Here is a 114428-nt window from a genome sequence, read left to right as displayed (position 1 = left end):
CAGTGGCTTCCCGTTCGTCCTGTCGGTCTTCTCGACAGTCAGCCGGCCGGTGGCGCAGGGCTTCCACTCAAAGGTAGCCAGGCCGTCGCCCTGGCGGGCGCCGGTGAGGAAGGCGGACCCTGCGGGGCCGGTGCTGGATCCTCCGCCTCCGCCGGCCCCGCTGTTGCGGTCGGTGGGAGAGGCGGCGCCTCCGCCGCCTCCGGTGGCGCCTCCACCGCCTGCGCCGCCGTGCGGGTCGCGGATGCTGTCGCCGCCGCGACCACCGACCGGCCCGGTTGCCGGGGAACCGTTCTCGCCGTTCGGGTCTGCGGTCGAGGTGTTGATTCCGCCCTGGCCCCCTTCCCCGCCCGGGCGTCCCGGCTTGCCCTCGTCGACCCCGGCCAGCCCGGTGCCAGGCTCACCGGTTTGTCCGCCGTCCCCGCCACCGATGGCCGAGGAGAAGAAGGACGCGCCTCCGCCGCCGCCTCCCCCCGCCACGATCAGCGGGGTCGGCCCTGCGCTGATGACGGTCCGCCCCCGCCGCCTGCGGTGATACCACTGATCTGACCCCCGACCCGGTAGGCGCCGCCGGTTCCGCCGCCGCCGTATCCGCCTTCGGCAGCCGCGTCGGGGTCATCCCCGTCATGACCCGCGCCCCCGACATCGACGGTGAGAACCTGACCGGCCATGACAGCCAGCGATGCGGACACCTCTGCTCCGCTGCCGCCCGGCACCCCGTACTGACCGGTTCCTCCGGCTGCGCCGTACGCCGCAACGGACAGCGAGCAGACTCCCGCGGGGACGGTGAACTGCTGGGGAGCCCCGGTGAAGGCGAAGGTCTGCGAACCTGTTTGCTCCGCTCCTGGCATACCGGCAGCGGACACTGGGGCCGCAGCAGCGAACAACACTGCGGCGGAGGCCGTGATCGCCACGCCCACGATGTGTCTCTGTGCAAGTCTCATGCCGGCAACATATGCATACATTCCAGACGCTTGTGCGATACAGAAGCCGTTGGGCCGGCCATGCAACCTGAATGGTCGTACCACCTCACCGGGCCCGTAGGGCGGCCTGGCCGGGCTCGGAGTACCGGATCGGCTCACCTTCACGGAAGCCGGACAGCAGGATGACCGGGGCCCGGTCGAGCGTGCGCCCCCGCGCTGTCCGAACCCACCGCCGACTGCGCCGACCCGGATCCTCCGGTCAGGCGGTTGCCTCGACAGGCCGCGTGCCGAGGGCCTCGTAGATGGTCTCCGTCGCTGTGCCACGTTGGACGATCACATGGTCGCTGCCCGCCGCATGGGCGTTGCGCAGGGGTTCGATCTTCAACAGGTGAGCCGCCCGCTCCTCCTGGGTGGGTTCCATCCACGTCACGACGTCGCGGGCGGTGTCGCCGGTCGGATCGATGACCGTAATGCCGACTGGCTGGTAGGCCCGGCACGCTACGACGACGAGATTCTCGCCATGGATCGTGAACGGCAGTACGTCGATTCCGCCGAAGATCATGGCGGACTGGAGGAGATCTCCGACCGCTGCGCCGAGCCCGGCCGATCGGGCTCTTCCATCCGAGAGGTTCGGGAAGGAGTAATCGGCAGCGATTGCACGCCGCTTCTGCGGCCCGTAATTGTGGGCGTCGAAGGCGGTGAGGTCGCACATCCGGCCCTGCCGGTCGGCCGTCCGGTGGGCGCGGGCCGCCGGGGAGCGGGTCGTACAGCGCCCGGTCCCCTGTACACCGCCCCGGTTCGGCGGACAGGGCGGAGCCGAGCGGGCGGGCCGTCGGCGGGCAGCGGCACGGCGCGGTGTCGGGGCGGCGCCGTCACGTTGTTGAGTGTGTGAATGTCGGGTGTGGTAGGGCCGGGTTCCGGTCCTGTGCTCAGGCCACGGTGGGCAGGGCGGTGGCGCCGGTGACCTGGCCCCAGATGGTGAAACGGATGGTCATCTCGGCGTGGTAGTGGGCTGCGGTCATCAGGTGTCGGCAGGGCCGGAAGTGGGGTGAGATGCCGCTGAACGCGGCCGGGAACCGCTGGGCTCCGCCGACGTTGCGGAAGCCTTTCATGACGCGTTCGCGCTGCCGGGTCGGCCGGTGGGATTTGTCGGCCCGGTTGTTCAGGCCCTTGCGGGAACGGTGCTCGATCGAGGGCATGACCTCACGGTGGGTGCGTGGCAGGAGCGGAGTTTGTCCGTGATGGTCACCCACGGCACGGCCCCGATTCCTTTGCGGAGCCTGCGGGAGAAGCGCCCGGCCGCGGCCTTGCCCCTTCGGCCCTGGACCAGGGTGTCGAGCACGGTGCCGTCAACGTCGACGGCCCGCCACAGGTACTTCCGCTCCCCGTTGGTCTTCACGAACACCTCGTCCGGATGCCATTCCCCCCGGCCACGGCCGGCGGCTGCGCAGTCCGTTCGCATGGGCCTGCCCGAACTTCGTACACCAGCGGCGGACCGTCTCGTGGGGGACGATCACATCGCGCTGGAGCATCAGCTCCTCCACCCCACGGAACGACAGCGGGAAGCGGAAGTACAGCCACACACAATGGGAGATCACCTCGACCGGGTACCGGCGTCCCCTGCGCTACGGCGGCGCTGACGACACGGGCGAACCCCTCCCCGGCACGACCGACTCCAAGATCATCCCACCCGGTCAGCCAACGTGACGGTGCCACGTCAAGGCCGAGGCGCACTCCTGGAAGCTGCGGGCGGCACCGTTGGCCAGGGCCATGACCTCGGGCCTCGAAGGCCCGCCGCCCTCCAGGGCCGGCCCCGTCCGGGCCCAGAACAGCTCGCACGCCGCCGCCTTCGCCTTCTTCACCGGCACGGAGTGTGCTGCGTGGGGTACCCACCTCACTTTTCGGCAAGGGATCGGGCATAAGGTGTGAACGGAACATCGAAGAAGGAGTCGACTCAAAATGAAGGCTGCACGCTACTACGACCGTGGTGACATCCGCATCGAGGACATCCCGGAGCCCGCTCTCCGGCCGGGGGCGGTGGGCATCGATGTCGCGTTCTGCGGGATCTGCGGCACCGACCTGCACGAGTACCTCGACGGACCGATCTTCGTCCCGCCGGCCGGTCACCCGCACCCGGTGTCGGGCGAGTCCGCCCCCGTGACGCTCGGCCACGAGATGTCCGGCGTCGTGTACGCGGTCGGCGAAGGCGTCGAGGACCTGAAGCCGGGCGACCGCGTCGTCGTCGAGCCCTACATCCTGCGCCCCGAGGTCGACACCAGCGAGAACAACCCGACCTACCACATCTCGCCCGACATGAACTTCATCGGGCTGGGCGGCCGCGGCGGCGGGCTTGCGGAGAAGATCGTCGTCGAGCGTCGTTGGGTCCACCCGGTCGGAGACATCCCGCTGGACCAGGCGGCCCTCATTGAGCCGCTGTCGGTGGGATACCACGCGTTCGAGCGTTCGGGCGCCAAGGCGGGCGATTTCGCCCTCGTCGGCGGCGCCGGCCCCATCGGGCTGCTCACCTGTGCGGTGCTCAAGGCGATGGGCGTCGAGGTCGCGGTTTCCGAGCTCAGCTCGCTGCGGCGGCAGAAGGCGCTGGACGCCCAGGTCGCCGACCACGTCATCGACCCCGCCGTCACCAACGTCGCAGAGGAGGTGCGACGCCTCACTGGCGGCAAGGGCGCGGACGTCGCGTTCGAGGCCACGTCCGTCAACGTCGTACTCGACACGCTGTTCGACGCGGTCAAGCCTGGCGGCGTCATCACCGTCATCTCGATCTGGGGCAAGCCGGCATCGATCGACATGCAGAAGCTCGTCCTCAAGGAGGTCGACCTGCGCGGCACGATCGCCTACGTCAACTCCCACCCGCAGACCATCAAGCTGGTGCAGGAGGGGCGCATCGATCTGTCGCCGTTCATCACCAAGACCATCGGCCTGGACGACCTCGTCAGCGAGGGCTTCGAGACCCTCATCCACCACAACGAAACGGCCGTCAAGATCCTGGTGGACCCGCGGCACTGACACACCGTCGGCCCCGGCCACGGGTGACCGGGCTCGTTCGTCCCCGCTTGCAGCGAGCGCAACTGCGGCAGGGCGGCTCTCCGGCACGCCGGTTTGCCGTGGGGGGATCACCGAGAGACACCTTCCAGCCGGTACTCCTGGCCGGCGCCGGACCGGTTCCGAGCCTGCCGCTTCCCCCACGGCGTCGGCCAGGTGCACGCCCAGCCGGGCCGCGGGCCTCATGCGCAGGCAGCCGCGCACCTGCGGCTCGGGCACTCCGAGCTCCTCGCCTGCGAGGACGGCGTCGGACTGGTGCGAGTCGGCTGGTGTCCCGCCCGGTCAGGCGGGGGCTTCGGCTCTTGCTCGTTGCCCCGGCCCGGTGGATGTACACCTTTCCGGCACCCGGGTCCGTACGGAAGAGCGCGTCCTGTGCCGGTCGGACGTTCTTGCGTACGCGTTCCTGCCCCCATGACGCGTTTGACGGCCTGAGCCCCGGGGCGCTCGCCTCCACCCTGCGCTACCTGCACCAGCGGGCGGTTCCCCCGCTGCCTGGTCGGCGGCCGTCAGCAGCGGCCACGTCCTGGCCCCCACACCACAGCCCCCCTTTCAGGGAACCACCAGCCGGATCGAAGAAATCATCACCACCTTCAGCAACATCCTCGCCACCACCAGCCGCCCCACCACCCCGCGACGCCGCCATCCCCTGCCGGGCCCGGCAGGGGATGGGGGGCGGGCCGGGAATCCCTACGGAGCGACTCCGTACTTCACGACGGCGTCCGCGCGACTGGGCACGCTCGCTCTGGCGCAATGCGTCCCGGCCGTGGCCGAGTGTCGTCCCCATCCGAGTGATCTGTCCGATGTCTGCTGGGAGTTGATCGAGCCGGTGGACTCCGGGATGAAGCACCGGGAGAAGAAGGTTCCTGAGTGGGTACTCACGCACCGGCCCCGGTCCTGGTCTTCAGGGACATGTACGACCACTCGCCGTTTCCGTTGTGGAAGTACATGAGCTGTGCGCCGTTGCCCCCTCGCCGGTGCTGAGCAGCGTGACGTCGCTCGGGGTATCGCCGAACATCTTCATGCTCATCCGCCATCGCGCAGTCTTCCCCGCCGCGACGACGATTCCCTTCTCGTCGGAGGCGCGCTTCAGGACGGTGCTCTCGTACGGCTGTCCTTCTGTTCCCTGATCTCCGTCGCAGGTCCATCCGCCGGGGGCAGCGTCGAGAGGCGTCAGCGTGAGGTCCGTGAAGCAACTGCCGTCCGGCGCCCACGCCTCCATGTACATGTGCCCTTCGTCCACAGCGTCCTCGGCGCTGCGGTTCTCGAGGCCGATGGTCACTGTGCCTGAGGCGCCCGGCGCAATCAGCGCGGGCTCTCCGGGGGCGTCGACGAGCTCGGGGACTGCCGCGGCGGGTGTCCCCGCCAGGGCCGATGCCGAGCACGCGGTCAGGGCCAGGGTCGTCATTTTCTTGATCATGGCCTGGGCGACAATGTGCCGGTTTGTCGGCCACTTCGGTCGAGCACGTCTCGCGCCCCTGTCAGGCGAGATCGTCAGCATCGAAGACGTCCCGGACGCGACGTTCGCGGAGAGGATCATCGGTGACGGAGTCGCGATCAAGCCGTCAGGCAACCTGCTGGTCGCCCCGGCCGACGGCCCCATCGGAAAGATCTTCGAGACGAACCATGCGTTCTCACCGGAAACCGACAGCGGCGTGGAGCTGTTCGTACACTTCGGCATCGACACGGTGGAGCTGAAGACAGAGGGCTTCAGACGCATCGCCGAGGAGGGACGGCGGGTCAGGGCGGGTGACACCGTCATCGAACTCGACCTGCCGCTGCTGGAGGAGAAGGCCAAGTCGACGCTCACCCCGGTGGTGATCTCGAACATGGATGAGATCACCGAGCTGGTGAAGGAGTCCGGCAATGCCACCGCCGGCTCGACCGTGATCCTCCGCGTCACCGGGTAGCAGTCCTGTCCGGCTTTTCCAAAAGCAAACCCCGCAGTCCGCCTGAACCGATCAAGATCGGACTCTACGAAACTCGGGGCGGCCCACCCTTGCCATGCGCGGCATCAGCCTTCTGTCCAGTTGCTGCCTTGGTGGTCTCAGGGGCAGTCGGCTTCTCGGTAGGAGTTGGCGTGCGGTAGGCGCGCAGGGGGCCGTTGGTCGCGGCCACGGCGGCGATCGCCAGGACGGCGGACAGTCCACCGAAGACGAGCGAGAAGGATGCCGAGGTGGCCGAGGCCAACAGGCCGCCGCGAAAGTTGCCGAGTTCGGGGCCCGCGACGCCGATGACGTGCTCCACCGAAGAGACCCGCCCCCGGTACGCGTCTGGAGTCTCCAACTGGACCAAGGCACCTCGGGTGATGACGGACACGGTGTCTGCGGCGCCCGCAATGGCCAGGCAGGCGAGCGCCAGCCACAACGGTCCCGCCAGGCCGAAACAGGCCAGCGCCAGGCCCCAGACGGCGGCTGCGGACAGCTGGACCAGGCCGCCGCGACGCCACCGTGTGACCGTGCCTGAGAGCAGTCCGGCCGTGATTCCTCCGACCGCGACGGCCGAGAGGAACAGGCCGAGGGTCTGCGGGTTTCCGTCGAAGCGGATCTCGTTGACCAATGGGAAGAGCGCGATGGGCATGGCGAGCAGCGTTGCGGACAGGTCGGTGGCCATCGAGCCCCACAGTGTCGGGCGGCGCAGGATCCGCCAACCGCCCCGCTCCGGACGGCGCTTGCTCCCGGCTGCTGCGGCGCCATCGGGAGGCAGGGCGGGCAGGCGGATCAGCGAGAGTGCCGCGATGGTCGCGGTCACGGCCTGGGTGGCGTACGCGGCAGGAATGTCCCAGCGGGCGATGACCAGCCCGGCCAGCGCGGGGCCGGCCAGCATGGCCGCCTGGAAGGAGACGTTCATCAGCGCGAGGCCGGCCGCGACCTGGTCGCTCGGCAACAGCCGGACGGGGAAGGTACGCCGCGCGGGAGCGCCGAGAGCACTGCAGCTCGTCCCCACGGCGACCAGGGCGAGCAGCAGGATCACGTTGCGGTTACCCGCCACGGCTTGGGCACAGAGCCCTGCGGCAGCCAGCAGACCGCCCACAGTGGTAACCCGCACCACCGTGCGACGGTCGAAGGTGTCGGCCAAGGTGCCGCCGAGCAGCCCGAACAGCACCATCGGCAACCCGGTGGCAAGCCCGATGGCACCGGTGCCCAGCGGGCTGCCGGTCAGATCCCAGACCTGGGCCAGCACCGCCACGGTGGCTATCTGGCCGCCGAGCCGAGAGGCGGAGGTGCCGATCCACAGGTCGCGAAACGGCCGGCTGCCGCGCAGTGGACGGGTGTCGAGGAAGTGGATGCCGCCGTGCCCGCTCATCGCGGCGGCTCGACAAGGTGATCAAGGATTCGCCGGCGCATCGATCGGTGGCCCAGCGCCCGCTGCACTTCCTCGACGACGGTGGTCATCGCGTACGGGATCTCGCTGTCCAGCTCGGCGACCGTGTCGTGGGTGGCACGCCACTCCGCCTCAAGGAACGGCACCAGGGACCGTCCGCGCTCGGTCAGGTCGATCCGCCGGGTGCGGGCGTCAGGCCCCGGCTCGGAGGTGACCAGCCCCTCCTTGCGCATGGCAGCGACGGTCTGGCTGATCGCGGAGTGCGAGCGGCCCAGGGACTTGGCCAGCTCGCGAATGGTCAGAGGCCCGGTGTGAGCGAGCCGGATCAGCGGATAGGCGAACCGGGGGCGCACCCCCTCGATTCCCCGCTCGACGTAGACCTGCTCGATCTCCGCATCCATGGCTGCCAGCAGCTCGTGCAGGGAGTGCCAGGGGTCGGATACCGCTGTGGGATCCAAAAATGTCACAGCGCTAATGTAACAGCGCTTTTATAAATGGCTGATGCTGTGACCGAATAGGTTCGCCGGGTTGGCAGTTGGAGCGGTTGGATGGGCGGTGACGTCCGTTCCGATCGCTGGAGGTGTGGTGGCCGAGCCTGTGCGGGGGCGCAGCCTGACCGACCAAGAAGGGCAGAAACTGCAGCAGATCGCGCGCCGGGGTGGTACCAGGTCGGTGCGCTGCCGCCGGGCGATGGTGCTGCTGGCATCCGCCGGCGGAAACCGCGTACCGGTGATCGCCCAGTCGGTCCGGGCCGACGAAGGCACGGTGCGGGAGGCGGTCCACCGGTTCAACGAGATCGGCCCGGTCTGCCTGGACCCTCAGTGGGCGGGAGGCCGTCCTCGCCTGCTCACCCTTGACGACGAGGACTTCGTCATCCAGGCGGCCACCACCCGCACGACCGAACTCGGCCAGCCCTTCACCCGCTGGTCGATCCACAAGCTCGCCGCCTGTCTGCGCCGCGTGCACGGACGCGTCATCCGGATCGGCCGCGAGGCGTTACGGACGCCTGCTCCGGTGCCGTGGCATCGCTTTCCAGCGCGCCAAGACCTGGAAGGAGTCCCCCGAGTGCGGCGCCGGGCTCGACCGCATCGAGCGGGTGCTGGAGCACTTCCCGGGCCGGGTCTTCGCCTTCGACGAGTCCGGGCCGCTGGGGATCCGGCCCACCGCGGGCTCCTGCTGGGCGAAGCAGGGCAACCCCGACCGCCTTCCGGCGACCTACCACCGCCCCCATGGCGTCACCTGCTTCCACGGCTGCTACTCCGTGGGCGACGACCGTCCGTGGGGCGTCAACCGGCGCAGCAAGGGCACCGCCAACAGCCTGGCCGCGCCGAAGTCGATCCGCGTCGCCCGGCCCGATGGCGCCCCGATCCGCCTCGTCCTGGACAGCTTCTCCGCTCATACCGGCGCGGAAATCCACCGCTGGGCGAAGAAGAACAAGGTCGAGCCGTGCTTTCCCCCCGACCTGCACCTCCTGGGCCAACCCGGTCGAGGCGCACTTCGGTCCGCTGCGGCAGTTCACCCTGGCCAACTCGCGTCACCGCAGCCATCCCGCACAGGCCCGTGCCCTGCACCGCTACCTGCGCTGGCGCAACGCCGACGCCAACGCCCGCCATCCCGACAATCCTGGCCGCTCGCGGTCGAGAACGGGCCCGCATCCGCAGCGAGAAGGGCATTCGCTGGGGAGGACGCCTGCTCGCTGGCGCGGCCTGACAGCATTTTGTGCACATCGCCTCCGCCTCATCGAAGGATCCGAAGGTCACACTCATGAGCATCCGTACGACGCATCGTGCTCTGCTGAGCCGTCTGCTGCCCAACGACAAACCGGACGACCTTGCAGTACGTCAGGGACAATTCCACATCGTGGTCATTGGCTCGGACCGCGTCGTGTGCCTGCCTCGTACCCGGGCAGCGGCTGCCCGGTTGCCCGAGCGGGTGGCCGCCCTACACGCACTCGCCGGCCTCGACCTCGGCTTCCGCACACCTGAGCCCCTGTTCCAGGGCAGCGCCCACGGCGCCGACGAGGTGCCGTTCCTGGTACTCAGTCGCATTCCCGGAGAACCGCTGAAGTCCGACGCACTCAACGATGCCCAAGTGGTCGACACCGTGGCGGCCCAGTACGTCACACTGCTGTCCGCCCTGGCCCTCGTCGGCACCGACGAGACGGTACGAGCGGTTCTCCCCCAGGCAGCGGAAAGCCGGTGGCGGCGGTTCGCGGACAACGTGCGCGCGGAGCTGTTCCAGCTCATGTCCGACAGCGGGCGTCTACGGGCCGAGCGGGAACTCGCAGCACTCGACAGCCTTCCCCATGTCACTCGGGCAGTGGTGCACGGCGACCTCGGTGCCGAAAACGTCCTGTGGGAGTGGACGCACGGCCTGCCGCACCTCTCCGGCGTACTCGACTGGGACGATGTCACACTCGGTGACCCGGCCGAGGACCTCGCAGCCATCGGTGCCGGCTACGGCCGTGAGCTCCTGGAGCGGGTGCTCGCCCTGGGCAGCTGGTCAAACCACGGAATCCTTGCCCGCATCGCCGCGATCCGCGGCACATTCGCCCTGCAGCAAGCCCTCTACGCCATCCGCGACGGCGACGAAGAAGAACTCGCGGACGGCTTGGCCGACTACCGCTGAAGCACACGAGCACATCCGCTTCGTCGAACACTTCACATCAACAGCAACCGGGCGAACCCATTCCGTCACAGCCCTTATCGATCAGAAACACATGGGGTCCACTGAGCTCTTTCAGAGTGGCCGCTGATCGAGTGACGGGCCGGCGGGCCGCGACGCACGAGGCTCCCGTGCCGTTGAGAGAGGTGTTCGACGTCTCAACTCATCAGCACAGGAGCCTCGTTGGTTCCATATCCGCCGCGTTCGTTCAACCTGGGCCGGGGAGAGGACGCCATCCCTCGGCTGACCGAGGCCCCGGCTCTTTCCGAGAGGGTGAACGACCGATGGCTCACGGGCATGACACTCAGTCTGCTCGGCTCCATCCACCACCATGGACGCATCGAAACCGCATTGGACTGCTGAGGACGGCGATTTGGCTGGTCAGGCGTAGGGGGTGTGATCCTGTGGGAGTGGTGGCCTGATGTGCTTGTCGCTCCTGGGGAGCACGGATGCCGTTGGTCGTGGGGTTGCTGAAGCAGCACGGGTTCGTTGCCCGTCGTCGTGTGGACGAACTGCGGGAAGGCCCCGCCTTGCCAGATCTTCTCCGGGTGAAGAAGTTCTCCCACGTCGGGCTCCTGATGTGGTGAGGCTGCCGTCCTGGACGGCAGCGGCTGGGCCTGTGCTGCGCGGGAGGTTCCTGAAGCCCGCCCGGGCCCTGGGTGGTGTCGGACGACGAGGGCAGGACGGTACCGCATCTGCTGTCGTCGGCCGGCCAGGTGATCGTGTCGGCGTGATCGTCTCGTACGAGACGACCCGGCGGTGGTGCGCAGAGTCCGGCCAGATCTATGCCAATGAGTTGCGACGAAACCAGCCACGGCCGGGTGACAAGTGGCACCTGGACGAGGCCTTTGTGAAGACCAACGGCGAGCAGAAGTATCTGTGGCGGGCCGTCGACGCCGACGGTAACGTGCTCGACATCCTTCTCCAGGACCGCCGGAACAACGCTGCGGCCCGGCGCTTCTTCCGCGCACTGCTCAAGAAGATCTGCTCGGTGCCGCGTGTGGTGGTCACCGACAAGCTCCGTTCCTACGCCACGGCCCACCGCGAGGCGACGCCCTCCGCCGAGCACCGTTCCCACAAGGGTCTGAACAATCGGACGGAGAACTCGCACCAGCCCACCCGGCAGCGCGAACGGGCGATGAAGGGCTTCCGCTCCGCCGACGCCGTACAAAGGTTCCTGTCCGCCTTCAGCGCCATCTCACCCCGCTTCAGGCCCCGCCGCCACCTGATGACCTCCGCCCGCTACCGCGCCGAGGCGGCCATCCGCTTCGCGATCTGGGATCAGGTCACCGGCGCGACCACTCTGCCTGCTGCGGCCTGAGCCCGGGCCGGAACCCTGTCCCACCGTCCCCGGCATGCCGTCAGGCACTCACATGCTCCGCAACGTGACAGCACCTTCCAGAGCTGCCTCGACGGCACACCACCGGACACCGCCGACTGGCCCCGCAGCCCGGCACACCGGCTCAGCAAGGCGGCCATGCGGCGAAGTCGAAACTTCGAGGGAGGATGGGAAGAGAGCGGATCTGCGTGGTGAAGTGCAGGTCTCTGACAATCCGACAGCAGGGAGCGTTTCTTCCGATGACCGCACAGCCCACACACCCTGAGCACAGCAGTTCCGGGACCGCTTCGCTCAGGGAGGTCTCACCGTTCAAGCCTTCTCTCGTCAAGGCGGTGTTCAGGAACGTGACCCCGATGCACATCTCACGGTCGGCCACGTGGGCCGCCTCGTCGGTGACTCGGACAGTGCTGACGGAGATCATCGACGGCGCGAGGAGAGCCGCGGCGGAGCAGGCCCGGAAGAAGCTGATACCCGGGGACCTCATCTCGGCAATCGACCGGAACGTCGAGGTCGAGGTGGGGGCCACGTGGTATGAGCACAGCCCGACGTTCAAGGGTCTGACCGGTGTCGTGCGCGACGCCGAAGGAGTCGTTGTGGTCCCTCCCAGGCGCAGCAGGTCTCGCAAACCAAGCGCCGTGGTCGGTGCCCACAGGTTCGAGTCCGGGGTCAAGAGGCTGCTGCGGAGCCGAGGGGTGACGGCCGTCCCCGCGATGGTCCGCGACCTGGACGGAATCGCGAGCGTGTTCCTGACGGACCTCGCCCGGGACACGGCCATGGTCGTCCGCGAGGGCGGAGTGAAACGCTTCGGCTCGGTCGCCCTGGTGATGCCGGGCGAACCGGCCACGCTCCCGCCCCTCGACGATTCCCTCCAGGTCCTGTCCGTTCGCAGTGGGGACAGGCGGACCATCGGCAGGGACGACGTCCTGTCCGCCACCACGATGCAGTTGTTCGGCAGCATCAGGCAGCGAGCCCTCGTCGAAGCCCGTGAGGCGACACCGAACACGTCGGCCTGCTGAACGGGTGCAACCGTCATCGTCGCCTCGCCCTCGTCCGCTGCCCCAGGCCTGCCGGAGGAGAAGCGTCAAGGACAGAAGACCGGTGCCATCAGGCACCGGCGAAGCAGCCCGGAGCAGAGCAGCGAGACGGCGGCCCGGGGCAGTCGACGGCCCTGCACGGAATCCCGACACCAGACCCATCCCTGCGGCTGCTCCCGGCGCACCCGGAGGTGGGCGGGAGCCGAGGTCGGCTGGCGATATCGCGCGGCCTCACCAGGGGTGATGAGGCCGTGGTCTGCAGTGGTCGGGGCTGCTGACAGTTGCTCAGCAGGGCCTGGGGCGGGCCCGATCGTCGGTCAGCGGCTCCGGAGTCCGCGGCAGATCGCTTCAAAACGATTTGCGTCGCAACTTCCCAGGCAGATGTGGGTCACTGCGTGTGATTGCGAGAGACTCACCACCACTTGTCCTTCGAATGGAATTTTCCGTAGGTGGTATCGGGAGCAATGCCTTGCCTAGGCAAGACCCATCCTTCGAAAGCAAGGTACTGTAGTCCTGCCTCACAGGATCCTCCTGCAACTGAGCGGTGTGTGCCGCCAGTTCGCGGACCTCCGGGACCCACACGCCTGAGTGCCGGACCGGGAGGAGAAAGTGCAGGTGGTGTCGATGAGCAGCGACCAATACGACAAGCGCGGCAGGAGCCGGTGGCCTGAGCCGGATCGATGGCAGGTCTTCCTGGCGGCGGCAAGTCTGGTGGTGGCGATCATCGCTCTGGTGAGGTAGTCCCTCGGCAAACACCGAGTGCTCACCCCGAAGCGTGGTAGGACCAGCCGGGCGCCGTATACGCAGCGAGCCCGGCCGCTAGATGGTCGACCGGGCTCGGTGACTGCATGGGCCCAGTTCCGGGTGGCCGCCCGGGGCTGGGCCTTCGTGCATGGGACCGGCTGCGTCAGCGGGCCGCTCCACATCGCCGTGACCCTTGAAACTTGCTACGTTCCGGCGGAGGTGCAAGTTATAGGGGTCATCCTGAGCAGGATAGCTCAAGGTGCTGCAGAGATCACGGTGGGGCAACGAGGAACCGAGCTGCAGCAGCCCGGGGCGGTTCCTCCGATCGGGGGGAGCCCTGCCCCAACACAGGTGGATCGGCAGCGCGTCGAGCACGCGCAGGTAGTCGTGGTCCCAGGGGAAGGCCGTGCCGATGACCCGGGCACCCCTGTCGATCGCCACCGGGGCGATGCCCACGCCGGTGCACGTCGCGCTCATGCTGACCGCGCTGCGCCTCGCGCGGAAGGGCGAGGGTGGACGCACCGTCGCACGGATCACCCCGGGGCTCGGCGTCGCGACCGTGATCGGGATGCCCGTCGGCAACGTGCTGTCCGAGACTCCGGGTTGGCAGTGGTCGTTCGCCCTCATCGCCTCGCTCAGCGGACTCGCGCTCCTGATCGTGCTCGTCGCGTTCCCCGACGACCGCTCTGCGCGATGAGACCGGTTGGCGTTCCCTGCGCACCCTCGCCCGTGCGCCCGTGATCGGCGGGATCGTGATGACCGCGCTGGTCGGCCTTGGCGCGATGCCCCTGCCCGCGTTCACGCTGCCGTTCCTGACGAGCGTCGGCGTCGATGACCGGGCCATGGCCCGCTCCTGCTCATCTACGGAGCAACGTGCCTGGCCGGCAACATCATCGGCGGCAGGCTCGCCGACCACGGACTCGGCCGCGCTCTCGCCCTCACGACGGGCGCGGCGGCCGTCGCGCCCGTCGTCGCCGGGCTGATCGGCGGGAGCTCAGCCGGCGTGGTGGCGGGCCTTGCGCTGGTCGGGCTCGCCTCCTTTCTCCACCTTCGCGCCCCTGAACGCCCGGGGCGCGACCAGGTCGGACGGCATCGCCCCGGACCTCGCCCTCGCGGTCAACAGCTCCGCGTTCAACATCGGCATCGCCGCCGCCGGATGGCTCGGAGGAGCCGCCCTCGTCGCGGGGTACAGCGCGGCACAACCGCCCTTCCTCTGCGCCGATGCCCTGGTTCTGGCGTTCGCGGTGTCGCTCGTGCTGACCGCGAGGGTGAAGTCCCGACGGCGTGTCGCGGACAGTTCGCTGTCCCATCCGCAGTCCGCGAGAGCCCGGTAGGCCTCATCGGACATCACGCGGCCGCTGCCGGCTCCTAGGCGTGCGCGGCCGGTCCCCGATGCGTGCGACAGGGATACCGGGCGGCCACGAGTTCATCACGGCAGCCACGAGACGCCCGTCGTGCTCGCCTCTGCGGATCTCCTTCGTCAGCCGGAGCGCTCCGAGCCCGTCGAGTTGGCGGATCGGCGGATCGGCGGATCACGATCTGCATCGTGACGCCGGGCAGGACCTCAGCCTGCGGCCAGGCCGCGGACTGCCCGTCCCGGAACACCAGGTTCCAGGGGTGAGCATGTCATGTTTCTGCGCGTGTGGCCGGGAATGCCTGTGCTCGGGCGACGACGACGAGGAACGCTGCGATGGTCAGGCCGAGTGCGGTCCAGGCCAGGGCGGGGGCGCTCGCGTGGGTTGCCAGGATCGCGCCGCCGACGATGCCACCACCGGCTACCGCCAGGTTGAACACGGTCACGAATACGGACTGGGCGGCGTCGGTGTGCTCGCCGGCCCGGTCGGCCAGGGCGGTCTGCAGCAGCGCGGGCGCGCCGCCGAAGCCGAGGCCCCAGACCGCGATCGCGACAGCGATCAGCACGGCTCCAATGATCGGGTTGGCCAGGGCGAGGCCGGCTGTGGCCATGAGGGTGAGCACACCGAGCACGGTTGCTCGTAGTGCCCGGTCGATGACCAGGCCGGTGGCGGTGATCCCGATGAAGGAGGCGATGCCGAAGATCGCGAGCCCGATGTCGAGGCGCAGGCCGGTCGGAACGAGCAGGGGCGCGATATAGGTGTAGAGGATGTTGTGCGCGAGCACCCACGCGAGTGCGACGACCAGCACCGCCCGGATACCGGGCAGCAGGACCACACGCCGCAGCGGCAGATGCGCCGACGGTGCCTGGCCGGGTACATCGGGCACGGCGGCGCCGATCCACGCGGCCAGGCCGGCCGCGGCCAGCGAGATCGCGGCGAACACCCACCGCCAGTCCACGAGCGAGCCGGCGAGTGCCCCCAGCGGGACTCCGGCGGCCAGCGCGACGGGTTGGCCGATCCCTGTGACGGTGAGCGCGCGTCCTTGCTGGGCGGGCGGGACGAGGCGGCGGGCGTACCCGGCCAGCACACCCCACACGAGCGCGGCGGCCGCACCGGCGATGAACCGGGCCACCAGGATCAGCGGGTACCCGGGCGCGAGCGCAGTCACGGTGTTGAACACCAGCAGCGTGAGCACCGCGGCCAGCAGCACCTTCTTCCGGCTCACCCGTCGGGTCGCGGCCACGAGCGGGATCGCAGCGAGCACCGACCCGATCGCGTACAGCGTGACCAACTGCCCTGCTGCGGGTTCAGAGATCCCCAGCCCTGCCGAGAGTTGTGGGAGGAGTCCGGCGGGGATGGTCTCGGTGAAGATCGCGAGGAACCCCGCCGCGGCCAGCGCCAGCAGCGCCGCCCACGGCAACCCCACGCGTTGAACGTGTCCGGACATGGTGGTCGCGTGTGTTCCTGTGGTCACTGGCCGGCCTCGCCGAGGTCGCGGTGGCGCTGCATGTCGGCCAGCGAGGCCCAGTCATCCTGCCCGTGCCCCGCCTCGATCGCGTCGGTGAGCAGTTCGGAGAGCAGATCGGCCACCGGGAGCCCGAGCCCGGTCGACGCGGCCTGGCTGCGGGCCAGGTCGACGTCCTTGCGTCCCAGTACCGGGGTGAACCCGGCCGGGGAGTATGCCTGGCGAGCGATGAGCCCGCCGTAGTTCGTGTACACCGGGCCCGGTGTGATCGTCGAAGTGAACAGCTCCACCAGCGTCTTGGCATCGACATCGCCCCGCTCACCAATAGCAACGGCTTCGGCCATCGACTGGATCGCCGAGGCGATGAGCACCTGGCCGGCGACCTTGACCACGTTCGCCTGCTGCGGCGAATCACCGACCGGCCACACACGAGCACTGACCGCTTCCAGTAGCGGGCTCACCCGCTCGACCAGTTCGGGCGCCCCAGCACTGACGATATTGAGCTTGCCCGCCACTGCGACCGGCACCCCACCGAACATCGGCGCAGCCACATACCCGACCCCCTTATCCGCATGGATCGCCGCCGCCTCCTCCGCCAGCGCCGGGCTGATCGTCGCGAGATTCACATGCACCACCCCCGACGGCGCAGCATCGAGCAAGCCGCTGTCGAAAAACACCTCCCTTACCGCGGCATCGTCGGCAAGCACCGAGAACACCACCGGCGAGGAGAACACCTCGCCCGGCTGCTCCAGCCTCACCACCCCCGCATCCACCAGCGGTGCGAGCCGAGCACGGTCCCGGTTCCACGCCGCCACCCGGTATCCGGCCCGCACCAGATTCCGGGCAATCGCCGCCCCCATACCGCCGGTACCGACCACGGTCACATCGGTCATCACATCCACCTTCCAGACTGGAACCATCTGAACCGGTTCCACCATACATGCCACCCCGCAGTGGAACCACCTAAAGTGGTTCCATGACCGATCCCGCTGCCCCGAGCACCACCGCCGCGAACCGCCCGATGTTCCGGCTCGACAACGAGCAACTCGCGTTCCGCTTCACCGCCACCCTCAGCGATCGGCACGGCAACCCAGTTGAACGGCTGCCCGATCCGGGACGGCTGGATGACTGGCTCGCCGCCAACGACATCGCCGTCGGCAGCGAACACGCCACCCCCGCAGACCTCGACCTGGCCCAGCGGCTCCGTGAGGCGATCCATCGCATCGGCACCGCGATCGCCCACGACGAGCCGACGACCAAGACGGATCGAGCAGTGCTCAACCGGCTCCTGCACGACGAGCAGCTCTGCCCCGAACTCACCGGGACCGGGCTGCGCTGGCAGCCCATCACCGGACACCACGTGCGCGGCGCGCTCAGCCGCATCGCCCACGACGCCGTCACCCTCCTCGGCGGCCCCCAACGCGGCCAGGTGAAGGCCTGCCAGAACCCCGACTGCCGAGGCCTCTACGTCGACACCAGTCAGGGCCAGAACCGTCGCTGGTGCTCGATGAACATCTGCGGCAACCGCGCGAAGAAAGCCCGCTTCCGCGGTCCACGCACCACCGCCGACAACAACTGAACCCCTACACGCGGGCCGCATCTGTGCCAACGCGAAGCAGTCGTGGCGTGCCGACCTTCTTCACCGAGAAGTCCTGCCCCTCAAGGCAACGCTCGCCGGTGCCCTCACCACCGGGGGCTGCATGATCGGACTGCACAGCCTGATCGACTGGCAGGAGAAGCGGGCGGGGAGTCCCTGCCCGCCTTTCCCGGACTCCCGAGCTCCCGAGCTCCCGGACTCCCGGACTCCCGGACTCCCGGACGTCAGGCTGCGCTGAACTCGTGGGCGGGACCGTCGCGCCACTCCACCCACTGCGGATCGTCCAAAACGGATTCGGGGACGTCGACTCCGGCGTCCCCGAGGACCACGACCAGGTCGTGGTCGCCGTAGGCGGTGCCGAGGCTCTCGTCCTGGCCGCTGCTGTGTGCGCACGGTGCCCCGCCGACCATCCGAGATGGAGGGCCGGCACACGACGATCGGCGCGCTGGTCACGCCTCCCGGTGTGACCCGGCTCCGCCCGGGAAGCGGGTCGGGCCGAGTTCTTCAGGCGACGCGCACCACGAGGGCGGTGGCGTTGTCCGCGTACGGGTCGGGCAGCGCGCGGGCCCACCGGACGGGCGTCCTCGACAAGCCGCTGTGCGTCCTTGCATGGTTCGCCGGTGAGGTAGTCGGCCAGGTCATGGTCGGCGTCCTCAAGGGGCCACCCCGGTCTTCTCCGAAGCAGGCTGTGATCAGGTTCCGGGCGGGCCCGGCGGCATGACGGTCGTACGTGGCACGCAGGCCGGCCTCCCCGTCCGTGTGCAGGACGGCGGCGCGGTCCAGGAAACGGGCGACGGCCCGGGTCCGCGTGCGGACGGCCGGAATGTCGCCGACACCATCTTCGTCGGTGAACTTCGCCCCCGCAGCTGGTGCAGACGGGCAGGCGGGCTTCGCGCCGGGCCGCCTCCCGTACTGCTTCTACGGCCTTCTTCGCAGCCGAAGTGGACGAGCACGGTGGCCGACTCCGCAGCGTGTGGGACCTCGGCGCCGCGCTCGCCTCGGAGTACGAGCGGGCCGGCACGCCGCCCCTGAGCGGCCTCGTCCGCCCCGACGGAGACCGGGCGCGCATCCCGCGCGCCGCTGCGTGGCGCATCATCAGACGCCGCGGTCCGCCCGCCAACGCCGAACAGCTGCGGACCTTCCTGGACGCCTGCCAAGTGCGCCGGTCTGCCCAGCGGCACCACCGTTCCGATCCGAAGCCCTGTCATGGACGTCCCGACGACCGTGCCAGGAACAGGTGGGAGACTCGGTGCCCATGGAGCTTCAAGAGCATGGTTCGGGCAGTCCGTACTCCGCCGTCGACGAGCTGATCCGTACGCGCTTGGACTCTGCGGCAGCTGACCTCCTCACCGGCCTGGTGAGGCCGTCCGTAGGGTTTGTCGTCGGGACGGTCGGGCGTGAGACCGGATGCTCGATCGGAGGCCGGCCTCGGAGCACCGACGAATTCGACTGGCCCTGCTATCGCGGACGCCCGATGGTTCTTCTCGCGCAGTTGGACTGCAGCCGGGTCGGGCCGCTTCTCGGGAAGGAGTGGATGCTGCCCGGGGACGGGCACTTGCTTTTCTTCCACGACGATGAGTTCGTTGCCGAGTTCAGCTTCGATCTCGGAGACGACGGCTGCCGAGTCGTGCACGTGCCGGCCGAGCACCTCGGGCATCAGCCCGGAGACAATCTCACGGATGCCGTCCCTGCCCTGCCCCTGGAGCCGCTTGCCCTCCCGTCGGTGCCCACCCTGGCGGACCGGGAGGTTGATCCGGCGGCTGATCGTGGCGTCATCGCCATGCTCGACTTCTATGAAGCCCTGTCCACTCGCTGTCCCGCTCCGCGTCACCGTCTGCTCGGCTGGTGCGACAGCACGGACACCCCCAGGCCCAAAGGCCATCGCCCCCTGCTCCAGTTGGAGGCCGAAGCCGTCAACAACTGGGGCGAGATCGTCAACATCTCCTTCTGGATCCGCGATGAGGACCTGCGTGCGGGGAATCTCGGCAGAGTCCGCCGATCCTACGAAGTCGCCTGACCAGTCCGCGTGCACCGCCTCGCGAGTCGGTCGGGGACGCGGCAAAGCGGACGTCCCGCGCAACCGCCCAAGAAAACGGCCTGACCTGCGCGTTCAGGGGCGCGTCAGCACCTGTGTCCGAACCTCGGCCGACCGTTTGCCCGGATCAGGATTCGAACGGGGCGGGCTCGGGCTGCTCCGGCGGCGACATCAGCGGTTCCGCTGACGGCCTTCGGGTGGTGATGGAAGGATTCGACCCGGGCCCGGGGAATCGGGAGGCTTCCGGGCGGCGGTGACCGTGACCGTCGTCCGGTCAATCCCGGTGGGCTTCGCGAGTGTCCGGCCGATTGCTCCTGCGGGAGCTTCGACGGGTGACGTGCCTGGTCATGAGCGTGATCGCGGCCAAGGTGACGAGTGGTTCCGAGCGCTGGACAAGTCGTTCGCAGTCGCGCGTGTCGGCGGGCGTGCATGCCCCAGGCGTGTGACCGTTCGACGGCCCGACGCCGGGGCAGAACGGCGAAACCGGAAGCGTCCTTCAGGCGGCCGACGGGCTTGATCGTTCAAGTTCAGGCAGGTATTCGCCCAGGTCACGAGCTGTCCGGCATGGGCGGATCCGGCCCGGACGATGGTGATCCCAGGATGGATCAGCCGCAGCCGGAGCAGCACTTCCTCGGCCGTGTTGCCGTCGGTCGTGTCGGCCGGGGTGACCATGACGAACAGCGGCAGGCCCTCGGTGTCCACGACAAGGTGCCGCTTGCAGCCGTTGATCTGTACGTGATCGGGAGCCGACAGCTCCGTGAAGGCCCTGCTCAGCCATCCCCTTCGTTCCCCTCCTGACGGTGCTCCACCTCCACGCCGAGCGCGGCCAGTCGGCCGACGATGTACGCGCCGAGTGACTCCCGGGCGGCGTTGAGGTGGAGCAGCGTGGTCTCCGCTTGCGCGGCCAGGTCCTCAGGCAACGGACACCCGGCCTCCACGCAGTCGGTCATGGTGTAGGTCGCAGACGACAGGGCCGCACCGAGGGTGGTCACGTCGATCCCGTGATCGTTTGCTGATACGGCACGTCCCATCGAGCCGCGGCCTATCAGCATTCGGGCAGAGCCCGCGTGCGCAAACCAGAGGCCGTCGTGGAGTGCTTCGTCGAAAGCATCGTCGACTGCACCCCTGGCAGCGTGCCATTCCTCGGAGAAGGCCTCAGCGTCAACGGACCGGCCGCGCCTCAACTCGCCGAAAGTGTCCAGAAGGAGAAGATGCCATGCACGCGTGGTCGAGCGCATGCGTATCAAGCGTTCCGTCACGGCCAACTGTCGGGCGTTTCTCTCGGCGACCCGCTCTCGCTCCGCAGCTGCCCGCCTTTCCGCTTCGGCCACTCGGAACTCGAACTGTTGTTGACGCCGCTGGAGATCCTCCTCACGACGCTGCTGCGCACGTTCCCGTTCCTCCTGCTGCAGCAGCGCCTCCTGCCGCTCCGCCGCCTGCCGACGGTGCAGGAGCAATGGTCCGAACACTGCGCCCCCTGCACCAACGACGGCTCCACCGACTGCCCCGATCAGCCCGTACAGTGCTGCTGCGTCCGCCATGGCGCACATTCTGCACGGAGACGCTGATCACTGTGGCACGTGCCGCAGAACCCGGCCAAGAGCCCCCCGCGCTCCCGTCAGATCTCCCGGTCGGCGACCGCCCGGTGGCGGCCAGGGCGTTCCGGCTGCTCCGGCCCAGCGCAAAGCCTGCTCTCCTTGTGATGCACCCGGGCCGCTGACCAGCGCTGCCCCCGGGTTCAGTGGGCGTCGGCCGGTCTTACCCGTTGTCGGTGGCGTTCTTGTCGTACAGGGGCCGCCGGGCAGGTCGGGGAGCTGGAGGGCCGCCGCAGGCGGTGTCCACGACGACCACGACCCGATGGGCCCTCCGGGACCTGTCCGATTGTCGATGTGGCAGGCCGTTGCCTGGCTGGTCATGCTCGCCTGCCACGGTCATCGGCCTCGCCGTGCTCATCCGCGAAGAGCTGCTGTTCCGACGCCCGGATCGAGACACTCGCAGCGATGCCCCTGAGACCTGAACCAGTTGTTCCCTGCACGTACAAGGGCCGCCCAAACAGCATCGAGCCGGCCGACGACAAGGCCGGCATCGCGCTGATCAGCCCCGCCCGACTGAACCCCTACCTGACCTCGTGCACCAGTGACTCCGCCGCCGCGCTCGCGCTGTACCAGTGGAACAGCGGCCTCGTCGCAGCGTTCTTCGAACCGTTCGGGCACCTGGAGATCGTGCTGCGCAACGTGCTGCCCGACCTCGCGGGCGCCTTCCCTCACTCCCCCAACCACACCTGACCACGGTGGAGAACCCGTCGGAGCCAGCGGGCCTGCCGGCCCACCCGTGGGGGCAGGCCGGCAGGCAAGTGGGCCGGTGCACCCGGCAGTCGGTCGGATTCGCCGCCCGTCGTTGTCGGTCGGGATTTGGTCCTGGACAAGTAAGCGGACGATCACCGTGACCGGGCGGGTCACCCGGGCGAACCGGGACACCCACACGTACCAGGGGTACGCGGGCCGCACGGTCAGCCTGCAGTTCAAGGCGGCGGGCGCCTCCTCGTACACGACGGTCAAGAAAGTGACGTCGAACAGGACCGGGGAGCTCAGGACCACGGTGAAGGCCACCGGGTCGGGGACATGGCGGTGGACGTACTACGGGAACTCCGCCTCCGGCGCGAAGTCGTCGACCGGGGACCACGTCGCCGTGCGGTGGACGACGCGCACGGAGCGCCCCCGCGCTTTCGGAAGCACCGTGGTCCGGACCGGCCTCGGTCGGGCAACCCCGCCGGAAGGATGAGACGTTACCCGTTCATCGGGCGGGAACCGGCCATCCGGCGGATGTCCGGCGGTCGGCGCCCCGCCGAGAGTGGGGCCATGGACGACGAAAGCTCCCTGCCCATCTCCGGTGCCCGCCCCGTCGGGCGCCCTCGCCACCGACGCCGCCGTCCGGTGCCCGCGAGCACGGGCGTACTCGGCGCGGCCCTGCTCATGGTCATGTCCGGACTGCTTCCGGGGCGTCCGGCGCACGCCGCGCCGCTCGGACCGGTCATCCGGGCGGACACGAACCGGGACGGCCGTGTCACCGCCGACGACGATCCCGGCAAGGACGTGTGGACCCGCGGCCGTGGTGCGCTGATGCTGCCCAACGTGGACGACGACCAGCGGCGCTGCCCCGCCGCAGGCCCCACCGGAGCGCGGTTGCCCGATGACCACCTCGTGGCCTGCAACGACGCGGCGAACTCCGTCGTCGACGGCGCGGCCGACCTGGCCGACCTCGCCCCGGTACGCATCACCGCCGATCCGCACGCCGAGGCCGGGACCACCGCCACCGTCACCACCGACCCGGCCTCCCGGGACCGCGTCCGGATCTTCGCCGAGCGCCGTGGCCGTATGGTCCTGCTGGGGCCCGGCGACCGGCTGACCACCGGCGAGCTGCGCCACGGCGTCGCGCTGGGCGTCGAGGCACGGGACTTCGTACGCGACCCCGAGCAGTGGGCGGGCTTCACCGACCTCGCCCTGAAGGTCGATCGTGGTGGTGTCACCGCTGAGGACCGAGTACGGCTCCGGGTCGCGCCGCTGGTGTTCGAGCACGACCTGATGCCGATACGAAGCCTGATGACGGCCGACCACACCACCGGGCCGGCCGAGGTGGAGCGCGGCAAGCGCTACGACCCCGCCATGCAGCCGCGGCCCGTACACCCCGGAGAGGCCGCGTTCCGCCGCGACCTGCGACGCGGCCTCGACCGGGCCGGGCTGCCCGCCCCTCTGTACAACTACCCCACGGGCGGCGACGTCTGGATGCAGGACCTGTTCAAAACCGCCTACGCCTCCATTCCCGCTCCCGGCGGCCGGGAGCACCGCGTCACTGTCGTCGTGCGGTCCGCGGACGTGATGCCGGGCACGGCCACACGCGAGTTCCCTCTGAGGGACGCTTCACGGAGTGCCTTCCCGCTGCTGCGCGGCCCCGGTACGGGAGTGATCCAGCAGTACGACCCCCGGCGGGTCGGCAGCGACGACAGCCAGTACTACGGTTCCTTCAGCTCCACCGGGAACTTCGGTACCCTCCCGCCGTACACCTGGCGCGGCCGCCGCTACCCGGTCGGGCGGGTCGTCTACGGCGGGACCGGGGGCCTGGAATCCCCCGATCCGTCCTTCGTCCGGATGCTCGCCGCGCAGGGCTATCAGCGGCCTGTGGCAGTGGACACCAGCTGGCTGGGGGTCGGCCACATCGACGAGTTCCTTTCCTTCGTCCCGGCCCGGAACGCCCGGGGCTGGGTGGCGGTCGTCGCCGACCCCGTCCTCGGCCGGAACCTGCTGAGCGACCTCGCGAAGCACGGAGGGGGCGGTCGGGCGCTGGTTCGCGGGGTCGCCGCGAAGGACACCGAGGACCCCGGTCTCACGGTCGCCGACGCGCTGCGCAAGCCGTCCCTGACCCGTGGCACCGAGATCGCCGAACGGGGCATCGACGCCGCCCTGCGCACCCTGCGCGATCAGACCGGGCTGACGGATCGTGACATCGTGCGTGTCCCGGCCCTCTTCAACAGGCTTGATGTGCCCGCAGGTTATCCGCGCCGGGACCTGGTCGCCAACTACCTGCCCGGCGCGGCCAACGGTGTCAGTACCGGCACCGGGGTCTATCTGGCGCCGCGTCAGCACGCGCCGGAGGCGGGCGGCCGGGACGTCTTCGAGCAGGCTGCCGAGCAGGCCCTGAGCCGGACCGGCACCCGCATCTCCTGGGTGGAGGACTGGGCCTACTCCCACCACCGGGGCACCGTCGGCGGCGAGGTGCACTGCGCGACCAACACGCTGCGGAGCCTGACCGGAACCCGGCCGTGGTGGACCGAGCGCGACTGAACCGGGCCGTGGCGGACCGGGCGGGACCGGCCCCGGTCCCGGGCCGCCGCCCGGATTCACCGCCCCGTCTCATAGGGTCGGTGATCATGAGCGATCGGTACCTGCCCCAACTGCGCGTGCTCGGCGGCCTTCTGCTCCTCGGCGTGGCCGCTGCCGCCTGGACGACCGGGCCTGCCACGGGCGTCACGATCGTCGCCGTGGGGCTGCTGACGACCGGTGCGGCGCTGGCGGCGGCAGTCCGTCTGCCCCGGCGCCGGTCGGCCCGTCGGTGGTTGGGGCCCGCCGCCGCCGTCTGCTCCGGGGTGGTGACGGCGTGCTACCGGGGGCCGGTCGTCGACGCCACGGGCTGGTGGTGGGTGCTGGAGACACTCGCGCTGCTCGCGCTCCTGGTGCCGACGGTGCGTCGGACGAGCGGAACGGCCGGGGTAATCGCGTACACCGCCGTGCAAGGTGGGGCGATCGGGGCGCTGCCCCTGCGTATCGGCCCGCATCTGACTCCGCCCTCGGGGCCGGCGGAGACCGCGGTGCTGTGTCTGCTCTGGTCGCTGCTGGCGGCGGGCGCCGTCGCGTTGGGCGGCTATCTGCGCGCCCAGGACTCCAGGAGACGCCGGGCCCTCGCGGAGCAGCGTCGCGACCAGCGTCTCGAAGTCGCCCGTGATCTGCACGATTTCGCGGCGCACGACGTCATGGGAGTGGTGGTGCTCGTCCAGGCGGCCCGGCTCCTGGCACGGCAGGACCCTGCGCGGGCCGTGGAGTTGTTGCCGCGGATCGAGGAAGCGGGCCTGCAGGCGCTGGCCGCGATGGACCGTACGGTATGGATGCTCAACACAGACGGAGGCCGGGACGGAGGCCGGGACGGGGGCCAGGACTGGGGCCGAGACGGAGGCCAGGGCGAAGGCCACGACAGGGGCCGTGACCGGGATGCGGCGGTGCCGAGCGGTGTCCTCGTCCCGCCTGCCGGGCGGCTCCCCGGCGCGGATGGCTCCGACCGCTCCGGGCATCGGCGGCGTGACCTGGGTGAACTGACCGAGCTGGCAGCCCGGTTCACTCGCACCGGCACCGTTCAGGCCCGTCTCGACGTGACCGGCGACGCGCTGGAGGGGTTGCCCGGGGAGGTCAGCGCGACCGGCTACCGGATCGTGGTGGAATCCCTCACCAACATCCGCCGCCACGCGTCCGCCGCCGCGGTCGTCGACATCACCGCCCGGCGGGTGCCGTACCGGGGCGTCACCGCTCTCCGTATCACCGTCACGGACACGGCCGGGGCCGGAGCCGCCCCACGGGCGTCCCTGCCTCCGGATCGTGCTCGGGGCGGCCTCGGACTGTCCGGGCTCACCGACCGGGCCGAAGCTCTCGGCGGCTCGCTGACCGCGGGACCGCACGGGACCGCGGGCTGGCGGGTCACAGCCACTCTTCCGCTGCCCGCCGGTGCACCACCGGCGGCGGACCCGCACGCGCGAACGAGCCCCGCGCGAGGCGTGACTCCCGAGGAGACCGTCGTATGACCACCTCCGGCACCATCCGGATTCTGCTGGCGGACGATCAGGAAGCCGTCCGCGCCGGCTTCCGCCTCGTCCTCGATGCCCAACCCGACATGCGGGTGATCGCCGAGGCCTCGGACGGCGTCACCGCGCTCCATGCCGCCCGGCATCTGCGTCCCGACGTACTGCTGGCGGATATCCGGATGCCGGGCCTGGACGGTCTCGAACTGACCCGGCGGCTCGCGGGCCCCGGGGCGGACCCGCCCGTCAGGGTCGTCGTGGTCACCACCTTCGACCTCGACGCGTACGTACACGCCGCGCTCCGGGGCGGAGCCTCGGGCTTCCTGCTGAAACGCTCCGGACCGACGCTTCTGGTCGAGGCGGTGCGTGCGGCGATGTCCGGCGACGCGCTCATCAGCCCGCAGATCACCGCACGCATGCTGCACCGGCTCGTCCCCCCGGTCGGTCAGGACGGGAACCCACCCGTCGAGCCGCTGACCCCGCGCGAGGAGGAGGTCGCGGTGCTGGTCGCCGGGGGCCTGTCGAACGTGGACATCGGAGAGGAACTGTTCATCTCACTCGCCACCGTCAAGTCCCATGTGGCCAACCTCCAGCGCAAGCTGGCCGTCCGCAATCGGGTCGGCATCGCGGCCTGGGCCTGGCAGTCCGGCCTGGCCTCGGCCGACCAGATCTGAGGGCGGATGCCCCGGCGGCGGCGTACCTCCCGCCCCGGGAGGCAACCGTGCCGCTCGCCGGTGGCTGCCGTGCTCCGTCCCGAGCACTCTGGAACCACGTCGCCGCCGCGTCCTGCGCAGCAGCTGACGAGGAGAGGCCGTCCGGGTCCGAACCGTGTGCTCCCCGGGCCGCGGGCGGGCTCGTCGAGCTCGGCCGCGCCCCGTCCGGGTTCGTGACGCGGGTCCGTCTCACCGCGTCACCGAAACCTCGGCGGTCGTGGTTCAGGACCCGGGCGAGGCGGTGGTGGTTCCTCTCGGACCCGGGTGGATTCCCGTTCGCGCCGCCGGCGGGCGGCGCGAACGGGACGCGGTTCAGGTGATCGGGCCGAAGATCTCGGTGCGGTCGAAGTCGGCATCCATGCCGTCCAGTACCGCTCCCAGTTGCTTCTCCTCGTACTTGAAGTGCGTCTCCATGACCGCCTCGATCCCGTCCAGGTGGCGATGTGCCACCTCCGGGTCGGTCGAGTCGGCCACCGCCTTCTGCAATCCACCGATGAGGTGCTCGAGCATGTTGTGGTCCTGAGTCAGCTTCGCGACCACCGGTGCCAGGTCGGGTCGCACCCGTACCAGTTCCGGGAACAGCGAACCGTCCTCGGCACGGTGGTGGCCGGACAGGGCGGCGCAGAAGCCGTGGCAGAACAACAGCAGGTCGGTGGCGGCGTCGGCGGGGTCGCCGCCATCCAGTCCTGCCCGCGCCAGCGCCAACGCATTGCGCAGCTTGCCGTGCACCTGCTGCAGTTCCTCGCCCCAGGCGGTGACGCGATCAGTCGGCAAGGACGCCCTCCCGTCGCAGCCAGGCCGCGCACGCGGTCGTCCAGGACGCGGTGTGCGGCTCGCGCGCAATGAACTTGTGCGGCTCGCCACCGTATTCCACGCCGTCGGCGAGGCCGATGCCGTGGCTGCCGCCCGGGTAGACGTGCAACTCCACCGGTACCGCGGCGGCCGCCAGTGCCCGGGTCCACTCCAGGGCGTTGGGCAGGCCCGGCGGGTCCTGAGCGGTGGCCCATACGAAGGTCGGGCACACCGACGCGTCCACATGCTTGGCCGGGGACAGCTCGTCCCTGATGGGCAGCAGGTCGCCGAGCAGGTTCTCGACCACCGGCGGCGGCAGCAGGTCGAGGTCGGCCAGCGCGTAGGCCAGGATCGCGAAGTCCGGTCGGGGCGGGTCGGCGACACCTTCCTCGATGGACAGAACCTGGCCGGTCATGAGCAGGCCGGCGAGTTGGCCGCCCGCGCTCGATCCGATGACGCCGACCCGGCCGACGTCGAGGCCGTGGTCACCGTTGCGGATGTGGTCCAACCCGGCCCGGGCATCTTCGAGCGGGGCCGGGAACCGGTCCGGCAGCAGCCGGTAGGACAGGACGAAGGCGTGGATGCCGAGGCCGGACAGCCAGCGTGCGTAGCCTTCGCCCTCGTGCGGTGGAAGTTCCCGGAAGCCGCCGCCTGGCAGGACGAGGACAGCGGGTCGGGGGCCGGGGAACCGCTCCTCGGCGGGGTAAAGCGTGATCCTCTGTGCAATCGGGGTGGGAATGGCCGTAGCCACCTTTCGATACGACGCCTCCATGCCTGACGATCCATCCGCCACCGGCACGCGACGCTGCCTGGAACTATAACCCCGAAGGCCAGATGGGTGGTTGCGTTGCGCCGCCGCAATGGCGTCTGGCTTTGAGCACGAGTCCTGGTTCTGGCTCAACTTCTGTGAACTTGCGCCTCCCCGGTCCGGGACCTGCTGGGAGCAAACTGCTGACCTGCCGGTTCACCAGAACCTTCGCCCTCGGAAGCCGGGAATCAGCTCGGCTTCACAGAAGTTGAGCCGGAACCCGAGTTGGGGTGACGCCTGGTCAGCAAGGGTGAGAAGTACTGGAGTTCGGCACTGTCGGATCCCTCGCTGCCACGCGGTTGGCCACCCCCGGGAATCAATACTGGGCGAAGTTATTTATTCCGCGATGGGTTCCGCTCCCGTCCATCCCGTTCCGAACAACCGCCCCCCGTCGGCAAAGACGCCGAGGGCAACCGGGGTGAAAACGACTACAGGGCAAGGATCTGGGCATGACATCGGCTGCCCCGATACCGTTCGACCGCTCCGGCATTCCCGAGCCGGTCCTTGACTCGGCCCCCCACCTGATCAAGCTCTACTGGGCCGCATGGGCGATGGCCTGGGACCACGTGGTCGAGCGCGAGGGCGTCGCGCAGTCGCCGTACATGGACGAGGGCTTCGACCCGGACACCATCTGGATCTGGGACACCTGCTTCATGGCGCACTTCTGCAAGTACGCGCCCGGCAGGTTCCCCGGCATCGAGAGCCTGGAGAACTTCTACGGGGTGATGTACGACGGCGCCGAGTCCTCGGTGTCCGTCCAGCATCCCGACAATCCATCGCTGTTCGCCTGGTCCGAGGAGGAGTACGTCCGCCACACGGGCGACCTCGCGCGGGTGGCCCGCATCCTCGAACGGGGCTACCTGCAGCAGCACTTCGCCTTCTTCGACACGGTCCGGCCGGGATCTCTCTTCCCGTACAGCGTCGTCCCCACCACCGTCGAACGCACCGACCGGGGCTACCTCTGGAACGGCGTATGCAGCGGCATGGACAACACGGCTCGGGCCACTGAACAGGGGGAGGGCGGCACGTACGGTGACATCCTCTGGTTCGACGCCGCAGCGCAGCAGGCGCTCTCGGCGCGGAGCATCGCCCGGCTCGCCGAGCTCGTGGGGGACCACGGCCTCGCGGCCGTTTTCTCGGCCCGTCACGCCGAACTGGTCAAGCTGGTCGAGGACTTCTGGGATCCGGAGGCGGGGATGTACTTCGACCGCGCCTCCACTGCCCCGTTCAACTTCCACCGGGTGAAGACACCGGCCGCGTACTGGCCGCTGCTCGCCGGCGCGTCCGGCCCGGAGCAGGCGGCGAAGCTGGCCGCCGCGCTGGAGGACGAGGCCGTCTTCGGCGGTGACGTGCCATGGCCCTCGGTGGCACGCGAGGACACGGCGTTCCGGGGCACGGGGCACTACTGGCGCGGTGGGGTGTGGATCCCGCTGGCCTACATGAGTGCGCGGGCACTCTCGGACGCCGGGCACGGCGCCGTGGCGGCCCGCGCCGCACGCCGACTCCTTGACCACATGGCCCGGACCTACGCCGATCACAGCCCGTCGACGATCTGGGAGGCGTACGCGCCGGACCTCGCCGCGCCGTCGACCGGCAAGGACGACCAGTACATCGTCCGCCCCGACTTCTGCGGCTGGTCCGCGCTCGCCCCGATCGCCATGCTCATCGAGCATGTCCTCGGATTCCGGGTCGACGCGCCGCGCAACGAGGTGACCTGGACCCGTCCCGGTCGTGCGGCCGGCATCCGGGGCCTGTGGTGCGGCACGACCTCGCTGAGGGCAGTCGACGAGGGATCGGGTTCCCGGTTGGTGCGGGATCCCTCGCGAATGAGGATTCACCCAGGACTGACTCACCCGATGACGGGCGAGCGCTCTTCTCCTCCACCGTAGGCGAGGCACAGGTGAGTATGGGTGCTGGGCCTGTGGAAACCCGGCCGGTGACGACACTGCCGCTGGCCGTGGCGAGCCCGGTCTCGCGCTTCGCGCGGGTGGGAGGACCCAGCCCTCGTCGAAGAAGCCGGTGGTCGAGAACCGCGGCAGCGGGACCGGGGGCGGCTGCGGCTGCGGCTGCGGCTGCGGCTGCGGCTGCGGCTGCGGCTGCGGCTGCGGCTGCGGCTCGTCGTACACCGGTCCGCGGCTGGCGATGAGCCCGGAGATCTACGCCGTGCCGGAGCCGGTGCACCACCTCCTGGCCCAGGTGACCAACGCGTTCGTCGCCCGGCAGATCGCCCGTGAGGTCGGCCGCCAGATCGCCGCCGGTACCAGCGCCGAGCGCCTGCGGCACCGGCCGACGGCCCGGCTGACCGGGACGATGTCGGACCAGATCAGTGACCCGGGCCGGCGGCTGCTCGGGGTGGCCCCGCCTCGCTGGGCTGCGGCTACGCCGACTGCGAGTCCGGCACCATCTGGCGCACCCGCACCGCCTGCGAGCTGTGCACCGAGATCGTCCAGGACAAGGCCCCCGCCCGCGAGCGCGCCCGCCGTGCCGCCGTGCCGCCGCCGGACTGTGCCTCCAGCACGGCACCCGCCCGGGTCCGTCCGGCCGGTGCGGCGACTGCGGCCTCGAAACCATGGCCGCCCGGCCTGCCGACACCCCGGCCCGGCGGACCGTGGAGGGCCCGGAGCGAGGAACGTGCGGCGAACGCGACGCGCGGATCTTCATGGCCGGCGCCGCCTCCGTGCCCCGGACCGTCGCGGTCGTTCCGGCGCCCGCCCTGCCCCGCGCCGGGACGCCCGCCCCGGTTGAGCCGGTCGAGGAACCCGGTCCGCGGACCTGCCAGGGCCAGGAGCAGGGCGCGCCGTGTACGCGCGGGACCCTGCCGCTGCGCCGCCTGTGCCGATGGCACATGGTCCAGCAGATCGCCGGGGTGGTGGCCTGATGACCAGCACCCCGCAGTCCTCCGGTGTCGACCTCGCCCGCCAGGCGCTGCTCGCCGCCCGCGAAGCAGCGCAGCGGACCGGGCACGCCCGGAAGACCAAACCGGGATGGCGCACCGGCACCGCCCTGCGGTGCGACGGCCGCGAGCCGCTCGGACTCGGCAGCGCCATCAGCCGGATGATGACCGAACGCGGCCTCGTCGCCCCGGCCGAAGGCGTCACAGGGGCCGACGGCCCATGGGCGCACAGCGGCTGGCCGCAGCGCGATGCGAGCGTCCCGGAGCTGGCGCGATATAGGTGGCTCCCTTCACCACGATGGTCGCCTTGGGCTACGGTCACCGTTCGAGGTGGCGAAAGGAGCCGTGCCGATGACTCACCATGTGTTGACCGCCGTCGGCGTCGGAGGCGAGCCGGTCGCGCAGGAGGCCCGCACCACCCCGCCCCCGCTGGCAGTGGTCGCCTCGTACGGCGATCTCCATGCGTGCGACTACGTGGTCGTGGCTCAGGACGTGTCCCTGAGTCTCTATGCCCGTGACCATGGCGGGACGTGGGACCTCGTGTGCGCCGGTACCGACGCCGCGACCGTCGACGAACTGCGTCTGTGGTTCGACCTCACCCACCACTATCCGGGGCCCGACGGGGCCGATGAGGGCCATCCGCTGGGCAGGGCTCCTGCGGCGGGGGCCGGCGGGCGCATCGACTCGGCGCGCGCCGTCGTCCTGGTCCAGGAACACATCAGTGCCCGCGGTCTCGACTATCCGGCGCACGGCCTGGAGGCGGACCGGTTCGCCGCCGGGTGGAGCGTGTACGCACCCGTCGACATCGATGACAGCGACCCGATGGCCTTCCTCGACCTGCCGCTCGACCGATCCGTGTTCCTGATCAGCGACGTGGGGCGGATCAAGGAGGTCACCACCGCGATCCCACCCGAACAGGTGCGGGCCCTGTTCACCGCCGAGGAGGCCTTCGTACGGCGCGCACCCGTCGAGGAGTCGTTCATGAACGGCCTCAAGGAGGAGTTCGAACGCCTCGACGCCCGATCGGGGCAGCCCGGAGCCGTCGCGGATTTCACCGTCGTCTCCACCCCGTCCCAGGAGTTGATCGCGGGCCGGGTGTCCGCGCTCGCTCATGAGACCGCGCAGCAACTGGCCCTGCTCGGGCCGGTGCAGTGGGACCGCATGACCGCGGTCTTCTCATGCACGGTGTCAGCCGAGACGGCCGACGTGTCCTTCTGGGACCGCGAACGGCCCATGGACGTTCGGGTCCCCGAGCAGATCGCGCTCCTCGTGCGCCGCCAGCGGCACCTCGCGGCCGCCATGCCGGCCGGCCCGTGGCTGCGCATGCTGCTCACCGTCGCCAAGGCCGCGGACGGGCGTGCACAGGTCTCCACCGAGTACGACTACGGTGACGAGCGCCTGCCCGACGGTCAGTTGCTCGCCCCGTCGCACTACCGCAACGACCTCGCCGCCTACCCGCGGACCGAGGTGCCGATCTGGCTGACGGGCTATACGGGAGCACGCGGCACACGTGCTGAGCGCCCGTGTCCGGAGCCCGCGCGTGCGGAGCGCCCGCGTCCCGGGCCGGCCGAGCGCCCCTTCGTGGACAGCAACGTCGGTTGGTCGACACACCTGGTGGCCGACCGGCACCGCATCACCTACGGGCGGCACACGCTGGCCTGGGACGAGGTCGAGTGGGTCCGGTATCCGGTCTCCCGTACCAAGCACCAGGGCTTCCTGTTTCCGTCCATGTACACCACCACGTACACCTTCGGCGTGGGCACGTACGCGGACTCGCCGAAAGGCCTGCGTGATCTGGGCTGGAGCAGGGGCGGGAAGCGGCCCACGGACCCCGCGGAGTGGCTGGCCCTCGTCGACTTCGTCCAGCGCATCGTCGAACCCCGGCTCCTGGCGAAGTACCTCGACCTCATCCGGCGGGGTGGGGCGATCACCATCGGCGAGGTGCGCGTGCACCGCGACGGGCTCACGCTGCGCGGGGTCATGGACGCCAACTGGCGCTCGCTGACCGGTGTCGAGGTCGCGAACGGCCTGGTCTGGATCCACGAGCAGGGCCGACCACAGGCGGTGAGGGTGTCGCTCGGCAGTGCCAACGCCGTACTTCTGCCACGCATCGTGGCGGCCATGACGGCCGGGACCGGGTAAGGGGCACCCGCTTCGTACCGGGACCTGGACGTGGCCGCGCTTCCCTGCTCGGGGAGCCCGATCCGTGAGTACTGCTTCGTCCCGGCCGTCAGCGCCATCTCCCTGCGGGGCCGGCCACCCACGACGACCTCTGCACCCCGATCAGCGAGGAGGACTTGGAGGAGATGTCCTTCCGCGCCGTCGAACTCGCCCCGCGGAGCGACACGCACACCCCGGTCACCGAGGAACTCTCCCGCCTGGTTCCTGGACCAGCTGCCGTAGAAAGGTCTCTCACGCGGCCGGTCTCGCGAGTCTCGCGGAACTGAAGCAGCACCTTCGCGAGGCCAGAAAGCGGTTCGCCGCCGACGTCGAGGGTGCCGTTCGCCGCGACCGGTGGCACCTCGTCGCGACGACACGGCACCGCCGTTGCCTTCATCAACGGCGAGGGGTCCGGACACGTCGTACGGTGCCCCGTCTGCGGGACACAGGTTGCCCAGGGCCACGTCCACCGCCGGGGCGCCGTCAACGACCGGCCCGCCTGCCGGCTGAAGGCGTGCCGCGCTGGCCTCCGCCACGGCGGCACAGAAGACCACCCGCGCGGCCGGGGTGTCACGGGCCTCGGCGTACGAGGCGATGGCGCCGGGCGCCTCGCCGAGGTGGGCGGTCCGGCGCAGAGCGGAGGAGATCACACGAGTCCGCCCCGACGGCCGGGGCTCCTGAGAAACCCGGGCCGCGGAGAACACCAGCACATCCACATGCGTCAGGCCGCCCCGGCCGGTGCGATACGGGCGGCCAGGAAGGCGAAGGCCAGCGCAAGGGCGGCCTGCACCGTCACGGCGACGGCGAAACCGTGGGGCAGTCCGGCAGTGGGACCGCCCGCCGTCGCGGTGGCCACCGCGTGGAAGACGCCTCCGAGGAGCGCCACGCCCAGGCCGAGACCGAGCTGCTGCAACGTGGTGAAGAGCCCACCGGCCACACCCGCCGCCCATGTCGGTGTGCGGGACAGGACCGTGCGCAGGACCGGCCCGTACATCAGGGCCTGAGTGACACCGAGCACGATCAGGAGCGGCTGCAGGGCCGACGGGGACCCACCGTCCGCTCCGTTCACGATGAAGGCGAGGCCCAGAAGCACAGCCGCCTGCCCGATGGCCGCACCCGTCATCGTCCAGCGTCCGGTACGGCGCTCCACGGCCGGCAGGGCGAGGGCGGTGACGACGAACGCCGCGCCGAACCCGAGCAGCAGCACGACGGCTCCCCAGGCGTCCACGCCGAACGCGCCCTGGGAGAGCGCCGAGAACTCGTACAGGAAGGCCCCGTAACCGGTGAAGAACAGCAGCGTCATGATCAGGCCCTGGCGTACGGCAGGGGTGCGCAGCACGCTCGGCGGTACGACGGGCAGTTCACCGCGGCGTTCCGCGGCGCGTTGCGAGCGGGCAAAGACGGCGAGCACCGCGCCGCCTGCGGCCAGCATTGCGAGCACCGGGGCAGGACCGCCCGCTGAGGTGCCGAGCGTCAGGGGCACCACGACGAGGAGCAGGCCCGCCCCGAGGAGCGCGGCCCCGCGCAGATCGAGCGCGAGCGGTGCCGTCGAGCGCGACTCGGGCACGGTGCGCAGGGCGAACAGCGCGACCGCTCCTATCGCCCCGGTGAGCATCTGGACGGCCCGCCAGCCCCAGTGGTCACCGGCGGCCTGGGCCACGGCGCCCGCGAGGAGCTGCCCGGTGACGGTCGCGATGCCGCTGACGGCGGCGAACAGTGTGACGCCCAGCGCCCGCAGCTTCTCCGGCGCCGTGGACTGGATGATGGACAGGACCTGCGGGGTGAACAGTCCCGCGGCGATGCCCAGTACGGCGCGCAGCGCGACGAGTGTGACCAGGTTCGGTGCGAGTGAGGCGAGGGCAGAGGCCACGCCGAACGCGCCGACGCCGGCCGCGAGCAGCCGACGCCGTCCGAACCGGTCGCCCAGACGCCCCGCGACGACGAGGGTCGCGGCGAACGCCGTGGTGTACGCGGACAGCACGAGCTGCCCGCCCGACACGGTCACGCCGAGATCATCGGTGATCGCGGGTTCGAGCAGGTTGACCGACCCGAACGTCATGTTCACGGGCAGGTAGGCGACGAGCAGGACGGCGAGGCCGGCGCCGGTGAGGGCGCGCGCCGGGTGCGACGCCACAGCGTGCGCGGTGGGAACGGTCTGTGTGGTCATGACCACGACCCTGCGCCCCTCATCATCCTGGTACCAGGAGCCCAGCTATAGGGGTACCAGTACTACCTGGACCCACCGGCCCCGAGCCATGACACTGGGGTGGTGACGTCTTCGACACCCGACCGCAACACCCTCGGCGCCTTCCTGAGAGCCCGCCGCGCCCGCATCACCCCCGGTGAGGTGGGCCTGCCCGCAGGCGGCCGACGCCGCACGCCCGGTCTGCGGCGCGAGGAGGTCGCGCAGCTCGCCGGCGTCGGGGTCACCTGGTACACGTGGCTCGAACAGGGGCGTGCCAAGAACGCGTCCGACCAGGTACTGAACGCGGTGGCGCGCGTCCTGCGCCTGGATGCCACCGAGCACCGCCACCTGATGGTACTCGCGGGCCGCGGCACGGCCACCGAGCCAGGACCGCCCATGGACCTGCGCCCCGAGCACACCGCCGTCCTGGCCAAGCTGCTGCCGTACCCGGCCGCCGTGCAGACCGACTGCTACGACCTGGTCGCGGCCAATCGCACCTACCGGTACCTGTTCGCCGACCTGGACGCGTACCCGGTCGAAGAACGCAACTGTGCCTGGCTCATGTTCACCGAACCGAGCTGGCGCAACAGCCTGGTCGACGAGGACAGCGTCCTTCGCGAAATCACCGCGAAGCTCCGCACCCGCCAGCCGGAACACCGCGACGACCCCCGCTGGAACGCGCTGATCACCCGGCTGCGCCAGGAGTCGCCGGACTTCGTACGGCACTGGGAGTCGTACGAAATCGTGGGCGACCGCACCCAGCTGCGCCGCTACCAGTCACCGCGCGTCGGCGCCCTCGACGTCCAGTTCCAGAGCCTGTGGCTGGACCGGGTGCGGGGCGAGCGGATCATCGTCATGACGCCCACCGACGTCGCCACAGCCCAGCGTCTGGAACGCCTCGACTCGCTGGTCGGCGCCGCACCGGCGTGGACCTCCCGCGGCGACTCCGCCGACGGTTCGGCCGCAGGGGCCTGAGGACCGGCCGGTGGTGCGGTCATCGGTGCAGAGCCACCACGGTCTCCACCGCACGGACCAGCGCCACCTGCTCATCGCGCAGCGCCTGCAGAGCCCCGACGACATCCGTGGCGTCGGCGGTGAGTTCGGTGGAGTGCAGTCAGGCCTGGAGGGAGTGGCCGACGCTGCCGATCATGAGTTCGTCGGCGCCGGAGTCCCGCTGGACCTGGTTCAGGTGGGCGGTGACCTGGTCGGGGGTGCCGTGGGGATGGTGCAGCCAGCTGTCGATGGCCTGGCGTTCCTGGGCGTCGTAGGTGTAGGCGTCGACTTCCTCGGGCGAGGGCAGCGGGCAGGACTTCCCAATAGAGATGTCAAGCCGCCAGTGTGACCGATGGTGCGGGTTGGCAGCACGCTCCGTCACGGAGCATGGCCCGGAGAACGTTGGCCCGGCGACGTGCGAGAGAGAGCACTGCTTGCTTGTGATTTTTCCCCTCGTCGCGCTTGCGTTGGTAGTACGTCCGCGACGCGGCGCATGTTCTGAGGCTGGCCATGGAGGAGAGGCGGAAGGCCCGCAGCAGCCCACGGTGGCAGCGGCGGGGGCGCCGCATAATGCCGCTGACGCGCCCGGAATCTCGTGGCACGGGGGCCAGGCCGGCGAAGCCGGCCAGGCGGTCTGGTGTGCTGAACGCGCCCATGTCGCCGCCGGTCGCTGCGATGAACTCGGCGCCGAGCAGGGCGCCCATCCCGGGCAGGCTGCGGATCACCTCGGCGTGCGGATGTTCGCGGAACCGTGCCTCGATGAGCGCGTCGAGCTCGGCGATCTCCTCGTCGAGGGCAACGACCCCCTTCGCGAGACGGGCCACCATGGCGGCGGCCGGCTTCTCGCCCGGCAGAGACGTCTGCTGGCCAACGGCGGCTCCGATGGCTGCGGCGGCGATGGCTGAAGAAGCCCTCGCCAACGGCGCTGCCCCCCTCCACCTCGCACACGGCTTCTCCCTCGGTGCCAAGGTCAGCCCCCGCTACACCAGCGCAGTGACCGAGTCGGAAACGGAGCGGGAACCGAACACCCGCTGATCTTGAGCTTTACTGCGCAGGGAGCCGTCGCCGGCCCTCCGGGGTGAAGGTGAAAGTCTCGCGGAAGGGCCCTGTCCCGAAGCGCACTGCAAGCAGGAGGGGTTCCTCCTGCTCAGGTGGCCATGATTGCCCGGCTCCCAGAGCGCTGCCGTTCCAGAGATCGAAGGACACCATCGGTTCCTCCGGGTTCTCAGTCAGGTAGCCGAGGGTCTTGCCGTAGTAGGGGTTGTTGCCGCCGAACAGTATGGACGGAGCACCGAACTCGTCGACGACGTCCGACCACACGCGGTCCTCCCCCGCCCACTGGCGGACCGCACCCTGCAGGACTGCGTATTCCTCAGAGTCCAGTACGCGGTCAGGCTTGAGCCAGCCACGGTGGTGCGCGAACTCGGCGTACACCGAGGCAATGACGTACTCGTGACAGCGGTCCGGGATCAGGTCGCGGAACACGCCTGCGAGGCCGGTGCTGGACCAGGCGCCGCGATCTTCCCAGATGCGCTTCTGGTCGGCCAATGCTTCGGGCCGGCACTCCACGAACAGCAAGTGATCCATCAGTATGCGCAAGGCCAGCTCCTCCCCAAACATGCCGGGACGGCGCAAGGCCAGGTTCAACTGATCGATGAGATAGGCACGTATCTCGTCGGAGGCTACAAGCGATCTGGAAGTAGGCACACCACAGTCTCGCGCGAATGCCGTCGGATCGCGATCACGGGCCGACGCCCAGCCGTTCTCTACCTGAGCCAGCTCCAGGCCCTTCGCCCACTCCCGTTCGCTGTGGCAACCGACCCCTTCGAGGCGGCAGAACCGTCTTCGAGCCCCTGAGTTCGCGCTACGGAGCCTTCAGATTTCCTGAACCCACGGAAGATCGGGATCGAGAGCTTCTACTGCCGGCCGGGTATCGAGGGCGCCCACGAGAAGGGCGGCGTCGAGGGCCAGATCGGCTACTTCCGCCGCAACCACTTCGTGCCGGTTCCGGAGGTCGAGTCGCTGGCGAAGCTGAACGAGCTGGTCGAGCAGTGGGAACGGTACGACGGGTGGCGCCGGATCGGGTCCGGGGCCCGGACGATCGACGAGTGCTTCGAGGACGAGCGCTCAACTCTGCTGCCGCTGCCGGAGGATCCGTTCGAGACGGGGCGGGTGTTCACCCTGCGGGTCGACCGCTACGGCCAGATCACGGTCCGCGCCAACCGCTACTCGGTACCGGTCCGCCTGATCGGCAAGCGCGTCCGTGTGCTGCTGCACGCCTCTCACCCGGTGGTCTACGACAAGAATGTCGAGGTGGCCCGGTATGAGCGGCTGATCGCCAAAGGCAGCTGTCGGCGCCCTGGGCACCGAGGCCGCCATGCAGTGCTACCGCGTCCGCTGCACCCTGGCCACCAAGCTGGTGAACGAGTTGGTCGAGGCCGCCGACGAGAAGCAGCTGGACAAGACCATCGCCCGCTACGGCCGCGCCGACCTGTTCTGCATCGACGAACTCGGCTGCATGGAACTCGACCGCCACGGCGCCGAACTCCTCTTCCAGGTCCTCACCGAACGCGAGGAGAAGAACAGCGTCGTCATCGCCTCCAACAAGTCTTTCGGCAAAGCGCGCATGTTCCGGCGAACCTGTGCCGGGCAGCACCGAAACTTCACGGGTTTCGGCAGGAACGCGGATGCTGCATGATCGAACGATGCTGGTCGAACTGGTGAAGGTCGCAAAGTTTCCTTGGAGTCCCTGGCTGGCCCAGGTCCGGACGCCGTTCGGCGGGACAGCGGTCCGCTGGTGCGGTGACCGGGCCGCGAAGCCGGGCAAGTACCACGTTGAGTGGACGGTCGATGAGGACATCGCCTGGGGTCGGAACGCGAAACCGGCTGTCGGCGTCGGACCGGGAGTCCGGCCCGGCGGGCACTGCGTTGTCCTGCGCGGACGGCTGGACCTCACCGTGGACGGCGCCGCCGTGCTGGACTTCGACGGCTCGCAGATTCTGCTGGACCTTGCTGATCCGCTGCCCGAAGGTGTTGCCGGCACGTGGGTCGAGCTCTTCATGGAGCGCGAGAAAATCGCTCTCCACCCGTACGAACTCTGACCAGGGATCAGTCGTTGGCCGCCGCCCACGCCGCCAAGCGGGTCTCATCAATGCGGTCGGACAGATAGATCATGGTGGCCTCGGGGTTCATGCCGAAGGCGGCGGCGACAAGCTTGGGGTCCATGGTGTTGACCAGGTCGGGCAGTCGAGTGCAGCGGATCATGCGCGGTGGGAAGCCGCAGGCGTCAAGGACGTGACTGACAATCGACGAGGACGATCTTCCGGGATCGCGCGAAGCGGAAGAACTGTCCGAGCACCACCAGCCGACGCTTTCGGGCCTTGGGCGAGGTGGCCAGGAAGGCTTCGAGATCGTGCACGTCGGTCAGTGCCCGGTCTTGCTTGCCGCTCTCCCTGGCGAGGAACAGGGCGAGGTCACGCACGATGACCAGTGCGGCTTCGATGGTGGCATCGGTGCGGGGCAGTGTGCCGGCACGCCGGGATCGCTCGCGCGAGCGGATCATGAAGTCGGAGAAGGCCTCCACCGAAGGCCGCAGGGGCCGGGGACCGCGAGGACCCGGCGTTGTCGGCGGTCGGCGGCGAGCCGCTCGGCCTGGTCGGTGGCCATGACCAGACCGCGACTGGTGAAGAAGGTTTCCAGGGCACGGGCGAGGGAGCCCGTCGAACGATCCGGGCGGCGGGAGCATTCGAGTACGGACTGGGGAGGTTGGGCTGGCCGTCCCGAAGAAGCCGCCCGGTGGAAGTGATCATCGTGCGGGCCCGGCCCACGGAGTACTTTGCGGCGGGATCTGTCGTGAAGTCCTGCAGCCAGTCGGGCGGATTGTCGAGTTCGGCAATGAGGTGTTCGGCCCGGACCAAGGGGCGATCGGGGTGACGCTGCCAGCAGGCCGAGCACAGTCCAAGCCCTGCGTGCCTCCGTACTCTTACGCATTGCTCACAGGCCCGGGGTGGCTGTTTAGCCTGCCGGGGACACGAACAGTGCCCGCACCAGCCGGTGTGCTCGCGCAGATAACCTGGTCGGCTGCAACGAGGGCATGGATCCTTGGCGGCGTCGCGTTCGGACTTCCGCAGGCAAGTACGGCAGAGAGCGGAGGATTTGCTCCGCAACGGGTGCCCGCATGCGGTGCATACGCGAGAGCAGGTGATGCACCGGCCTGTGTCCGCCTGGAGGACGCGCTGCTGTCCGCGCCGGGGACAAGTGGCACGGGCCGCGGCCTCCTCCTGTCGGGCGGCGCAGCGGCAGCAGTAGCGCCGGTCGATGAAGCCGACCGGTGCTCCGCAGCCGGTGCAGTCGCTCTGTTCAACGCCCTCGATGCCGCCCTCACCGGGTCAAGGAGGAGGCATCGAACGACCCCGCGCGGAGACTGCCTTCGGCAGGTCGGCGACCGGCCGAATCGGGGCCGAGGGAAGTTCGACGGGTGTGGTGTCGACCTCGAAGAGGTCGTTGGGGGTGCAGTCCAGCGCGGTGCACAACGCGATCAGCCTGGACATCTTCACCTGGGAGGGCTCTTCGCTGAACAGTGCAGACACCGAGGCGGAGGACATTTGCGGCCCGGCAGGAACCGGTGGAAGCCCTTGAAGACCTGCACATACTCGCGCCCGGTCGAGGCAGCCCGCCCGGCAAGAGCCAGGTCACCGAAGACACTGTCGGTGTCTTCGGGAGTGACGTCCCAGGCGGGCCGGCCCAGCGCGGTGAGCGTCCGCTCCAGCAGGCCGATGTCGTTCTCAACCGTCACCGGCCTGAACCCACGGGCCCACCATCTGGGGAATCCGGGCACCATCACGAAGACCAACGAGGACAGCAGAAGATGGATACGGGCCGGTGGCAGCGGCGATCCACGAAAAGGAACATGCGCCAGCCCCAGATGGCTGGACCAAGACCTTCACCGGCCCCCCGGCTCTGTGGGGCCATCATCGACCGCCTGACCTTCAACGGCACCATCATCGAGGCCGGCACCGACTCCTACCGGCTCGCCTCGACCCGGGCGCGGACCGAAGCGCCCGCCAAAGCCGGCTGACCGCTGCATGGTTCAGCCTGACGGTCCTCCACGCCAAGGATCGTCAAGCACTGTTTCGGGGGTGTTCGCCGTGAGCATTTCGTCGATGCAGCTGCGTAGGCCGACGTCGGTGGGGCCGATCCAGGTGAGCCATGGCACCGGCTGGAGCAGGCCGTCGTATTGACGGGTTCCGGGGTCGGTGAGGAGGGCGCGGAGCTCGTCGGGGGCGGGGTCGGTGACCAGGCACAGCCAGGCCAGGCCGGCGCCGATGCGGACCTCGGGCGGTCGTCCGGGATCCGACCACAGGCCCCGGGCCCACCTGGGAGCATGTTCATCCCGGTGTTCGCGGGCGAGTTGGGCGATCGCCAGGATCAGGCTCACCCGGGCTACCACATCGTCTTCCTTCGCCAGCCTGGACTGCAGAGCAGAGGAGACGTGTGAAAGCTCGCCGGTCGCCGCCGCCAGGACGTAGGCGGTCATGGAGCGGACCTCGGGGTCGGGGTCGGAGAGAAGCGGGAACAGAAGGTGCAGGTCGTCCGTGACGGCCTGACGGGCGGCCTGGATCGCCCAGTCCACCGGGCACATCGTGCTGCCCTCGATCATCAACGGCTCCTCGGCGACCTGGAGCAGGCCTTCCCGCGATCCGTCCCCCATGTGCTGACACCGGCCGATCTCGGCGACCAGGCGAAGGATTTGGGCACGGAGTTCGGGGCGCGTGGCCGCCGCGATCCGGAGCAGGAACGGAACCGCCAGTGCTCCCACCGCGCTCGTGCCGCCCTGGTGGTGAAGACTCGTCCAGAGCTGCCACAAGGCCCTGTCGGCAGCTTCGGCGTCCCCGGACGCGAGCGTGGCGAGCAGGCCGGGGATCTCCTCGCCCGGGCCATAGAAGTGCTGGAACCGTTGCCAGGGGACCTCGTCGTACCTGAACCCGTCCTTGGCCTCCCGCGGGATCGCGCTGACGGCCGCCCGCACGTCGCAGTCCGCGCCGACCCACCGTTCCGGCCAGTCGTCCCAATGGTCATCGTCCATGACTTGGTCTTCCAGTCCATCGACAGCACCCGAACGCCGGGAGTCTAACGACCGGTGATCAAGAGACGTACCGCTTCTGCCGCACTCTGGTGGCACCGCACCACGGCGATGTCGTTTCTCGTGAGCATCTGCAGCACTCAAGATCTCCAACTGCTGATCAAGCTCTGCTGCTTCACGTGAACGAAGCCATCTGCTTGCGTTTACCGGAGACGAAGGCCCGCCGACCAGGGCGGTGCGCCTTGGAACGGCGTACCTGGGTCTCGGTGCCGTCGATCCTGAGGGCCACGCTCTCGGCTGTGGCGCAGACGAATACGCTCTCCAGCGTGTGCAGCCGGAGGCCGGTCAGGCACGGCGAACCCGCGCTCTGCCGGCAGCAGGCGGATTTCGCTGATCGCACGGCCAGTGGTGGAGGTGGCGCATCCCCCGGCTGCTCGGGAGTGAAGCCGGAGACCGTCGAGAGCGGGGCTGGCCCTCGAATTGGGAGATGATGCCGCTCCCCGAACCGGATTGTGTGCAAGTGATCGTCCGAGGGGCGAACCGGCCGCGCGACTCCTGCCTTCCGATTGGGTGCGGAGAAAGGTGGCACGGTCGGCTGCGGGCCGACCATCCAGCACCGTCGCGGCTGTCGCTGCGCGGCCATCGGCCCTCAGCGTCGGGACGCCGTCGGCGGGGTGGGTACGTCGTCCAGGCAATGGTCGAGAAGTGCGTGCATGCGGGGGACGGGGAGGGACGGGTTGGCTGCGGCGCCCTCTGCGGTGCGAGGGGCGGCAAGGAGGACTTCCAGGGTCTGTGGTGTCAGGTTCGGGTTGGTGGCCGCTGCCCGGCGCACCGGTTCGTCGGGGTCTTCCAGCGGGGGGTCGGGGAGGGCGGGGTCGGCTGCGGCCAGGGAGCGTACCTGCGGGTCCGGGTGGTCGATGAGGTGGCTCGTGCCGGTACGGGGGAATGCGGGCAGGGTCAGCAGGTGCGGGCGGTGGGCCGGGCGGGTGACGAAGACGTCCAGGAGGAGGTGGGACGGGGCCAGGGGGTGGTGGCAGGCAAGCCGGATTCGTACCTCCTCGTCGTCGTCCTGCGCGAGTTCCGCGACGAGTTCCGCGGGCAGACCTGACCAGCTCGCCGCGACCCTGCGGAGTACGGGTTCTCCGGATGCCGCGCAGGCGGCGAACCAGTCGGGGGACGGCCGGGGGGCGGGTTCGGTGATCGGGCAGGTGCAGTCCGGGCCGTGGCCGAGGATCCTGTGGATCATGTCGTATTCGGCCCAGGTGCGGGAGAAGGGGTGGAGGCGTGCGTTCATCCGTACGTCGGCGTCCGGGTCCTTCCTCAACTCCGCGACCAGGTCTGCTCCCAGGTCGGGCCGGGTGGCGACCAACGCGCGGATCCCGGCCTCGGGGCGGCGGGCGAGCCGGGCGAGGGCATGGGCCGGGGCGTGGCGGTTCTGGGCCAGGTGCTGCAACAGGCCGTCCGTGAGGCACTGTTCGACGAGGGCGGGGGAAAGGGCGCACGTGCCGAGCACGAAGGCCTGGTTGCGCGGCTCGTAGGACGGCAGTCCGGCCTCCACCTGTTCCGGGTCCAGCACCCAGCTCCCGTCCCGTGCCGATTCGCGGACCGCGGGATCCGGATCGTCGAGCAGCCCTGCCCGCTGCTCCGGGGTGAGCGATCCCCAGTTCCAGGTGGCCCGTATCCGGAGTTCGGGGTGTTCGCGGGTCGCCAGGGAGCGGCGGAAGGACAGCGGGATCTGCCGGGACGATTCGAGCTCCCCGATGATCTCGCCCGCGGTGAGCCTGCCGTCCTCTCCCCCGTCCTTCGCGGTCAGCAGGGTCACGAGGATGTCGTCGGGCAGTGGCCGGACCCGGCGGGGGTAGTGGCGGGGGCCGCCGGCGAGGTGTGCGCGGACGAGTCCCGACGGATCCGTCGCCAGGGGGGCGAGCCGTGCCGGATCGACGTGCTGGTTGCGGGCGAGCGCGCTGCGGACGGCTCCGACCGGATGGTGCAGCGCCGCGTCGATGACGGCGTCGGGCAGGTCACGGCCCTCGCACATCAGCGGGCCTGCTTCACCTGCCGCTCGGTCCAGCAGGCGTATCAGTACGTCGGAGGGCGCCGCCGGGTTGAAGGCGAGGCCGCGCAGCCACAGTTCACGCAGAGAATCGGACACCGCGTCATCCTGTCACCTCGCCTCGCGAACCGGGCCGCCGATCGCCGCCGCGCGGGCGAGGTCAGCGTCCTCGCCCGCCCTGAAGCCGATCCGAGCCGCCCGCCCGGGCGGTGCCCCGATCCACTCCTGAGCAGGACGCCCTCGGCCCACCGGGTGACCTGGTCGTGCCCGCGCTTCTGCGGGGGCGGGTACGGCATCGCCGCCGCACGGGAGGCCATGTGGATGTGCGCGATCGCCGCCGCGTCTGCCGTATCCGCGGGCCGGGTCCCCGCCGTGCCGGCATCGCTCACGGCCCGGGGAATCCGCAGGTCGGCGTCGAATGCCGGGAGCCAGGTCATCGGTCCGGCGTCTGTCCTGGTGTGCTGGGGGGCTCCAGGGTTTTCAGTGTGATGTGCGGGCAGCGCAGGAGCAGGACGCGTCCCAGGTCGGCGGCGTGCCGCGCGAGGCCGTCGGTGCGGAGGCGGGTGCCGTCGTCGAGGGTGATCTCGATGCGGTAGCCGTTGCCGAGGCGGGTGGCCAGGGCGTTCACGGCGTCGCCCTCGATGTGGAGGGAGGTGACGCGGTGCCAGGGCCAGCCGGTGGTGCCCCGGCGCGATCCGTGGACCAGGCCCTCTTCGTGTGTCTCGAAGTACTCGCCCCGCTCGCCGCGCAGGGCCCGGACGGTCTGGGTCACCGCGATGATCATCGCGCCCAGGGCGAGGCCGAGGAGGAGGCCGACCGCCTTGTTGCTTCCGGGTGTGTCCTCGCCGGTCGCGGACAGGCTCGATGCACCGAGCCAGCCCGACGGGACGGCCACCAGCAGTGCGCAGCCCGCGTTCACCCATCTTCTCCGGTGGTCCACCGGGTGCCGTCCGATCACCGGGCCGAGGTCGGGAAGCGTGTTCTCTCCCGGCCCGGTCACCGGTCGGCCGGGGTGGAGCCGTGGGCGATGACGATGCCCAGTGCCTCGTAGTCCGATCCGGGGCGGCGTACGGGCATGAAGACGTCCAGGCGGTCGCCTTCCGTGCTGTAGCCGGCCTTGGTCGCACGGGGTTTCAGGGCCGGGCTGCCGACGTGTCCGGACAGGCCTCGTACGTCGAGGCGGACGCCGTTGTCCGGGCTTCCGGACACGTAGGTGATGCGGGACCGGTCCAGCAGGCCCGGGAAGGGCTCGAGCGTCATTCCCTCGCGGGTGAACGTCAGGGCGCCCCAGCGGAGCGTGCCACCGGCGGCCAGTTCTTCCAGGTGCCGCGCCGCGACGGCTTCGGCCACGCCCCGGGAGGCGTGCGTGGTGAACGACCGGGCGTTGCCGACAGGGGCCGTGGTGAGCAGGCGCCGGAAGGCGGATTCCTGACGGACCTTGATGTAGTCCAAGTCCCTGAGACGGATCGGGCGGCCTTCGTACGGGCGGAGGACGGTCTTGAACACGTCGTGGGAGTGGCTGAAGTTGATGCGGACGGACACCCTGGTCGACTCGACGGAGTCGATCTCGTCCCAGGTGCGGCGCAGCGTGCGGCGTCCGGGGCGGCGGAGTTCGAAGCCGTGCTCGTGCTCGTGGAGCCGGATCCGGGTGTGCCGGACGCTGAGCGCGGCGCACCCTGCGGCCACCACGGGGATCGCCCAGAGGGCGAGGCGGAAGGAGTCCTCGTCGTAGTGGTCGTCGGCGATGGTGCACATCACGATGAACACGATGACGAGTGGGAAGAACAGCGTCAGTGGCCGCCTGGGCATCGCTCCCTGGTAGGTCCACACGCGCTCCCCCAGTCGCCCGGGCTGTTCGCCGCGTCTCGTCGCCGCGTCTGCCGTCAACGCACACCTCGCATGATCGTCCGGTTCCACGTCGTCGAGTGTCGGACCGGTGTGCGTGCGGGGATACGGGAGAACTACTCAATTGTGCCTGCTGGTCGTCCGGTTCCGGTCTTCGTGCGTCCGTAGGATGACTGCCCATGGGGACGGGGGCAGGCGAGTTGACGTCGTTGATCGGGCGGCGGGCGGAGACGGCGCGGATCACGGGGCTGCTGTCCGGTGCCCGTCTGGTGACGCTCACCGGGGTCGGCGGTGTGGGCAAGACGCGGCTGGCACTGCGGGTGGCCTCGGACATGGCGGGATCGTTCCCCGACGGGGTGCACGTCGCCGAGCTGGCCGATCTGCGGGATCCCGAGCTGCTCGCGACGAGTGTCCTGGGCGCTCTCGACGTGGCCCGTCCGGGGCGCCCGGGTGCCGATGCGACGGCCGCGCTGGTGGCCCGGCTGGGCGAGCGGCGTGTGCTGCTCGTCCTGGACAACTGCGAGCATCTGGTCGACGCCTGCGCCCGGCTCGCCGACACCCTGCTGCGTGGCGCCCCCGGGCTGCGTGTGCTGGCGACGAGTCGGCAGCCGCTCGGGATCGCGGGCGAGCAGGTGTTTCCGGTGGAGCCGCTGCCCGTGCCGGGGACGGGTGACGTCGTGGGCGCGGGGCGCCGGGTGCGTGCCCTGAGCGGAAATCCGGCGGTCGCGCTGTTCGCCGAGCGGGCCGCCGCCGTGCTGCCCGGTTTCACGGTGACGGAGTCCGGCACCGTCGTCGCCGTCGCCGAGCTGGTGCGGCGTCTGGACGGTTTGCCCTTCGCGATCGAGCTGGCCGCGGCGCGCGTCCGGAGTCTGACGCCGCGGGAGATCCTGGAGCGGCTCACGGACCGGTTCGCGCTGCTTACCGGGGGCAGCCGTGTCGCCGCCGACCGGCAGCGCACCCTGCGCGCGCTGATCGACTGGAGCCATGAGCTCTGCACGGAGCGCGAGCGGCTGCTGTGGGCGCGGGCCTCCGTGTTCCGGGGCGGTTTCGATCTCGACGGGCTGGAGCGGGTCTGCGCGGACGCCGAGCTGCCGGCGGCTGCGCTGCTCGACGCGCTCGACGCCCTGGTGGCCAGATCGATCGTCAACTGCCGTCAGGAAAGCGGTCGTTCGATCTATCACATGCTGGAGACGGTACGGGAGTACGGGCACGAGCGGCTGGTCGCTTCGGGCTCGCTCGACGTGCTCCGCACCCGCCATCGGGACCACTACGCGGAGCTGACCGCACGGGCCGGGCAGGAGTGGTTCGGGGCCCGGCAGGTCGACTGGTTCACGCGGCTTCGGCTGGACCATCCGAACCTGCGCGCAGCCCTGGAGTTCTGTCTGGAGCAGCCCGGGCAGGCGCGGGCCGGGCTGGCTCTGGCCGTGTCGCCCCGGCACTACTGGCTCACGGCGGGGCTGCTCTCCGAGGGACGCCGCTGGCTGTCGCTGCTGCTCGCCGCCGACCGGGCACGCGGCGGGCCGGACACGGACGTGCGGGTCCGGGCGCTGGTCACCGACACGTATCTGGGCATTCTGCAGGGCGCCCCGGACGCCGAGGTGCGAGGTGCGCTCGCCGCGTGCGAGGAGGCGGCGCGGGTCGGCGGTCATCGGCGGGAGTCGGCGTGGGTGTGGCATCACCACGGGATCCTCGCCGTCTGGCGCGAGGACTTCGCGGACGCCACCGGGCTGTTCTCGCGGGCGTGCGCCGAGTTCCGTGTGCAGGGATGCCCCGACGCGGCGTTCGAGTGCCGGGTCAAGTTCGCCATCGCGCACGCCTACGGGGGTGACGTCGTGAAGGCCGCCGAGGCGTGCGGCGAGGTCGAGGACGCCGCGCGGGCGCGGGGCGAGTCGTGGCTGCACGGAATGGCGCTGCTCGCCCGCGCCCTGCTGGCGCGGCGCGCGGACGCGCCCGGGGACGCGATCGGACACGCCCGGGCGGCCATCGGTCTGCTGCGGCCGTTCGAGGACTGGTGGGACGTGGCCATGTGCGTGGAGGTGATCGCGTGGAGCACGCGGGACGCACCGCGACGCGCGGCCCGGCTGCTGGGTGTGCTGCACATGTTGTGGGAGGCGCTGGGCGGGCGGCTCGGCTCGGCGCCGTTCATGCGCGAGCAGCATCTGCGCTTCGAAGCAGGGGTGCGGGATGCCTTGTCCGGAGCGGTCTTCGAGCGGGAGTTCCGGCGTGGGGCGCGGGCGACGGTGGACGAGGCGATGGCATACGTGCTGGACGACCCGGCCGGGACGCCGGGGCTGACACGGCGTGAGAGCCAGGTCGCCGAGCTGGTCGCCGCGGGGCTCACGAACAAGGACATCGCGGCGCGGCTGACGATCGCGCAGCGCACCGCGGAGAACCATGTCGAGCGCATCCTCGGCAAGCTGGGGCTCACATCTCGTACGCAGCTGGCGGTGTGGACGTACGAGCAGCGTGAGGTGCCCGCCGGGAACTGAGGACGGGTGGTGGTTTCCCGAGGAACGGGAAACCACCACAACCGCCTCCTGCCCGGATACGTGACAGAGCCCTGCTACTGGACGTCGGTACTGCCGTCATCGCGCAGTTTCCGCCAGAGTCGGGTGCGGTGCAGCGCGTAGAGGGCGATGAGCAGGAACACCACCTGCAGTCCCACGGCGAGCAGCCAGAAGATGCCCCTGCTCTCCAACTCGTCGGTCAGGTAGGTGAAATTCATGCCGAAGAAGCCGGTCAGGAAGGTCAGCGGCAGGAAGATCGTCGACACGATCGCCAGTCGGTTGATCACGTTGTTCTGCTCGCCGGACACCAGGGAGGAGTAACTGGCGAAGGCGCGGCGGGCGGCGTTCTGGAGGGACTCGATGTCCGTGAGCACCAGCCGTGCCGTGTGCTGGTAGTCACGGGCGAGTTTCTGGCGCTCCTCGGGGAAGCCGGGGTTCATCATCCGGCGCGTGAAGATCTCGTCCGTCACCTGGAGGTAGGGCAGGAGCGCGTGGTGCAGGAGTGCCCCGCGCCGTCGCAGCCGTGCCAGACGGTAGACGTGCTGGGGAACCCGTTGCCGGAACATCTCGTCCTCCAGGTCCTCCACCTCCAGCAGTGCCTCCACCGCGGACCGGCGGAAGGTGTCCAGGGCCTCCTCCAGCAGCAGGAACAGCATGGCCACGCTGTCGGGGGGCCTTTCGTGCGGCAGCCTGGCGGTGAGGCTCCTGACCGGCCCCGCCGGTCCCCGGTGCACCGTGATCAGGTATCGCTCGGTCACGAAGGCATGGACATGTGTGATCCGGGCTTCCTGGATCATGGGTACGACGAACGCGGCGCTGTCCCCGAGGAACTCGGCCCGCGCCGGCTCGCCTTCCCTGCCGAGCCACGCCACGCCCTCGGCCTCCAGCCCGAGAAGGTGGGCGAGCGGTTGTTCGGCGGACCGTTCCGCTCCGGACGGTCTCCCGTCGGGTGGTGGGCCCTCCTCGGGCAGTTCGATGTCCACGAGCAGGAAACGGGACGCCGCCAGATGCGTGCGTGCCTCCGACACATGGGTGCGAGTGACCGTTCCTTCCGGCATCGACACCATCGATACGATCATCATTCCTCGTCATGGGTCACTGAGGCCGTCCGCGGCCACCATGTACGCCTCGATGCCCGAGGCCGTGCCGGGATCCATCTTCATCGCGGAAGCTTCGCGAACCGGACATACGCGCCGACCGTGGGGATTTTGAGGCCGAGAGGGCCGTACGGCGAGCGCCCACTCGCGGCCACTGCCCGGTCTGTTCCCGTGCGGGCAATGTGCCGAGCTGCCGGAGAAGGTGGTCATGGCCGATCCGGTCGAGCGCTGTCGCCGGGTCCGCGTCCGGGCACACTGCTCAAGTGACCTTTCGATTGGTGCCCGGCACCGGGCTCGTCCTCCCGGCGAACGCAGGCGTCCTGCGATTCGGCATGACCGAGCATGCGGCGCAGTGGACGGCTTCGACTCTGGCGGACGTCCGCGTCGGCGGGTGGATGTGTGGAGCGCACTGGGCCTTCTTCTTCGTTCACTGCGACGTCCTGGTCACGGCCCATGCCTGCACGGCTTGCACCGAGCAGACCATGGGGCACTTGACCGTCGAGCGAACTGAACGCGTCCCGGACCGGGCCGCCGACGTTCCGGTCGCCTTCGACGACTTCGACCTCTTCGGCTACCCCATCCATGAACTGACCGAGGTCCTCGACCCGTCGGACCGCAAACTCCTGCTGTCCGCGGACGTCAACCCGCAGAGCACGCACTACCTGTCCGCCGTACGCCTCGACGCCTGTGAAAGCGACCGTCGCTAGGGCACGCTCTTACCGATCGTCGGTCGAGTCAGATCGGGGTGCCGGCGAAGGCGATCGCGGCGAGGCAGTGGTCGGGGCATCTTTCGTTGCGGTGCACCGGGACAGTGCCGGGTTCGCCGACGGGCGGCGCGCCCGGCCACCGTCCGAGGCATGGCAGGACGAGCCGGACACGATCGGTGCGGACGGGCAGGAACCCGCCAGGGCCGGCTGGCACCTGTCTTCCCACGCCGGGAGGTGAGGTCACCTACTCACCTGCGCGGGCCACGAGCAGTGGCTGGAAGAAGCCGGTCTCCTGCGGCATCCGCCACTCGGAGTCGACAAACCCGGCCTCGGCTGCGAGACCGGCCAGCCGGTCCCGGGCGAGCGCCCAGTAAGTGGTACGGCGGACCTGGACGCGCCATTCCCCTTCTGCCGGAAGGAGTTGGAAGTGCTCCAGGTCGTAGTGCTCGCCGTCGTCGTGCCAGTGCCAGAGCTGGAAGGTGACGGTTCGTTCTTCGCCGTCGGCGCCGTCGACGCTCCTGTGGACCTGTGGAGGCGTCGAGGCCGGGCGGTCGCGCAGCAGGTCGTCGTAGTGGCGTGTGCTGACCAGAAGCAGACCGCCGGGACGCAGCACTCGGCGCATCTCGGCCAGGGCGGCGTGCACATCCTGCTCGGTCAGCAGGTGGGGCAGCGAGTTGTCGGCGCAGACGACCGTGTCGAACCGGCCGTCAGGGAACGGGAGGCGTCGCATGTCGGCCGCGGCCGTGTGCAGGCTCAGGTTCCGGAGGGCGGCCTCACGGGCGGCGCGGGCGGCGGCGCGGGGGCTGAGGTCGGTCCCGGTGACCCGGTGCCCGCGCAGCGCCAGGCCGATGGCCTGCGTGCCGATGCCGCAGGAGCAGTCGAGGATCGTCACGCGATCTTGGCCGATCAGGGCATCCAGGGCGCTTCCCTGCCGACGAATGCTCGTGTCCCAGTCCGAATAGATCAGGTGGTAGGCGTCAGCCAGTTCGTCGTAGAAATGTGCCACTGATGTCTCGGACATGGCCCGAGGTTACCGTTTCGGCTTCCCCGGAGGCGCCGGTCGTTCCCGCGGGAGAGGGAGGACGCGGAGTTCTCCGATGAAGGACTGTTGTGAAGGGCTGTTGGCCTGTCCGCGGCCGGGCCGCATGAGCGACGAGCAGCGGACGCCCGCTCGTGCGTCGGAGCGGCTCGGGGGTCCGAGGGGCTCCGTGGCCTTCCTGCGGCGTACGCGTCAGAGGGAGGGCTCGATTCCCCAGGAGGCGGCTCGGGCGGCGGCAGCCGCGCGATTGGGGAGAGTGAGCTTCGCGAGGATGTGCTCGATGTGAGTTCCCACGGTCCGCGGCGTGATGTGCAGCCGCTCGGCGATCTCCCGGTTGGTGCGGCCCGCGGTCACTTCGGCCAGCACCTGGAGTTCCCGTGGTGAGAGTCCACCGGGCCGCCGTGCGGGCGGGTGCGGTGTGTCCGCCCCGGGGCCGAACGCGGCGGCTTCCTCGGGCCGCGGGCCCGTGCGTGGATCGACGGCCGCGGCGAGTGCCTCGGTGAGCAGGGTGATCGCGGCGCGTGCCGGATCGGGGTTGTGCCGCGGTCGGCGGGCGCTGATGTTCAGCATGCCGACGTACCGGCCGTCGGCGGCGAACAGGCACTGGGCCACACCGTCCTTGATGCCGAGGGGGGACAGCACCTCCTGGAAGCCCGGCGATGACGCCAGGAGGTGCCGGGGTACGTCCCCGAGCCAGAGGCCGCCCCGGGCCGGGCCCCGGAGCACACGGAACACCGGGTCGCGGTGGAGGCGGGCCTCGATGTACGACGTGGCCTCCTCCGGGTAGCTCCCGGCCAGGGTGGTGTGGCGCCGCCGCTGTGGATCCCACCGGGAGAGGGAGGCATGGTCGTGCTCCACCACCTGCGACAGCGCCGTCAGGACCGTGCCGATGCCGCTCCCGCCGCTCCTGGCGGCCTCACGGACCTGCACCGCCGCGTCCAGGATGTCCGCTGTGCTCCGCCGTGCTGCCATGCCCCAAGGATGGTCAAGCGTCCGGAATACGTCAATCGCGAAGCGTGTCGTGCACGATCCGCCCGTCCATGACGGTGAGGACGACGGGCATCTCCGGGATGTCATGGGGGTCGGCCGCGAGCAGGTCCCCGTCGAGCACGCAGAGGTCGGCGGCCCTGCCCGGCTCCAGGGAGCCCTTCCAGTGGTCGGCGAAGTCCTGCCAGGCCGCGCCGATCGTGTACGTACGGATCGCCTCGGCGAGGGCGATGCGCTGCTCCGGGCCGCTGACCCGGCCGGCGGCCTTCGACTCGCGCAGCACCATGGTGGCGACGCCCTGGCGCCAGTCCGGATACGTGACGGGAGCGTCGGAGCCGCTGGCGACGCGTACCCCGGCGTCGATGGCGTCGCGGTAGGGCCACGCGTACGCGGCCCGTTCGGTGCCGACGAATTCCTCCTCCATGTCGGCGACGGTCCACTTGATGGTGGGGTTCATGTTGACGCCGAAGCCGTGCTCGGCCAGCACCTTCATGCTGTGCGCGGTGAGGAAGTCGCCGTGGATGACGTAGTGCCGGGCGTCGGGCCGCGGATGCTCGGACACGGCGGCGGCGAAGGCGTCCGCGACGGTGTCTATCGCCCGGTCACCGGTGACGTGGACGCCCAACTGGTGTCCGGCGGCGTGGGCATGCCGGATCATGCTGTGTATCCCGGTGATCCGTTCGCCGTCGCTCTCGCCCCCGACGCAGAGGGAGCCGCAGCCGCCGCCGACGTACGGTTCGTGCATCCAGGCTGTCTTGTTGGGGACGATGCCGTCGGCGAAGATCTTCACCCCGTGGATCGCGAGGCGGCGCGGATCGGTTTCGCCGGTCTCGTCGATCTCGTCGGCCGCGGCGAGGGCACGCGCGAACTCCTCCGAGGTGCTCGCCATGCCGGTGGGCAGGAGCAGGACTCCGACGCGGGCGGTCAGTTCGCCGTCGGCCAGCAGCCGACGGTAGACGTCGAGGGTCTCCGTGCCGAGCGCTCCCCGCATGATGCCGTCGCCGCCGGGGCCGAGACCGGGCTCGGTGTAGCTGGTCACGCCGAGCCGGGCCAGCGTGGCGAGAGCCGACCTGATCGCGTCGGTCCGTTCCTGTCGGCTGAGCGGCGGCAGCGCGTTCTGGACGAGGGCCTGGGCTCCCTCGTGGAGCAGCCCGGTCGGCTCCCCGGACTCGTCCGTGACGATGGCCCCGCCGGGCGGCGCGACGGTGTGCCGGTCGATCCCGATGAGTTCCTGCGCCTTGGAGTTGATCCAGGTGGCGTGCCCGGAGAAGGAGTACAGGACGACGGGGTGGTCGGGGCTCACGGTGTCGAGGTCGTGCCGCGAGGGCAGCCGCGACGGATCGGCGAGGCACTCGTCGAGGTAACCGGTGTCCCAGCCGTGCCCCGTGATCCACTGCCCGGCCGGCACTCGCTCGACGGCCTCCCCTACCGTGTCGGCCACGTCCGCAAGGGACGACACGGCGGGGTGGCCGACGTCGAGGGAGAGCGGCGGTGTCGCCATGCCGAAGGCGCACGCGTGCAGATGGGAATCGTTGATGCCGGGAAGCAGCGTCGCCCCCCGCAGATCGATGACACGGGTGTCGGGCCCGACGAGCGGTGCGACGTCGTCCCGCCCACCGACGGCACTGATGATCCCGCCGGTCACCGCCAGGGCCGAGGCGACGGAGAACTCCGCGTCGACCGTGACCACCCGACCGCCGAGGAATACCAGATCCGCATGCGTGCCCACAAAAAAGTCCTTTCGACAGGCGGGCGTACCGGGACTGCCCGCGAACGATCTCCCGAGGACTATGTCCGTGCGTCCGGCCTCCGCACATCGGTCATCCCACCGATACGCGCACTCGCGGGGAAAGCTGGACGGCCGCCACCCGGCCCCGGTCACAGACATGGCAGCCCTCGGCCGGCACCGGGAATCCCTGATGAAATGATCTCCGAGGCGCTCGGACCACTCCGGGATCGGCGATCCGGGGGGTGTGGGACGGCCCGGCCGAAGCCATGGCATGCCGACGACGAACTGCGGTCAGTCCCCGGCCCTGCGGAACGGCAGGTCCCTGCCTGTAAAGGGCATCTGAGAGTGCCCCCGGAAGGCCGGCACACCCGCTTCCCTGCCACAACGGACGAGCCGGGCGGCAAACTCGTCCCGGCAGCGACGGGCGGACCTGGACGCGCTCGGGATGCGCTGGTGGTCGGGGAACGCACGGAAGGGGCGGGCAACCGGCGTGCGCGCGTCCATGGCCCGCGAATCCTGATTCTGCGGGCGGACCCCGGTCACGCGTTCCGGGTGTCTCCGCCGAACAGCCTGTCCAGATGTGCATCGATCGCGGTGAGCGCGTCCTGCGGCCCGATCACGTCCAGTTCGATCAGAGGGGTGAAGCCCGTGAGGGCGAGGAGCAGGTTGGTCTCGGTCGCCGGATCGCGGTCGGAGTCGATGTGCCCGTCGGCAACCGCCCTGCGGACCAACTGCTCGACGAGGGCCCGTCCCTGCGCGAGGCCGCGGCGCGCCTGCTCGTGGACGGACTCGTCGTGCAGTGCCTCCAGGACGTAGGCGGCACTCATCCGGCTGGTCGCGCGTGCGTCGGCGTGCAGGGGGAGCATCTCCGCGAGCGTCAGTCGCAGCACGTCGCGCGGGTGCGGACAGTCGCCGAGCTTCTTGAGTCCCTGTTCGACGCGTAGCGACGTCCGCTCGGACGCGAAGTCCATGGCGAAGGAGAGCATGGAGGCCCGGGAGGCGAAGTAGTGCTGCAACTGCCCCAGGGAGATGCCCGCCTCCTGGGCAACCACACGCATCGTCAGATGCGAGACGCCGCGCTGCTCCACCACTCGCCACAGTGCGTGGGCGATCGCTTCGCGGCGCTCGCGGTGATCCACCTGTTTCGGCATCCCCGGCCCCTCCTGCCTTCCCCCGTGGCCCGAACTCTTTCCAATACGATTGACATAATACACTTGACCTATAAACCTGGGGCCATGCCTGGACAACTGCCCGAACGGCCGAGGGTTCGGACCACGGAAGGTGTCGTGCAGGGGCGTCGGCGCCAGAGGTGCGCGGTGTTCCGCGGCATCCCCTACGCCCGGCCCCCGGTGGGAGCGTTCCGCTTCGCCGCGCCCGCCCCGCCGCACCGCTGGGAGGGGACGAGGCAGACGGCGGAGTTCGGCCCCGTGGTGCCGCTGTCCCTGCCGGTCGGCGCGGGTCCGCCCCAGGGCACGGACTGGCTGACGCTGAACGTCTGCACCCCGGACACGGGCGCGGCGGGACTACCGGTGCTGGTGTGGATCCCGGTGGGCGGCTACGTCTCGGCGATGTCGAGCGACCCGATGTACGACCCGGCGGCGCTGACCGGGGCGGGACTCGTCGTGGTGACGATCAACTGCCGCGTGGGCGTTGAGGGTTTCGCGTTCCTGGACGACGCGCCGCCCAACCGCGGATTCCTCGACCAGGTCGCGGCGCTGCAGTGGGTGCGGGGGAACATCGCCGCCTTCGGAGGCGATCCCGACCAGGTCACCGTGGCCGGACAGTCCGCCGGGGCGGGGTCGGTCGCCGCCCTCCTCGCGATGAAGTCGGCGCGCGGCCTGTTCCGGCGGGCCATCGCCCACTCGGTGCCGGGGCTGCACAGCACCCCCGCGCTGGCACGGCAGGTCACCGCCGCACTCGCGCACCGGCTCGGCGTGGCGGCCCCCACCGCGGCAGCCCTGCGGGACATCGACCCCTGGCACCTGGCCGCGGGGCTCACCGCCTTCAACGCCGAGCTCCATGCGCACCGGGAGAGCTGGGGGCGGCTCACCAAGACCGGCACCGCCCTGTGTCCCGTCGTCGACGGCGAGGTCCTCCCCGAAACGCCCTGGTCCGCGCTGGCCGGTGGGCGCGCGAGCGGGATCGAGCTGCTCGTCGGCCACACCCGGGACGAATTCCGGCTGTTCAGTGTCATGGGCGGACGGCGGGGCACCTTCACCGAACAGGACGCCCGTGCGGCCTTGGAGCTGCTTGCCCCGCAGCCGCACGGCGCGGAGGCGTACCGTGCCGTGTTTCCCCAGGCCGGCCCGGAGGAACTGGTGGAGACGGTGTACTCGGACGCCCTCTTCCGTATGCCGTCGCAGAAGCTGGCCGAGGCCAACGCAGCGGCCGACGGCACCTCGTACCTGTTCGAGCTTTGCTGGACCGCCCCGGTGCTCGGCGGCGCCCTGGGGGCCTGCCACAGCCTCGATGTCCCCCTGGCGTTCGGCACGTTGGACAGCCCTGTGGGTGTGCAGCTCGTCGGAAGCGATCCCGCCCCCGAGGCATTCGCGCTCTCCGACGAGATCAAGGGGGCATGGATCCGCTTCGTCACCACCGGGGACGCGGGCTGGGCCGCCTGCCGACCCGGCCGGCGGCTCACCCGTGTCCTGGACACCGAGCCGGAGACTCTCCCCTACCCCGAAGATGCCTCCCGCCGGATCTGGGAGGACCACTCCATCGCCCCCTTCGATCTCTCGTGAGGCCCATGAGGAACATGGCCGGAGCGTGGTCATGGTGCCGGTCCGCGAAGATCCGACGGGCGCGCATGGTGCTCTGACATCAAGTCCGCCTGACTCGCAACCGGAGCACGGCTCTGCGTCCGGATTCGGCGCGTCGGCGGAGAACCACGAGCAGGAGCGGTGCAGCCGGGGCGGCCGGGCACCGCGCCGACGGACCGGCTACCGGTTCAGGGGCACCCGTACGCCTCCCGGCCGTCGTGGGGCACCTCGTTGGTTGCCCTTCACCAGGCCGCAGGCAGGTGAAGCGGGCTGCGGCTGACGGTGCCGCGCCGCCACACGATGTCGTCGGTGGTGTGGGTGAGGCGCAGGGTGGGCAGGCGGCCGGCGAGGTGGTGGAGGGCGAGCTGGAGCTCGGCCCGGGCGAGCCAGGTTCCCAGGCAGTAGTGCCGGCCCGCGCCGAAAACGAGCGAGGGCTTCGGCAGAGGTGTGAACAGGTCGGCGTGGGGGTTGCCCGGGAAGGCCGCCGGGTCGCGGTTGGCGGCGACACGGTCGGTCGCGACGAAGTCGCCGGAGCGGATCGTCACACCGCCGAGTCGGATGTCCGCGGTGGCGGCGATGAGACGGCCGGGGTGCTCCTCGTGGTCGTTGAGCGGAATCAGGTGGAGCAGGCGCTCGGTGAGGACCGCGGCGCCCTGTTCGTCGACAGCCAGCCGGGCCCAGGCCGCGGGCTGTTCGGTCAGCAGATAGAGCAGGGAGTTGCTGAGCATGGTCATGGTGGTCTCGTGACCGCCGACGATCATGGTGGCGATCAGATTGACCAGCGCGGCCTCGGGGATGCCGCCTTCGCTGTCGGCGGCCCGGACGACGGAGCTGACCACGTCGTCACCGGGCGCGCTGCGCCGCTCGGTGATCAACGCGGCGGCGAACGCGGTCAGTTCGCGTCGGGCGTGGTCGCCTTCCTCCCGCACCGCGGTGGCCCCGGCGAAGGCGTGCTCGGCCCAGTACAGCAGCCGCTCGATGGGGACGTCGTCCACGGCCAGCAGCCGGTGGATCACCGTGCAGGGCAGGGGCAGCGCGTAGTCGGTGACGAGATCGGCGGGCGATCCCTTCTCGACGAGGCAGTCCAGAAGCCCGTCGACGACCGCGGTCACCCACGGTCGCATGTGCTCCACCGAGCGCGGTGTGAAGGCCCGTCCGACGGCACGCCGCAGGCGCAGGTGAGCGTCGCCGTCCTGCTGGCCGATGGCTTCGCGGCTGTCCAGCAGGCTGGGGCTGTCGGCAACCGGCGACGTGCCGGGCTCGTGGACGGGTGAGCGCCCGAAGCGGGGATCGGTGAGTACCTGGTGCACGTCGTCGTACCGGGTGACGAGCCAGACGGGCGTGCCGTTCGGCAGCTCGACGAGCCGGGGCGGCCCGGGCACCGGGAGTTTCACCCGGTGCAGGGGGACAGTGGGGGCGACGGGCACGATGTTCCTCCTGTGTTCCTGCTGCGGTGGCGGCCCGGACAGCCGGGCACGCCTCACACCCGACCAACGACAGAACCCCGATTCAGGTCATTGGGTGATTCTGGAACCTTTCACGTGCCGATCGAGGCCCTGCCCGGACCGGCACGGCAGTTCGTGTTCAGGGTCCGTCCCGCCGAGGTGCGGGCGGTCGCCGCGCGGTTCGCCGCTCCGGAAGGCGGCCTCCGGTGCCGGTGTCCACAGCGGGCGCCGCGGAACCATGTGAAGCCCCGGTCCGACGGGCGGAGGAGGGAGCCGGACGGGGTCTCCCCTGCTCGAACACAGCCGGGAGCCCGGGGAAGTGCCGGGGGCACACGAGCCCGGCCTGATCCGAACGGGAGGCCCTGGTGTCCGAGGGTCTGCGGGCGACTCCGGCAGTGGTTCCGGCGGGCCGTGGCAGGAACAGAGGCCCTTCCGGCCGGAGCAGCGCTTCGTCCGCGTTCCGGGACCGGGACCGGGACGCCGTTGTTCCCCCGTTGTTCCTCCATGTGTCCGATCACCCAGGCCGGTTGAGTACCGGCACTCAGGTCTGCTCACTCGGATCGCCCATAACGTTCGGCCCATGCACATAGACCACGCTGCTCGCGGCCCCGTGCGCCGAGCGGGTATCACCGCTGTGGCCTCCTGTCTGCCGGAGCGCGAAGTGACGTCCCGACAGCTCCAGGAGAGCATCACCGCCGTCTCCGGGCTCCCCCTGCCGGCCCGGATGCTCCAGCGGGCCACCGGCATCGTCTCGCGCCGGGCCGCCGCGGAGGGCGAGTACGCCTCGACACTCGCGGTGCGGGCCGGCCGTACCGCCCTGGCCAGGGCCGGGCTCACCCCGTACGACGTGGACCTGCTGGTCTTCGCCTCCGCCACACGGGACGTGGCCGAACCGGCGACCGCGCACATCGTCCAGGCCGAACTCGGTTCCCGGGCACACGCGTTGGACGTGACCAACGCCTGCAACAGCTTCGTCAACGGCATCGACACGGCCCGCGCGATGATCCTCGCGGGCCGCGCCCGCCGGGCCCTGGTCGTCACCGGGGAGACCCCGAGCCGCGCGGTCCGCCACGCCCCGTCCGGCCCCGAACAGCTCCGCGAGGGGTTCGCGGGGTACACCTTCGGCGACGCCGGGGCCGCGGTCGTCCTGGAGGCGGTGGAGCGGGGCGGCATCCTCGACGTGGACACCGAGACGCACTCCGAGCACTGGCCGGTCGGGGGAATCTTCGGCGGCGGCTCGCGCCACCCCCGCGGGGACGAGCACACGTACTTCCGCGGTGACGGCAGCGAGTTGCGCGAGGTCTTCGAGAAGGTCGGCACGTCGGTGCTCGACCGGATGCGGCAACGCACCGGCCTGGTGTGGGGCGATTTCCGGCACATCCTGGTGCACCAGGTCACCGTGCCGTACCTGGATCGGTTCGTGGAACTCACCGGCATCCCCCGGGACCGGCTCGTCGTCACCGTGCCCCAGCTGGGCAACATGGCCAGCGCCACGCTCGGCGTGCAGCTCGACCTCGTCCACGAGGGTCTGGAGGCCGGCGACCGGGTTCTGTTCGTGGGGCTGGGCGGGGGCGTGAGCATCATGACGATGGTGTGGGAGCAGTCATGAACGCCCTGTGGGTGGTGGTGCCCGCGCACCAGGAGGCGGCGCGCATCGGCGCCACGCTGGAGGCGCTCGCGGGCCAGCGCGACCGTGACTTCACCCTCGTCGTCGTGGACAACGCCTCCAGTGACGGCACCGCCCGGGTCGCATGCGACTTCGCCCGTCGGGCGCCCTTCCCGGTTCACGTCCTGTCCGAGCCGGACAAGGGTGTGGGTTGTGCGGTGGACACCGGGTTCCGGTACGCGATCGAGCACGGCGCGACGCTGCTGGCCCGTACCGACGCCGATTGTCTGCCGCACCCCGGCTGGACGGCCGGTGCCCGCGGTGCCCTGCGCGGCGGTGCGGGTCTGGTGTGCGGGCGCATCGACGCACGCCGCGACGAGCACGGGCCGCTCGGGCGGGCCGCGTTCCGTGCGTTGGTCCGCCTCGCCGCGTTCTTCGGCCGGATACGCCCCGCCCACCACCGCCGGCACGGCTACCTCACCCCCTACCGGATGCACGCCGGCAACAACATGGCCATCACCACGGCGCTGTACGAGGCCGTCGGCGGAATGCCGCGCCGTCCCTCCCCCACCGACCGGCTCTTCCTGAACCGGGTGCGCCGCCGCACCACTGCCATCGTCCACGCCCGCGACATGGTCGTGGAGAACTCCACCCGCCGGCTGAGTGCCTACGGCCTCGTCGGCACCGCCCGCTGGTACCTCGACAAGGGCCCGGGCCGTCACCAGGAGGACCCACGCTGATGCTCGACTCCCTCGCCCACGCCCTGCGGCGCCACCCCGGCCGGCCCGCCGTCCTCGGCACCACCCGCACCGGGGCCGTTCGCACCAAGGCCACCTACGGGGAGCTGGCCGACCTCGCCGACCGGTACACCGCCGCCCTCCATGCGCGGGGCATCGCACGCGGCGGCACCGTCGGTGTCGCCGTACGGCCGGGGCCCCGGGCCCTGGCCGTGATGCTCGCGGTGCACCGGCTCGGTGCCGGGGCCGCGGTACTCGACCCCGGCGCCGGTCCGGATGTGCTGCGCGCCCGGCTCGCCCTGGCCCGGCCCGACGTCGTCCTCGCCGACGCCACCGCCCAGGCGGTCGCCGGATGGGCCCGCACGCTCGCCCGCCGGGCCCGCCTCGCCCTGCCGGACCTGGCGCGGCTCGGGCCGGTGGCCACGGTCGGGCCCCGGCTGCCCGGGTGCGCCCCCGCCCTGGACGCGGACGTCCGGGCCGTACCGCTGCCGCCCCCGGTGGACGGGGACGGGGACGCGGTCATCGTGTTCACCTCGGGAACCACCTCGCGGCCCCGCGCGGTGGTCCACAGCCGGTCCTCGCTGGCCGCCGGCATGTCGACGGTGGCCGAGCTGGTACGGCCCGAGGCGGGGCGGCCCGTCCTCGGCGGCACCTTCTTCGTCCTCGTGCCGTCGCTGGCGAGCGGAGCTCCGGTCGCGCTGCCCGCCCGCTCCGCGCCCGTGCTGTCGAGGCAGCTGCGCCGGCTCGGCCCGCAGGCCACCTATCTGACGCCGCCGCAGGTCCGGCGGCTGCTGGCGGCGGGCGGACGGTTCACCGGCCGGGTGTGGACCGGATCGGCCCCGGCGAGCGCCGAGTTGCTCACCCGCGTCAGGCGGGCGGGCGCCGATGAGGCGTGGGGCGTGTACGCGCTGACCGAGCTGTTCCCCGCCGCGGCGGTCGAACAGGCCGACAAGGCCGCCTTCACCGGTGACGGGGACCTGGCCGGTACGCCCCTTCCCGGGGTGGTGGCCAAGACCGATGCCGCCGGGGAGCTGCTGCTGTCGGGCCCGGCCGCCCGGGACCGCTACCTGGGCGAGGACCCCGATCCGTGGGTCGCCACCGGCGACCGGGCGCGCCTCGACGGCGGCCGGATCGTGCTGGAGGGCCGCCGCAAGGACATGATCCTGCGGTGCGCGGAGAACGTCTACCCCGGTCTGTACGAGCCGGCGCTGCACGTGCCGGGCGTCGAACTGGCCCTGCTCGTGGGCGTACCGGCGGGCGACGGCGACGAACGTCTGGTCGCCGTCGTCCAGCCCGGCCGCGGGGCCGACCGTGCCGCGCTGCGCGCCGCCCTGGCCGGGCCGCTGGAACGCATGGGTGCCGCCCGGCCGGACGCGGTGCTGCTCGCCGACATCCCGCTGTCCGGCCGTTCCCTCAAGCCCGACCGCGCCGCCACCGCGCGCCTCGCCGCCCGGCGCCTGGCCGAACGGAGCCGGGGATGACCGCGTCCGGTGGCATGCCGACGCTGTGGGCCGTGGTGCCCGCCTACAACGAGGAGGCCGGGATCGGGGCGACCCTCGCCGCGCTCGCCGCCCAGACCGATACCGGCTTCGCCCTCGTCGTCGTGGACAACGCCTCCACCGACGCGACCGCCGCCGTCGTACGCCGCTTCGCCGCCGGCGCGCCCTTCCCCGTGCGTCTGGTCCACGAGGAGGAGCGGGGCGCCGGTGCCGCCGCCGACACCGGTTTCCGGTACGCCGTCGCGCACGGCGCAGCGTTGCTCGTGCGCACGGACGCCGACTGTCTGCCCGCTGCCGACTGGATCGCCTCGGCGCGCCGGGAGTTCGCCCGGGGTGCGGAGATGGTCTGCGGCCGCAGCCTTCCGCGCCGCGACGAGTCGCCGTCACCGGCCGAGCGGTATCTGCTCCCGGCGGTCGTCAGGGTCACCGCGCTGTACGGGCGCTACCGTGCCCTGCACCGGCACCCGCGCTACCGCACGCCGTACGTGCTCTGTCACGGCCACAACCTCGCCATCACGGCGGGGCTCTACCTGCGCTGCGGGGGCACGCCCCGCGTCCCTCTGGAGGGGCCGCCCGAGGACGTGGTCCTTCTCAACCGGGCACGCGAGCACAGTCGCCGCATCGTCCGGGCCGAGCGGATGGTCGTGCACACCAGTCTGCGCCGTCTGCGTGCCTGGGGCGCCCGCCGGACCCTGCTGTGGTGCTGGGACCGCCGCTTTCTGCCCGCCGACCCGAAGCAGGTGCACGTCCGTTGACCGGTCGGTCGTCCTCCGCCCCGGCCCGCGCCCGCCGCCGTGACCGGCGCGTGTACACCCGTTCCCACCCCGTGCTGTTCGCGCTCCTGGCCGTCGGCCGCCGCCGGGCGGTCGCCCGTGTCGGCGGCGCGGTGCTGGTGCACGGCACCGAGCCCTACCGGCAGGCCCTCACCCGTGTCCCGCTGGACCGCACCGCCGCCGGCACCACCGGCGGCGCCGCTCGGGAACTGTCCGCGGGCGGCACGCTGTTCGACCAGGAGGGCACCGGACACCGTGCCACCCGGCGTGCCGTCGCCGCCGGTCTCGGCGCGACGGGGGTGGAGCGGCTGCGCCCGGTGTGGCAGGAGGTCCTGGACCGCAGGCTCGCTCCGCTCCGCGCGGGCCGGGACGTCGATCTCGTACCACTGGCCCGTGAACTGTCCGGGGCCACCGTCTGCGCGCTCCTGGGCATCGCCGGTGACTCCGAAGCCGTCGCCGAGGCCGCTGCCGGGGCGGCGGCCGCCGCCGTACGCGACCATCTGCCCGGCCCCCGGCGGCCGGGCACCGCGCGGGCGGCCGCCGCGGCGACCGCGCGGCTGGAGGCGCTGCTCGCCCCGGTGGGCGGCGAAACGGCCGAGTCGGGTCTGCGGGCCATGCTCGCGGTCGCCGCCGTCAACACCACTGTCGCCGCCCTTCCCCGGGCCGCGGCCTGGTGCGCCGACGCAGGTCTCTGGGACGAGGCGGCCGACGACCGGTTGCGCCCGGCCCTGGTGGACGAACTGCTGCGGGTGACCGCCCCTTCCCCGCTGCTGCCCCGTGTGGCGGCGGCCGACGCGCAGCTGGACGGCTGCCCGGTCCGGGCCGGGGACCGCCTGATCCTGGTGGCCCGGCACGCCGCGCGGGCCCACGACCGGCTGCCCGACGCCCGTCGTCCGGCTCCGCCCGCCGTGGCCCGGCTCGTCTTCGGCGCCGGTGCCCATGCCTGCCCCGGCGCGCGCCTGGCCGGCGTCCAGCTCGCGGACGTCCTCGCCGCGCTCGCCCCCCACCGTCCCACCGTCGTACGCGCCCGTGTGGACCGGGGCGCGGCCCTGCCCGGCTGGCGCTCCCTCACCGTCCGGGCGGCCCACGCCCGTCGATCCCCGGAGAACCGATGACCACGATCGCCGTCACCGGCGCGAGCGGCTTCTGCGGCTCGCACGTCGCGGCCACGGCCGCCGCCCGCGGCGCCGACGTCCTGTGCGTCGGGCGACGCCCCGGCCCGGTCGGCCGGCACGTTCCCTGGGACGCCTCGTGCGAGGTGCCGGACCTGTCCGGTGCCGACCTCGTCGTGCACTGCGCGGCAGCCGTCGGCGACCCGGTGCCCGGCTCCCCGGCCGAGGCCACCATGCGCGCGGTCAACGTCGACGGCACGGCGCGGCTGCTTCGGGCGGCCGAGGGCCGGCCGGTGGTGTGGGTGAGCAGCGCCAGTGTCTACGCGCCCGGCCCCGGGCGGTCCCGTGTCACCGAGGACCATCCGGTACGCGGGCACCTGAACTCCTACGGCCGTACCAAGGCCGCCGGTGAGGCCCTGGCCCTCGCAGCGGGCGCCGTGGTGCTGCGGCCGCGGGCGGTCTACGGCGCCGGGGACCCGCACCTGGTGCCCCGGCTGCTGTCCCGTGTCCGCCGCGGGCTGCTCCTGCTGCCCGGGCCCAGCGTCCCTCTCAGCCTGACCGCCGTCGAGAACCTCACCGGCGCCTGTCTCATGGCTGCCGGCTGGCCGCCGGGGCCGTACAACATCGCCGACCCGGTGCCCTACGACCGGGACGAGGCGATCCGGACGGTCCTGCGCGCCCATCGCGTACGGGCCCGCATCGGTCACGTCCCCCTGCCCGCCGCCCGCACCGCGGCGGGCGCCGCCCGGGGACTGGCCCGGCTGCTCGGCCGCACGGAGCCTCCGCTCACCCGCTACGCCGTGGACCAGCTCGCCCATTCGGTCGTCCTGGACGTGTCCAGGGCCAGGGCCCAGGGGTGGGTGGCCGACCGCGCCCTGGAGGACTACGCACCTGTCGTACGGGGCGGATGAGCGGGCCGTGACACCACTGGACGGCGCGGGCCTCCATGGTCGCGTTCCCCACGCCTCCCGGGACAGGCCGTCGCGGATGAACGGGCCCTGACCGACCGGCTGTTGGACCGTTCCGGCACCGAAGCGGTCTGCCGGGTCCCGCCTCGGGCCGGTTTGCCTCGAAGCCGGGGTTTCACAGGGGGACGGCGGTTATGATCGGTTCCCTCCAGGGGGTGATCATGACTACGACGCAGAGTCCGGCGGCGCCACCCGCTTCGCGGGCCGCCGGGGACGGGCGACTGTCGTGGTGGGTGCAGTGGACGGGGCCGCGCACACCGGCACGGTTGCGCCGGGTCGGGGTGCTGTTGACCTTGGCCGGTCTGGTGACTGCCGTGCTGAGTCTGGTCGGTGGGTCCTCGCGGGTCGGTGCGGTGAACGACGCGGCCGGCCGGGACACCACGCTCACGCAGCACGCCGGTGAGATCTACCAAGCGCTTGCCGACGCCGATGCCATGGCCACCAGCGGTTACGTGTCCGCCGGCCAAGAGCCCGCGGCGATCCGCACCCGGTACGACGCGGACGTCGCCAACGCCGGGCAGCGCCTCGCCGAGGCGTCCCGGCAGGTCGCGCCGGACGCCCCGGCCGCGAAGCCGCTCGACACCTTGATCACCGGGCTGCCCGCGTACACCGGACTGGTCGAGACGGCCCGCACCTACAACCGTCAGGGGTTGCCGCTCGGCCAGTCGTATCTGGCGCAGGCGTCGCAGCAGATGCGCACCGAACTGCTGCCCGCGGCCGAAACGTTGCGGCGCATCGAGGTCGACGCGCTCAACACCGACTACCGAGCGGCCAGTTCGCTGCCGGTCGCCGTCGTGGTGTTCGGGATCGCGTTGTTCCTCGCGGCACTCGACTTCGCCCGCCGGGAGTCCCTGCGCACGCAGCGCCGGTTCAACCTCGGGGTGGCCGGGGCGGCCGTGCTCGTCGTCGCGGGCGTGTTGTGGTGGTCGCTGTCGACGTTGGTCAGTGAGAGTGCGCTCGCCGACGCGAACAAGGCCAGTGACGCGGCCATCGCGCTCGACGAGGCCCGCACGCTCGTGCTCCAGGCCCGCAGCAACGAAAGCCTGGTGCTGGTGGCCCGCAGCGGCGGCAGCGCGTCCGACTCGGGCTTCACCGAGCAGCTCGACCGGCTCACCGCCAAGGACGGCCCGCTCGCCGTCGCCGAGGACCGCGGCGCCGACGTCGACGGGATCCGCACCGCCGCGACCGCGTGGTCCGAGGCGCACGCCCGGTTGCGCCGGTTCGACGACGGCGGTGACTACCAGAAGGCCGTCCGGTCGGCGGTCGGCACCGACACGGGCAGTTCCGGTGCCGCGTTCGCCGTTCTCGACAAGGCTGTGAGCCATGCGGGCACCGGCGCACAGACCCGGCTCGCCTCCGCGACATCGGCCGCCGGTGACGCGACGGCGTTGCTCGCGTTCGGGCCCGCCGTGTTGTTCACGTTGGCCGCCGCGGGCTTCGCGATCGGCGTCGCACGTCGGGTGGAGGAGTACCGATGACCAGTCCCCGCAACGGTTTCCGCACGTCGATGGTCAATGTCCGGCGACCGGTCGTCCTCTTTTCCGCCGCCGTCGTGCTGTCGCTCGCAGGGATCGCGCTGCCCGCGTTGCACGGCACCGACCCGGCCGCGAGCGACAGCGGCAAGGGCCCGTCTCGGGCGCCGTCGTCGTCGCAGCCCGAGTGCGCGACCGTGAAGGACAGCCTGCGTCCCGGTGGTGCGCTGCCCGAGCCGGGTGCCATGCCGTCCGGGTCGACGATGGCGAAGATCCACGCGCGCGGACGGCTGATTGCGGGCGTCGACCAGGGCAAGTACCTGCTCGGCTACCGCGACTCGCAGACCGGGAAGCTCAAGGGCGCCGACATCGACATCGTCCGCAAGATCGCCCAGGCGATCTTCGGCGACCCGGACAAGGTCCAGTTCGTGGTGCGCGACGTGGCCGACCGGGCGCTGCTGATCCAGCAGGGGCAGGTCGACGTCGTGGTCAACACGTTCAGCGCCACTTGTGTGCGGCAGCGCACCGTCGAGTTCTCGAGCGCGTACTACAACGCGACGCAGCGGTTGCTGGTGCCGACCCGTTCCGGGGTCAAGGAGGTGGAACAGTTGGAGGGCAAGAAGCTCTGCACTTCCAAGGGGTCCACGACCGAGGTCACGCTGCGGAAGCTGCCGGTGCGGTTGAACGTGGTGACGTTGCCCAGCATCCCGGACTGCGTGGTCGCGTTGCAGCAGAGCAAGGTCGACGCCGTGTCCAGCGACGACGGGATACTGGCGGGGATGGCGGCACAGGATCCGCAGACCAAGGTGGTCGGGCGGTCGCTCGCCAACGCGTACTACGGTGTGGGGATGAGCCCCGAACAGCCCGATCTGGTGCGGTTCGTGAACAAGCTGCTGGAACGGGATCGTGCCGACGGGAGCTTGGCGGCCAGTGCGCAGAAGTGGCTCGGGCAGGAGTTGCACCCGGTGCCCGCGATCCCGCCCGCCGCCTATCGCGACTGACGCTTGCGCCTGCGCTCGGATGAGCAGCACAGTCGGCCGACTGGCGGACTGTTCACTTTGAGCAGGCCGCCGGTCCTCGGACCGGCGGTTCTGTCACCATCGCCCGGACCGATCCACCGGTTGCGAACGGAGTCGGGCATGTTCCCCGAGACGGTCCTGCACAGCAGGCGGCTGCTCCTCCGCGCGTTCGATGCCGGTGACATCGCCGACACACTCGCGAGCTGTTCGGACTGCCTCACCCAACGATGGCTTCCGCTGCCCCGGCCCTACACGCTGGACGATGCCACAGCCTGGTGCACAACCACCGCACACGCGATGCGGGACAGCGGCGACGGTATCCAATTCGCCGTCACCGACGCCGACAGCAAGCGCTTGGTGGGCCAGGTCGGCTTGAAGAAGACGGACTGGCGAGCGCTGGTGAGCGAAGTCGGTTACTGGGTGTCCCCCTGGGCGCGCGGTCGCGGCATCGCAGTCGAGGCGACCCGCACGCTCGCGCACTGGCTCCTGACCGACCAGCGCTTCCAGCGGATGGAGCTGCGGGCCGCCACCGAGAACGCCGCGTCCCAGGCAGTCGCCGTCAAGGCCGGCTTCCACCGCGAAGGCACCCTGCGAAACGCCGGGTTCGTGCACGGGGCCCGTGTCGACCTGGTTCTCTTTTCCCTCCTGCCCGGCGATCTCGGGTCGTCTGCCGATCCCACGGAGCACCGCTGAGGGCCGTCCCGTAACTGCGGCCGGGGTGGGGGTGCCGACTGCCTGGGCACGCCTCGACGTCAGAGGAAGACGAGTTCGACGCTCTCGTCCACGCAGAAACGCAGGACGACCATCAGTTGTCGAGCGTTCTGGATGTGCTGCTGGAGGAGTGGTTCGTCGGGCTCCTCCAGCCATTCGCCGATGATCGCTTGAAGGCGAGGCAGCATCGCAGCGCAGTCGGCAGTGGAGAGATTGTCACCACCGGCATCCGGGTGGTCGAGGAGCGGCTCCAGGGTGGTGGAGATGTCGCTCCACGGCCGGTTGCCTCCAAAGCCCCACATCTCCGGGAGGCTGAACCCCTCGGCCTGTGCGAGCCGTTTCCGGAAGGCGCTGAAGCCGGTGCAGGACCATGAGACGTCCGGGCTGCTGAGGTCTCCGTCCCCTGGGAACAAAGTCAAACCCATGTGGTCCTCCTCGCTTGCGAAGTGGACAGGATCGGCCAGAACGAGCGTTGGCGGCAACTGAAATGATCGCCGCGTGGCTGGTGTGATCACGGCGTCGGGGCCTTCCTGGACAGCCCCGTTCACCGGCCGCAACCACACCGTCGCCGAGCGGTCGAAGAACTACCGGTACTCCACCAACCACCGGGACGTCATCGGCGTCGGCACCCGCCTGGTCGTCAGTTCGGGTTCTGGGCCCGGCGGCGGCGTACGACGAGGAGCATGCCCGCGCCCGTGGCCACCGCTGCGGCGGCCGCGGCCGTGATCGGCAGTGTCGAGGAGCCGGATTCCGCCAGGCTGCCGCCGTGCGTCGTGGTCCCGTCGTCACCGGCCGTCGACGACCCGCCGGCCGAGCCGCCCGAGACACCCGCCGAACCGCCCGTCGAACCGCCCGTCGAACCGCCCGTCGAACCGCCCGTCGAGCCGGTCGGCTCCCCACCTGTGACGTCCAGAGTGATGTCGGCCTTGTCGTTGGCCTTGTCGGGGTCGAACGGCCGTGCCTCGGTGCTCAGGGTCACCTGGCCCTTGGCGTTCGTCACCCGCTTGTCGATCTTCAGCTCGAAGGTGTAGGTCTCCTGGCCGCCCTCGTTCAGAGACCGCATGCCGCAGATGTACGTCTTGCCCTCGGCCCGGCAGAACTGGCCGCGCTTGACGACCGACGTTCCGGCGGGAGGCGTGATCATGACGCTGACGGACCGGTCACCCTCTCTGGGCCGGACCCAGGCGGGCCCGGCGTTGATGAACTTCACCTTCATCGTCACCGTGTCCCCGACGCTCCCCTTCAGCGCGGCACCCGTCACCTGGTAGTCGGCCGTGTTGACGGAGGTGACGGGCACATCGACGACTCTCGTGGACCCCTCTCCCCCGGCCTGTCCCGCGACCAGTTTCACCGCCGGCGCGGTTCCCTGCACCGGCTCGGTGCCGTTCTCGTCCGATCCGGGGTCGACGTCCCAGACGTTCACGCGCAGTTCGTCGTTGAGCGCGCGGTCCAGCACCTCGACGCGGAGAGGCTTCTCGGGCGTGTAGACGGTGCCCGGCTCCACCGCCTGGTCGAACGCGCACACCGCGGTCCACCTCTCGGGCATCTCGTCATAGGGCCGGACCTGCTGCGTCCGGCAGTTGGAGGGGACCTCCGCGAAGTCGAGTCCTCGGGTGACGGCGTAGGAGACCCACACCTTCTCGGCTGCGCCGGTGCCCTTGTTCGCCACGGTTGCCCGCAGATCGAAGCTGCTCCCGGGCTTCACCCCGCTGACCGGCTCGATGCCTCCGACGACCAGTTCGGGTGCGGCTTCGTCGCCGAAGGCGGCAGGGGCCGCGGCCAGTGCGATCAGACCGGCAGCGCCGAGGGCGGCGGCAGCGACACGGGAGGCGCGACGGTTGTGCGGGGGCATCGGCATGGAGAGATCCTCTGTCGGGACGCGGGAAACGGGCGGCGGCTTGCGGATGAACAGTTTTCCGGTCGCTAGACTCTTGTCGGCCTCGAACGGTTGCGCGGCCGACGCCTTCTCCGCCCAGTGATCACGCCCGGTGGCGAGGCAGCCCGGGGCCCGGGGGCAGGCGCGGACGCACGGGCGGTCCTGCGTCCCGGCAGGTGCCTCGCGGTGGTCCGTCCGCATCGGCCGGCCCCCGGGCCCGCCGCCGGGGCTACGCCACCGTGCGGATGAGCTTCTTGTTGACGAACTCCTCGATGCCCGGACGGCCCAGCTCGCGGCCGAAGCCGGAGCGCTTGATGCCTCCGAAGGGCAGCTCGGCTCCCTCGGCGCCGACGCCGTTGACGAACACCATGCCGGCCTCGATGCCGTCGGCGACGCGGGCGGCCTGTGCGGGGTCCGTGGTGAAGACGTACGAGCCGAGACCGTACGGGGTGTCGTTGGCGATGCGCAGCGCGTCCTCCTCGTCGGCTGCCCGGAAGACCATGGCGACCGGACCGAAGAGTTCCTGGTGTGCCGTGGCGTGTTCGGTGGTGAGACCGGTGAGGACTCCGGCCGGGAAGTGGGCGCCGTTGCGTTCGCCCTCGGTGTGCAGTGCCGCGCCTTCCGCGACGGCGGCGGCCACCTGGCGTTCCAGGGTGTCGGCCGCGGCGGTCGAGGACAAGGGGGCCCCGGACTGGCGGGCGAGGAGCGCGGCGGTGAACTTCTCCACGAACGTGTCGTGGAGGTCGGAGGTGACGACGAACCGTTTGGCGGCGTTGCACGCCTGGCCGGTGTTGTCGAGGCGGGCGGACACGGCGGCGTCCACGACGGAGTCGAGGTCGTCGGTGGACAGCACGATGAACGGGTCGGAGCCACCGAGTTCGAGGACGACCTTCTTCAGGTGCCGCCCCGCGATCTCGGCGACGGCGGCACCGGCCCGTTCCGAGCCGGTCAGGGAGACGCCGTGGACGCGCGGGTCGGCGATCACCTCGGCGATCTGCTCGTTGGTGGCGTACACGTTGACGTACGCGCCGGTGGGGAAGCCTGCCTCGGCGACCAGCTGTTCGAGAAGTGCCGCGGTGGCCGGGCACTGCGGGGCGTGCTTGAGGACGATGGTGTTGCCCAGGGCGAGGTTCGGGGCGGCGAACCGGGCCACCTGGTAGGCGGGGAAGTTCCACGGCATGATGCCGAGCAGGACCCCCACCGGGCTGCGCCGGATGACGGCGCGGCCGGGGCCGGAGGTGACGGGGAGTTCCTCGTCGGCGAGGAACTCCTCGGCGTGGTCGGCGTAGTAGTGGTAGATGTCGATGCAGAAGTCGATCTCGCCCTCCGCTTCGTCGAGCGGTTTGCCCATCTCGCGCACGATGCCGGTCGCCAGTTCGGTGCGGTGCTCGGCGTGCAGGTCCCCGAGCCGGCGCAGAAGTGCGGCACGCTCGGCCACGGAGGTGCTTCGCCCCCAGGTGGTGGCCGCGTGGGCGGTGTCGACGGCCGCGGCCACCTCGGCGTCGGTGGCGGTCGGGTAGGTCCGGGTGGTCGTGCCGGTGGAAGGATCGGTGACGGCGTACATCAGGTCTCCAGGAGGTTCGGGGAGCGGTGGCGGGGGCGCCGGGCCGGCTTCGGGTCCGGGTGTGCCGTGAGGCCGGCGTCGTGGAGTCCTACGGTTCGAGAATGGTGCGGACCCCGACGGCGGACTTGAGGTCGTCGAAGGCGGCGGCCGCCTCGTCGAGCGGGCGGACGTTGCCGATCAGTTCGTCCAGCGGCAGTCGGCCGGCCAGGTGGAGGCGGGCCAGCTTCGGGATGTCGATCGCGCCGACGCTGGAGCCGTAGTTGCAGCCGAGGATGCGCTTTCCCCGGTCGGCGAGGTCGAAGAGGTTGAACGCGCCCGTCGCGTCGGTGGCGGCCATGCCGACCAGGACGGCCGCCCCGCCGGAGGTGAGCATGCCCGGGAGGGTCTCGATGACCTTGGGGCTGCCGATGGCCTCGAAGGCGTAGTCGGCCCCGCCGAGTTGTTCCTGGCACCAGGCGGCCACGTCGGTGGTGGCGGCGTCGAGCGTGTGGGTCGCTCCGAAGCGTTCGGCGGCGGCCAGGCGCTCGGGCGAGAGGTCGACGGCGATGATGGGATCGGCTCCCACCAGGCGCAGTCCCATCACCACGGACAGGCCCACGCCTCCGGCGCCGACGACGACCGCGGACTCGCCGGGCCGCACGCCGGCGGTGTTCATGACCGCGCCGACGCCGGTGGAGATGGAGCAGCCCAGGAGTGCTCCGATGCCGAACGGCAGTTCGTCGGGGACCTTGACCGCGGCCGATTCGGGAACGACGACCCGGCTCGTGAACGCGCCGAGGCCCAGGTAGGGCCAGACCTCCTCGCCCCGGGCGTCGGTGATGGGGGTGGTGCCGTCGGGCAGCGTGTTCGCCACCGCCCGGGTGCCGGTGCACAGCCAGGCCATGCCGGCCAGGCACTTGCGGCAGCGGCGGCAGGGCGCGAACCAGGAGAGGACGACGTGGTCGCCCGCCTTCACCGCGCCGACGCCCTCGCCCACGTCCGTGACCACACCGGCGGCCTCGTGGCCCAGCACGAGGGGGCGGTCGCTGGGCCAGTCGCCCGTGAGGATGTGCAGATCGGAGTGGCACACCCCGGCGGCGCGGACGTCGATCTCGACCTCGCCCGGCCCGGCGGGCCGGTGGGAGATCTCGCGGATGTGCAGTCCCGCGGCGGGGTCGTGGGCGACGGCGGGGTAAAGGTGCGCGGACATCAGTGAGCCTTGCTCTCTTCGGACGACGGGGTGGCGGGGAGTCGGGTGTGGGGTTTGGCGACGGTGACGTAGACCAGGCCGACGACGAGCAGTGCGGAGAAGACCAGGACCACGGCCCAGATCTGGATCCAGCTGCCGGTCGGCGGGGCGAGTTCGGCGCGGGGCCAGGCGATGTTGACGGCCTCGAACAGCAGCCACACCACGGCCAGGACGTTGATCACCAGACCGGCCCGGCCCGGGCGGAACTCGCCCGCCGCCGGATTCCACCGGCCGTTCAGCCGGGCGAAGAGCGCGACGAGGGCGACCGTGAGGAAGATGAAGTAGAAGCCGCCGGATCCGAAGGAGATCAGTGTGGCCGCGGCGTTGCCGTTGAGCCCGAGCAGCAGGCCGAGGCCGGCGAGGACGGCCGTCACGGTGAGCGAGGCCCAGGGGATCTGGCGCTCCCCGACCTTGGCGAGCTGGGTGGAGCAGGGCAGTTGCCGGTCGCGCGCGAAGGCGTAGACGGCCCGCCCGATGTAGGTCTGGATCGAGATGGCGCAGGCGAAGAACGCGACCAGGACGACGACGATGAACGGCTTCTCGCTCCAGCCGCCCAGGCTCTGTGCCACCGCTTCGAAGACGGGGTCCGCGGTCTTCCCGGAGACGGCGTCCTCGGGGCGGCGCAGCGAGAACGTCACCGCGACCGAGGTGAGCAGCACCGTGAACGCCACGAACACGTAGGAGCGCAGCAGCGCCCGGGGCACGCTGCGGCGCGGCTGCTCGGTCTCCTCGGCGACCTGTGTGGTCGCGTCGAAGCCCAGGAAGGCCCAGCCGGCCACGGCCAGGCAGGTGACGAACCCGGCCACGACCGATCCGCCCGAGGCGGACTCGGCGCCCAGGGTGTCGAACAGGATGCCGAAGCCGTTGTTGCGCGCGAAGAGCAGCAGGAACACGCTGATGGCGATGGAGGCGACGCCTTCGGCGATGATGCCCGCGTTGAGGAAGTGTTTGACCGGGTTGACGCCGAGCAGGTTGATGCCCAGGGCCACGGCGATGAAGACCACCCCGAGCAGCACATGGGTCAGCGGTGACGGTGCGGAGTCGCTGAAGAGCATGTGCAGCCAGCTGGAGCCGAGGTAGGCCACGGTGGTCAGGGAGGCGATGGCCGAGGCCAGGTAGATCCAGCCCACCAGCCAGCCCAGCCGCGGTCCGCCCAGTCGGCGGACCCATTGGTAGACGCCGCCGGTGATCGGGAACTGCGAGGAGAGTTCGGCGTAGACCGTGGCGACCAGCAGCTGCCCCAGGAACGCGACGACGACCGCCCAGATCCAGGTGGGACCGGCGAAGACGAATCCGAGCTGGACGACGGCGTAGATGCCGACCACCGGGGAGATCGTCGCGAAGCCGAGGGCGAACACTGCCCACGCGGAGAGGGTGCGTTTGAGTTCCTGTTCGTAGCCGTACTGAGCCAGGTCGCCGGCATCGGCGCGGTTGTGGTCCACGTTCGTCTCCTGGCATTGCTACGGGCGCGCGTCCGGCGGCGCTCACAGGGTTGGGGTCGGCCGTCGGCCTGCCGGTCCTACCGGCTACGGGGCTGGTGCCACGGCAGCCGTACGGGCGGCGACCATGTATTGGCCCTAGAGCCAATTGTCATTTGGCTGCACAGCCAATAGCATCATTGCCATGACGTCAAGGGGTGCAGGGCGGCAGGTTCGCAAATCGGCGGCCGAGCGTCGCCGCGAGATCGTGGCGACGGCCGCGAGGGTCGGGCTCGAGGAGGGCCTGGAGTGCGTCACCCGCCAGCGGATCGCCGACGGTCTCGGAGTCCAGTCCGGACTCATCCACCACTACTTCCCGGTGGTCGAGGAACTGGTGGCCGAGGCGTTCACCGAGGCCACCACGGCGGAGCTGGACGGTCTGCTGCCCGAGGAGGCGGCGGACGGGTCCGGGGACGGTGACCCGCTGGTCGTGCTCCGGCGCTTCTTCACGCTGATCTCGGGCACCGAGTTCGACAACATCAGCAGGCTCTGGCTCAACGCGCGCCACCTGTCCCGCTACCGCCCCGCGCTCCATGGCCAGGTGGTGAGCCAGGAGCTGCGCTGGTGCCACCGCATCGAGCAGATCGTCGCGCGGGGCGTGCAGGAGCGGGCGTTCCGCTGCGAGGATCCGTGGGCGGTCGCCGTACGCATCCTCGCCGTCGTCGACGGGGCCGGCGCGTACATCAACACCAGTGCCGACCGGCGCGCGGCACCCCTCACCGACCTCGCCCGCACGCTCGCGGAGGCGGAACTGGGCCTGTCGGCCGGCGACCTGAAAATACCCTGAGCCATCTCTCGTCACGCAGCGAGAGGGGTGCGCGGTACGCCGCGATCACGGCCGGGGGCGCCGACGGCCGGGTGCTCCGTCCCGGACCGGGTCGGGGAAACCGTCCCGCTCGTGCGGGAGGCGTCGGGGTACTGACGCCTCCCGCCGGCCCACCGCTGGTTCGTCAGGCTCCGGTGGAGCTCTTGCCGCCGAGCGGCCATGCCTCGATGTCGCGGTAGTGGATCGGCCCCCGGCTGCGTCCGGCGTTGCTCCCGACCAGGTGCAGACGTTCGGTGTGCCATCGGAGACCGGTGAATCCGGCGATCCTCTCCGCGATCTCCCCCACCGAGGACCGGTCGCCCCGGCGTGCACGGGCCAACGTCAGATGGGGTCGCAGGGGCCTGCTCTCGAAGGCGACACCGCAGTTCTCGACGGCGGTACGCACATCGGCCGCGAGCACGTGCAGCCCGTCGAGGTCTCCGTCGATTCCGCTCCAGAGCACCCGGTCGTCGAAGTTCCCGCTGCCGCGCAGCGCCAGTCGGAGCGGCCGGTGCTCCGCCGCGAGGCCGGCCAGAGGGGGGCGCAGCAGCGGAACCGTCCCGACCGGGAGTTCCCCGAGGAACGCCAGGGTGATGTGCCAGTCCTCCACCCGGTTCCACCGCATTTGGGGGTGCGTGCCGTAGGCGGGGCGCAGTTCCCGGGCCAGTTCTTCTTTCGCGTGGTCGGGCGGGGCGAGTGCGATGAACACGCGGACGGTCGCGGGCTGGGTCTGATCGTTCACACCGGACTTCGTACCGTACCCGGTGGTGGATGCGACGACCCGGGGTACGGCCTCGGCTCAGTCCGCGGCACAGGGGTTCCGGGTTCTCGGATCGGCGGGAAGCGGGGCCGCCTCCTCCGGAGTGAGTTCCCGGTCGCCGATGACGTCGCACAGGTCCCGGTACCATCGGCCCGGCGACATCTCGAGCGCTTCGACGGCGTTGTCAGGGCTCTCGTACAGCACCGTGCCGCCGTCGATGGTGACGCCCCTGAAAGCGTATTGCGCGTTGGTCCTTCTGCTGTTCGGCCGGGTGAAGGAGTAGAACGCCTCATAACCGGGCTTGCCGAGACGGTAGATGCGGACGGCGTTGTTCGCGGCGACGAGGTAGCGGCCCTCCCCCTTCAGGAAGGTCGCGACGTACGGCGTGAGGTCCTGTTCGGAGATGCTGCGCAGGGGGCCGACCTCCTTGCGGGGCGGGTGGCCGCGCCGCCACAGTTCGAAGATCGAGCCCCGGCGCAGGATGGCGAAGTACTTCCCACCGGGGTCGAACTGGGCGGCGAGGATGTCGCTGCCGGTCTGCACGGTCTCGGTGATACGTCCGGTGGTGACGTCGACGACATGGATGCCGGGCCGGTCCATGACGATGGCGGTGACCCGGTTCCCGGCCGGGTAGGAACCGATCATCAGGCCCGCCTCCTCGGTGCCTCCGACCCGGGAGCGGATCGCCGAGGCGTCGAAGCGGGCGAGTCTTTTTCCTGTGCGCGGATTCCACCGCTCGACGACGGTTCCCGAGACGGTGATCAGTTCCTCGTCGTGGCCGAAGAAGTATGTGAACTCGTATTTCGGCCTTCTGGAACTTCCGATGCCGGTTCCGCCGCCTTCGGCCGACGGCGGAGGGGCCGTGGTGGTGACGGTGGTGATGCGGCGCAGGGTCGTGGCGTCGCGGACGGTGACGATGTTCGCGCCCTCGCGGTCCGCGACGAGCCGTCCGGTGGGGTCGAGGCCGAGGAGGTCGCCGTTCTCGGGCGCCCAGTAGGGCTTGCGGCGCGGTACGTCGGCGAGCATGCGGGCGCTGTCCCTGCGCGCGTGGTGCACCTGTATGCGGGAGCCGTCCGCCATGACGGTGATCATGTACTTGCCGTCCTGGGTGAGACGTTGCTGGCCGACTTCGATGAACCAGTTCCCGGGGCTCAGCCGGAAGAATCCGATCTTCGAGTCGTCGCGGCGGACGTAGTAGAGCCTGCCGCCGGATTCCACGAGCCAAGGGCTGTTCTCGCCCTGCGAGTTGGGCGAGGGGGGCAGGCCGTTGCGGGAGAGGACCCCGCCGTCCCGCATGTCGACGACGGTGAGGCCCTTGGGGGATTCGAGAGCGACCTTGAGGCCGGTGTCGTCGACGGACCGCACCATGCAGGTCCGGGACGCGAAGTCCTCGTCCTTCTCCCGGTAGGCGGGGCCCTCCCGGGAGCCGTCCGGGAGCCGGTGGACGGTGACCTCCGCGGTCCTGCCCCGCGCGCGGCACAGGACGGCCCGGGTCCGGTCGCCGGAGACGCTGACGTCGTCGGCGCGCGCCACGAGTCGGCTTCTGCCGGTGGCGAGGTCGAGCGTGAGCAGGCTGCTCCTCTCGCCCGGTCCTGGGGCATTCATCCTGTAGGTGGAGACCAGTAGCGTCCGGTTGTCGGGCGCCGGCCACACGTCGAACGTGTCCTCGGGGGCCGGGAGGTTCCCCGTGAAAGTGCCGTGCGGGCCGCTGTCCAGGTTCCACCGGACGATGCGTCTGCCGACGCGGGCGACGAGCACCGTACCGTCGGGGGACAGTGCCGGGTCGAAGGAGTCGTCCCATTTCATGTCGGGGCCGGGGGCTCGGGGAAGCCGGTGCAGCGGTCCGACGGGTTGCTTCGAGCCGGGGCGCACCTCGAACCACACGGCCCTGCCGTCCTCCTGGATGTAGGCGGCGCGCCTTCCGTCCGCGGACACCACGACGTGCCGGACCTCGTCGGTGGACGGGACCCGCACGGTGCGTACGGGCCCGGTCAGGGCGTGCACGAACAGTGTGGCCCCGGAGCGTCTGGACGCCGCGATGACCACGTCGCCGTCGCGGCTCTTGTCGAAGGCGGCGTCCTCGCCGAGGTCGCCGGAGAGCACCCGGTCGTAGAAGTTGTACTGGAGGTACTGGCGCAGCAGTTCGTTCTTGGCCTCCTGCGTGGGGGACGTGTCGTAGGCGGCGAGGGAGAGGAGCGCGGCGCGGACCGGGTCGGTGACGGCGTACTCCGGTGCGGCCTGGACGAGGGCGCGGGAGGCACCGAGGGCGGCGCGTTCCTGGCTTTCGCGGCGTTCGACGGTGTAGAGCACGCCGAGCACCAGGGCGCACACCAGGGCCGCGGCCAGTGAGGAGCGCAGGGCCAGGTTCCGGCGGGCACGGGCGCGGCGGTGGGTCCGGCCGGTGTTCAGGTAGTCCCGCTCGGCCCGGCTCAGGGCCGCTTCGCGGCCGGGGAGCCATTGTTCGGCGCCGGCCGTCGCGGTGGCGGTGGGCAGGTGTTCGGGGGCGCGTTCCGCTTCCTCCCAGCGGTCCATCTCGTACCGTACGGTCTCCCGCCAGCCGAGGAAGGACCGGTCCTCGGCCACCCATTCGGCGAGCTTTTCCCACTCGCCGATCAGTGCCTCGTGCGTGAGCTCGACCGTTTCGGTGCCCTCGGCGCTGCGGTCGGTGACGAGGAGCCGGGTGTGCGTGGCGAGTCGTTGGGCGATGTGCCACTGGTCGGAGCCGAGGTCACCGCGCCGGGCGAGGCGCCGGGTGGCGGCTGCGGCACCGAGTGGCAGCCGGACGAGCTGGGTGAACAGCCGGCGTGCGGTTGCCTCGTCGCCCTGCGGCACGTGTTCGGCCCAGGCCCGGTCGGCGTGGTTGCCGAGCGCGCCGGTGACACCGCCGAGTTCGTCGTACGCGCGGTGGGTGAGCACGCCGTTCTCCTGGCGCTGCCACAGCAGGTCGAGGGTGAGGGCGAGCAGGGGCAGGGCGCCGGGTTCGGTGCCGGTGTCGGCGAGGATGCGTTCGACGAGGTGGGGCTCGTAGGAGACGCCGGGGAGGGCGTCGACGGGGGCGGTGACGACGTCGCGCAGCCCGTTCTCGCCGAGCGGTCCGAGGGCGTGCAGGTGTCGGCCGGTCGCGGGGCCGAGGTGCGGGTTGCCGAGGACGGGTTCGAGGAAGTCGGCGCGCAGGGTGGTGAGTACGCGAACGGTGGGCGGCAGGGCGTCGGTGGCGAACAGTACGTCGGCCAGTTCGCGTACGGCGTCCGGGGGTTGCTGAAGCAGTTCCTCCAACTGGTCGACGATGACGAGGAGTCGGCTTCCGCCGTGGAGTTCGAGCAGGCGATCCGTCGTGTCGGCGAGGCCCCGGCGGCGCAGTGTGCCGGACAGTTCGGGCAGGCGCGCCAGTCGGCGGGTCTCGGGCAGGCCGGGTTGCAGCAGTGGCAGCAGGGCGGAGGCGAGGGCCGCCAGTGGGCTGCTTCCGGACTCGGGCCGCATGACGACGACGGCTCCGTGTGCGCGCAGCCGCGGTGCCACGCCGGCCAGTGCGAGGGACGACTTGCCGGAACCGGACGGCCCCACGACGGTGACGTACTGCCGCTCGTCGAGTGCGTGGGCGATGGTGTCGCTCTCGGCCCGCCTGCCGTGGAAGACCGCCGCGTCGGCCTCTTCGAAGGCGGCGAGTCCGCGGAACGGTGAGGGGGGCCGCACGAGGGGGCCGAGTTCGGAGCAGGCGGCGAGCAGTCCGCCGGTGGGGATCAGGTAGCTGACGGGCGGGTGCCCCGACTCGGCCACCGTGACCATGCCCACCACACCCGACAACCGGTCGTCCCACACCGGCCCACCACTGAACCCCCGCGACACCGGATAACCGTCACCGACCAGATCGGCCTGCACCCACCCATCCGCCTGCCGCCCCCGCAACACCCCCGCATGCCACACCCCACCGGAACGACCGACGGGCAACCCGAACGCCCGCACCGGATGCCCCCAGTGTCCGTCCGGCACATCGCCCGCGCGTTCGCCGGCCGGTTCCTCCGCCCGTGTGTTCGCGTCGACCAGTCTCACCGGCCCCGCCCCCGGCAGCGGGGCCGGGAACCGCAGCACGGCGATGTCGGCCGTGCCGGAAGCCGGACCGACGGCCGGTCCGGACGGCTCGCCGTCCGGCCCCCGGGGCGGCACCCACCGTTCGACGGCCGCGTCCGAGGACGGCGCGCCGGGGACGAGAGGCAGGTCGACCGGGACACGTGCCCCGGGTTCCGGTGCTGTTCCCAGTGCGGCTGAGATCACGTGTGCGCACGTCAGGGCCATCGTGTCGGACACCAGGAAGCCCACGCCGACGGGTTGCCGCCGCGCGTCCAGGATGCGCAGCAGCGCCCCGTCCAGGACCTTGGGCCCAATGGCCGCCGTCTGCCGTCCAGGGGCGTGCCCGCGCCCCTCCCCCGGTGTCATCCCGCCGCCCGGTCCGACGGCCGACGCCGGGTCGGAGTCACAGTGAAGTGCGCCATGCGTCCCGCTCCTCGCCCGGTACCCGTCGGCATCGCCTGCCGGTCGGTCCCTGTCGCTACGGACATGGTTGTCCCGTCGTCGTCCCTGCCGGGAGGTCGACGCGCTCGTCGGCCGTGAACCCGCGACTGCCGACGATGCGGCACAACTCCCTTTCCCACAGCTCCGGTTCGAGGCGCAGGGCACTGCCCGGCTCCTCGAACACGCCGTGGATCACCGTTCTCCCGTCACTGGAGACGTCCAGGAACGAGTAATCCCCCGACGCGTCGCCCGAATCACCGAACACATAGGAGTCGTCGTAGCCGCTCTCACCCATCCGGTAGATGCGCACGGAGTTGTCCGCGGCCACCACGTAGCGGCCGTCGTCGAGGAAGCCCGCCCGGTACAAGTCGATGCTCTTCTCCCCGACGGTGCTCAGCGGGCCGATCTCCTTGCGCGATGGATGCCCCCGCCGCCACACCTCGAGTCCCGCGTCGCGGCGCATGACCGCGAAGTACCGGCCGCCGGAACGGAACTGGACGGAGAGGACGTCGCCCTCGACCCGCACGCGGTCCGTGGTCCGTCCGTCCGTGATGTCGACGACTCGGATGACGGGCTGTCCCCGCACGAGCACGGAGACCTTGTTCCGGTCCGGGTACGGGGCGATCGTCATGATCGCGTCCGGGTCGGTGTCGGGGCGCAGCGTTCCGGCGTCGAAACGGGCGGTCTGCCGACCCGTGCGCGGGTCCCACTGCTGGACGACGGTGCCGGAGACGGTCAGCAGGTGGCCGGTGTGGTCGAAGAAGTACCGGAACTCGTACTTCTGGCCGTACCGGCTGAGTGACCCGCTCACGTCCAGGTCCCGGACCACCCGGGTGTCGGGGCGGGTCTCCGGTGGCCGGACGGCGGTCACCGCGGCCACTTTCCGCAGCGTCGACGCGTCACGGACGACCACCGTGTTCCGGGCCTCGCGGTCGGCCACGAGTCCGCCGGTGCCGTTGAAGACGGGCAGGTCGGTCTCCTGGGGCAGCCAGTACGGCTTGGCGCGCGACGCCTGCGCGAGGACACGCCCGCTCCGTCCGGGGTCGGTCGGGTGCAGTTCCGTCCGGGAGCCGTCCTCGAGGACGACGAGCGATCTCTTCCCGTCGGGAGTGAGCCGATGCTGGGCGGCCTTCGGCAGCCTTCTTCCCGGGCTCACGTCCACGAAAGCGATCATCGAGTCGTTCCGGCCCATGTAGTGGAGCCTGCCGCGCGACTCGGAGAGGAGACCGGAGGGCCGGAATTGCGTGGCGTCGGATCCCGTCAGGGGCGCTCTCGAGATCGCCCTCCCCCTGTCCAGGTCCATCACCCGCAACTCGTCGCCCCACTGGAGCGCGACGCGCCGCCCGGTCGCGTCGACGGCGTCCACCGTGCACATGTTCGTGGTGTAGTTCTCGTCCCGCTCGCGATAGGGACGGCCGACGGTGGCGCCGTCGGAGGTCCGGTGGCGGCTGACGACGGACTGCTCGTTCTCCTCGCGGCACACGACCGCGGTACGACGGTCCCCGGACAGATGGATCTCCTGGGCGCCGGACAGGAGTTGCGTGGCGCGGCCGGTGCGCATGTCGACGGACTTCAGGGCCTGCATGCCCCCCGCCGCGTAGACCGTCGTCAGCAGCGTCCGCCCGTCCGGGCCGAACCCGATCGCGGTGTTCATGTCCGGGGGCGCGGGCACGTCACCGGCGAGCGTGCCGCTGTCCAGGTTCCACCACACCAGACGGCCCCGGACACGCGCGGCCAGCATGCGGCCGTCCGCCGACATCGCGGGACGCACCAGAGGGTCCCAGCCGGCGCCGGTGCCCGGCGCGTCGGGCAGCCGGTGCGCCGGACCGAGCGGGGCCTCGGCACCGGAGTCCACCTCGAACCACACGGCCTTGCCGTCCGCCTGGACGTAGGCGATGCGCCTGCCGTCCGCGGACACCACGATCTCCGTGACCTGCCCCGTCGAGGGCACCTGGGTACTGCGCACCCGCCCCGAGACGACACCGGTGTACAGGACGGCCCGGCCCATTTGCGAGGTGGCCAGCACGACATCGCCGTCCCCGCTGGTGGTGAACTCCCTGACCGTGCCCAGTACGCCGGACAGCACCCGGTCGTAGCCCCGGTAGCGCAGGTACTGCCGCAGGAGTTCGTTGCGCGCCTCCGGTGTCGGCGCCGTGCGGTGGGCGGCCAGGGCCTTCAGCACGCCGAGGGCCGGTTCGGTGCGCGTCTCGTCCGCCGCGGCCACCGCGAGGGCGCGGGAGGCGGCCTGCGCCGCGCGGTCCCGGCTCTCCTCCCGCGTGACGTGGAACAACGACAGGGCCACCAGGAGCAGCAGCACGACGAAGCCGATGACCGAGAGCACCGCCCGTCGCCTGCGGACCTTCGCCCGGCGGTCGGCGTGTCCGGCATCCAGGTAGTGCCGTTCGGTGCCGGTCAGTTCATCGGGGCGTTCGCTCAGCCATTGTTCCGCCTGGGCGAGCTGCAGGGTCGTGGGCAGCAGCTGCGGGGCGCGCTCGGCGTGTTCCCAGCGGTCCATGTCCTGTTGCAGGGCGGCCCGCCATTCCAGGAAGGCGCGGTCACCGGTGGTCCAGTCGGCCAGTTTTTCCCATTCGGCGATCAGTGCCTCGTGGGCGAGTTCCACGGTCTCGGTGCCCTCGGCGTTGCGGCCGGTGACCAGCAGTCGTGTCCCGGCGAGCCGTTGCGCGATGCGCCATTCCTCGTCGCCCAGTTCGGTGCGCAGTGCCATCCGGCGGGTCGGCGCGGGCGTGCCGGCCGGGACCCGGACGAGCCGGGTGAACAGCCGACGGGCGGTTTCCTCCTCGTCCGACGGCACGCACTCGGCCCAGGCCCGGTCGGCGTGCACGCCCAGTGCGCCGGTGACGCCCCCGAGTTCGTCGTACGCGCGGTGCGTCAGCAGGCCGCCCTCCTGCCGTTGCCACAGCAGGTCGAGGGTGAGGGCGAGGAGCGGCAGCTCGCCGGGGCCGGGGCCGGTGTCGGCGAGGATGCGCTCGGCGAGGTTCGGTTCGTAGGACACACCGAGAACGGCGTCGACGGGGGCGGTGACGATCTCGCGCAGGCGTTCCGGGGTCGGCGGGGCGAGTGCGTGCAGGTGTCCGTCGATCTCCGGGCCGAGTCCCGGATGGGCCAGCACCGGCTCCAGGAAGTCGGCGCGCAGTGTGATCAGTACTCTGACGGTGTCCGGCAGTGTGTCGCCGGTGAGCAGGTCGGCGAACTCGTCGACGGCGTCCGGTGCCAGGCCGAGGATCTCCTCGAACTGGTCGATCACGACGAGCAGTCGGCTGCTGCGCCGCAGTTGGAGCAGCCGGGCCACGACGTCTGCCGGGCCGTGGCTGCGCAGCACTTCGGAGAGTTCCGCGGTCCGCTCCGGGCGCTCGGTCCCGGGCAGGTCGGGTTCGAGCAGCGGCAGCAGGGCCGCGGCGAAGGCGGTGAGCGGGCTGGTGCCGGGAGTCGGTCGCAGAACCACCGTCCGGACGCCTTCCGCGCGCAGCCGGGGTGCCACACCGGCCAGGGCCAGCGACGACTTGCCGCAGCCGGACGGCCCCACGACGGTGACCCGGCGCTCGGCGGCCAGCGCCCGCGCCACCTCGTCGCTCTCGTTCCGTCGGCCGTGGAAGACCGCCGCGTCCGTTTCCTGGAACGCCGAGAGTCCGCGGAAGGGCGACGGGGGCAGTGCGACCGCGCGCAGTCCGGGCCGGGCGGCGAGCAGTCCGCCGGTGGGGATCAGGTAGCTGACGGGCGGGTGCCCCGACTCGGCCACCGTGACCATGCCCACCACACCCGACAACCGGTCGTCCCACACCGGCCCACCACTGAACCCCCGCGACACCGGATAACCGTCACCGACCAGATCGGCCTGCACCCACCCATCCGCCTGCCGCCCCCGCAACACCCCCGCATGCCACACCCCACCGGAACGACCGACGGGCAACCCGAACGCCCGCACCGGATGCCCCCACACCTCGCCCGCGTCCACCAGCCGTACCGGGCCCGCCCCCGGAAGCGGGGTGTCCAGCCGCAGCACGGCGATGTCGGCGGGCGCGGAGGAGCCGCCGCCGGGGGCCCGCGGCGCCGCCCAGTACTCGACACCGGCCGTTGTCGTGGGCGCTCCGCCGTCGCCCCGCGGGGCGGGCACGAGAGGAAGGTCGACGCGGATCCGGGCGGAGGCGGGCGGTGCCGCGTCCCCCGTCGTGCCCAGTGCCGCGTGGATCACGTGTGCGCAGGTCAGAGCGAGTGTGTCGGACACCAGGAAGCCGACGCCGACAGGTCCTCCGCGCGCGTCGAAGACCCGTAGCAGAGCCGTGTCCGGGGACTGCGGGCCCGGGCCCTGTGCGCGTTGTTCCGGTAACGCGGGCACCGTCAGTCCACCGCGTCTGCGGCCGGTTCCTCGGACGGCTCGTTGCGCCAGGTGAGCGTGACCTTGAAGTTGGCCTGCCCGGTTGTCCGGGAGATCACCACATCGGCCTCGGCCGACAGGGAGAGCCCGAACTCGACGCCGATCTCGTCGGGTTGGCGCTCCATGCCCCGGAAGCCGTTCACGAAATTCTCCGCGACCGGCCGGATCCCGGCCAGCATGTCGTTCAGTGACCGTGTCGCCCTCGCCACGACCTGCCCGGGGCGCGCGACCTGGACCAGACCGTCCGCGACCTCGTCGATCTGGACCTTGACGATGTCGGTCGCGTCCGACGGAGCGGACCCCGTCCCGTCGCCGCCCGTCCCGGACACGGGCAGCTCGACCAGGTACGCCATGTTTCCCCCTTCGTGACACCCGTCACACCGCCTCGTACCCTACCGACTCGACGCCTTCCCGGGGCCAAAACGTCTCGAACCGCCCCTGCGGCGCACTGATCTGATATTGCGGCAGGCGGTGCCGCTGTTCGGGGCGTCCAGGGCGCATGCCGGTCGGTCCGTCGCGGTCGTTCGCCGCGGGGTGGGGCGGTGAGCGGCTGTCCGGGGTCGGTGCCGGGGCGGCAGGGCGGGAATCCTTCCGGATCGGTGAGGTCCTGGTCCGGGCCGGGGCGAGGCGCACAGACCGGTCAGGAGGTCCCGCAGTTCGTCGGCTCCGCGTGACCCTCCGGGGGTATCCGTCGTCCGCTCACCCCATGGTTCTCTTCCTCGCGTCGGGCATGCGTGCCGGTGCCGGGCGAGGGCCCGCAGCCGTCGGACGACCGGCACTGCGGGGCCGTCTCTTCCTTGCGTGTCCCCCACGACGGGCCGTCGTCGGGTCCGGTCGGCACCGACACGGTGAACGGCGCGTAGTCGTTGGGGTTTTCGCACACCGTGAACCCGGCGGAGACCAGGATCGCGGTGATCGCCGAAAGCATCGCCTCCATCACGACCTGCTGGTGGAGGAGCGCCGGGTCGTCCGGGAGGTTGAGTTCGGCCGCGCGCAGCACACGGCTCTCCAGCCGTGGGCTGGAACGCCAGCCCACGGACACCCCGCCTGCGTCGTCGTCGAATCCGTCGACGGTGACCTCGGCGCCCTGTGACAGTCCGGGGTACAGCCCCGGCACCACCACCGGCAGACCGGCGGCCACCAGTTCGTCCCGCACCCGGGCCGCGATGCGTTCCCGCTCGGCCACAACCCCAGGACTCGCTTTTTCCAGCACCGGGACAGCCTACGGGCTGTCCGTCCCACGTTCCCGGGCCCGGTTCTCGTAGCCCGGGGCGGGTCGCTCCCCGCCGACCGGCTTGCGCACGTCTGGCGCCCGGCGTCCCGGCGGCTCGGGCATGCTCAGCCGTTCAGCCCGGCCTCCCGCTTGCGCCGAAGCAGTACGTAGTCGCTGAAGAGGTGCCGGCTCCGGTCGAGCAGTTCCCCCACCTCCGCGTCGCCGAGGCGCGTGTCCGCCGACGGATGCCAGCGCTGCACGGACTGCCCCGCCCAGGTGCGCAGTTTCGCATCCGGGTCCTCCAGCAGCCCGACCGACGCCCGCAGCGCCACGATCCCGCCGCACGCGTCGAGCAGCCGGAACGCGGCGAGCCGGACGTGCCGCGGCCGTTCGGAGCCGGTGCGTTCCAGCAGCCAGTCGGCGGGCAGCTTCCCTGCCGACGGCAGCAGGGCAGTGACCGTCTCGCGCACGACGCCCGGGGCGGGGTCGTCGAGGAGTGGCCGCAACTGCTCCGTGTCCGCGAGGTCCAGTACCCGCAGTCCTGCCACCGCCCGTGCCCGTACCCCGGGGACCGGGTGTGCGAGGAACGGCCGCAACAGCCCGGCGTCCGCACGGTTCCCGCACTCGGCCAGTCCGATGACCGCGCCGGGGAGCGACGCGAGGCCGTCCGGTGCCGTGCACTGTTTCCGGTACCAGGCCTCGGGATCACCCCCGTGCTGTCGTACGACGTACCTGGCGCAGGCACGCACCAGTGCGGACCGGTCGCCGAGGAACGGCTCCGCCCGTTCCGGCCGTCCCGCCCGGCGCAGTGCGGTGACACCGGCCGAACGGGTACGCGGGTTGCGCGCGGTCAGCAGTGGCGGCAGCACGTCCTCGTAAGCTGCCTCGGCTTCCTCGTCCTCCTCGTCGCGCAGAGCCGTGAGTGCCGCCGTGGCGCACAGGTCCTGGACCACGGTGTCCTCGTCCCGGGCGGCCGCGCGGGCCAGTTCGGCGGGGCCGAGCAACCGGCCGGCGACGGCCAGCCGGTACGCGAATCGCCGCACGACGCGGTCGGGAGCGGTGAGAAGAGCCGCGAGCTGTCCGTGGGACGCCCGGCTCAGGACCTCTTCGAGCACCTCGACGCCGAAGGCTCCTCTGTCCCGGCGGCCGACGCGCAGGATCAGCGGCGCGAGACCGGCGGCGGAGTCCACGTCCAGGGTCCCGCGCAGCAGCGCCCGGGCGTGCTCGCGGACCGGTGCGGCCCAATCGGCGCAGCGGATCACGATCAACGGCAGCAGACCGGGGTACCGGGGCGACCGGCGCATCGCCTCCTGGCGGATCCGCCCGTCGCGGTGGCAGAGGGCGAGTGCGAGCCGGGGCTCGTCGAGCCGGGTCGGGTCGGCGGGCAACGGGTCGGTGCGCTCCCACTCCGGCCGGAACCGCGAACGGTGCCAGACCCCTTCACGCACTGCCGTGTCCAGTGCGAGCCAGCTGTCGGGGTCGTCGGCATCGAGCACGTCCCGCAGCGGTGCGCCTCCCGCGAGCCGCACCGCTGCCGCTTCCCGGTCCCCGGTTTCCTTGCGCATTTCCGCCCCTGTCCAGCAGTCGTACCGGGTGATCATAGGCAGTGGGGTACGCGCGGGCACCGGGATTACGAGGCCCCCGGTCCGCCGCTCCCCCTCCGTCCCGGCTGCCGGAGGCCGATGCCGTACCCCGGTACCGCCCGCGGGCCGTGGGCGCGGTCAGGGGCAGGGACAGGGGTTCACCGGGTGAGGAAGTCGAGCAGGATCTGCCGGCTCGTCTGCGACGTCAGGCTCCCGTACGCGTCGTCGAAGGCGTGCTCCGCGAAGGGGAGTTGCTCGACCGTGGTGTCGACGTCCTCGGTGCGCAGCGCCGTCGCGAGGTCGTCCACCGTGGACGGCGTCGCGCTGCGGTCCCGGTCCCCGACGACGAGCAGTGTGCGCTGCAGCCCCTTGGCGACCTGGTTCGTCGGCGACACCTCGCGGTAGCGGTCGGGGTACTCGCGGGGCGTGCCGCCGGTGAACAGTTCGGCCGCCTCGCGCGTGCCTGCGACGTCGTGCCGCCACATGTCGGTCACGTCGGTGCCCGGGTAGAAGCCGACGACCGAGTGCGGTGCCTTCGGTGTCCGGCCGTCGGTGGCCTTCAGGGTGGCGTTCCGCAGGCGGTAGGCGGTGTCCATGGCGAGTGTGCCGCCGGCCGACATGCCGCCCATCGATATCCGGTCGGCGTCGATGCCGTACTCGCCGGCGTGGTCCTCGGCCCAGCGCAGCGCGGTGACGAGGTCCTGGGGTGCCTTGTTCCAGGTCGGGCGGTCGGGGGTGGCCAGGCGGTAGTCGACCGCGAGCACGGCCACTCCGCGATCGGCGAGCCAGCGGCCCGTGCCGCGCAGGTCGCTCTTGTCGAAGGTGTGGAAGCCGCCCGCGTGTGCGAGCACGATCGCCGGGACCTTGTGCTGCGCACCGGCCCGTGCGCCCTTGGGCAGATAGACGTCCGCCTTCAGGCGCTCACCGTCGCGCACCGCGTAGGTGGGGGTGGCGTCCGGAGCGGCGTCCGGGTAGCCGAGTTCCGTGAGGACGTCACCGAACGAGACGTTTGCCCCGGCGTTCTTCGCCGCTGTGAACTGGACGGCTCCGATGGCGAGGGCGCCCGCCGTGGCCAGTGCGGTGAGCACGGTCAGGGCCCGGCCCCAGCGTACGAGCCCACAGCGCCACGCCAGTACTCCCGGAGCGACCCCGACGAGTCCGAACAGGGCCATGTGGAACGGGTACTGCCCGCCGAGGACGGGGCCGATGACCCCGATCTTCGGTATCGCCGGTACGTACGCCCCGAGCACGATCACCGCGACGAGGAACGCGAGGAACGACGCGAACACGGCCAGGGCCGCGCGGAGTGTGCGACGCAGCGGGCCCGGCCGGGTCACGGTCCGGGGCCCGGGGCCGGTGGTGGGCTCGGGCGACGCTGATCGTGCGGACGCGGACATGGTGCGGCTCCTGTGCGGTGGGGAAACGAAGGGTGGTGTGCCGGGGAGCGGTCTCCTGCTGCCGCTGTTCCCGACGCACCACCAGCGTCGCGCCACGCACCCCCGCCGGGCGTCCCGCGCCGGAGCCAACCTTCCGCCTGGCTCTGCGGAGGGACGGCCTCAGGCGGACGGTGCGCCCGGTACCACGAGCCCGCTCTCGTACGCGTGGACGGCCGCCTGTGTGCGGTCGCGCAGCCCCAGCTTCATGAGGATGCGCCCGACGTGTGTCTTGACCGTCTCCTCGGCGATGGTCAGGCGCTGTGCGATCTCCTCGTTGGACAGGCCGAGCGCGACCTGGCACAGCACCTCGGTCTCCCGCGGTGTCAGCTCCTCGACGCGCACTCCGGCGGCCCGCCGCGGGCCGGCGGTGACCCGGGCGTACTCGGTGATCAGCCGCATCGTCAGGCCGGGCGCGAGCAGGGCTTCACCGGCCGCGACGACCCGGACGGCCTGGGCGAGCTGGTCCCCGGAGGCGTCCTTGAGCAGAAAGCCGGAGGCTCCGGCGCGCAGGGCCTCGTAGACGTACTCGTCGAGGTTGAACGTGGTCAGGATCAGGATCCTCGTCCGGCTGCCCGGCCGTGCCGCGATGCGCCGGGTGGCCTCGATGCCGTCCATGTTCGGCATGCGGATGTCCATCACGACGACGTCCGGGGCCAGCTCGTCGGTCCGCTCCACCGCCTGCACGCCGTCATCGGCGGTGGCCACCACCTCGATGTCGGGCTGTACGCCGAGCAGGACGGAGAAGGCGTCGCGCACCATCGCCTGGTCGTCGGCGATCAGCACTCGGATGGTCATGGGGCGGGCTCCTCGGCGTACGGCGGGACGGGAAGGGCGGCAGTGACCTCGAAACCGCCGTCTGGGGTGGGCCCCGCGGACAGTTCGCCGCCGAGCATCGTGGCACGCTCGCGCATGCCGGTGAGGCCGTGTCCCGCGCCGGGCGAGGGTGCGGCCGGACGTGTCGCGGGGGTGTTGGCGATGCGCAGGCGCAGTGTGCTGCGGCCGTGGTCGACGTGGACGGTGGCCGTGGCACCGGGTGCGTGGCGCAGCGTGTTGCTGAGCGCCTCCTGCACGATGCGGTACGCGGACAGCTCGACCCCGGGCGGCAGCGGACGCGGTGTGCCCCCGGTGTGCGCGGTGACCGGCAGGCCCGTGGCGTGCACCGACGCCAGCAGTGTGTCGAGCTGGGCGAGCGAGGGTTGCGGGGCGGTGGCCGGCGGTTCGTCGCCGGACGGCTCGGCCCTCAGCAGACCCAGCAGGCGGCGCAGCTCGCCGAGCCCTTCCTGGGCCGTGGCCCGGATCGATGCGAATTCGGTGACCAGGGCCTGTGGCGGGTCCGGTACGCGGTGCGGCGCGGCGTCCGCCTGGATGGAGATCATCGACATGTGATGCGCGACGACGTCGTGCAGTTCGCGGGCGATCCGGGCGCGTTCCTCCAGGACGGTGCGCAGTGCCCGCTCCTGGGCGGTGGCCGCGATCTGTTCGGTGAGCCGGGCCCGGTCCTCACGCCGCCCGCGCGCCACCGCACCGATGAGCAGCGCGAATGCGAAGAGCACGAAGCCGAACCCCGCGAGCGACCACGAGCCCACCGCCGCCCCCGCCAGTTCGAGGATCAGCATCACGAGCCCGCTGATTCCCGTGGCCAGGGCGGCCGAGGGTGTCGGGACCCGCAGCGCCAGCAGGAACAGGACGCAGGCCTGGACGGCCCATGCCCACAGCTCGTTGTCGGGCGTGGGCGGATGCCCCAGGACGATCCCGACGGCGAGTCCCGTCGACAGCCACCAGGCGGGCACCGGGCGGCGCAGCGCCACCACCAGGGTGGCCGAATGCGCCACGGCCAGCAGGCGTGCGGTGGTGTCCGCGCCGGTGGCGGCCAGGGCGACGGCGGTGAGCACCACCAGGGCGTGCGGCAGCAGGCGGAGGCTGCGGGGCCAGGCCATGGGCGGCAGTGGCTGGGACCGTGCGGTCAGCAGGTCCGCCCGTGGGTGCCATGCGGTCGGGCGCCGCGGCGGCGCAGGGGCTGCCAGGCCCTCCACGTAGTCGCACATGGGGGCATTATCGGGCATTTCTGATCCTTCGTGCCGGGTGAGGAGATCCCGGCCCGACACTAGGAGGTGTCGGGCCGGGCCCACGTCCTCCTCGGGAGCCCATCCGGCGCGTAGCTCCGCAGAGCTACGCGCCGCAGGCCCGGCGCACGGGCCCGCGCCACGGGCCCGGCACACGGCTGGACCCGGCGCCCGGCGCGCTCGCTCGCGGTTTCGGTACGGGAGAGCGCGAGGGCCGGTGGTCCGAGTAGCCTCGCCCCGTGGTGGATGAAGAGCGGTACGCCCGGTACCGGGAGGACTCGAAGGCACTGGCGGCGATCGGGAGGCATGTCGACGCCCAGGTCGGCCGTGTCACGGTGCGACTGCCCAGGGCTGTGGCCGAGGCCGCGGTGGACGCCTGGGAGCGCGACGAGTCGGGTGACCTCGGTGAGGAGAGCCATGAGCAGTACGCGTTGCGGGACCGGGCCGGCGATCTGGCACTGATCGGCCTCGTGATCTCGGAGCGCGGCCGCCGTGAGGGGGAGGATGTCGTGATCGACCTGGATGTCGTCTCCGCGGGGGCAGCCGTGCGGGCGTCGTTGTAGTCGGGCCGCGCGGGCGGTGGCGGCGGACCGGTACGGATTCCCTTGCCGAAGCGGAGGGTTTCGCCTGCCGGAGCAGCGGGTCGCGGACGTGTGCCGCTGCCAGGCCGTGCGCCGGAATCGAATCCCGTGCGCAGGGTGTCGGCATGCCGCTGAGCCGCACAGCCCTTTCGTCCGGGCGCCCGATCGAGCTCACCGGGCTGCGGATGTCTCCGGCCTGCGGAGGGATGCTGGAGGGCTACCCGTGCAAGCCCGTCGACGACATGAAGGCAAGGAGCCTCCGGCAGCGGGCTGACCGTGCGTTTCCCTCCACGCCGGCCTCGCGCTTCGCAGCATTCGCCGGGAGGAGCCGGCCCAGGACCACGAGCTCCGGCGAAGGGCGCCGATCGCAGCCGCTCCTCGACAGCAGCGATGAGGACGGCCGCCTCGTGGCGGACCGCCGACTTGTCGTATTGCGCGGCGACGGCGCAGCACGGCTCCGGTACTCTTCCCGCCCGTCGAGGTGTCCGTCGGCGTGCTCTCCGGGACCGGGATCCCGGCAGCACCGACGCGTTCGGCCAGAAGGGCAGCCGCTTCCCGGCCCCGCCACGCCGTCGCCCACCACAAGGGGCCCGCAAAGCCCACCGCGTGGGACATCATCTGAAGATGAGGATCTGTCATGTTCAGGTTCAGGGGGATGGTGGGATGGCGGACACATGGGCGACAACCGTCTCGACCAACAGTGTCAGCACGCGTGCCGGCTTCGAATGGTGGTCGTCCATGGTCGCCGAAGCGGTCATTCCCGTGTCGATCAGGTGCGACCACATCGACTCCTTCGCGGGAGAAGCAGCCTCGCTGCAGCTCGCGCAGACCCAGGTGTCGGCATTCCGCTTCTCCCCCATGTCGGCCCGCCGCACCCCCACGCACATCCGGCGGGCGGACCCCGAGTCCTACTTCCTCTTCCTGGTCCACGACGGTCCGATCGGATTGGAGCAACGGCGCAACAACACCCTGCTCAGGGCCGGCGACATGGCCCTGTTCGACTCCTCCCATCCTCTGGCCTGCGAATTCAAGGGCACCGAGCAGCCCCCTCGGGTCACTCTGATCCGGCTGCCCAGGACCGCGTTACCGCTTCCCTCCGACCGGACGGACGAACTGGTCGCAACTCTTCTGCCCGCCCGGACCGGATCGGGAGCGCTCCTCGCGTCCTATCTCACCGGGCTGCGGGAGCAGGCCCCGCATTGCGACGAGGCAGAGCTGCTCCGCCTGGGGAGCGTGGGATTCGACCTGGCCACCGCGTTCCTGGCCACACGGATCGAGGCCACGGCGGGGCTTCCCTCGGACACCCGACGCCAGGTCCTCCTGGCCCGCATCCACGCCTTCATCGACCGCAACCTCGGCGACCCCCGCCTCACACCGGCCCACATCGCGGCGCACCATCACATCTCCGTCCGCACCCTGCACCAGCTGTTCCGTACGGAGGCGAACACCGTCGCGGCCACCATCCGCCGACGACGCCTGGAACGCTGCCGGGCCGACCTCGCCGATCCCCGGCAACGCAGCCGGCCGATCGGCGCGCTGGCCGCGCGGTGGGGTTTCCTGGCGGCGGCCGAGTTCAGCAAGGCGTTCCGGGCAGCCCATGGGATGACTCCCACGGAATTCCGTCACGAGGCCGCACGGCGGGCGCAGGATGCACCGGAACACAACTGATGCTGCGCCGATCCCCAAATTCCATCACGCCCTCCGTGCCACGGTGAGATCGAACGGTTCAGCATCACCGCACACGCCATGCGCAATATCGATCTGCGGTTCACGCGGTGTTCCCGCGCGAATCCCTGCTTCCGTGGAGGAAAGATGAAACGCTGTCTGGCACCGGTGGCCGGATTACTGCTCGTCCTGGCCGGGGCTTCCGTCGCCGCGGCCTCGCCCGTCGAGCCCGCGGCCCCGGCAGCGGCGACGCAGCCGCGACAGGCACCCGACGGCCCGGTAGTGGTGACACAGGGCGGGACCGGTTCCCCTTCGGTCTCGATCCGGCACGCGAACTACTGCGACAACTTCGTCAACTACGGCACGTCGTGGAGAGCGAACTGCAACGTCGACTACGGGAGCTCCGGATCATGGACCCAGTGCTCGGACGGTACCGAGATCTGGGGCCCGCTGGTCGGTCCGGGCTACTGGATCTTCGGCGGTAGCTGCTCCGGCCACGGCAGCGTGCGGGACTGGGGAGTCTACGACGGCTGAGAACCCCACAAGTGCATTCCTCCTGTTGCTCCCCTTCATGGCCGCGCCGTAGGAAACGAGGCGGGTCCGTGACCGCAGCGGATCTTTTCGATCACGTGCGGGTGCGAGAGGGAAAGGGACACGGGACAAGGGGCCGCCTCCGCTCTCGCAGCGGTGGCGGCCCCTCTGGTCGCCCGGGAGGTGCCCCGCGCGCACCGTGCCACCGCGAGTCGCGCGCCCCTCACCGGGCCGGGCCAGGGCCTGCGCGCCGCGGTCGATGCCATCCGCGGTCGACGCCATCCGCGGTCGACGCCATCCGCGACCGGCCCCATCAGCGCCTCGGCCACATCGAGAGCGCATGCGACCGCTCCGACGACTGACGTGCATACGGCGGCAGCCGGAAGTGCTCGGGGCAGTGGACCCGAAGCCATGGTGCGGCGATGAGCAACGATTCCCTTCCCGGCCGCACCGTCCGTCCCGTTCCGCCGACCTCCGATCACGCGGGACTACCGTTCCCCTCGGCGTCGGATCCCGAGGTCCGGCGGCCCCCGGCCTCGCCCCGGTTCCCTGCCAAAGACGCAAGAAGCCCGCCCTCGGGTGGCGGCCGGGGCCACCACCTGAACCGGCTGATTCGCGCGGCGGCCCGCCACCGGACGAAGTGGATCCGCTTCCGCCGCCCGTTCGATCGGGTCTCCGGTCGATCCGGTCTCCGGGCAATCGACCATGGCAAATGTTGACGGCAAGTCAATTCTGCTGAAAAACACTCACTTGAGGCCACGAAACGGAGGGCCGTCTTGCCGCCCGGCTCGACACCCTGGTGTGATGACCCATTCGGACCGGCAGGACTGGGAGCATCGGCATTCGTGGGGTGGCGGCAGGGCCGCTCCAGGGCCCGCTGGAGGGAAACGTTTCATGAGCGAGAACACAGGGGAACTGAGAGTACGGTTCCGGATTCTGGGCTCGTTCGAATGCTGGGACGGGTCGGAGCGCGTTCGGGTGGGTGGCCCCGTGCACGAGAAGGTGCTGGTCACTCTGCTGCTGGAACCCCAGCGCGTGCTTCCCGTCTTCCGTCTGGTGGAAGCCGTCTGGGACGAGAACGCGCCCGCCACCGCTGCCCACCAGGTGCGCAAGGCGGTGGCGGAGTTGCGTCAGCGCATCCCCGACGGACGCAATCTGATCGTCACCGAGGGCCCGGGTTACCGGGCGCTCACCACACCCGACCAGGTGGACCTCAGCAGGTTCACACAGGGGCTGAAACAAGCCAGGGAGGCCACTGCCGCCGGACAGAACGCGCTCGCCGCCACGGCGTTGCGCGAGGCGCTGGAGTTATGGCGGGGGCCGCTGCTGTCGGGCAGCGGCGGCTCGGTGCTCGCCGCCGCCTCCGCGGCCCTGGAGGAACGGCGCCTGACGGCCGTCGAGCAACTCTTCGACCTGCGGCTCGATTCGGGAGAGAACGGTGAACTGATCGGTGAGCTGAGGGAGTTCATCGACGCACACCCGCTGCGCGAGACCCTGCGCGGCCAGCTGATGCTCGCCCTCTTCCGCTCCGGCCGCCAGGCGGAAGCCCTGGAAGAGTTCGCCAAGGTCCGCGAGTTCCTGATCGACGAACTCGGTATCGGTCCCGGCGACTCGCTCACCGAACTGCACAACGCCATCCTGCGCAACAGCCCCGAACTCGCCGCCCCGCCCCAGGCCACCGTCGCCCCGTTCACCCCGGAGGGCAAGCCCTCCACCCTCCCCTACGACCTGCGCGACTTCACCGGCCGTGAGGAGGAGGTCCGCGAACTGCTCGGGTTCGTCGCGGAAGCCCCCGGTACGGGGCCCCTGATCATCGCCATCGACGGCATGGGCGGCAGCGGCAAGACGTCACTCGCCGTACGGGCCGCCCATCAACTCGCCGACGACTATCCCGACGCACAGCTCCACATCGACCTGCGCGGGTTCACTCCCAGCGGGCAGCCCCTCAGCGCGGGCGCCGCCGCCGAGGCACTGCTGCGGGCGCTCGGCGTACCGGGCGACCGCATCCCGGACGACGCGGAGGGCCGCATCGCCCTGTGGCGGCGCACCATGAGCACCCACCGCATGATTCTGCTGCTCGACAACGCCCTGGACGAGTCCCAGGTGAGGCCGCTCCTCACCTCCCCCACCGAAACCCTCGTACTCGTCACCAGCCGCGCCCTTCTCGTGGACCTCGACGCCGCACACACCGTCTCGCTCGGTGTCATGCCGCCCGGCGACAGTGTCGCCCTCGTCGAGGGGGTCCTCGGCCCCACCCGCGCCCGCGCCGAGCCGGAGGCCGTCGCGCAACTGGCGGAGCTCTGCGGTCACCTTCCGCTCGCCCTGCGCATCGCGGCCGCCCGGCTGCGCAAGCGTCCCCGCTGGACCGTCCGCTACCTCGTCGACCGGCTCCGCGACGACGCCCACCGGCTGGCCGAGCTCAACTCGGGCGAGCGCAGCGTCGAAGTGACCCTGCGGCTCTCCTACGAGGGCCTGACGGCCGAGACCCGGGAGGCGTTCAGGATGCTGGGCCAGCATCCCGGGACCGAGATCGACGTGTACGCGGCCGGTGCCCTGCTCGACAAGAGCGCGCGGGACGCGGAGGGGGTCCTGGAGTACCTCCTGGACATGCACCTGCTCCAGCAGCACGAGACCGGTCGCTACGCCTTCCACGACCTGGTCCGCAGTTTCGCCCAGAACCTCTCGCGCGGCAGTGCGCGCCCCGCTCCCGAATCCGGCGGTGCGAACGCGGGCGCGGGTGACGAGGAGGCCGCGCGCGCCGTGCGCCGGCTCCTGGACTTCGCCCTGGCCGCGACGGACGCCGCCTGCGACATGCTCTTCCCCGGACGTGCCCGGATAAGCCGCCCCGAGTTCCGGTCGGCCGCCGAGCTCCCCCCGCTCGACACCCCGGACCGGGCCCGGGAATGGCTGGAGCGGGAGCAGGACTCGCTGATGGCCGCCGTCTCGCTGGCGTACCGCTGGGAACTGGACAGTCATGTGGGGCTGCTCGCCGCCAACGTGGTCTTCCCCCTCGACCTGCGTGGCCGGCTGGAGGAGTTCCGGGAGCTGAGCCGTACCGCGATCACCGCCGCCCGTCGGCTGGGCGATCCGGCCCTGTTGCGGCTGAGTCTGTCCAACCTCTCCGTGGCCTGCTGGAAGCTCGGGCGCTTCGAGGAGGGGATCGAGGTGGCGGAGGAGGCGTTCGAACTGGCCGTCGGTCTCGCCGACCAGCGCGGCGAGGCCAAGGACACCGGCGTCCTGGGCCTCCTGCTCAGCGCGCTGGGGCGGTACCACGAAGCGCTTCCCCGGCTGCAGCAGTCCATCTCGATCAAGCGGGAGCTCGGGGCGGAACGTGCGGAGGCCGAGTCCTTGACCAACCTGAGCAACCTGTACTCCGAGTGGGGACGCTTCCCGGAGGCGGTGGAGGCGGCCACCCGTGCCATCACGCTCTCCCGTGGCATCGGTTCCGTCGACAAGGAGGTCGAAGGGCTCACGGAGCTGGCGATCGCCAGGCTCGGCATGGGCGAGGTCGACGCGGCCGCCGATCTGCTCGGCCGGGCCCGCAAGCTGGCCGTGGACGTCATGTCGCCCGCCGACATGTCCTTGCTGCTCGCCCTGTCCGCCGAGGCCGCCGACCGGCTCGGCGAGAGCAAGTCGGCCACCGAATGGGCGGAGTCGGCGCTGCAGTTGGGAGATCTGAGCGGCGCACCGATGCGCGAGGCCGCCATCCGCAACATCGTCGGCCGGCTGCACACCCGCAACGGCCGCTACTCCCTCGCCCTCGACCTCCACCAGCACGCCCATGACGCGGCCTCCGGCGTCGGTTACCGGGTGGAGGAGGCGCACGCGCTGGCCGGTATGGCGCACGCCCTGGAGCACCTCGGCGACCACGGTTCGGCCCGGGTCCACCGGGAGACGGCGAACAAGGCGTTCGAAGCCATGGGAATTCCCGCGGCCCGAGCGGCCTGACGGGGCTTCCTCTCCAGGCTGCGGCCGAGTACCACTGCCGCGCGGCCGGTTCCCGGCATCCGCATCACCGACGCGAGGAAGGCCGATGCCGCGCTCTCCTCGGCAGAGAGCGGGGCACCGGCCTTCCGGCGGGGGCTGTGCGACGCCAGGTATCAGGCGGCGAAGTTGGGGCCCTCGCCGCTGGGCGCGGGACCGACGTTCGGACCCTCGCCGGAGCTCGGTCCCTCACCGACGTTCGGTCCCTCACCGTCGTTCGGGCCTTCGCCGTCGGACGCGGGGACCACGTTCGGGCCCTCGCCATCGGATGCGGGGCCGACGTTCGGACCCTCACCATCAAGCGCGGGGACCACGTTCGGACCCTCGCCGGAGCTCGGCACTATCGGCGTGCTGTTCGGGCCTTCGCCGACGTTCGGGCCCTCGCCCGTGTTCGGGCCTTCGCCGGTGTTCGGGCCCTCGCCCGTGTCCGCGCCGGCGGCCTCGAAGCCGGTGGTCTTCAGGACCAGGTGCGCGGTGGCCGTGGAGTCGAGCTCGGCGCCACCCGTGAGGTTCGCCGTGGCGGCAGCGCCGCCGACCGCGAGAACGGCCGCCGTGAGGACTCCCGCCATCGTGAGCACCGAGTTCCGCATCTGAATCCCGCCTTCTGGAGTGGTCCTGCCTGGGCTTTCCTGCTGACAGGAATGACTTTGGCGTGCCTCGCTCCCGGGTTGTTCCGCTTCGGTTACCGGCTCCCTCCTGCGACCGGGAACACAGCGGGAAACCCCGGGAATCCCCGGGAATCCCGCACCGTCGGGCGCGGTGGGGCCCGTGTCCGGGGAGCAGCGATCCGGAGGCCGCCCATGCAGAACGCCCGGCCGGGGTTTCCCGGCCGGGCGTTCTGCACGGACCTCTCGTGAACCCTTCTCGACTCCCCTCGTCGCCCCTTGGAGGACCGCCCCGTCCGGCGGGTCATCACCCGGACGAGAGGGGCCTGGTCAGACCCGGCTTTCGAGGACGGCCGCCGTCCGGGCGGCCAGTTCGGCGGGCGTGAGAGCGGTGAACAGGACGTGTCCGTCCCGCACCTCCCGTACGTCCGCGAGTGCCGTGATCCGGTCCGGTGTGCCGGACGGATCGGGCAGTGGGACGGCGGCGGCGCAGCCGACCATCGCCGGCGCCTCCGGGGGTCTGCCCGACAGGGCGCGTACGAGTTCCCGTTCCGGCACGAGTCCCGTGGTCAGCTCGATCAGCCGGGAGGTGGGCCAGCTCGCCTGCCGTGGAAGCGACTCGATGACACGCGGTCCCTGGTCGGTGCGGGCGATGCGGGTGAAGGCATAGCCGAACTCGTACCCGGCCAGGTCCAGGAGGCCCGTGGCCAGGGCCCGGATCTCCGCTTCCTCCTGCCTGGTGATGGGCGCGGGGAAGGTGTGGAGGGGGGTGTCCTCGCGCACCGCGCCGGTGGTCTCGTTCCTGGTGCCCGGTTCGGGCCCGGAACCGGCACGGGACGCTCCCCTGCCCGTGAAACGCAGCTCGACGATGCCGGTGACCCGGTGCATCCCCTCCGCCGTCAACGTCTCCACGCCGTACTCGATGTCGTACGGCGGTGGCCCGTCCTCCGGTCCGGTGGGCAGCGTCAGCGCCTCCCATTGGGGGCCGCTGCGCGTCATCAGGCCCCTGATCTGCGACGCGTCGGCGAGCAACCGGGCCGCGGCCGCCGGGTTCGGGGACACGCCGAGGCATTCGGCCGTCTCCAGTACGGCGGGCAGGGTACTCGCCTCTCCGCAGGCGATCAGCATGCCCACCCGGTGGGTGCGGACGGTCTCCGCCAGGTGGTCGCGCAGCCGGTCGTCCGTGAAGCCGGCCGTGTCGGCGACCGTGACGACCTGGAATCCGGCCTCTGTCGCCGCAGTCACCAGCCGGGGCGTCGGACAGACGAGGAGCAGGGAGCGCGGATCGGAGGAACTGGATCCGGCGGGTGCCGTCACGGCTGCTGTCCCCCGGTGTCCTGCGGGGCGGACAGCGCGGTGGCGTCGGCCTCGGGCGGTGTGTCGGCGAGCAGGCCGCCCTTCCCCCAGTGGCCGGGGTCCACATCCCGCACGATGACGGTGACGGCCTCCTCGGGGCACCCCGCTATCCGGGACACGCAGGCGGTCAGCTCACCGACCAGTTCCTGGCGTCGGGCACGGTCGTTGCCTTTCCACCAGTCAACGGAAATCACAGGCACGGGAAGCTCCTCTGTTCGCAGTGGGACATCTGGACGGGGTGCGGCCGACCGGTGGGCCGGTGTGCGGCCGACCGGGGGATGCACAGGCGAGTGTGGGCGCGGCCGTTCCCGTATGTTTCCCGCCGCGTTCCCTCTTGGTTCCGTCGGGGGCGGCAGCGGTCCCGACGAGCGGGAACGGGCCGGGACTCCGGCGGGAAGGCGGCCCGGCAAGCTCCTTTCCAGTCAAAGGCCCGCCCCGCCACTGGAGCCACGATGAGCCTGCTCAGTCCGACGAAACCGGAGTCGAATCCGTCCTCCGGCCCCGCGTCCGCCCCCGCCCCCGCCACGGGCTCCGGGGCGGCGGGTGCCGCCCCCTCCGCAACCCCCGCCTCCGCGACCCCCCGCCTCCTGTCCGCCCTCCGTGAGGACCTCGGCGTCGTCGTGGCCCGGGACCCGTCCGTGCGGAGCAAGAAGGAAGCCGTCCTGCACCCCGCGCTCACCGCGCTGTGGGCGCACCGGATCGCTCACCGCCTGCACAACCGCGGTCTGCGGATCCCGGCCCGGCTGCTGGCCCGGTGGGCACGCCGGGTGACGGCCGTGGAGATCCATCCCGGCGCGGTGCTGGGCCGTCGGGTCTTCATCGACCACGGTGCCGGCGTGGTGGTCGGTGAGACCGCCGTCATCGGTGACGACGTGACCATGTACCACCAGGTCACCCTCGGCGCGGTCGGCTGGTGGAGCGACAACAAGCGGCCCGAGGGCGACCGCCGCCACCCCGTCGTCGGCAGTGGTGTCATCCTCGGCGCCAACGCCACCGTCCTCGGCCCGGTGACCGTCGGCGACCGTGCGGTCATCGGCGCGCAGGCCCTCGTCAACAAGGACGTCCCCGGCGGTGCCCGGGTGCTCGCACCCACCGCCGTCATCAAGGAGCCCGGCCGGCAACCGGAGCTGATGGAGGACGTCTTCACCGTCATCGCCTCCGCGGGTTCCTGGTGAACCGTCATCACCTCCGCGGGCTCCGGGTGAACCGTCACCGCCTCCGCGGGTTCCTGATGAACCGTCATCGCTTCTGCGGGTTCCTGGCGCCCCGTCCGGACTCCGTGCCGACCGACTCCCCCGATTGCGAGAGATGAGAACCGTGTCGACCACCGCACAGGCCCTCTCGGCCCACATCGCCCCCGTCCGCCCGGCCGTCGCCTCGCGCATCGAGGACCTCGTCGGCTCCACCCCGCTGCTGGAACTGCGTCTGCGCGACCTGGCGCCCGGTGCGCGGGTGCTGGCGAAGCTGGAGTCCGCCAACCCGATGTCGTCCAGCAAGGACCGGGCCGCCCTCTACATGCTGCGTGCCGCCGAGGAGCGCGGCGCGCTGCGGCCCGGTGGCACCGTCGTCGAGGCCACTTCCGGGAACACCGGGATCTCGCTGGCCGCGTTCGCCGCCTCGCGCGGTTACCGCTGTGTCATCGTGCTCCCGGACAACGCCACGGCCGAGCGGGTCAAGCTGCTGCGCGCCTTCGGTGCGGAGATCGTCCAGACACCGAGCGCGCTGGGCTACCCGGGAGCGATCGCCGAGGCGGAGCGGCTGCACGCGGCCACGCCGGGCTCCTGGTTCCCGTGCCAGCACGAGAACCAGGACAACGTCCTGGCGCACTACGAGACCACGGGCCCCGAGATCCATTCCGCGGTGGCGGCCACCGGCCGCCGCATCTCGGCCTTCGTCTGCGGCGTCGGCACCGGGGGCACCCTCACCGGTGTCGCCCGCCACCTCAAGGAGCAGGACCCGGACGTGCGGGTGGTGGCCGTCGAGCCGGAGAAGTCGCCGATCCTGTCCCGGGGGTACGCGGGTCAGCACCGCATCCCGGGCCTCAACGGCGGTTTCGTCGCCGACACGACCGATGTCTCGCTCATCGACGAGGTGCTGACGATCTCCGACGAGGACGCCCTGCTCACCGCCCGCCGACTCGCCACCAGCCAGGGGCTGTTCACCGGCGTCTCGTCCGGCGCCGCCGCCCGTGCCAGTGAGATCGTCGCCCGCAGGGCCGAGTTCACCGACGGTGTGGTCGTGACGCTGCTGCCCGACACGGGCGAGCGTTACCTGAGCATGTGGGAGGCCTGATCATGAGCCACGCGATGTTCCGGGCGTACGCGGACGCGGTGAAGGCGGAGATCGGGGTCGCCACGACCACGCGTTTCATCGCTCTCGCGGAGACCACCGACGGACGGTTCGGGCTCTTCCACCACTCCATGCTGCCGGGTGCCGGCGGCGCCGCCCCGCACTACCACTCGCGCATCTCCGAGTCCTTCTACGTACTGACGGGCGAGGTCCGCCTGCACGACGGCACCGGCTGGCGCACCGCCAGGGCGGGCGACTTCCTGCACGTGCCGGAGAACGCCGTGCACGGTTTCCGCAACGAGAGCGACGCCCTCGCCGAGATGCTGATCATCTTCACTCCGGCCGAGCACCGCGAGGGGTACTTCGAGGGCCTGGCCGCTCTTCTCGCCGACGGCAACCGCCCGTCCCGCGAGGAGATGGTCGCCCTGATGGAGAAGTACGACCAGTTCGAGGTCGACGCCCCCGACACGGATCACGACCACCCGCACACGCACGGGGACGGACCCGCGCACGGAGACGTATCCGCGCACCACCACGGCCCGGGCGACACGCACCCGCACCACCACCACTGACCGACGGGGCACCATCCGCCCCGCCCCGTCTCCCCTAGGAGAAACACAGCATGAACCTCGTCAACTGGGGCCGTTTCGGCCTGCTGGCCGCCCTGTGGGGCTGCAGCTTCGCCTTCATCAAGATGTCCCTGGAGGCCTTCGCTCCCCTCCAGCTCGCCTCGGGGCGGCTGATCGTCGGCGCCCTGGTCGTCCTCGGCATCCTCGCCCTGAAGCGGATCTCCTTCCCCTCCCGGAAGCTCTGGGGGCACATCGCCGTCGCCTCCGTCTTCGGCAACGTCGTCCCCTTCACCCTCTTCGCCATCGGTGAGCAGCACACCACCGCGACCACGGCCGGGGTGATCCAGGGCGCGACTCCTCTCATCACACTGGGCGTCGCCGCCCTCGCGCTCTCCGAGGAGAAGCCGACGGCCCGCAAGGTGGCGGGCCTGGTCGGTGGGTTCATCGGGCTGATCGTGGTCGTCGGACCGTGGAACACCGATGGTTTCGGCACGATCGGCGGACAGCTCGCCTGTGTCGGCGCCGCGGCGAGCTACGCCGTCAGCTTCGTCTACATCCGCCGCTTCATCGGCCCCCACAAGCTGCCGGCGCTCTCCGTGACCGCCGCCCAGCTGAGCATGGCCGCCGTCATCACCGTGGTGGTCACCACGTTCATGACCGGCTGGACGCTGCACGGCGACCTCACCCTCAAGCCCCTGCTCGCCCTGCTGGTCCTCGGTGCCGCCTCCACCGGTATCGCGTTCGCCCTGCTCAACCGGCTGATCGCGGACGCCGGTCCGACCACGGCGTCCGGTGTGAACTATCTCGTTCCGGTGTTCTCCGTCGTCGTCGGGGTGCTGGCCCTGGGAGAGCCGCTGACCTGGAACGTTCCGGTGGGTGGTGTCGTCGTGATCGCCGCGCTCGCCGTCGCGGAGGGGCGTGTCTCCGCCCTGTCCCGGCGGGCGAAAGCGGTGCCGCCGGTGCCGGTCGCCGCCGCCCGCGTACCGGAGGAGTCCTGCCCGTAACGAGCCACGTCACAACACGGCACAACGCCGTGCGGCACGACACTGCGCGGCACGACACATCACGACACAACGCAGCACAACACACTGAGCCGGGGCCGGCGCGGACACCCTTCCAGGGGGTCCGCGCCGGCCCCGTTCCGTTGCGCATCCTCCCTCAACTTCCTTTACATGCAATGGAGTTGAATTCCCGATGAAGGGTCTTCCAGTACGGGAAGGTTCCCGGCCATCTCCTTCACCGCGGTAGCGAAGCGGGAGTACGGCGGGACCGGCCGGGGCGAAGTTGGGATCACAGGACGAGGACGGGGCCGCCCCTTCCACTCCTTCCCCGCCCTCCCCTCGTCTCCTCCTCACCTCCAAGGAGCCCTTCGCATGACGCGCACATCCGCCTCGGGAACCCTCGCCGCGTCCCCCCTCGGGGACGCCCGGATCGTCACGGCCGCCGAGTTCGTCTTCGCCCCGCTGCCCGGCCGGCGCACCACGCTCGCCACCCCGGTGAGCCCCGCCGCGGGCGCCACGCACGTCACCCTGCACGTCGTGCGCATCGCGGCGGGCGAGTCCTTCAGCCCGGACGGAAGCGTCGGGGAGGAGAACACCGCTGTCGTCTTCGACGGCCGCGGCACCGCGACGGTCGGCTCCCGCAGCCACCGGGTCGAACGGTCCCACGCCGTGTACGCGCCCACCGGGCAGGCCCTGGACCTCACGGCCGACGCCGAGGGGCTGACCGTCTACATCTGGCGCACACCGCTCGCGGCGGGCCGCCGGCCCGGCACGGACCCCGAACCCTTCTCCACCCTCTGGGACGAGACCACCCAGCTGCGCGGCTTCGGCGGCACCGGTCAGATCGCCCCCGACGGCGACCGCGCCACCATGAACTTCGTCTTCTGGCCCGGCAACGGCAGCAGCCAGCTCTGCCTGCACTGCGGCATCCAGCAGCCGGGCCAGACCTTCAACGTGCATCTGCACCCCGACAGCGACGAGGCGTTCATCGCCTTCGAGGGCATCGGCCAGATGTACCTGCGCGACCGCTGGATCGACGTCGCCGCCGGGGACGTCCTGTACGCGGCGCCCGGCGTCCTGCACGGGGCACGCAACCCGCACACCGGTCCCGACGCCCGTCGCTTCGTGACCTGCGGCGGTCCCAGCCCGTACGACCCGGCGCTCTACTCCGCCGCCGGTCTCTCCTCCGACGTCAGGTGATCTGAGCCATGTGCCGTATCCACGGATCCTTCCACGCCCGCACCACCGCCCAGGAAATGCGCCACGTCGCCGCCCTCCAGCACCACGGCGGGCCCGACGCCCAGTCCTTCGCCCAGCAGTCGGGGTGGGCCCTCGGCAACAACCGGTTGTCGATCATGGACCCCGAGGGCGGTGCCCAGCCCTACCGCCTCGGTGACATCACCGTCGTCTTCAACGGCGAGCTCTACAACCACGACCGGTTGCGCACCGAACTCATCAGGCAGGGCTTCCACTTCGAGGACCGGTGCGACGGATCGATCCTGCCGGCGCTCTACCTCACGTACGGCGAGCGGTTCGCCGAGCAGCTCGACGGCATGTTCTCCGTCGCCGTCATGGACCTGCGACGTGCCCCGCGCCTCGTGATCGCCACCGACGCATCCGGGATGAAACCGCTCTACTACCACTGGGAGGAGCGCAGCGGCCGCTTCCACTTCGCCTCGGAGCTGCCCGCCCTCCTCGGCTTCACCGACGTACGCCCCTACGAGGACGAACTGGGCCTGCACACCTACCTGTCGGCGAAGACCCCCTTCGGCCAGCGGACCATGTTCCAGGGCATCGACGTCCTGCCGCCGGCCGCCACCGCGGTCGTGACCCGGGAGGAGGGCCTCCGCCTCAGCACCCGGCGGATGGGGTACGAGTCCGCCCCGCCGGTCGCCGAGGAGCGCAGCCTCGCCCGGGCGGGCGAGGAACTGCGCGAGCTGCTGGCCCGCGAGGTCTCCCGGCTGCTCGTCGCCGACGCGCCGGTCGCCGCCATCACCTCCGGCGGGCTCGACTCCAGCCTGGTCACGGCGCTCGCCGCGCGTTCCCTGCACGACCGCGGCGCGTCCGGGGCGCTGCACACCTTCAACATCGCCTACACCGGCGACTGGCCCGGGGACGAGCGCGCCTTCGCCGCGGAGGTCTCCCGGCACACCGGCACGGTGCACCACCAGGTGGAGATCGACCCGGCCACCTTCCCGGACCTGATGGGCGACGTCGTTCGGCACCTCGGCCAGCCCAACGCCGATCCGATCACCCTCAGCACCTTCTCGCTCTTCCGGGCGGTCCGCGACGCGGGGTTCAAGGTCGCCCTGACCGGGGACGCCGCCGACGAACTCTTCGGCGGATACGCCCGCATGACGCAGGCGCTCGCCGCGCCCGAGGGGGCGGACTGGGCCGGTGCCTACCTGGACCACCTGGCCGCCGTCCCCCGTGCGCTGCGCGACGATCTGTACACCGCCGAGTACGCCGACCTGGTCCTCTCCCCCGGCATGTCGACCATGCCGCCGGGCCTCACCGACATGCTCGCGTACGGCACCGGCAGCCGGCTCCAGCGCATCTGCCGGATCGAGCAGCGCTACCGGCTTCCCGCGTACCACCTGCGCCGGGTCGACCATCTGTCGATGGCGAGCTCGGTGGAGGCCCGGCTCCCGTTCTGCCAGCCGAGCGTCGTGCGCTACGCGGCGACACTGCCCGACCAGCACCGCACCGTTCCCGGGGTCGGCGTCAAGCGCGCGCTGTACCGCGCCGCCGAGGGACTGCTGCCCGACAGCGTGCTGAACCGGCCCAAGCAGCCGTTCACCCTGCCGATCACGGCGATGCTGGCCCCCGGCCAGCGGCTGTGGGCGATGGCCCGCGACGTACTGTCCCCGCAGGCGCTGCGTTCCGACGGGCGGTTGCGGTACGAGGCCGTCGACGCCCTCTTCACCGAGCAGGCCGCCCGGCCGTCCGACAGCGTGTCCCTGGCGCTCTGGGCGCTGATGTCGCACCAGATGTGGCGCAGCGAGTTCTTCGGCAGGTCCGCCGGAACGGCTCCGCGCACGCGTGAACTGGCGGTGGCCACCGGATGAGCGTCTCCCTGGCCCGAGCGCACGGCGCGCCCTGTCCCACGGCCGTCCTGGACGGCCGCGACTTCCCCGAATCCGAACCCCAGCTGCTGGGCGCGCTGGCCGACCTGCGGGCCGAGATGTCCGGACAGGGCGCCGGCGACGTGCTCAAGAACGCCATCGTGCGCCCGTCCCGGCACCCACTGTTCGACCTCGACTACCGGTTCGTGCAGTCCCTTCCGCAGAGCCACGACAGCTTCGACCTGCGCGGTTCCTGCGGTCACTCGATCCTGGCCGCCGTCGAGGCGGCCGCCCGCACCGGCATGATCCAGCCGTTGGTACCGGGCTGCCGGGTCCGGGTCAACGTGCTCAACAACGGTGACAACGTGGTCTGCGAGACCGAGGAGACCTCCGACGGCGGCACCCGGTTCACCGCCCACTTCCTGTGCTCGCCGCCGCTGCGGCTGCCGGAGCTCCTGATGACGGGCGAACCGGTGACCCCGGTGTCCTTCGAGGGCCGGACCGTGCCCGTCTCGCTGGTGTCGATGGGCAATCCGTACGCCTTCGTCGACGCCTCGCACCTCGGGGCGGGCACTCCCGGGCGGCTCTTCGCGGACGACCCCCATCTGTTCGACGTCATGACCCGGCTGCGGATCGCGGTCTGCGAATCGCTGGGCTGGGACACCTTCGGTGCCTTCCCGAAGATCGCGGCCCTGCTGCCGCAGGAGGGCGGGGGGCTGTTCGTGCGGGCCGTGTCCGTACCGTCCTGGCATCCCACCGTCGCACTCACCGGCGCGATCTGCCTGGGGGCCGCCGCCGGCATCGCGGGCACCGTGCCCTGGTCCCTGTCGGGGCGGGAGGCGCAGGACCCCGACGCGCTCCTGCCGGTGCGCACCCCCGGCGGCTGCGTACGGGTGGCCGCCCATTCGACGCACGGCTCCGACGGGGAACGCAGGCTCGCCTGGGTGTCCGTCGCCGAGAAGCAGGTCGAGTACCGGGGGTTGCTGCCGCGGCCCCGGCCCGCGGCCCCGCAGAACGGTTTCACCGCTTCCCGCCCCTCCGTACTCCCCCCGTCCGACCGCGTATCCGAGGAGACCCCGTGGGTTCCGTTGACAGCCTGACCGCCGTGCGCGGGAGCACATCCGCGCGGGTACCGACCGACACGCACTCCGTCGCTCCGTTCGCCGCGGCCGACGCCCGTTGGGCCGGTCGCTCCGACACCTCCCGGGCCGCCTCCACGGTCCCCTCGCCCGAGGTGCTGAGCCGTCTGGCGGCCTGTGCCGAGGCGGCCGACCTCAGCGGGGAGCCGGACCGCGAGGCCGTCGCCGTGCTCCGCGGGAGCGGACTGCTCGCGCTCGTCGTCCCCAAGTCCCACGGCGGGGCCGGGGCCGACGCGGTGACGCTCAACACCTGTGTCGAGCAGGTCGCCTCGGTGAACGCGTCCGCCGCGATCATGCTCTTCCAGCACTGCGCCGTCACCAGCCGGATCGTCGAGAACGGCACCCCCGCCCAGCACCGCGAGCTGCTGCCCAGACTGGCCGGCGGCCAGTGGCTGGCCGCCTCCGCATGGTCGGAGAGCGGAGCGGGTGCGGACAAGAAGAACCTCGCGACCCAGGCCCGTCGCACCTCCGACGGGGAGTGGGTCCTGGACGGGGCGAAGTCCTTCACCACCAGCGCGGGGCTCGCGGACGTGTACCTCGTCCTGGCGCAGTCCCGGGACGACTCCCCCGCGCCGGACGCCGCGTCGGGGGACACCGGGTACGGTGCCGCCGGGCAGACCTTCTTCCTGGTCCCCGGGAGCCATCCGGGGCTGCTGCCCGACACGTCGATGCGGCTGTCCGGGATGCGCGGCTCCGCCACCGGTTTCGTGTCCGTGCGGGAGTGCCGCGTCCCGGACTCCGCGCGGCTCGGCGCGCCGGGCGTCGCCGCTTCCATCATCGCCCGGGTCCGCGACAGCGGCGCCTCGCTCGGCGCGGTCGCCGTGGGCATCGCCCAGGCCGCGCTCGACGCGGCGCACCAGCACGCCGAACGTCGCGGGCTCTACGCCCACCAGGCGGTCCGTCACCGTCTGGTGGATCTGGCCACCGAGGTCGAGACCGCCCGTGCGGTGGTGGAACGGGCGGGCCGGCGCACCTCGGCCGACCCGGGACTGACCACGCTCCACTCCAAACTGTCCGCCTCCGCGGCGGCCGAGCGGGTGGTGGCGGACGTCGCCCGGTTCCTCGGCTCGGCCGGATACGTCGAGACGCACCCGATCAACCGGTTCGGGCGCGACGCCCGCGCCGTCGCCCTGATGGGACCGACCAACGACCTCTGCAAGGAACTGGTGAGTCTGCCGTGGAACCGTTGAAAACCTCCCCCTCCTCCCGCATCTCCCCCTCCTCCCTCCAGGGATCCTCCGCGGAGGCCGACCTGGTGGTCGAGGGAGGCCGTCTCGTCACCCCCGAGGGCGTCTTCGAGGGCGGTGTCGTCGTCCGCGACGGCCGGATCGCGGCCCTCGTCGCCCCCGGCGACCCGCTCCCCGCCGGGCCGCGCCTGGACGCCCGGGGCCGGTACGTCCTGCCGGGCCTCATCGACTCCCACGTGCACTTCCGCACTCCCGGGCTGGAGCACAAGGAGACCTGGGAGAACGGCAGCCGGGCGGCCCTCGCCGGCGGGGTCACGACCGTCATGGATATGCCCAACACCCGTCCGCCGTCGCTCGACACGGCATCGCTCCGGGCGAAGGCGGCCCTGATAACGGGCCGCTCCTACGTGGACCACCGTTTCCACATGGGGGCGGACCCCGACCACCCCGAGGTGCTCGCCGGCCTGGACCCGGCCGTCGCGACCTCCGCGAAGGCGTTCATGGCCGGGCACCACACCGCGCCCGTGGTCTTCCGCGAGGCGCACCAGCTGGAGGCGGCCTTCGCCGCGGCCGCGCGCGGTGGCGTCCGTCTCGTGCTGCACGCCGAGGACCAGCACGTCTTCGACCTGCTCGACTCCCGCAGCGGCGAACCCGATTCGTACGGCGCCTACGAACCCCACCGGCCGCGTTCCGGGGCGATCGTCGCGGTCGCCAAGGTGGTCCATCTGGTGCGCACCCACGGCACCAAGGTGCACATACTCCATGTGTCGTCGGCCGAGGAGACCGATCTGCTGGTCGCCGCGGCCGCCGAGGGACTGCCGATCAGTTTCGAGGTCACCGGGCACCACCTGTCGTTCACCGACCACGACACGGCCCGGCGCGGTCCCCGTACCCGGCTCTCCCCGGCGATCCGCGCCCCGCGCGACCGCGAGCGGCTCTGGCGGGCGGTGCTCGACGGCGAGGCGTCCACCATCGGCAGCGACCACGCCCCGCACACCGTCGAGGAGAAGAACCGCCCTCCGGCCGAGGCTCCCCCGGGGCTGCCCGGTGTCCAGGAACTCGCCGTCTCCGTGTGGACGGGCCTGCTCGCGCGGGGCGTCGAGCCCGACGCCGCGGCGTCCCATCTCGCACGGTTGATGGGTACGGGACCGGCCGACCTGTTCGGGCTGGCAGGCAAGGGCCGGCTGGCGGTGGGCGCGGACGCCGATCTCGCACTCCTCGACCCTGACGCGCGGTGGCAGCTCTCCGCGGGGCACGTGCAGTCGCTGTGCGGCTGGTCGGCCTACGAGGGCTGGATGTTCACCGGCCGGTTCACCACGGTGGTGCGGGGCGGCCGGGTGGCCTGGGACCTGGCCCGCGGAACCGTGGGCGAGCCCCTCGGCCGGTGGCTGCCGGGGCCGGCCCTTCCGGCCGCGGACCTCCCCGGGGCGCAGGCCCCGGCCGCGCCGTCCCGGGAACTGGAAGGGGCCGTCCGATGAGCGCCACGACCCTGCTGGCCCAGTCCGTGCCGGACACGGCGACCGCCGCCCCGCCGCGACTCGGGCTGCCGGACTCCGCCGCGACCCCGGAACCGGGGGCACCTGGCATGGTGATGTCCGGCGACATACCGGCGGACGAGTTCCGTGCCGCGATGGCGTCGCTCGCCGCTCCCGTCACGGTGGTGACGTGCTACGACAGGACGGGAAGTCCCCGGGGGCTGACGGCGAGCGCGGTGTCGTCGCTGTCGCTGGACCCCCCGCTGATCCTGGTCTGCCTGGACCGGGGCTCGCGAACCCATGACGTGCTCGTCGCGGCGGACGCCTTCACCCTCCATCTGCTCGGCCCGGAGAACGAGGATCTGGCGAGGAAGTTCGCGGGCCCCACCGAACAGCGCTTCGAGAACGTCCGGCTGACCTCCGGCCCGACATCGCGCCACGCGCCCCAACTGGCCGACAGTGCGCTTCGGTTGACCTGCGCACGGCACGACGCGATCGAGGCGGGGGACCACACGATCCTGGTGGGCCGGGTGGCCGCGTCCGACTGCCAGGGCCGCCCGGCGGGGGGCCTGGTCTGGCACCACAGGGGCTTCGCGCACGCGAGGCCGGTGCCGGGGCGCTGACCGGGCGCCCCCGGCCCGGCCGGCGGGTACCGAACCATCCAGCGGCGGGGCCGTTCCCGGTGGCACGTACCGGGGACGCCCCCCGCTCGTTCGTTTCGCCCGCCCCGTTCGTTCCGTTCGTTCCGCTCGCCCGGACGGGCCGCGGCGTGCCGGCGTCGGCAGGTGAGGTCGCGGGAACAGGTGCCGAAGCCTTTCATCAGGTCCCGGAAGTCGAGTGGCAGATCGGATGAACCGCCGCCCGGTCCACCGCCGTTGATCAGCATCACGCCTGGCTTCGTTCGCTTTCAGCAGCAGCGTTCATCCGGCACCTTGGGCAGCATCAATCATGGATGACACCTTTGGAACAATTCGTTCGGCGTTGAACGACGACTCGCGTAAGGTGCCTCAGTCATCGAGACGGAGGGCGGGTTGCGGGCGTGGCGCCGAAGAAAGTGACACGGGATCAGCTGGCGGGTGCGGCACGGGCCGCGCTGGGTGGCGGGCGGCGGCTGGAGGCGGTCGAGCGACTCGCGGGCGGCACCAGGAAGGGCGTCTACCGGCTGACGATGGACGATGCCGTGACGGCGATCGCCTATCTGTGGGAGGACTCCGAGAACTACTGGCCGATCACCGAGAACGATGGCGACCTCGCCGACCCGTTCTCTCCCGGCATCGGGCTCGACCTGTTCGAGGCCGCGCACGCGCGGCTGGAGGCGCTGGGCCTTCGGGTGCTTGAGATCCACTTGGTCGACCGTGACCGCACCCACTACCCGGCCGACCTCGCGATCGTCGAGGACGTGCCTGGCGAGAAGCTGATGGACCTGCGCAACCGCGACCCGCGCGCCGCGGAGCCGACCATGATGCGCCTCGCCGAGAGCCTGGCGATGATGCGCGCCCACCGTGCGCCGTCCTTCGGCAAGGTGGCCCTGATCGACGCGGGCGGCACGTCACGGTCGGTCTCGTGCGAGCAGGCAGCACTCGTATTCGCGCTGCGCTGCCTCGCCGAGGCGGCCGCGCGCGACCACAGGATCGCCGACGTCCGCGTTCAGTTGGAGGAGCGGCTGCATCAGCTGACCGCAGCGGTGCGGCCTCGCGCCGAGTACTCCGTCGTCCACGGCGAGCTGGGCCTGGACCACGTCATGGTTGACCGGGACGGCCTTCCTGTCGTGATCGACATCGAGGACCTGCTGTACTTCGACGTCGAGTGGGAGCACGTGTTCCTGCGCCTCCGCCATACCGCCGGCCAGTATCAGCAGCTGACGGTTGACGGCCTCGACGAGGACCGCCTCGCGCTCTACAAACTCACCCAGCATCTGTCGCTGACAGCCGGCCCCCTGCGCCTGCTCGATGGGGACTTCCCCGACCGGGAGTTCATGCGAGGGATCGCCGAGCATCACCTGAACGAGGCGCTGGCGCTGGTCTCGGCGATTTGAAGACGTGACCAGCGTGTTTGCGCCAGGTCTGGATGATCTCCGAGATCGTCGACCACAAGAAGCCGGACGGGACCCTTCGAAAGCATGGGACGGAAGCCACAGGAGTCAGCTGGCCGCGGCAGGTTCTTCCGCCCGGGTCCTGGTGCCGGCGAGGCGGTAGGCACCTCAGGTTTTCATTGATCCGAAATGCTTTGGGTTCATGCTCGTTGACGGTGCGTGAGCGATCTGGTGGGGGATGCGCGGACCTGGCCGCCGGACACGCAGGAGGCTGTGCGGTTGCCGGCGGTGTCCGCGCTGGTGGAGGGGTGGGAGCGGGCTGGGGTCGCGGCTCTGTTCAAGGTGTCGGTCGGGGTCGTGGACAACTGGTGGATGAGGTGGCAGACCGGCGGCCGGGACGGGCTGCTGTCCCGTCCGCGGGGTCACCGGGCGGGCAAGCATCAGGTCCTGCCCGAGGCCGAGCAGGCCGCCGTCCGGCAGGCCGTCCTCGATCCCCCCTTCCGACCCGGGGCTTTCCGGTCAGCTGCGGACACGGGGGCTGACAGGCGAGCTGGTCTTCAGACTGTACGGGGTCCGTTTCACGGAGCCCGGGGTGGGCAAGTACCTCGAACGCCGGGGACCGACGTTCCGGCGTCCGGACAAGCGTGCCGTGGAGCAGGATCCGGAAGCGGTCCGGGGCTGGCACGAGGAGACCTGACCGGCGATCCGGGCCGGAGCGAAAGCGGAGGGGGCGAAGTCCTCTTCGCCGACCGGGTCGGGGTCCGCTCGGGCCGGTGAGGGAGCCGGAGATCAGTAATGGTCTCCGGCCACCCGACCATCGCGCCCACACGGCGGCGGGAGTCGGTGGCCTTCAGCCGGGAGGTCGCGACGCCGAGGGTGCGGCCGTCCGCGTGGGCGTAGTCGAGTGGCACCTGCGGTACCGCGCAGCGGGCCCCCGCCTCGTCGAGGGCGTTTCCGACGTCGTCCGACTCGCCCCGGGCCACGCGGGACATCCGGGCGCCTCGATCTCGACGGCCGCTCCCGCGATCCGGTCCCGGCCCGTGAGCAGCCTCAACAGGCTCCGGACATCGAGGTGTTCGGCGCAGCGTTCCCGGGCCGTGGCACGGGCCGGAGCGACCGCCGTCGTACCGGCCGCACCGATCAGGACCGCCGGCGCGACCGCATGCCGACGCGCGTTCCTGCCGTGTTCACGGTGCGCGCGCCGGTTCCTGCGGTGGTGTACGCACCGGCCCCTCTCGAACATGCCGAGTCCCCCGAACTGCGGCCCGTCGCGTGTCCGGCGGTCGGCGTCCGGCGCTACGGGTGGCGCCGTGGCGGCACACGCCGACGGACCCCAGGATCCGCCCTCGGGTTTTCCCCTGCCGGGCGGTGTTCCGTTCGGGTCGGGGGTGTGTCAGTCGGTGGTGGGTGCCGGGAGGGGGTAGCGGGTGGGGTCGACGGGCCCGGGGAGGTGGGTGGCGGGGTGGGCGGGGGCGG

General features: G+C 71.2%; 94 protein-coding genes and 11 pseudogenes (1 of these 105 running past the window's edge). 53 read left to right on the top strand and 52 right to left on the bottom strand.

What is annotated here, in order from left to right; genetic code table 11:
* The 4 genes and pseudogenes from ABZZ04_RS23840 to ABZZ04_RS23825 form a co-directional block, all read right to left on the bottom strand.
* On the bottom strand, positions 1 to 477 hold the 5' portion of the coding sequence (locus ABZZ04_RS23840) for a prealbumin-like fold domain-containing protein (RefSeq protein ID WP_356934221.1). It extends 294 nt beyond the left edge of the window; the window shows 477 of its 771 coding nt (coding positions 1-477); the start codon lies at positions 475 to 477; its stop codon lies beyond the left edge, outside the window.
* A gap of 702 nt (positions 478 to 1179) precedes the next feature.
* Entirely contained in the window at positions 1180 to 1632 is a 453-nt protein-coding gene (locus ABZZ04_RS23835) for a hypothetical protein (RefSeq protein WP_356934220.1), read from the bottom strand.
* A 217-nt stretch (positions 1633 to 1849) separates the two neighbouring features.
* A pseudogene (locus ABZZ04_RS23830) lies at positions 1850 to 2518 on the bottom strand (IS6 family transposase).
* Between the two features lie 96 nt (positions 2519 to 2614).
* Positions 2615 to 2782 carry a hypothetical protein gene (locus ABZZ04_RS23825; protein ID WP_356934219.1) on the bottom strand — a complete coding sequence of 56 codons (168 nt, stop codon included), beginning with the start codon at positions 2780 to 2782 and terminating at the stop codon, positions 2615 to 2617.
* Between the two features lie 97 nt (positions 2783 to 2879).
* Here ABZZ04_RS23825 and ABZZ04_RS23820 point away from each other — a divergent pair, with 97 nt between their 5' ends.
* Positions 2880 to 3944, top strand: coding sequence for a 2,3-butanediol dehydrogenase (locus ABZZ04_RS23820; RefSeq protein WP_356934218.1), 1065 nt, complete (start codon positions 2880 to 2882; stop codon positions 3942 to 3944).
* Positions 3945 to 4881: 937 nt separating this feature from the next.
* Here the strand turns inward: ABZZ04_RS23820 and ABZZ04_RS23815 are convergent.
* Positions 4882 to 5397 (bottom strand): hypothetical protein, encoded by a 516-nt coding sequence (locus ABZZ04_RS23815; protein WP_356934217.1) that lies wholly within the window; start codon positions 5395 to 5397, stop codon positions 4882 to 4884.
* Between ABZZ04_RS23815 and crr the strand changes: the two genes are divergently transcribed.
* Positions 5396 to 5887: a PTS glucose transporter subunit IIA gene (gene crr / locus ABZZ04_RS23810; protein ID WP_356934216.1), complete on the top strand. Its 492-nt coding sequence runs from the start codon at positions 5396 to 5398 to the stop codon at positions 5885 to 5887. The genes ABZZ04_RS23815 and crr overlap by 2 nt on opposite strands.
* A 64-nt stretch (positions 5888 to 5951) precedes the next feature.
* Here crr and ABZZ04_RS23805 read toward each other — a convergent pair whose 3' ends face one another.
* Together ABZZ04_RS23805 and ABZZ04_RS23800 are read right to left on the bottom strand one after the other, a co-directional pair.
* Entirely contained in the window at positions 5952 to 7283 is a 1332-nt protein-coding gene (locus ABZZ04_RS23805) for an MFS transporter (protein WP_356934215.1), read from the bottom strand.
* Positions 7280 to 7768, bottom strand: coding sequence for a MarR family transcriptional regulator (locus ABZZ04_RS23800; protein ID WP_356934214.1), 489 nt, complete (start codon positions 7766 to 7768; stop codon positions 7280 to 7282). Before ABZZ04_RS23800 ends, ABZZ04_RS23805 begins: the two co-directional genes overlap by 4 nt.
* A 118-nt stretch (positions 7769 to 7886) precedes the next feature.
* On the opposite strand from ABZZ04_RS23800, the pseudogene ABZZ04_RS23795 reads away from it, so the two are divergent.
* The 4 genes and pseudogenes from ABZZ04_RS23795 (at position 7887) to ABZZ04_RS23780 (ending at position 12320) form a co-directional block, all read left to right on the top strand.
* Positions 7887 to 9011 (top strand): annotated as a pseudogene (locus ABZZ04_RS23795) (IS630 family transposase).
* 54 nt (positions 9012 to 9065) lie between these two features.
* On the top strand, positions 9066 to 9929 hold the full coding sequence (vph, locus tag ABZZ04_RS23790; protein ID WP_356934213.1) for a viomycin phosphotransferase: 864 nt from the start codon (positions 9066 to 9068) through the stop codon (positions 9927 to 9929).
* 763 nt (positions 9930 to 10692) lie between these two features.
* A pseudogene (locus ABZZ04_RS23785) lies at positions 10693 to 11286 on the top strand (IS6 family transposase); the annotation flags it as partial.
* A gap of 257 nt (positions 11287 to 11543) precedes the next feature.
* Positions 11544 to 12320, top strand: a complete 777-nt coding sequence (locus tag ABZZ04_RS23780) for a hypothetical protein (RefSeq protein ID WP_356934212.1) — start codon at positions 11544 to 11546, stop codon at positions 12318 to 12320.
* 1116 nt (positions 12321 to 13436) lie between these two features.
* On the opposite strand, the pseudogene ABZZ04_RS23775 reads toward ABZZ04_RS23780, so the two are convergent.
* Positions 13437 to 13544 (bottom strand): annotated as a pseudogene (locus ABZZ04_RS23775) (NADP-dependent oxidoreductase); the annotation flags it as partial.
* On the opposite strand from ABZZ04_RS23775, the gene ABZZ04_RS23770 reads away from it, so the two are divergent.
* The gene (locus tag ABZZ04_RS23770) at positions 13495 to 13779 is read left to right on the top strand and encodes an MFS transporter (protein WP_356934211.1); all 285 of its coding nucleotides are present in this window, start codon (positions 13495 to 13497) and stop codon (positions 13777 to 13779) included. The pseudogene ABZZ04_RS23775 and the gene ABZZ04_RS23770 overlap by 50 nt on opposite strands.
* Before the next feature lie 319 nt (positions 13780 to 14098).
* Complete coding sequence (locus ABZZ04_RS23765; protein ID WP_356934210.1) at positions 14099 to 14416, top strand: hypothetical protein; 318 nt, start codon at positions 14099 to 14101, stop codon at positions 14414 to 14416.
* Between the two features lie 292 nt (positions 14417 to 14708).
* On the opposite strand, the gene ABZZ04_RS23760 is transcribed toward ABZZ04_RS23765, so the two are convergent.
* A complete protein-coding gene (locus ABZZ04_RS23760; protein ID WP_356934209.1) occupies positions 14709 to 15863 on the bottom strand; it encodes an MFS transporter in 1155 nt (384 codons plus the stop codon).
* Between the two features lie 44 nt (positions 15864 to 15907).
* Positions 15908 to 16795, bottom strand: coding sequence for an NAD(P)-dependent oxidoreductase (locus tag ABZZ04_RS23755; protein ID WP_356934208.1), 888 nt, complete (start codon positions 16793 to 16795; stop codon positions 15908 to 15910).
* 83 nt (positions 16796 to 16878) lie between these two features.
* Here ABZZ04_RS23755 and ABZZ04_RS23750 point away from each other — a divergent pair, with 83 nt between their 5' ends.
* Positions 16879 to 17481: an ABATE domain-containing protein gene (locus ABZZ04_RS23750; protein ID WP_356934207.1), complete on the top strand. Its 603-nt coding sequence runs from the start codon at positions 16879 to 16881 to the stop codon at positions 17479 to 17481.
* Positions 17482 to 17723: 242 nt separating this feature from the next.
* Here the strand turns inward: ABZZ04_RS23750 and ABZZ04_RS23745 are convergent, their stop codons facing one another.
* Together ABZZ04_RS23745 and ABZZ04_RS23740 are read right to left on the bottom strand one after the other, a co-directional pair.
* Complete coding sequence (locus ABZZ04_RS23745) at positions 17724 to 17909, bottom strand: hypothetical protein (RefSeq protein WP_356934206.1); 186 nt, start codon at positions 17907 to 17909, stop codon at positions 17724 to 17726.
* Positions 17910 to 18003: 94 nt separating this feature from the next.
* A complete protein-coding gene (locus ABZZ04_RS23740; RefSeq protein WP_356934205.1) occupies positions 18004 to 18141 on the bottom strand; it encodes a hypothetical protein in 138 nt (45 codons plus the stop codon).
* A 613-nt stretch (positions 18142 to 18754) separates the two neighbouring features.
* On the opposite strand from ABZZ04_RS23740, the gene ABZZ04_RS23735 reads away from it, so the two are divergent.
* On the top strand, positions 18755 to 19516 hold the full coding sequence (locus tag ABZZ04_RS23735; RefSeq protein WP_356934204.1) for a DUF1963 domain-containing protein: 762 nt from the start codon (positions 18755 to 18757) through the stop codon (positions 19514 to 19516).
* Between the two features lie 346 nt (positions 19517 to 19862).
* Here the strand turns inward: ABZZ04_RS23735 and ABZZ04_RS23730 are convergent.
* Positions 19863 to 20263 (bottom strand): annotated as a pseudogene (locus ABZZ04_RS23730) (transposase); the annotation flags it as partial.
* A gap of 41 nt (positions 20264 to 20304) precedes the next feature.
* The gene (locus ABZZ04_RS23725) at positions 20305 to 21075 is read right to left on the bottom strand and encodes a hypothetical protein (protein WP_356934203.1); all 771 of its coding nucleotides are present in this window, start codon (positions 21073 to 21075) and stop codon (positions 20305 to 20307) included.
* Between the two features lie 459 nt (positions 21076 to 21534).
* On the opposite strand from ABZZ04_RS23725, the gene ABZZ04_RS23720 reads away from it, so the two are divergent.
* The 5 genes and pseudogenes from ABZZ04_RS23720 (at position 21535) to ABZZ04_RS23700 (ending at position 26548) form a co-directional block, all read left to right on the top strand.
* Complete coding sequence (locus tag ABZZ04_RS23720) at positions 21535 to 21819, top strand: hypothetical protein (RefSeq protein WP_356934202.1); 285 nt, start codon at positions 21535 to 21537, stop codon at positions 21817 to 21819.
* 145 nt (positions 21820 to 21964) lie between these two features.
* A pseudogene (locus ABZZ04_RS23715) lies at positions 21965 to 22315 on the top strand (hypothetical protein); the annotation flags it as partial.
* 77 nt (positions 22316 to 22392) lie between these two features.
* Complete coding sequence (locus ABZZ04_RS23710; RefSeq protein ID WP_356934201.1) at positions 22393 to 24372, top strand: protein-arginine deiminase family protein; 1980 nt, start codon at positions 22393 to 22395, stop codon at positions 24370 to 24372.
* Positions 24373 to 24458: 86 nt separating this feature from the next.
* Complete coding sequence (locus ABZZ04_RS23705; RefSeq protein WP_356934200.1) at positions 24459 to 25877, top strand: histidine kinase; 1419 nt, start codon at positions 24459 to 24461, stop codon at positions 25875 to 25877.
* Positions 25874 to 26548, top strand: coding sequence for a response regulator transcription factor (locus tag ABZZ04_RS23700; protein ID WP_356934199.1), 675 nt, complete (start codon positions 25874 to 25876; stop codon positions 26546 to 26548). Before ABZZ04_RS23705 ends, ABZZ04_RS23700 begins: the two co-directional genes overlap by 4 nt.
* Positions 26549 to 26899: 351 nt before the next feature.
* Here ABZZ04_RS23700 and ABZZ04_RS23695 read toward each other — a convergent pair whose 3' ends face one another.
* Positions 26900 to 27361 (bottom strand): hemerythrin domain-containing protein, encoded by a 462-nt coding sequence (locus ABZZ04_RS23695; protein ID WP_356934198.1) that lies wholly within the window; start codon positions 27359 to 27361, stop codon positions 26900 to 26902.
* On the bottom strand, positions 27351 to 28130 hold the full coding sequence (locus ABZZ04_RS23690) for an alpha/beta hydrolase (RefSeq protein ID WP_356934197.1): 780 nt from the start codon (positions 28128 to 28130) through the stop codon (positions 27351 to 27353). Before ABZZ04_RS23690 ends, ABZZ04_RS23695 begins: the two co-directional genes overlap by 11 nt.
* Before the next feature lie 506 nt (positions 28131 to 28636).
* Between ABZZ04_RS23690 and ABZZ04_RS23685 the strand changes: the two genes are divergently transcribed.
* Positions 28637 to 30076: a trehalase family glycosidase gene (locus ABZZ04_RS23685; RefSeq protein ID WP_356934196.1), complete on the top strand. Its 1440-nt coding sequence runs from the start codon at positions 28637 to 28639 to the stop codon at positions 30074 to 30076.
* Between the two features lie 488 nt (positions 30077 to 30564).
* Here ABZZ04_RS23685 and ABZZ04_RS23680 read toward each other — a convergent pair whose 3' ends face one another.
* On the bottom strand, positions 30565 to 30705 hold the full coding sequence (locus tag ABZZ04_RS23680) for a hypothetical protein (RefSeq protein WP_356934195.1): 141 nt from the start codon (positions 30703 to 30705) through the stop codon (positions 30565 to 30567).
* A gap of 51 nt (positions 30706 to 30756) precedes the next feature.
* Here ABZZ04_RS23680 and ABZZ04_RS23675 point away from each other — a divergent pair, with 51 nt between their 5' ends.
* The gene (locus ABZZ04_RS23675; protein ID WP_356934194.1) at positions 30757 to 31065 is read left to right on the top strand and encodes a hypothetical protein; all 309 of its coding nucleotides are present in this window, start codon (positions 30757 to 30759) and stop codon (positions 31063 to 31065) included.
* Between the two features lie 366 nt (positions 31066 to 31431).
* Positions 31432 to 33222: a hypothetical protein gene (locus tag ABZZ04_RS23670; RefSeq protein WP_356934193.1), complete on the top strand. Its 1791-nt coding sequence runs from the start codon at positions 31432 to 31434 to the stop codon at positions 33220 to 33222.
* Between the two features lie 739 nt (positions 33223 to 33961).
* Here ABZZ04_RS23670 and ABZZ04_RS23665 read toward each other — a convergent pair.
* The gene (locus tag ABZZ04_RS23665) at positions 33962 to 35407 is read right to left on the bottom strand and encodes an MFS transporter (protein WP_356934192.1); all 1446 of its coding nucleotides are present in this window, start codon (positions 35405 to 35407) and stop codon (positions 33962 to 33964) included.
* Between the two features lie 102 nt (positions 35408 to 35509).
* Between ABZZ04_RS23665 and ABZZ04_RS23660 the strand changes: the two genes are divergently transcribed.
* Positions 35510 to 36400, top strand: a complete 891-nt coding sequence (locus ABZZ04_RS23660; RefSeq protein ID WP_356934191.1) for a helix-turn-helix transcriptional regulator — start codon at positions 35510 to 35512, stop codon at positions 36398 to 36400.
* A 139-nt stretch (positions 36401 to 36539) separates the two neighbouring features.
* Here ABZZ04_RS23660 and ABZZ04_RS23655 read toward each other — a convergent pair whose 3' ends face one another.
* Positions 36540 to 36800, bottom strand: a complete 261-nt coding sequence (locus ABZZ04_RS23655; protein WP_356934190.1) for a hypothetical protein — start codon at positions 36798 to 36800, stop codon at positions 36540 to 36542.
* Positions 36751 to 37335: pseudogene (locus ABZZ04_RS23650) on the bottom strand (transposase); the annotation flags it as partial. The gene ABZZ04_RS23655 and the pseudogene ABZZ04_RS23650, both read right to left, overlap by 50 nt.
* Between ABZZ04_RS23650 and ABZZ04_RS23645 the strand changes: the two are divergent.
* Positions 37316 to 37453 (top strand): hypothetical protein, encoded by a 138-nt coding sequence (locus ABZZ04_RS23645; protein ID WP_356934239.1) that lies wholly within the window; start codon positions 37316 to 37318, stop codon positions 37451 to 37453. The pseudogene ABZZ04_RS23650 and the gene ABZZ04_RS23645 sit on opposite strands and share 20 nt — an antisense overlap.
* Positions 37454 to 37462: 9 nt before the next feature.
* Here the strand turns inward: ABZZ04_RS23645 and ABZZ04_RS23640 are convergent, their stop codons facing one another.
* On the bottom strand, positions 37463 to 38065 hold the full coding sequence (locus tag ABZZ04_RS23640; RefSeq protein WP_356934189.1) for a hypothetical protein: 603 nt from the start codon (positions 38063 to 38065) through the stop codon (positions 37463 to 37465).
* Between the two features lie 703 nt (positions 38066 to 38768).
* Between ABZZ04_RS23640 and ABZZ04_RS23635 the strand changes: the two are divergent.
* Positions 38769 to 39035 (top strand): annotated as a pseudogene (locus tag ABZZ04_RS23635) (ATP-binding protein); the annotation flags it as partial.
* Positions 39036 to 39123: 88 nt separating this feature from the next.
* Positions 39124 to 39519, top strand: a complete 396-nt coding sequence (locus ABZZ04_RS23630) for a hypothetical protein (RefSeq protein ID WP_356934188.1) — start codon at positions 39124 to 39126, stop codon at positions 39517 to 39519.
* A 7-nt stretch (positions 39520 to 39526) separates the two neighbouring features.
* Here ABZZ04_RS23630 and ABZZ04_RS23625 read toward each other — a convergent pair whose 3' ends face one another.
* From ABZZ04_RS23625 to ABZZ04_RS23615, 3 genes are all read right to left on the bottom strand, one after another.
* Positions 39527 to 39682, bottom strand: coding sequence for a hypothetical protein (locus ABZZ04_RS23625; protein ID WP_356934187.1), 156 nt, complete (start codon positions 39680 to 39682; stop codon positions 39527 to 39529).
* 22 nt (positions 39683 to 39704) lie between these two features.
* The gene (locus tag ABZZ04_RS23620; protein ID WP_356934186.1) at positions 39705 to 40001 is read right to left on the bottom strand and encodes a hypothetical protein; all 297 of its coding nucleotides are present in this window, start codon (positions 39999 to 40001) and stop codon (positions 39705 to 39707) included.
* An 805-nt stretch (positions 40002 to 40806) separates the two neighbouring features.
* Positions 40807 to 41007, bottom strand: coding sequence for a helix-turn-helix transcriptional regulator (locus ABZZ04_RS23615; RefSeq protein ID WP_356934185.1), 201 nt, complete (start codon positions 41005 to 41007; stop codon positions 40807 to 40809).
* 320 nt (positions 41008 to 41327) lie between these two features.
* Here ABZZ04_RS23615 and ABZZ04_RS23610 point away from each other — a divergent pair, with 320 nt between their 5' ends.
* Positions 41328 to 41495, top strand: a complete 168-nt coding sequence (locus ABZZ04_RS23610; protein WP_356934184.1) for a hypothetical protein — start codon at positions 41328 to 41330, stop codon at positions 41493 to 41495.
* 12 nt (positions 41496 to 41507) lie between these two features.
* Here ABZZ04_RS23610 and ABZZ04_RS23605 read toward each other — a convergent pair whose 3' ends face one another.
* From ABZZ04_RS23605 to ABZZ04_RS23585, 5 genes and pseudogenes are all read right to left on the bottom strand, one after another.
* Positions 41508 to 42503 (bottom strand): hypothetical protein, encoded by a 996-nt coding sequence (locus tag ABZZ04_RS23605; RefSeq protein ID WP_356934183.1) that lies wholly within the window; start codon positions 42501 to 42503, stop codon positions 41508 to 41510.
* A gap of 190 nt (positions 42504 to 42693) precedes the next feature.
* Positions 42694 to 42913, bottom strand: a pseudogene (locus ABZZ04_RS23600) (IS5/IS1182 family transposase); the annotation flags it as partial.
* Between the two features lie 236 nt (positions 42914 to 43149).
* Entirely contained in the window at positions 43150 to 44652 is a 1503-nt protein-coding gene (locus ABZZ04_RS23595) for a hypothetical protein (protein ID WP_356934182.1), read from the bottom strand.
* A gap of 334 nt (positions 44653 to 44986) precedes the next feature.
* The gene (locus ABZZ04_RS23590) at positions 44987 to 45472 is read right to left on the bottom strand and encodes a hypothetical protein (protein ID WP_356934181.1); all 486 of its coding nucleotides are present in this window, start codon (positions 45470 to 45472) and stop codon (positions 44987 to 44989) included.
* Positions 45473 to 45549: 77 nt separating this feature from the next.
* The gene (locus ABZZ04_RS23585; protein ID WP_356934180.1) at positions 45550 to 46362 is read right to left on the bottom strand and encodes a hypothetical protein; all 813 of its coding nucleotides are present in this window, start codon (positions 46360 to 46362) and stop codon (positions 45550 to 45552) included.
* A gap of 215 nt (positions 46363 to 46577) precedes the next feature.
* Between ABZZ04_RS23585 and ABZZ04_RS23580 the strand changes: the two genes are divergently transcribed.
* Positions 46578 to 48887 (top strand): LuxR C-terminal-related transcriptional regulator, encoded by a 2310-nt coding sequence (locus tag ABZZ04_RS23580; protein ID WP_356934179.1) that lies wholly within the window; start codon positions 46578 to 46580, stop codon positions 48885 to 48887.
* 74 nt (positions 48888 to 48961) lie between these two features.
* On the opposite strand, the gene ABZZ04_RS23575 is transcribed toward ABZZ04_RS23580, so the two are convergent.
* Complete coding sequence (locus ABZZ04_RS23575) at positions 48962 to 49972, bottom strand: CorA family divalent cation transporter (RefSeq protein ID WP_356934178.1); 1011 nt, start codon at positions 49970 to 49972, stop codon at positions 48962 to 48964.
* Positions 49973 to 50265: 293 nt separating this feature from the next.
* Between ABZZ04_RS23575 and ABZZ04_RS23570 the strand changes: the two genes are divergently transcribed.
* Positions 50266 to 50709 (top strand): hypothetical protein, encoded by a 444-nt coding sequence (locus ABZZ04_RS23570; protein WP_356934177.1) that lies wholly within the window; start codon positions 50266 to 50268, stop codon positions 50707 to 50709.
* 244 nt (positions 50710 to 50953) lie between these two features.
* Here the strand turns inward: ABZZ04_RS23570 and ABZZ04_RS23565 are convergent, their stop codons facing one another.
* From ABZZ04_RS23565 to ABZZ04_RS23550, 4 genes are all read right to left on the bottom strand, one after another.
* Positions 50954 to 51730, bottom strand: a complete 777-nt coding sequence (locus ABZZ04_RS23565; RefSeq protein WP_356934176.1) for a class I SAM-dependent methyltransferase — start codon at positions 51728 to 51730, stop codon at positions 50954 to 50956.
* Between the two features lie 210 nt (positions 51731 to 51940).
* Positions 51941 to 52720 (bottom strand): LuxR C-terminal-related transcriptional regulator, encoded by a 780-nt coding sequence (locus ABZZ04_RS23560; protein WP_356934175.1) that lies wholly within the window; start codon positions 52718 to 52720, stop codon positions 51941 to 51943.
* Positions 52721 to 52751: 31 nt separating this feature from the next.
* Entirely contained in the window at positions 52752 to 54464 is a 1713-nt protein-coding gene (locus tag ABZZ04_RS23555) for an amidohydrolase (protein WP_356934174.1), read from the bottom strand.
* A 539-nt stretch (positions 54465 to 55003) separates the two neighbouring features.
* On the bottom strand, positions 55004 to 55615 hold the full coding sequence (locus ABZZ04_RS23550; RefSeq protein WP_356934173.1) for a TetR family transcriptional regulator C-terminal domain-containing protein: 612 nt from the start codon (positions 55613 to 55615) through the stop codon (positions 55004 to 55006).
* A gap of 84 nt (positions 55616 to 55699) precedes the next feature.
* On the opposite strand from ABZZ04_RS23550, the gene ABZZ04_RS23545 reads away from it, so the two are divergent.
* Positions 55700 to 57205: a carboxylesterase family protein gene (locus tag ABZZ04_RS23545; RefSeq protein WP_356934172.1), complete on the top strand. Its 1506-nt coding sequence runs from the start codon at positions 55700 to 55702 to the stop codon at positions 57203 to 57205.
* A 260-nt stretch (positions 57206 to 57465) separates the two neighbouring features.
* Here the strand turns inward: ABZZ04_RS23545 and ABZZ04_RS23540 are convergent, their stop codons facing one another.
* A complete protein-coding gene (locus tag ABZZ04_RS23540; protein ID WP_356934171.1) occupies positions 57466 to 58650 on the bottom strand; it encodes a cytochrome P450 in 1185 nt (394 codons plus the stop codon).
* A 679-nt stretch (positions 58651 to 59329) separates the two neighbouring features.
* Between ABZZ04_RS23540 and ABZZ04_RS23535 the strand changes: the two genes are divergently transcribed.
* The 9 genes from ABZZ04_RS23535 to ABZZ04_RS23495 all read left to right on the top strand — a co-directional run bounded on the left by ABZZ04_RS23535 (position 59330) and on the right by ABZZ04_RS23495 (position 68547).
* Positions 59330 to 60277: a ketoacyl-ACP synthase III gene (locus tag ABZZ04_RS23535; RefSeq protein ID WP_356934170.1), complete on the top strand. Its 948-nt coding sequence runs from the start codon at positions 59330 to 59332 to the stop codon at positions 60275 to 60277.
* Positions 60274 to 61014 (top strand): glycosyltransferase family A protein, encoded by a 741-nt coding sequence (locus ABZZ04_RS23530; RefSeq protein ID WP_356934169.1) that lies wholly within the window; start codon positions 60274 to 60276, stop codon positions 61012 to 61014. Before ABZZ04_RS23535 ends, ABZZ04_RS23530 begins: the two co-directional genes overlap by 4 nt.
* Positions 61014 to 62492, top strand: a complete 1479-nt coding sequence (locus ABZZ04_RS23525; protein WP_356934168.1) for a class I adenylate-forming enzyme family protein — start codon at positions 61014 to 61016, stop codon at positions 62490 to 62492. The genes ABZZ04_RS23530 and ABZZ04_RS23525 overlap by 1 nt, the downstream gene beginning before the upstream one ends.
* The gene (locus ABZZ04_RS23520; RefSeq protein ID WP_356934167.1) at positions 62489 to 63265 is read left to right on the top strand and encodes a glycosyltransferase; all 777 of its coding nucleotides are present in this window, start codon (positions 62489 to 62491) and stop codon (positions 63263 to 63265) included. The genes ABZZ04_RS23525 and ABZZ04_RS23520 overlap by 4 nt, the downstream gene beginning before the upstream one ends.
* A complete protein-coding gene (locus ABZZ04_RS23515) occupies positions 63262 to 64398 on the top strand; it encodes a cytochrome P450 (protein ID WP_356934166.1) in 1137 nt (378 codons plus the stop codon). Before ABZZ04_RS23520 ends, ABZZ04_RS23515 begins: the two co-directional genes overlap by 4 nt.
* Positions 64395 to 65306, top strand: a complete 912-nt coding sequence (locus tag ABZZ04_RS23510) for an NAD(P)-dependent oxidoreductase (protein ID WP_356934165.1) — start codon at positions 64395 to 64397, stop codon at positions 65304 to 65306. The genes ABZZ04_RS23515 and ABZZ04_RS23510 overlap by 4 nt, the downstream gene beginning before the upstream one ends.
* A gap of 218 nt (positions 65307 to 65524) precedes the next feature.
* Positions 65525 to 66841, top strand: coding sequence for a hypothetical protein (locus ABZZ04_RS23505; RefSeq protein WP_356934164.1), 1317 nt, complete (start codon positions 65525 to 65527; stop codon positions 66839 to 66841).
* Entirely contained in the window at positions 66838 to 67836 is a 999-nt protein-coding gene (locus tag ABZZ04_RS23500) for a glutamate ABC transporter substrate-binding protein (RefSeq protein ID WP_356934163.1), read from the top strand. Before ABZZ04_RS23505 ends, ABZZ04_RS23500 begins: the two co-directional genes overlap by 4 nt.
* 138 nt (positions 67837 to 67974) lie before the next feature.
* Positions 67975 to 68547: a GNAT family N-acetyltransferase gene (locus tag ABZZ04_RS23495; RefSeq protein WP_356934162.1), complete on the top strand. Its 573-nt coding sequence runs from the start codon at positions 67975 to 67977 to the stop codon at positions 68545 to 68547.
* A gap of 59 nt (positions 68548 to 68606) precedes the next feature.
* Here the strand turns inward: ABZZ04_RS23495 and ABZZ04_RS23490 are convergent, their stop codons facing one another.
* Entirely contained in the window at positions 68607 to 68990 is a 384-nt protein-coding gene (locus ABZZ04_RS23490) for a hypothetical protein (protein ID WP_356934161.1), read from the bottom strand.
* A gap of 127 nt (positions 68991 to 69117) precedes the next feature.
* On the opposite strand from ABZZ04_RS23490, the pseudogene ABZZ04_RS23485 reads away from it, so the two are divergent.
* Positions 69118 to 69207 (top strand): annotated as a pseudogene (locus ABZZ04_RS23485) (IS5/IS1182 family transposase); the annotation flags it as partial.
* On the opposite strand, the gene ABZZ04_RS23480 reads toward ABZZ04_RS23485, so the two are convergent.
* From ABZZ04_RS23480 to ABZZ04_RS23465, 4 genes are all read right to left on the bottom strand, one after another.
* Positions 69206 to 70423: a hypothetical protein gene (locus ABZZ04_RS23480; RefSeq protein WP_356934160.1), complete on the bottom strand. Its 1218-nt coding sequence runs from the start codon at positions 70421 to 70423 to the stop codon at positions 69206 to 69208. The pseudogene ABZZ04_RS23485 and the gene ABZZ04_RS23480 sit on opposite strands and share 2 nt — an antisense overlap.
* A 247-nt stretch (positions 70424 to 70670) precedes the next feature.
* Positions 70671 to 72005, bottom strand: coding sequence for an NAD-dependent succinate-semialdehyde dehydrogenase (locus ABZZ04_RS23475; RefSeq protein ID WP_356934159.1), 1335 nt, complete (start codon positions 72003 to 72005; stop codon positions 70671 to 70673).
* Between the two features lie 88 nt (positions 72006 to 72093).
* On the bottom strand, positions 72094 to 73194 hold the full coding sequence (locus tag ABZZ04_RS23470) for an alcohol dehydrogenase catalytic domain-containing protein (protein ID WP_356934158.1): 1101 nt from the start codon (positions 73192 to 73194) through the stop codon (positions 72094 to 72096).
* Positions 73194 to 74675: an APC family permease gene (locus ABZZ04_RS23465; RefSeq protein ID WP_356934157.1), complete on the bottom strand. Its 1482-nt coding sequence runs from the start codon at positions 74673 to 74675 to the stop codon at positions 73194 to 73196. The genes ABZZ04_RS23470 and ABZZ04_RS23465 overlap by 1 nt, the downstream gene beginning before the upstream one ends.
* A 181-nt stretch (positions 74676 to 74856) precedes the next feature.
* On the opposite strand from ABZZ04_RS23465, the gene ABZZ04_RS23460 reads away from it, so the two are divergent.
* Positions 74857 to 75498 (top strand): TetR family transcriptional regulator C-terminal domain-containing protein, encoded by a 642-nt coding sequence (locus tag ABZZ04_RS23460; RefSeq protein ID WP_356934156.1) that lies wholly within the window; start codon positions 74857 to 74859, stop codon positions 75496 to 75498.
* 163 nt (positions 75499 to 75661) lie between these two features.
* Here ABZZ04_RS23460 and thpR read toward each other — a convergent pair whose 3' ends face one another.
* The 9 genes from thpR to ABZZ04_RS23415 all read right to left on the bottom strand — a co-directional run bounded on the left by thpR (position 75662) and on the right by ABZZ04_RS23415 (position 91473).
* Positions 75662 to 76258: an RNA 2',3'-cyclic phosphodiesterase gene (thpR, locus tag ABZZ04_RS23455; protein WP_356934155.1), complete on the bottom strand. Its 597-nt coding sequence runs from the start codon at positions 76256 to 76258 to the stop codon at positions 75662 to 75664.
* A gap of 57 nt (positions 76259 to 76315) precedes the next feature.
* A complete protein-coding gene (locus tag ABZZ04_RS23450) occupies positions 76316 to 80710 on the bottom strand; it encodes a serine protease (RefSeq protein WP_356934154.1) in 4395 nt (1464 codons plus the stop codon).
* Positions 80711 to 80822: 112 nt separating this feature from the next.
* Positions 80823 to 85139 carry a trypsin-like peptidase domain-containing protein gene (locus ABZZ04_RS23445; protein WP_356934153.1) on the bottom strand — a complete coding sequence of 1439 codons (4317 nt, stop codon included), beginning with the start codon at positions 85137 to 85139 and terminating at the stop codon, positions 80823 to 80825.
* Between the two features lie 2 nt (positions 85140 to 85141).
* Positions 85142 to 85531, bottom strand: a complete 390-nt coding sequence (locus ABZZ04_RS23440; RefSeq protein ID WP_356934152.1) for a CU044_2847 family protein — start codon at positions 85529 to 85531, stop codon at positions 85142 to 85144.
* Between the two features lie 287 nt (positions 85532 to 85818).
* The gene (locus ABZZ04_RS23435; protein WP_356934151.1) at positions 85819 to 86391 is read right to left on the bottom strand and encodes a hypothetical protein; all 573 of its coding nucleotides are present in this window, start codon (positions 86389 to 86391) and stop codon (positions 85819 to 85821) included.
* 125 nt (positions 86392 to 86516) lie between these two features.
* Positions 86517 to 87956, bottom strand: coding sequence for a hypothetical protein (locus ABZZ04_RS23430; protein WP_356934150.1), 1440 nt, complete (start codon positions 87954 to 87956; stop codon positions 86517 to 86519).
* A gap of 176 nt (positions 87957 to 88132) precedes the next feature.
* Positions 88133 to 89371: an alpha/beta hydrolase gene (locus tag ABZZ04_RS23425; RefSeq protein WP_356934149.1), complete on the bottom strand. Its 1239-nt coding sequence runs from the start codon at positions 89369 to 89371 to the stop codon at positions 88133 to 88135.
* 159 nt (positions 89372 to 89530) lie between these two features.
* The gene (locus ABZZ04_RS23420; RefSeq protein WP_356934148.1) at positions 89531 to 90205 is read right to left on the bottom strand and encodes a response regulator transcription factor; all 675 of its coding nucleotides are present in this window, start codon (positions 90203 to 90205) and stop codon (positions 89531 to 89533) included.
* The gene (locus tag ABZZ04_RS23415; protein WP_356934147.1) at positions 90202 to 91473 is read right to left on the bottom strand and encodes a histidine kinase; all 1272 of its coding nucleotides are present in this window, start codon (positions 91471 to 91473) and stop codon (positions 90202 to 90204) included. The genes ABZZ04_RS23420 and ABZZ04_RS23415 overlap by 4 nt, the downstream gene beginning before the upstream one ends.
* A 239-nt stretch (positions 91474 to 91712) precedes the next feature.
* On the opposite strand from ABZZ04_RS23415, the gene ABZZ04_RS23410 reads away from it, so the two are divergent.
* The 4 genes from ABZZ04_RS23410 to ABZZ04_RS23395 all read left to right on the top strand — a co-directional run bounded on the left by ABZZ04_RS23410 (position 91713) and on the right by ABZZ04_RS23395 (position 98198).
* Positions 91713 to 92036 (top strand): hypothetical protein, encoded by a 324-nt coding sequence (locus tag ABZZ04_RS23410; RefSeq protein ID WP_356934146.1) that lies wholly within the window; start codon positions 91713 to 91715, stop codon positions 92034 to 92036.
* 681 nt (positions 92037 to 92717) lie between these two features.
* Positions 92718 to 93722 carry a helix-turn-helix domain-containing protein gene (locus ABZZ04_RS23405; RefSeq protein ID WP_356934145.1) on the top strand — a complete coding sequence of 335 codons (1005 nt, stop codon included), beginning with the start codon at positions 92718 to 92720 and terminating at the stop codon, positions 93720 to 93722.
* 144 nt (positions 93723 to 93866) lie between these two features.
* Positions 93867 to 94253: a hypothetical protein gene (locus ABZZ04_RS23400; protein WP_356934144.1), complete on the top strand. Its 387-nt coding sequence runs from the start codon at positions 93867 to 93869 to the stop codon at positions 94251 to 94253.
* Between the two features lie 891 nt (positions 94254 to 95144).
* Positions 95145 to 98198 carry a BTAD domain-containing putative transcriptional regulator gene (locus ABZZ04_RS23395; RefSeq protein WP_356934143.1) on the top strand — a complete coding sequence of 1018 codons (3054 nt, stop codon included), beginning with the start codon at positions 95145 to 95147 and terminating at the stop codon, positions 98196 to 98198.
* Between the two features lie 152 nt (positions 98199 to 98350).
* On the opposite strand, the gene ABZZ04_RS23390 is transcribed toward ABZZ04_RS23395, so the two are convergent.
* The 3 genes from ABZZ04_RS23390 to ABZZ04_RS23380 all read right to left on the bottom strand — a co-directional run bounded on the left by ABZZ04_RS23390 (position 98351) and on the right by ABZZ04_RS23380 (position 100395).
* On the bottom strand, positions 98351 to 98824 hold the full coding sequence (locus ABZZ04_RS23390) for a hypothetical protein (RefSeq protein ID WP_356934142.1): 474 nt from the start codon (positions 98822 to 98824) through the stop codon (positions 98351 to 98353).
* A 345-nt stretch (positions 98825 to 99169) separates the two neighbouring features.
* Positions 99170 to 100084, bottom strand: coding sequence for a hypothetical protein (locus ABZZ04_RS23385; RefSeq protein ID WP_356934141.1), 915 nt, complete (start codon positions 100082 to 100084; stop codon positions 99170 to 99172).
* A 68-nt stretch (positions 100085 to 100152) separates the two neighbouring features.
* Positions 100153 to 100395, bottom strand: a complete 243-nt coding sequence (locus tag ABZZ04_RS23380) for a 4-oxalocrotonate tautomerase family protein (RefSeq protein WP_356934140.1) — start codon at positions 100393 to 100395, stop codon at positions 100153 to 100155.
* A 252-nt stretch (positions 100396 to 100647) separates the two neighbouring features.
* Between ABZZ04_RS23380 and epsC the strand changes: the two genes are divergently transcribed.
* The 12 genes and pseudogenes from epsC to ABZZ04_RS23320 form a co-directional block, all read left to right on the top strand.
* On the top strand, positions 100648 to 101370 hold the full coding sequence (epsC, locus tag ABZZ04_RS23375; protein WP_356934139.1) for a serine O-acetyltransferase EpsC: 723 nt from the start codon (positions 100648 to 100650) through the stop codon (positions 101368 to 101370).
* Positions 101371 to 101503: 133 nt separating this feature from the next.
* Positions 101504 to 102487, top strand: coding sequence for a cysteine synthase family protein (locus ABZZ04_RS23370; protein WP_356934138.1), 984 nt, complete (start codon positions 101504 to 101506; stop codon positions 102485 to 102487).
* 2 nt (positions 102488 to 102489) lie between these two features.
* Positions 102490 to 103056 (top strand): cupin domain-containing protein, encoded by a 567-nt coding sequence (locus ABZZ04_RS23365; protein ID WP_356934137.1) that lies wholly within the window; start codon positions 102490 to 102492, stop codon positions 103054 to 103056.
* A gap of 50 nt (positions 103057 to 103106) precedes the next feature.
* Positions 103107 to 104057 (top strand): DMT family transporter, encoded by a 951-nt coding sequence (locus tag ABZZ04_RS23360; RefSeq protein WP_356934136.1) that lies wholly within the window; start codon positions 103107 to 103109, stop codon positions 104055 to 104057.
* A 369-nt stretch (positions 104058 to 104426) separates the two neighbouring features.
* Positions 104427 to 105254 (top strand): cupin domain-containing protein, encoded by an 828-nt coding sequence (locus tag ABZZ04_RS23355; protein WP_356934135.1) that lies wholly within the window; start codon positions 104427 to 104429, stop codon positions 105252 to 105254.
* An 8-nt stretch (positions 105255 to 105262) separates the two neighbouring features.
* On the top strand, positions 105263 to 107122 hold the full coding sequence (gene asnB / locus ABZZ04_RS23350) for an asparagine synthase (glutamine-hydrolyzing) (RefSeq protein WP_356934134.1): 1860 nt from the start codon (positions 105263 to 105265) through the stop codon (positions 107120 to 107122).
* Positions 107119 to 108219, top strand: a complete 1101-nt coding sequence (locus ABZZ04_RS23345; protein ID WP_356934133.1) for a PrpF domain-containing protein — start codon at positions 107119 to 107121, stop codon at positions 108217 to 108219. Before asnB ends, ABZZ04_RS23345 begins: the two co-directional genes overlap by 4 nt.
* A complete protein-coding gene (locus ABZZ04_RS23340; RefSeq protein ID WP_356934132.1) occupies positions 108198 to 109448 on the top strand; it encodes an acyl-CoA dehydrogenase family protein in 1251 nt (416 codons plus the stop codon). Before ABZZ04_RS23345 ends, ABZZ04_RS23340 begins: the two co-directional genes overlap by 22 nt.
* Positions 109436 to 110923 (top strand): dihydroorotase family protein, encoded by a 1488-nt coding sequence (locus tag ABZZ04_RS23335; RefSeq protein WP_356934131.1) that lies wholly within the window; start codon positions 109436 to 109438, stop codon positions 110921 to 110923. The genes ABZZ04_RS23340 and ABZZ04_RS23335 overlap by 13 nt, the downstream gene beginning before the upstream one ends.
* Positions 110920 to 111543, top strand: coding sequence for a flavin reductase family protein (locus tag ABZZ04_RS23330; RefSeq protein WP_356934130.1), 624 nt, complete (start codon positions 110920 to 110922; stop codon positions 111541 to 111543). The genes ABZZ04_RS23335 and ABZZ04_RS23330 overlap by 4 nt, the downstream gene beginning before the upstream one ends.
* Before the next feature lie 431 nt (positions 111544 to 111974).
* Positions 111975 to 112955: a phosphotransferase gene (locus tag ABZZ04_RS23325; RefSeq protein WP_356934238.1), complete on the top strand. Its 981-nt coding sequence runs from the start codon at positions 111975 to 111977 to the stop codon at positions 112953 to 112955.
* A gap of 276 nt (positions 112956 to 113231) precedes the next feature.
* Positions 113232 to 113726: pseudogene (locus tag ABZZ04_RS23320) on the top strand (winged helix-turn-helix domain-containing protein); the annotation flags it as partial.
* Between the last annotated feature and the right edge of the window lie 702 nt (positions 113727 to 114428).

This window comes from Streptomyces sp. NPDC006435, assembly GCF_040612315.1.
GTDB lineage: Bacteria > Actinomycetota > Actinomycetes > Streptomycetales > Streptomycetaceae > Streptomyces.
The sequence above is the reverse complement of the archived record's forward strand: the minus strand, read 5'-3'. Positions and strand labels throughout refer to the sequence as shown.

Excerpts from the sequence above, each read along its gene's own strand:
- ABZZ04_RS23625 (WP_356934187.1), bottom strand. The coding sequence starts at position 39,682 with ATGATCCGCTGCACTCGACTGCCCGACCTGGTCAACACCATGGACCCC.
- ABZZ04_RS23735 (WP_356934204.1), top strand. The coding sequence starts at position 18,755 with ATGGAGCTTCAAGAGCATGGTTCGGGCAGTCCGTACTCCGCCGTCGAC.
- ABZZ04_RS23530 (WP_356934169.1), top strand. The coding sequence starts at position 60,274 with ATGAACGCCCTGTGGGTGGTGGTGCCCGCGCACCAGGAGGCGGCGCGC.
- ABZZ04_RS23390 (WP_356934142.1), bottom strand. The coding sequence starts at position 98,824 with ATGCGGAACTCGGTGCTCACGATGGCGGGAGTCCTCACGGCGGCCGTT.
- ABZZ04_RS23700 (WP_356934199.1), top strand. The coding sequence starts at position 25,874 with ATGACCACCTCCGGCACCATCCGGATTCTGCTGGCGGACGATCAGGAA.
- ABZZ04_RS23415 (WP_356934147.1), bottom strand. The coding sequence starts at position 91,473 with ATGCCCGATAATGCCCCCATGTGCGACTACGTGGAGGGCCTGGCAGCC.
- ABZZ04_RS23520 (WP_356934167.1), top strand. The coding sequence starts at position 62,489 with ATGACCGCGTCCGGTGGCATGCCGACGCTGTGGGCCGTGGTGCCCGCC.
- ABZZ04_RS23505 (WP_356934164.1), top strand. The coding sequence starts at position 65,525 with ATGACTACGACGCAGAGTCCGGCGGCGCCACCCGCTTCGCGGGCCGCC.
- ABZZ04_RS23490 (WP_356934161.1), bottom strand. The coding sequence starts at position 68,990 with ATGGGTTTGACTTTGTTCCCAGGGGACGGAGACCTCAGCAGCCCGGAC.
- ABZZ04_RS23440 (WP_356934152.1), bottom strand. The coding sequence starts at position 85,531 with ATGGCGTACCTGGTCGAGCTGCCCGTGTCCGGGACGGGCGGCGACGGG.
- ABZZ04_RS23420 (WP_356934148.1), bottom strand. The coding sequence starts at position 90,205 with ATGACCATCCGAGTGCTGATCGCCGACGACCAGGCGATGGTGCGCGAC.
- ABZZ04_RS23495 (WP_356934162.1), top strand. The coding sequence starts at position 67,975 with ATGTTCCCCGAGACGGTCCTGCACAGCAGGCGGCTGCTCCTCCGCGCG.
- ABZZ04_RS23425 (WP_356934149.1), bottom strand. The coding sequence starts at position 89,371 with ATGTCCGCGTCCGCACGATCAGCGTCGCCCGAGCCCACCACCGGCCCC.
- ABZZ04_RS23610 (WP_356934184.1), top strand. The coding sequence starts at position 41,328 with ATGCGCCAGCCCCAGATGGCTGGACCAAGACCTTCACCGGCCCCCCGG.
- ABZZ04_RS23705 (WP_356934200.1), top strand. The coding sequence starts at position 24,459 with ATGAGCGATCGGTACCTGCCCCAACTGCGCGTGCTCGGCGGCCTTCTG.
- ABZZ04_RS23605 (WP_356934183.1), bottom strand. The coding sequence starts at position 42,503 with ATGGACGATGACCATTGGGACGACTGGCCGGAACGGTGGGTCGGCGCG.
- ABZZ04_RS23645 (WP_356934239.1), top strand. The coding sequence starts at position 37,316 with ATGGCTGAAGAAGCCCTCGCCAACGGCGCTGCCCCCCTCCACCTCGCA.
- ABZZ04_RS23430 (WP_356934150.1), bottom strand. The coding sequence starts at position 87,956 with ATGCGCAAGGAAACCGGGGACCGGGAAGCGGCAGCGGTGCGGCTCGCG.
- ABZZ04_RS23370 (WP_356934138.1), top strand. The coding sequence starts at position 101,504 with ATGAGAACCGTGTCGACCACCGCACAGGCCCTCTCGGCCCACATCGCC.
- ABZZ04_RS23835 (WP_356934220.1), bottom strand. The coding sequence starts at position 1,632 with ATGTGCGACCTCACCGCCTTCGACGCCCACAATTACGGGCCGCAGAAG.
- ABZZ04_RS23780 (WP_356934212.1), top strand. The coding sequence starts at position 11,544 with ATGACCGCACAGCCCACACACCCTGAGCACAGCAGTTCCGGGACCGCT.
- ABZZ04_RS23355 (WP_356934135.1), top strand. The coding sequence starts at position 104,427 with ATGACGCGCACATCCGCCTCGGGAACCCTCGCCGCGTCCCCCCTCGGG.
- ABZZ04_RS23560 (WP_356934175.1), bottom strand. The coding sequence starts at position 52,720 with ATGGCAGCACGGCGGAGCACAGCGGACATCCTGGACGCGGCGGTGCAG.
- ABZZ04_RS23685 (WP_356934196.1), top strand. The coding sequence starts at position 28,637 with ATGACATCGGCTGCCCCGATACCGTTCGACCGCTCCGGCATTCCCGAG.
- ABZZ04_RS23745 (WP_356934206.1), bottom strand. The coding sequence starts at position 17,909 with ATGGTCGGCGGGGCACCGTGCGCACACAGCAGCGGCCAGGACGAGAGC.
- ABZZ04_RS23580 (WP_356934179.1), top strand. The coding sequence starts at position 46,578 with ATGGGGACGGGGGCAGGCGAGTTGACGTCGTTGATCGGGCGGCGGGCG.
- ABZZ04_RS23710 (WP_356934201.1), top strand. The coding sequence starts at position 22,393 with ATGGACGACGAAAGCTCCCTGCCCATCTCCGGTGCCCGCCCCGTCGGG.
- vph (WP_356934213.1), top strand. The coding sequence starts at position 9,066 with ATGAGCATCCGTACGACGCATCGTGCTCTGCTGAGCCGTCTGCTGCCC.
- ABZZ04_RS23805 (WP_356934215.1), bottom strand. The coding sequence starts at position 7,283 with ATGAGCGGGCACGGCGGCATCCACTTCCTCGACACCCGTCCACTGCGC.
- ABZZ04_RS23545 (WP_356934172.1), top strand. The coding sequence starts at position 55,700 with ATGCCTGGACAACTGCCCGAACGGCCGAGGGTTCGGACCACGGAAGGT.
- ABZZ04_RS23500 (WP_356934163.1), top strand. The coding sequence starts at position 66,838 with ATGACCAGTCCCCGCAACGGTTTCCGCACGTCGATGGTCAATGTCCGG.
- ABZZ04_RS23400 (WP_356934144.1), top strand. The coding sequence starts at position 93,867 with ATGAAACGCTGTCTGGCACCGGTGGCCGGATTACTGCTCGTCCTGGCC.
- ABZZ04_RS23665 (WP_356934192.1), bottom strand. The coding sequence starts at position 35,407 with ATGACCACACAGACCGTTCCCACCGCGCACGCTGTGGCGTCGCACCCG.
- ABZZ04_RS23470 (WP_356934158.1), bottom strand. The coding sequence starts at position 73,194 with ATGTCCGCGCACCTTTACCCCGCCGTCGCCCACGACCCCGCCGCGGGA.
- ABZZ04_RS23755 (WP_356934208.1), bottom strand. The coding sequence starts at position 16,795 with ATGACCGATGTGACCGTGGTCGGTACCGGCGGTATGGGGGCGGCGATT.
- asnB (WP_356934134.1), top strand. The coding sequence starts at position 105,263 with ATGTGCCGTATCCACGGATCCTTCCACGCCCGCACCACCGCCCAGGAA.
- ABZZ04_RS23740 (WP_356934205.1), bottom strand. The coding sequence starts at position 18,141 with ATGACCTGGCCGACTACCTCACCGGCGAACCATGCAAGGACGCACAGC.
- ABZZ04_RS23395 (WP_356934143.1), top strand. The coding sequence starts at position 95,145 with ATGAGCGAGAACACAGGGGAACTGAGAGTACGGTTCCGGATTCTGGGC.
- epsC (WP_356934139.1), top strand. The coding sequence starts at position 100,648 with ATGAGCCTGCTCAGTCCGACGAAACCGGAGTCGAATCCGTCCTCCGGC.
- ABZZ04_RS23585 (WP_356934180.1), bottom strand. The coding sequence starts at position 46,362 with ATGCCCAGGCGGCCACTGACGCTGTTCTTCCCACTCGTCATCGTGTTC.
- ABZZ04_RS23675 (WP_356934194.1), top strand. The coding sequence starts at position 30,757 with ATGGCCGCCCGGCCTGCCGACACCCCGGCCCGGCGGACCGTGGAGGGC.
- ABZZ04_RS23475 (WP_356934159.1), bottom strand. The coding sequence starts at position 72,005 with ATGTACGCCGTCACCGATCCTTCCACCGGCACGACCACCCGGACCTAC.
- ABZZ04_RS23365 (WP_356934137.1), top strand. The coding sequence starts at position 102,490 with ATGAGCCACGCGATGTTCCGGGCGTACGCGGACGCGGTGAAGGCGGAG.
- ABZZ04_RS23720 (WP_356934202.1), top strand. The coding sequence starts at position 21,535 with ATGCCCCTGAGACCTGAACCAGTTGTTCCCTGCACGTACAAGGGCCGC.
- ABZZ04_RS23815 (WP_356934217.1), bottom strand. The coding sequence starts at position 5,397 with ATGATCAAGAAAATGACGACCCTGGCCCTGACCGCGTGCTCGGCATCG.
- ABZZ04_RS23510 (WP_356934165.1), top strand. The coding sequence starts at position 64,395 with ATGACCACGATCGCCGTCACCGGCGCGAGCGGCTTCTGCGGCTCGCAC.
- ABZZ04_RS23565 (WP_356934176.1), bottom strand. The coding sequence starts at position 51,730 with ATGTCCGAGACATCAGTGGCACATTTCTACGACGAACTGGCTGACGCC.
- ABZZ04_RS23725 (WP_356934203.1), bottom strand. The coding sequence starts at position 21,075 with ATGGCGGACGCAGCAGCACTGTACGGGCTGATCGGGGCAGTCGGTGGA.
- crr (WP_356934216.1), top strand. The coding sequence starts at position 5,396 with ATGGCCTGGGCGACAATGTGCCGGTTTGTCGGCCACTTCGGTCGAGCA.
- ABZZ04_RS23575 (WP_356934178.1), bottom strand. The coding sequence starts at position 49,972 with ATGGTGTCGATGCCGGAAGGAACGGTCACTCGCACCCATGTGTCGGAG.
- ABZZ04_RS23360 (WP_356934136.1), top strand. The coding sequence starts at position 103,107 with ATGAACCTCGTCAACTGGGGCCGTTTCGGCCTGCTGGCCGCCCTGTGG.
- ABZZ04_RS23525 (WP_356934168.1), top strand. The coding sequence starts at position 61,014 with ATGCTCGACTCCCTCGCCCACGCCCTGCGGCGCCACCCCGGCCGGCCC.
- ABZZ04_RS23630 (WP_356934188.1), top strand. The coding sequence starts at position 39,124 with ATGCTGGTCGAACTGGTGAAGGTCGCAAAGTTTCCTTGGAGTCCCTGG.
- ABZZ04_RS23450 (WP_356934154.1), bottom strand. The coding sequence starts at position 80,710 with ATGACACCGGGGGAGGGGCGCGGGCACGCCCCTGGACGGCAGACGGCG.
- ABZZ04_RS23330 (WP_356934130.1), top strand. The coding sequence starts at position 110,920 with ATGAGCGCCACGACCCTGCTGGCCCAGTCCGTGCCGGACACGGCGACC.
- ABZZ04_RS23820 (WP_356934218.1), top strand. The coding sequence starts at position 2,880 with ATGAAGGCTGCACGCTACTACGACCGTGGTGACATCCGCATCGAGGAC.
- ABZZ04_RS23345 (WP_356934133.1), top strand. The coding sequence starts at position 107,119 with ATGAGCGTCTCCCTGGCCCGAGCGCACGGCGCGCCCTGTCCCACGGCC.
- ABZZ04_RS23670 (WP_356934193.1), top strand. The coding sequence starts at position 31,432 with ATGACTCACCATGTGTTGACCGCCGTCGGCGTCGGAGGCGAGCCGGTC.
- ABZZ04_RS23405 (WP_356934145.1), top strand. The coding sequence starts at position 92,718 with ATGGCGGACACATGGGCGACAACCGTCTCGACCAACAGTGTCAGCACG.
- ABZZ04_RS23460 (WP_356934156.1), top strand. The coding sequence starts at position 74,857 with ATGACGTCAAGGGGTGCAGGGCGGCAGGTTCGCAAATCGGCGGCCGAG.
- ABZZ04_RS23480 (WP_356934160.1), bottom strand. The coding sequence starts at position 70,423 with ATGCCGATGCCCCCGCACAACCGTCGCGCCTCCCGTGTCGCTGCCGCC.
- ABZZ04_RS23770 (WP_356934211.1), top strand. The coding sequence starts at position 13,495 with ATGACCCGGGCACCCCTGTCGATCGCCACCGGGGCGATGCCCACGCCG.
- ABZZ04_RS23750 (WP_356934207.1), top strand. The coding sequence starts at position 16,879 with ATGACCGATCCCGCTGCCCCGAGCACCACCGCCGCGAACCGCCCGATG.
- ABZZ04_RS23550 (WP_356934173.1), bottom strand. The coding sequence starts at position 55,615 with ATGCCGAAACAGGTGGATCACCGCGAGCGCCGCGAAGCGATCGCCCAC.